Here is a 100019-nt window from a genome sequence, read left to right as displayed (position 1 = left end):
CCGGCGCCGGATCGTCGGCCGGAGCCGGCTGTTCGGAAGGCAAGGGCAGGGAAGGGGCCGCCGTCTGGGCGATCTGGCTGGCCTGCGTATCGGGCTGGGCGGGAAGATCGGCCTGGTTTCCGGCCATCACCGGCGCCGCGCCGCCTTCCGCCGTCGCATTGGNGCCGGCCCCGATCAGCGCGCCGAAGCCCGCCGCCGCCGCGCTGGCGCCGGCCGATCCCCCTTGCGGGCGGGTGGATGCGGCAACGGCCGGGGCAATCATCGATATGGTCATTCGGCCCTTCCTGTCGGTGCGTTTCGCACCTCACATTCCATTATAGGATGGAAAGGCGCGGTCGGGTCGCGCCCTGCGCCAATCCGGCTCATCCGATGGTGCCGATCGCGCGGATCCGGGCGCGGGCGTGGATCTCGTTCTGCGAAAGCACCACGGTCGCCGGGCGCACCCGTTCGATGATCGATCGCACGAAGGGGCGGATCGTCGGGCTGGTCAGCAGGCAGGGTATCTCGCCCTCCGAGGCCAGCCGGTCATAGGTTTCCCGCACGGAGGCGATGAAGCCCTGCAGGCTGGAAGGCGCCATGGCGAGGTGGCGCTCGTCCCCCTGGCCGACGATGCTCTCCGCGAACTCCTGGTCCCAGCGCGGGGCCAGCGTCACGATCGGGATGGTGCCCTCGCGGGTCTGCGCCGCCGATATCTGGCGGGCCAGCCGGCCGCGCGCATGCTCGGTGATCTGGGTGAGGTTCTGGGTGTAGGCGGTGGCTTCGGCGATGCCTTCCAGGATGGTCGGTATGTCACGGATCGAAACGCCTTCGGCCAACAGGTTCTGCAGCACGCGCTGCACGCCGGAGACGGAGATCTTGGCCGGCACGATATCCGAAACCAGCTTCTCCGATTCCTTGTGCACCTCGGTCAGCAGCTTCTGCGCCTCGGTGTAGGAAAGCAGGTCGGCGATGTTGTCCTTGACGATCTCGGTCAGGTGGGTGGTGATGATCGTGCCGCTGGAAACCACGGTCAGCCCGCGGAAGCCGGCCTCGTCGCGCAGCGACCGGTCGATCCACAGGGCCGGCAGGTTGAACACCGGCTCGCGCGTTTCCTCGCCCGGCACGCCCGCCGATCCGCCGGCGGGGTTGATGACGAGCAGCTTGTCCAGCCGCAGCTCGCCGCGCGCCGCCTCCGTTTCCTTGACGTAGACGACATATTCGTTGGGCTGCAGCGCCATATTGTCGAGGATGCGGACGGACGGCAGCACGAAGCCGTAATCGATCGCCATCTGCCGGCGGAGCGCGCGGACCTGATCGTCCAGCCGGGGCTCGGCCTGGCTGTCGTTGATGAGCGGGAGGAGGGCATAGCCCAGCTCGATCCGCACCGCGTCGATCGCCAGCGTGCGGGCGATCGGCTCCTCGGCCTGCGCGCTTTCCTGCTCGCGCGCCATCGCCTCGGCCATTGCGGTGCGGGCGGCCTCCGCCTCGTTCCGCCGCGTCATCTTCCAGGCGAACCAGCCGCACAGGGCGGCAAGGCCGGCAAAGGGGATGAAGGGCATGCCCGGCACCAGCCCCAGCACCGCCATCAGCGCGGCCACCATGCCGAACGCCTTGGGATAGCGGCCGAGCTGGTCGCCCAGCGCCGCGCCCGTCTTGCCGGCGACGCCACCCTTGGAAACGAGCAGGCCGGCGGCGGTGGAGACGATCAGCGCGGGGATCTGGCTCACTAGCCCGTCGCCTACCGTCAGGATCGTATAGGTGCGGAAGGCATCGCCGAACGGCACGCCGTGGATCACCACGCCCACGATCAGGCCGACGACGATGTTGATGCCGGTGATGAGGAGGGCGGCGACCGCATCGCCCTTCACGAATTTGGAGGCGCCGTCCATCGCGCCGTAGAAGCCGCTCTCCGCCTCGATCTCGGCCCGGCGCTCGCGCGCCTGCGCCTCGGTTATCATGCCGGCGGAAAGATCGGCGTCGATCGCCATCTGCTTGCCGGGCATCGCATCCAGGCTGAACCGCGCCGCCACCTCGGCGATGCGGCCCGCGCCCTTGGTGATGACGACGAAGTTGATGACGATCAGGATGATGAAGATGGTGAGGCCGATCACCGTCTCGCCGCCCATCAGGAATTCGCCGAACGCCGCGATCACGCCGCCGGCCGCCTGGTGGCCTTCATGGCCGTGGCCCAGGATCAGGCGGGTGGAGGCCAGGTTCAGGCCCAGCCGCAGCATGGTGACGATCAGCAGGATCGTCGGGAAGCTGGAAAGCTGGAGCGGCTTTTCGATGAACAGCGCCGTCATCATGATGAGGACGGAGGCGGTGATCGAAAGCGCCAGGCCGAAATCGAGCATCCATCCCGGCATCGGCAGGATCAGCATCGCGATGATCGCGATGATGCCGCCGGCAAGCGCGAGGTCGCGGCCGGGGCCGAGCCGGTTCAGGAACTGTTCGAGCTGGATGGGCATGCGGGGCTCCGAGGGCGGGCGGCCGGGATCAGGCCGCCGGCGAGACGGGAATGCCGTCCTCGATGAAGGTTCTCAGCTTGTTGCGCATCGTCCGCACCGAAATGCCGAGGATGGTGGCCGCCGATGTGCGGTTGCCGCGGCAATGGGCCAGGGTGCGCAGGATTAGGGCGCGCTCCACCTCGGCCACGGTGCGGCCGACGAGGGCGTCGATCATCCGCGCGGGCACCGGCGTCGCGGCGCCGGCCTCGCCGCGCAGGCGGGCGACGATGTCGCGCACGTCCACCGGCACGTCGATCATCACCATGTCGCCGCGGGTCCGGCCCAGCCGCTCGATCGCCTCGCCGGTGGCTTCGCACACGGCCAGGGCATCCGGGTTCGCGCGCGCCATCACGGCCGCGATCTCGGATGCGCTGGCCGGATCGCCGACCAGCAGCAGGTGGGCGCCATCGGGTGGCATCAACGATCCTGCCGGATGATTTCGGTAAGCGTCACGCCCAGCGCGCTGTCGATCAGCACCACCTCGCCACGGGCGATCAGGCGGTTGTTGACGAATATGTCCACGGGCTCGCCGACGCGGCGATCCAGCTCCACCACCGCGCCGGGCTTCAGCTTCAGAAGCTCGCCAATGTCCATGCGCGACCGGCCCAGCACCGCCTGCACCTTCACCGGCACGTCGAACACGGCCTGCAGGTCGTCGGCGGAGGGCGGCGCGGCGGATGCGGCCCGGTAATTCCATCCTTCCGCCTGGTCGTCGGCCGCCGTCTCGCCGGTTTCCGGGCCGAAATGGGTCGGCGCCAGCAGACGGGCTTCGGGGTCGTTGGTCATCTCGTCGTCCTTCATGCGTTCATCCATTGGCGGATCACCGAAGCGGATTCGGCCGGATTGGCGGCGATCGCGTCGCCGATGCGCCGCAGCGCGGATAGCTTGATGCGGCCGTCGACCTGGGCGAGCGCGATCTCCTGATCGAGCATCGGCACCTCCTCACCCTGGCGCAGCTCCTCCAGCAGGCGCATCGCCTCCTCGTCGCCGTCGGCGGCGCGGGTGGCGAGGTCCAGCATCTCGGGCTGCTGGCCGGTCAGCAGGACGGGCTCGGCATCGTTGGCGGCCGTGGGCATCAGCCTGGGGCGCAGCATGCGGATGCCGATCAGCACCACGCCCGCCAGCACCAGCACCTTCAGCAGGCTGAACAGATTGTCCGTGGTGATGCCGAAGGGCAGGGCGCCATCGGCCAGGCCGGGCTCCTCGGGCGCCACGAAGGCCATGCTTTCCACGACCACGCTGTCGCCGCGCTCGGCATCGAAGCCCACGGTATTCTCCACGAGGCGCGTCAGCCGCTGGATCTGCTGCTGCGAAAGGCCCTTCGGCCCGCCGTCGACCATCACGGCCACGGTCAGCCGGTTGATCTTGCCGGGACTGCGCACGCTCACCGTCTGGGTGCGGCTGTTCTGGAAGGTGATGTCTTCCGAGGATTCGTTGCGCGCGGACCGGCGGGTATCCTGGCCGTTGCCGTTGATCGGACCTTCATTCTCGGGAAGCTGGGTGGCAACCGTCACGCCTTCGGCGCCGGCCGCGCTCTCGTCATTCTGCTCGCCCGATTCCACCGTCACCTGATGCGCGATCACCTGCTTGTCGGGATCGAACATCTCGGCTTCCTCGCGCATCTGGTCGCGGTCGAGCTGGGCGGAAACCTCGGCGCGCACCTTGCCGGTGCCGACGATCGGCTCGACCATCGCCTCGATCTGCGAACGCAGCCGGGCCTCGACGGCGGCCTGCCGCTCCTCGATCTCGGAAGAACCGGCGCCGCCGCCTTCGCCCGCGCGGGCCAGCAGCGCGCCCGACTGATCGACGATCGAAACGCTTTCGGGGGCAAGTTCCGGAACGGAGGAGGAAACCAGGTAGCGGATCGACTGCACGGCCTCGCCGGTGAGCTTGCCGCTGGTCTTGACGGTGACGGCGGCGGTCGCCTTGCGCGGCTCGGCGGCAAACATCGCGCGCTCGGGCATCACGATATGGACGCGCGCCTTGCTCACCCGCTCCAGGCTCTCGATCGACCGGGCAAGCTCGCCCTCGATCGCGCGGGTCTCGTTCATCTTGGCGCGGGAGGAGGAGACGCCGAACGGTTCCTCGGCGTCAAGCACCTCATAGCCGATCTTGCCGCCCAGCCGCTCGCCGGCCATCGCCATGCGCAGCTCGGCCAGCTTGTCCACCGGCGCCAGGATCGACGTGCCGTCCGGCGAAAGCTGGAAGGTCACGCCCTGGGCCTTCAGCTTCTCGGTGATCGATTGGGCGGCCGAAGGTTCGAGATCGGTGTAGAGATAGCCCATTTCCGAAGAAGAGCCTCTCAGGGCGAGCGCGCCGATGCCCAGCAGCAGCGCCAGGGCAACGCCGCCCATGATGAGCAGGCGGCGGGTGCCCAACTGCGCGATCAAATTCCGCATTCCGTCCAAGGCTGGCCTCGTGTTTCGATCACAAAGGCCGCTGCCCTTGCACCTCCATTATAGGAGGATATCGACTAGGCAACTCTTGCCGGTGCAGATTCTCTTCGCGTCTTTTTCTTCAATTATCCTTGGTTTCGCCCAGCAGCGGGCCAAGCTCCGCCAATATGGCGGCGCGGCGGTGGGCGGCGTCGACGGCCAGGCCGCCTTCCTCCCAGAAAATCAGCGCGTCGCTCTCGGCCATCTCCTCGTCGGCGATCACCGTCAGCGATAGCTTGCGCCGTTCCTTGCTCACCCGCACCGCGATCAGCCGCTCCATATCCTCGGCTATGGCGGGGTGGACGCGGATGCCGATGCGGGTGCCGCGGCTCACTTGCTCCAGCACGCGGCCCAGCGCCTCGTCCGCCGCGCGGGCGGGTGCCTGTTCCACGGCATGGCCCGCCAGCACCTCGGCGGCGGTGAAGGCCAGCTTGGCGGCGTCCTTCATCACCGCCTCGGTCGCCTGGGCGATGCGGGCGTCGATGTCGTCCAGCGTCGCGTGCAGCGCGTCGCACGCCGCCAGCACCGCCGCGTCGCGTTCGGACCGCGCCTGGGCGAGCCCCGCCGCGAAGGCGTCGCTCCGCGCGCGGGCGAGGATCTCGATATGCTCGGCGCGCAACCGGGCGATATCCGCCTCCAGGCTCGCGATCCGCTGCTGGAAGATGGCTTCGTCCACCGATGCCGGCGGCGCCTCTTCCGGGGCGGACGGAAAGCGGAAGACGCGATCGAAGCCGAAGGGCTTTACGTGGATGGCTGCCTCCATCGTCGACCTTTCATCATGTCCTGCCGGCGATGCCGGATCAGTAGATCATCGCATCGTCGCTCTTGGGATCGACGAGCATGATCTCGCCCCGATCGCCGAGCGATTTCGCCAGCCGCACCAGGTTGGCCTGCGCCTCCTCGCATTCGCGGGCGCGCACGGGGCCCATGGCGGCCATGTCGTCGCGCATCAGCTTGGCGGCGCGCTCGGTCATGCCGGCATAGAACATCTGGCGCATCTCCTCCGGCGCGCCCTTGAGGGCCAGCGCCAGCTCGCGCTTGTTGCAGTTGCGCACGATCGTCTGGATCGCGGCGGGCAGCAGGTTGGCGAGGTCCTCGAAGGTGAACATCAGCGCGCGGATGCGCTCGGCCGATTCCGGCGCGCGCTCGTCCAGCGCGGAGAGCATCGCTTCCTCGGTCTGGCGGTCGAGCGCGTTGAACATCTCGGCCATCGTCTCGTGCGGGTCGCGGCGCTGGGCGCGGGAAAGATTGCTCATGAACTCGCTCTTGAGCGTCAGCTCGACCTGCTGGATCACGTCCTTCTGCACGGTATCCATGCGCAGCATCCGCATCACCACGTCGGTCGCCAGCTCCTCGGGCAGTTCCGAAAGCACGCGCGCGGCATGGTCCGATTTCAGCTTGTGCAGGATCACCGCCACCGTCTGCGGATATTCGTTCTTCAGATAGCCGGCGAGCACCGTCTCGCTGACGTTGGAAAGCTTGTCCCACATCGTCCGGCCGGATGGGCCGCGTATGTCCTCCATGATCTCCTTCACGCGCTCGGGCGGAAGAATGCCTTCCAGCAGCCGCTCGGTCGTCTCGAACGATCCGTGGAACGTCGCCATGCTGGAGACTTCGGAGGAGAATTGGACGAGGAGATGTTCGACCACGGCGGAAGGCACGCGGCCGAGCTGGGCGATGCTGGCGGAAAGCTCCTTGATCTCGTCGGTCGAAAGCTGTTCCCAGATCGGCGCGCCATGTTCCTGGCCGAGCGCGAGCATCACCACCGCCGCGCGCTGCGCGCCGGAATATTTCTTCAGCTCCGCCGGCTCGGCGACCGGCACCATAACGCTCATGCCATGCTCCCAAAAATTTGGCGCGTTCGCGGCCGTCCGGGCCTCGATCCCTCTATCTTATAGGAGGAAGCCCGGCACGGGCCCGATCGGCGGAGGAAATTTTGACGATAAATTTGTCCAGCGGGCTGGTCGGTCTCAGCCTCCTTTCGGGCACCAACGGCTTCCAGAGCGGTTCGGGCACGACCTTCGACAGCGCCGCCGTCATCAAGGCCAAGGCCGCCTTCACCACGCCGGTCGTCACCGCGCCGTGGGAGGTGAAGACCGATGCCAAGTCGCCGTCCGAACAGATCGCCGCGATCAAGGCGATGCGCACGATCATCGACAAGGGCGCGGGCACCGACCTGGGCGACCTGCCCGATATCCAGACCTCCTTCACCGCTTATAAGGCGCTGGTGAACCTCAAGGTGCTGGCCGACAGCGCGGCCAAGCTCACCACCTCGTCCAGCGAACGCAAGTCGCTGGAGGCGACGTTCGCCAAGGGGCTGGCCGATCTCAAGGCCTATCTCGGCCAGGCGCCCAGCGATCTCGTCAACCTTTCCTTCAGCCGGCCGACGAGCATGACCGAGAGCGTCGGCGTCAAATCGAGCGCCGACGCCTATCAGGTGATCGCCAAGGGCGTCGGCACCGCGCGCGACGCCGCGGTCCCCGGCCTCACCGGCAACGAGGTGCTGAAGATCGATCTGTCGCGCGGATCGATCCGCGACAGCGTGACGGTCGATCTCTCGCAGACCACGCAGCCGCCGACGCTCGATTCCGTCGCCGCCGCGATCAACGCCGCCATCGCCGCCGTGCCGATGCGCGATACGGCCGGCAACATCGTCCTCGACGAGAATGGCGACCCCAAGGCGCGCTGGCATTCCAGCTTCGCGGTCGAGAAACATGACGGCAAATGGGGCCTCACGCTCAAGGTCAGCGGGTCGGAACGCATCGCGATCGATCAGGTGGGCGGCGACGACCGGCTGATGGTCGTCACCGGCCAGACCGCGCTCGACGCGCCGGCCAGCGTCCAGGTGCTAACCTTCGACGATCCCGCCGGCAATCTCGACCGCTCGATTTCGGGATCGATCGCCGGCATCGATCGCGAAGGCACGGCGCAGGCCGCGCTTTCCGCCAATAATGCGAAGAAGACTGGGACGAGCGGGGCCGACGCGCCCAAGCCCGCGCAGGTGCTGGCCGATACGCGCGCGGGCGCGATCGTCACCGATGCGCAGGGCTACAGCTATGTCGTCGGCACCACCGAAGGCGATCTCGGCGCCAACCTCGCCGATGGCGACAAGGATCTGTTCCTCACCAAGCTCGACAGCGAAGGCAAGGTCGTCTGGCAGCGCACGCTGGGGCTGGCCGGGGAATCGAGCGGCGCCGCGATCAGCATCGCGCCCAATGGCGATCTGGTCGTGGCCGGCACGGTGCAGGGCAGCGACAGCGACATGCTGGTCGCCCGCTTCGGCGCTGACGGGGCGGAGATATTCTCCACCACCGTGGCCAAGGTCGGCAATGAAAGCGCCACCGCCGTCACGGTCGGCCCCGACGGGTCGATCTTCGTGGGCGGCAAGGCCTCCACCGGCGGCGGCGATGCCTATGTCGCGCGGCTGGATGCCAACGGCAAGGTGCAGGAACGGCTGACGATCGACAGCGGCGGCGCCGATACGGTGACGGCGCTGGCCGTCGACGGATCGGGCAAGCTCCTGATCCTGACCAAGGAGGATGGCGGCACCGCGAAGCTCCGCCAGGTCGATCCGCAGGCGCTTTCGACCGAGCTTGGGTCGATCACGCTCGGCACTGCCGATGCGCGCGCGATCGCGGTTTCGGATACGGGCGAGATCGCCGTGGTCGGCGCCACCATCGCGCCGATCGCGGGCGCGCAGGTGAACGGCATGGCGGGCGGCCGCGACGGCTTCGTCACCCGCATCGATGCCGCGCTCGGCAGCGCCAGCACCACCTATATCGCCTCGGCCGGCAGCGACCAGATCGATAGCGTCGCTTACATGAACGGCGCGCTCTATGTCGGCGGCCGTACCACCGGCGATCNCGGCGGCACGCGCACCGGCGCGGTCGACGGTTTCGTCAGCCGCATCGACGCCGCCACCGGCGCGATCGAGACGACCCGCCAGTTCGGCCGCGCCACGCAGCAGACCGAACCGGTGCTGGTCTCCGCCGCCACCGGCGGCGATACGGCGCTGGGCGCGCTCGGCCTCACGCGCGGCACGGTGAACCCCGCCGAAGCGACCACGCTCACTTCGCAGACGACGCTGCGCGCGGGCGACGAATTCAGCGTCAGCGTCGATGGCGGCCGGGTGAAGAAGGTGGTGATCGAGGCCGGCGAGACGATGAAGTCGCTCGCGGCCAAGATATCGAAGATCACCGGCAATGCCGCGAGCGTGATGGCGACGACGATCAACGGCGTCACCAAGCTGCGCGTCACCGCCAAGGCGGGCCGCTCCGTCGAGCTGGTGGCGGGGGCCGAAGGCCGCGACGCGCTCGTCACGCTCGGCATGGAATCGACCCGCCTTGCCGCCAACAAGCCGCCGAGCGACAAGGACCCGAAGGTGAAGCCCGGCGGCACCTTCGGCCTCAATCTCAGCGCGGCGCTCAACCTGCTCAACGCCAAGGACGCGGCCTATGCCGCCAAGCAGCTCGAATCCGCCATCTCGATGACGCAGACGGCCTATCGCTCGCTTTATTGGGATTCCACCAAGGCCGCTCAGGTCGATGGCACGCTCAACGGCCAGGGTTCGGCCTACCAGCAGCGCCAGCTCGCCAATTATCAGGCCGCGCTCACCCGCCTCACCGGCGGCGCCTGATCGCGGGGAACAAGGAAACAGCCATGGCCACCGCGCCCACGCTCCTCACCGGCATCCACCAGTCGATGAAGCATCTGGCCGAACGCCAGCGCGTCATCGCGGAAAATATCGCCAATAACGAAACCCCCCGTTTCAAGGCGCGCGAGGTGGAGGCGCCCGATTTTTCGGAACTGCTGGCGGCGCAGGGCACGCGCGGCGCTCCCCGCGTGGTCCGCCCCCGCATCAGCCTGACCAGCGGCATGGCGGCGCTTGGCGCCCGGCCGCCGCAGGCGGGCAGCAATGTCGTGCTGGATCGCGACACGACCGAGACCAAGCCCGACGGCAATAACGTCACGATCGAGGATCAACTGCTGAAGATGGGGCAGGTGCAGGCCGATTTCACGGCGATGACCAACCTCTACCGCAAGCAGATGTCGCTCCTGAAAAGCGCGATCGGCCGCAACTGAGGGGCGGCGGCGGCCCCACGGCCGGGGGCCGGCCGTTTCCCGCCGCGCATGGAAATCGCCCGCTCGCCGGTCGGCAAGCGGGCGTTCGCGCATGTCGAGGCCCCGGACATGCGCGATATGGCCTTCATGACGCCATTCCCGATCGGCTCATGCTGAAAATGCGTAATATTCGCTGCCGGATCGCCCGCCGCGGCGCGTGCCCTTCATATAATGAACCTAGGGTGCCGATCCTCCGCGATCGCCACCCGCGCCATGCCCGGTCGCCCATGCATTCCCGATGGACCGGCCGACCCAGATAAAGAGGTCACCGCTCGATCGTGGCCCGAACGCAGGTGAACGTTATGCACGCAATGTTCAGCCGGATGGCCATCGCCGGCAAATTGATGACGGTGGCCGGATTATCGATCGGGCTGCTGCTCGTCCTCGGTTTTTCCTTCATCATCTACCAGTCCAATTCGGTGGTCGAAACGCTGTCGCGCGATGCCACCACCGCGCAGGCGGATTCCGAAACCAACGCGCTCGAGGCCGAGCTTGGCCGCGTCGAGGCCACCGCCCGTTCGATGACGGCGACGGTCGCCACGCTCCGCCAGGCCGGCGCCCGCGATCGCGGGCTCGCCATGGCGACGCTCAAGCCCAATATCGATGCGTCGCCGCTGATCCTCGGAAGCTGGGTCGTCGCCGAACCCAATGGCTTCGATGGCCAGGATGCCGCCAATGTCGGCCGCCCCGGCTCGGAAACCGGCGAGTTCATGGCCTATTGGGTCAAGAACAGCGCGGGCAATGTCGTGCTCGAGCCGATGAACGGCCGCAGCGAATATGGCCGCGATTATTACAAGACGCCGCGTGACAGCGGCCTGCCCTCGCTGATCGAACCCTATGTCGAGGAAGTCGACGGCAAGCCCGTGACGATAACGTCGATTTCGATCCCCATAAAGGCGGACGGCCAGGTCGTCGGCGTGGCCGGCGTCGATCTCGCCCTCGATGACATTTCGGCGCGCCTCGGCAAGCTGAAGCCGTTCGGCACCGGCAAGGTCATGCTGCTTTCCAACCAGGCGATGTGGGTCGCGCATCCCGATGCGGCGCTGCGCATGAAGCCCTATGCCGATCCGGGGCTGGACAAGGTGAAGGCCGCGATCGCCAGCGGCGAGACGATCACGCTCGACGACATCGACATCGGCGGCGTCGCGGTGGAACGCACCATCCGGCCCGTCCGGTTCAAGGGCCTCAACACCACCTGGGCGGTCGTGCTCGACGTGCCCGAAGCCACGATCAACGCGCCGGCGAACAGCCTGGCATGGCAGCTCATCGTCGGCGGCATCCTGATCGTCGGCGCCGCGCTCGCCGGGCTCTTTTATGCCGCGCGTTCGATCATCGGTCGGCCGATGGCGGAACTCAGCACCGCGGTCGATCGCCTCGCCAAGGGCGAGAATCTCGCCGTGCCGCAGACGGACCGCCATGACGAGATCGGCACGATGGCCCGCGCGGCGGACGTGTTCCGCCAGGCGGCCGCCGATCGCGCCGCCGCCGATGCCCGCGCCGCCGAGGAGCAGAAGCTCATCACCAGCGCGATCGGGGATGGGCTCGCGGCCCTCACCGACGGCGATCTCACGGCCGAGATCCGGACCGACTTCCCCGGCGCCTATGCCGTGCTGAAGGCCAACTTCAACGAAGCCGTCACGGGTCTCCGCCGGATGATTGGCGCGGTGATGCAGAGCGCCGGCGCCATCCGTACCGGATCGCAGGAAATCGCCCAGGCATCCGAGGATCTCGCCCGCCGCACCGAGGCGAACGCGGCGAGCCTGGAGGAGACCTCTGCCGCGCNCGCCCAGATCGACGATCGCCTGAAGGCGACCGCCAAGGCCGCGACGCGCACCGTGCAGCGGGCCGATCAGGCGATCTCCACCGTCAGCGGCGGCCGCAACGTGGCGGACGAGGCGGTGCAGGCGATGGACCGGGTGCGCGAAAGCGCCAAGGGCATCGACGAGGTGATCGAGGGCGTCGACAAGATCGCCTTCCAGACCCGGGTTCTCGCCATGAACGCGGCGGTGGAAGCCGGCCGCGCCGGCGAGGCGGGCCGCGGCTTCGCGGTGGTCGCGGATCTCGTCAGCGCGCTTGCCATGCGCGCCGAGGAGGAAGCCAAAAAGGCGCGCGATCAGCTCACCCTCACCCAGACGGACATCGGCACCGCCGTCGAGGCCGTCCAGCGCGTGGACAATGCGCTGGCGAGCATCGCCGAGGGCGTGGGCGAGGTGCATGGCCTGCTCGACGGCATGGCCAGCGACAACCAGGCCCAGTCGTCGGCCATCTCGCAGATCAGCGTCGCGGTCTCGACGATGGATCAGTCGACCCAGCAGAATGCCGCGATGGTGGAGGAGACCTCGGCCGCCGCGCGCAACCTGAATTCGGAGGTGAATGCGCTTTCCGAACAGGCATCCCAGTTCAGGATCGGGTCGGAAGATCGCGGCGGCGGCCATGGCGCCGGCCGGCTCGCCGCCTGAAGTGGCTCCGGCCCGTCGTTCGGGCCGATATCCGCCGGCCCCCGATCCCGCGACGGCGGGCAGGGGGCCGGCCTGTCCTACAATAGTTGCGTTGCGTTATGATCCGCCTCGTCCCCGGACGGGGCGGATTCGCCTTGTTCCGGCAAGCCGGATCACCATATCGGGCACGAAGTTGAAGATGCGTTCTATATCCTCAACTTCCTCAACTTCGTTGGAAATGGGCCCCCGCCGGATGCCCGAAAAACGCGAAGGCCGCATCGTCGACCTTCCCTTTTTGGCTGCTTGGCGCTAAGGCGGCGCGATTTTTCTCCACGCGACTCTAACATCAAGGGGCCTGATGGCTAAGGAAGAACTGCTCGAAATGCGCGGGCAAGTAGTGGAACTGCTGCCCAACGCCATGTTCCGCGTCCGGCTTGAGAACGACCATGAGATTCTCGGCCACACCGCCGGCAAGATGCGCAAGAACCGCATCCGCGTGCTGGTGGGCGATGAAGTGCTCGTCGAACTGACGCCTTATGATCTGACCAAGGGCCGGATCACCTATCGCTTCAAGTGATCGGCCGTCTCGGGCGATCGGCCGGGGGCCGCCTATGCCGTCCCTGATCCTCGCCTCGGCCAGCCCCCGCCGGCTGGAACTGCTTGCCCGCCTCGGTATCGTGCCCGCCGCCGTCGATCCGGCGGAGGTGGACGAGACGGCGGGCGCCGGCGAACTGCCCTTGCCCTATGCCCGCCGGCTGGCCGCCGAGAAGGCGACCGCCGTCGCGGCGCGGCATCCGGGCTGCGTGACGCTGGCCGCCGATACGGTGGTCGCGGCCGGGCGACGCATCCTGCCCAAGGCGGAGGACGAGGCCACGGCCCGCCGCTGCCTGGAACTGCTCTCCGGCCGCCGCCACCGCGTCATCACCGCCGTCAGCCTGATCGATGCCGATGGCCGCACCCGCCATCGCGAATCCGTCTCGATCGTCACTTTCAAGCGGCTGACGGAAGCGGAGGTGGATCGCTATCTCCGGTCCGGCGAATGGCACGGCAAGGCCGGCGGCTATGCCATACAGGGCCGCGCCGAAGCCTATGTCCGCTTCCTTTCCGGCAGCCATTCGGGCGTCGTCGGCCTGCCCCTGTTCGAAACCCGCGCGCTGCTGGAAGCCGGCGGCGTGATGCCCGGCGAAGGCGATCTTGGCTGAATGGCTCTATGAGGACGGCATCGGCGAGGCGCGGGCCGCGCTGGTGGATCAGGGCCGCATCCTCGAAGCCGCGATCGAGCCCGACGACGCGGGCCCCCGCGCCGGCGCCGTCATTCCGGCCCGGCTCACCAAGGTCCTCATTCCCGGCCGCCGCGCCGTCGTCACGCTGGAAGGCGAGGGCGGCGAGGCGCTGATCGAGCCGCCGCCGCGCGGCGTCACCGAAGGCGCCCGCCTGCTGGTGGAGATCACTCGCGCCGCCATTCCCGAACCCGGCCGGCCGAAGCGCGCCATCGCCCGCGCCGCGCCGCCGGATGCGCTGCCCACGGACGGCCCCGATCTCCTCCAGCGGATCGCCGCCACCGGCATCCCCGTCGTCCGTCTCGCCAGCCATGGCGAGGATCGCCTGGAGGCGGCCGGCTGGTCCGAGCTTCTCGACGAGGCGCTGACCGGCGAGATCGCCTTTCCCGGCGGTGCGCTCCGCCTCTCCCTCACGCCGGCCATGGCCCTGTTCGACGTCGATGGCCCGCTGCCGCCGGCCGAGCTGGCCGTGGCCGGCGCCCGCGCCGCAGCCCGCGCCATCCGCCGGATGGGCATAAGTGGCTCGATCGGCATCGACCTGCCCACCGTCGGCGCCAAGGTGGATCGCCAGGCCGCCGCCGCCGCCGTCGATGCCGAGCTTCCCCAGCCGTTCGAGCGGACCGCCGTCAACGGCTTCGGCTTCCTCCAGATCGTCCGCCGCCGCAGCCGCGCCTCGCTGCCCGAATTGCTGCGCAGCGAACCGGTCGTTGCTGCGGCCCGCGCCCTCCTGCGCCGGGCGGAGCGCACCGCCGGTGCCGGCACCGTCCAGATCGCCGCCGCGCCCGCCGTGATCGCCGCGATCGCGGCGCGCCCGGATTGGCAGGCGCTGCTGGAGCGCCGCCGCGGCCTTCCGCTCGCCTTGCGAAGCGAGGCTTCGCTCGCCATATCAAGCGGGCATGTCCACATCGGCCCCCTCCCGGCGTAAGCGCGGCGCCTGCCCGCTCTGCGGCGCTCCCGCCACCCCCGCGCACGCCCCCTTCTGCAGCCAGGGCTGCCGCGATCGCGATCTCCTGAACTGGCTCGGCGAGGCCTATCGCACCCCCGGCCCGGCCAGCGATCCGGAGGGGCAAGAAATTGTCGAAGACGGGCTGGACAGGCCCTAGCAGCCTTGTCTATAGGCCGCGCTCCAACGCTTCCTGCCCAGGTAGCTCAGTTGGTAGAGCACGTGACTGAAAATCACGGTGTCGGCGGTTCGATTCCGTCCCTGGGCACCATTACCCCTTCCGGAAGCATCCGCAGGCATCCAGAAATGTCCGTTGGAAAACAGACGGGCTGACGGTCTATCGACGGTATCGGATACCGACGCGGAGCAGATACTGTCATGCTCACCGTTTCCGAACGCTGGCTCGTTATCTCGTTTCCGATCTTGAGCGGGAAGATCATATTGACGTCTGGCGCGTGCTTCGTGTCCGGCGCGATATCCCATCGTGGATGACCGAAACGGACAACTGATCGTCTCTACTCGTCGACTTTCCGGACGTTCGAAGTTCGTTTGGCAGGCGCTTAAAGCCGCCGTTCCGGCCTCTGGTTGCCTCCCGAAACCGGTCATCGTTCTCATTCCGAACCGATGACAGCTATTGTGCAGCCGATTTTGAACTTGAGGTGGCCGCTTTGTCAGCGGCAACTGCCAAATCGCATTGAAAGTTCGCTGGTTTTATAATCTGGCAATGACTTTGTAATGCCTGTTCTCATATTCGATTCCAGGGGGAGGGGAGCGGATGAGGCGCTTGCTAAGAAGAACAATCTTCGCGTCGGGCGTGCTGATCCTTGCGTTCCTGATCCTGTTGGCGAGCTTGCGGCTGCTGGCCTGGTTTCGCGAATCCGACGCCTCGATTCCTCCAAGCACGACGTTGATCGAAACGTCACTTGGTGCCGTTGCCACCACGATCGGCGGCCGGGCCGACGGATCACCTATTCTACTTGTCCATGGCACTGCGGCCTGGAGCGGTTTTTGGCGCGATGTAGCCGCTCATCTTTCAAGGCAAGGCTGGCGCGTCATCGCGGTGGACATTCCACCGTTCGGTTATTCGGCAAGGGATCCGGCAGCTCGATACGACCGCGTGAGCCAAGCGGCTCGCCTCAGCGAAGTGCTCCGGGCATCCACCGATCAGCCCGCTGTCGTCGTGGGCCACAGCTTCGGTGCCGGCGCCGCGACGGAGTTGACCCTAAGGTCGCCAGCGCAAGTGCGCAGCCTGATTCTGGTCGATGCAGCCCTGGGCAAGCTCGATCCAGTTGGCTCGGGGAGCCTTGTCGAACGGACGTTGTCGACCGCCGTTATCGCGCAGCCGCTGACATCTGCCACCCTAACAAACCCATGGGCGATCGGCCCGCTCATGAGAAGCATGGTGGCGCGTAAGGATATGACGGACCGCTGGATCACGACGTTGCGTCAGCCGATGCGGCGACCGGGGACCACGGCCGACTATGCAACGTGGCTGCCGGTGCTGTTCGCCGCGGATGACGGCGGATGGAGCCGTCGCAGCGAGCGGCTGGCCGCGATCGTGCGACCAGTCGCGATCATCTGGGGCGCCGCCGATACAGTGACGCCACCGGCTCAGGGCGAACATATAGCCGCCTTGACCCGCGCAAGATCCTTCACGCGCTTGCCGGGCGTGGGACATATTCCGCATATTGAGGATCCTGCGGCGTTTTTCGGGGCCTTGGACGCAGCGACCGCACCGGACAGGGGGAAATGATGAGGCGACATAAGCTGTTGGTCACCGTGTCCGTGGTTGCGCTCGCGGCCGGGGGTGCCGCCCTTTATGCCTTGCCGTTGGCCGCCGATCCCACGGGGCCGAAGGATTGCGCCGGCATCCTGCCGCCGCTTTCCGCTTTGGCAGGCGTGCCGGCAGCCGTGGCGGAGCCCAATTGGGCGCAGCGGGCGGGCACGATCAATGATGCGAGCTGCCTGAACCGCACGCCGGTTGCCGGTGTGGTGGCAGTCCGCAATGAGGCGGACGTCGCCCGCGCGCTCGCCTATGCGCGGGCGCATAAGCTGACGGTGACCGCCGCCGGCATGAAGCACAGCATGGGCGGGCAGGCATTCCGTGCCGGGGGTGTGATCCTGGACATGCGGGGGCTGAACGCGATCCGGCTCGATGCGAATACGCGCACCGTTTCGGTGGGATCGGGGGCGACCTGGCATGCGATCCAGAACGCGATCCATCCGCAATTCGCGGTGAAGGCGATGCAGTCGACCGACATCTTCACGGTCGGCGGGTCCATCTCCGTCAACGCGCATGGCATGGATCACCAATCGGGTGCCGTAATGGGTTCGATCCGCAGCCTGCGGCTGATGCTGGCCGACGGCCGTATCGTAACCGCTTCGCGGACGGAGAATGCCGATCTTTTTGCGCATGTGGTGGGGGGATACGGGCTGTTCGGGGTGCTGTTGTCCGCCGAGCTGGAAGTCGTTCCCAATGACGTCTACCGATCCGAACGAAGCCTGATCAGCTATCGCGATTTCCCCGAGACCTTCGCCGCGATCGAGGCCGATCCGGCCATTGGCCTCACCTACACGCATCTGTCGACCGCACCCGGCAGCCTGTTGCAGGAGGCGCTCGTTTATGCCTACCGCAAGGTGCCGGCCGATCAATCGCTGCCGCGTGCGCCTCTGGGAGAGGTGTCGTCGACCAAGCTGCGGCGGCTCACCGTCAATCTTTCCAAGCGCAACGACTTCTTCAAGGCGGCGAAGTGGTGGGCGGAAAAGAATGTCGAACATCGCCTGGAAAGCTGCACCATTCCACGCGCGCAGGCGATGGGGGACGGCGAAGCCTGCCTTGTCTCGCGCAACGATCCGATGCACGACAGCGTCGCCTATCTGCGCGACGCGCTGCCGCGCGAGACGGACATCCTGCATGAATATTTCGTACCGCGGGATCGCCTCGTGCCGTTCATCGATGGCATGCGGGCGCTGTTCCGCCAACAGGACGTCAATCTGGTCAATGCCTCGATCCGCGCCGTGGGGGCGGAGGTCAATGCGTTGAGCTATGCGCCCAAGCCGGCATTCTCGGTCGTCCTCTATCTGAACCAGCCGGCCGATGCCGGGGGCACGGCGGCGATGGCCAGGCTCACCAGCGATCTCATCGATCTGTGCGATCGGGAGGGCGGACGCTTTTTCCTGCCCTACCAGCTGCATTATACGACGGCGCAGCTGGTGCGTTCCTATCCCGAGCTGCCGGCCTTCCTGGCCGAGAAGCGCCGCTGGGACCCGGACGGGCTGTTCGGCAACACCTGGTATGCGCGCTATGCGCCGGCCGTCACCGGGTTGCAGACCGGCTGAAGCAGCCCGCCGCGATCCGCCCCTCGATGACGAGCGGCGCTCCGTGGCGATAGAGCGCCAATGCGAATCCGCGGTCATCGGAGCGCGCGAGAGTCGCGCCCCGGCGGCGCTCGACAACGACTCCGCCCGCTGCCGCGATGGCTCTGGCGGCATGCGCGGCATCGCCGACGACGGCGACCTGCCTCCCGGCCGGACCGACAAAAGGCAGGCCCGCCATGATCGCCAGCCAGCCGCCGAGCACCAGCCCGAGCTGCGCGGCCACCCGCATTCCGCGTCTAATAATCGTAGACATGTTCGATCGTGCCACCGGCAGCCTCGATCCGCCGCATGGTCGGCAGAAGCGCGGCCACCTTGGTCGAAACGCCGATGCGCCGCCATCCTGGCCGCTCCCCAAGCGGCATCGACAACAGCAGGCCGGTATTCCCCAGCCCGGACACCCTGGCCCGGGGCAGCGCTGCGGTGAGGAAGATGTCGTCATTGCCAGCGATTTCCACCAGCGTGACCGGCGATGCCGCAAGCTTGGCCAGCAACGCGCTGAACTGGGCGTATCGGGGGGCTTCCACCTCCACCAGTCCGCCGGGCAGCGTGCGCACCGGCTTCAGCCGGGAATCGATCTCCAACAGGGCTTGCGGCGTCGCCCGCGCCACGAAACGGATCGTCAGGGCATCCCGCCCGAGCGCCGCACCGCTCGCCCTGTCGATCAGCGAGGCATAGCCCGCCTTGACGCCATATTCGGCCGTCAGCGCAAAGCGGCGCTCCCAATGTCGGAACAATAGATCGGCTTCTTCCGTCCGCCATTCCTCGGCCAGCGCTTCGCCGAAGGGAAAGCGATACCACGGCGTTTCATGCATGAAGGCGCCATAGGCTTGCTGGGTGCGCGCGGCATGCCGATCGTCCGCGCTGGTCCAGCCGCTGAACCATTCGGCGAAGCGGCCGATCGTCCGCTCATAAGCCGCCTTGATGGCGAGTTCGGCCGTATAGCTGATCCCGATCGTATAGATCATGATCTTGGCGTCGCCGGCGTCGCCTTTCTCCCGGGTCACGCCATTCAGCGCGCAGAAGCTGGACCAGAAGGCGGCGATATCTGTGCCATAGGGATAGCTGCTGGGCGGCCGGCCCGCCGCCAGATGGCGGCCCAGGCTGTCGGCCGAATAGACGATATGCCATTCGGGATAGGTGAGCCATGTCCGGGCCTCGGGACGGCGATCGCTTTCGGAAAGCAGCGATCGATAATCTCCCTGGACGAGGCCGGACATCGGGGATCGGCAGCCGATCTCGATATAGGCCATCGGCGCCGCTATCGCCGCGATGGCGACGGCACCGAGGCCGAGCGTAATCTTCCAGCGGCGTTTCACGCCGGCAGTGCGGAGACGCGCGCGGCCAGCCGATAGCCGATCCATATCGCCACGCCACCGATGATGAGGTGCGGAAGATTGGCGAAGAACCGTGTCGTCAACGGCAGATCGAGCGGCCCATAAAGGAAGATGCCACCGTCCAGATAACCGCTTCCCGTCAACAGGCCGAGAACGCCATCGGCAAAATAGAGGGGACCGAACAGCCGGAAATAAAGGCGGGACGCGCCATAAGAGATCGCCGCCGCCGCGCCCGCCCACAGGCCCGAGGCCAGGTGTAGACTGTCGTCATAAAGGTCGAGCTTGAACAGGCCGAACAGGTTGCCCTGCGCATCGTGAAAGGTCGGCACATAACCGATGGCGACAACCGCGATGAAGCCGACGAAATAAACCCAGCCCAATCTCCTGACTTGATTCATGCCCCTCTCTCCCCCAAACCTTGAAGGTAGCCGATAGCATCATCCAATTAAGAAGCCGATAGGGTTGGGCGGAACCGCATCCGTATCAGGGCATCCTCATCGGATTATGCCGGAAATTGGCAGTTCTTAGGGACTGCAGGTGCCACTGAAGGAATGTCTGCTTTTGGATGGCGGCCAAGCGCTGCACCACGAGCAAAGTCGGCGTTCACTGTCGTGACGTTGCCGACATGTCGCAAGCGCGGCGCCTTCGGCTTGGGCCGACACATGATCGCCGCGTGAAGGCGCTGGCTGCACCGGTTCTGCACATTGCCTCCACCGCATCCGGATAGCGGCCAGATCAGCGCTTCACGCAATCGGGGCAAATACCTATGGTCAGCGTATTGCCCTAGATGGACCCGACAAATTCGTTCGAGTATTTCGGCGATGACCGGCCGGATTATTTTGGCAGATACTTGAAATACCCATGCAGGAATATTTCTGGAAAATTCATCCGTTGGATCAAGTGACCGGGATTGCAATCATTCGGTGACAGGGTCAGCCGTTCGATCGCACCCAGATCTCGACAGGTGCAACGAACTTGCCGGGCGCCGGCTTGCCGACATCGATCCGCTCGGCGGTGACCTTCTCCCCGGATTCGAGCGTGAGGCTCACCCAGGGCTTGGGCATGCGGCCGAAGGTCATTTTCTGGATGGGTTGGCCGGTGGCCGCGTTCATGATGGTGGCGATGATGCTCATGCCGCCGCCTTAGCGAGTGCATGGCGCGCCCGCCAAGCTACAGATTCGAAACGCCCAAATATCCGCCGGATCGAGGAAAGCCCACGGCGGCCGTTCGTGCGAAGGGCCGGAGAGTTTCCTCCCCGGCCCCTGCGTTCAGAACGGGAACAGCGCGTCGTAGATCTGCTGGCCCCAGCGGGCCTGCTGCGCGTCGGTGAGCTGGCCGCGCCCGCCATAGCTGATTCGCGCCTCGGCGATCTTGCTGTGGGCGATGCTGTTGTCGCGGGCGATGTCCTCGGGCCGGACGACGCCGGAGACGATCAGCTCGCGCAGCTCGAAATTGACGCGCATCTCCTGCCGGCCGCGGATCAGCAGGTTGCCGTTGGGCAGCACGCCCGTCACCAGCGCGGCCATCGTCATGTTGATCTGTTCGCTGCGGGTGGTGTTGCCGCTGCCGGTCGATTTGGAAGCCGAATTGGCCCCCACCAGCTCCGGATTGCCGGGTTCCAGGCCGAACAGGCGACCGAGGCTGGCATTTTCCGATCCGTCGCGGGTGCGCGCGGTGGAATTGTCGAAGCTGGCGCGATCCTGGATGTTGATCCGGATCGTCAGGATATCGCCCACGCGCGATGCCCGTTGATCGCGGAAGAAGGCGCCCGCGCCGGTGCGGAACAGCGAGGCGCCCGTCGGCTGGGGTTCGGGCGGCGATGCCTGGCCGGCGCGGTGGGCGGCCGCCTGGTTGCCGAGCGACGGTTCGATGATCGGCGCGGTGGGATCGTCCATCGGCGACATCTTCGGCGCGCGGCCGACATTGGCGAGCCGGTCCGCGACGCTGCAGCCGGAAAGCAGGGTGGCGATCATCAGCGCCGATGCGATGCGTTTCATGTCCCTTGACCCTTTCATTGCCCGGCGATGCGGACGCGGCCCGGCTGGTCGACCACGGCATCCAGCGTGCGGTTGGTGCTGAGGCTGACGACGCGCACGGCGTCGCCCTTGCCGCCGTCGGTCAGCGCGCGGCCGGGGGCGGTGATCGTCAGCCCGCCGGAAACCACCGCGATGGTGACGGCCTCGCCCCGGCGGACGAGGCGCGGCATCACGATATCGGTGCCCTTCACGATCGCGCCCGCCATCAGCCGGCGTGCGGCTTCCTTGCCGGCGGCGGCGGCCGGCGGCAGCGCGCCGCGCGCCGCATTGGGGCCGAGCGGCGCGGTCTCGAAATCGGCGGCGGACATCAGCTCGCCCTTCTCGATCGTGCGCGCCAGCACCGGCGCCTGCACCGTGGCGGGCGGGGGAGCGGGCAGGGCGGCGGCCGGGGCCGGGGCGCCCGCCACGGCCAGCGCGATGGAAAGCAGCAGCGCCATGATCGTCAGCGAAGCTGCGCGCTGGTGGCGAGCATCTCGTCCGAGGTCTTCACCACCCGGCTGTTCATCTCATAGGCGCGCTGCGCGGTGATGAGGGCGGTGATCTCCGACACCGGATTGACGTTCGACGCCTCCAGGAAGCCCTGGTTCAGCACGCCGAAGCCCGGCTCGCCCGGAATGGCGACGTTGGGCTGGCCCGATGCGGCGGTTTCCAGGAACAGGTTGGAACCCATGGCCTCCAGCCCGGCTTCGTTCACGAAGGTCGCAAGCTCAAGCTGGCCGACGGTCTGCAGCTCGGTCTGGTCAGCCATCTTCACCTGGACCTCACCGGTCTTGGAGATCACCACGTCCACCGCGCCCTGCGGAATGGTGATGGCGGGTTCGATGCGATAGCCGTCGGTCGTCACCAGCTCGCCCTGGTCGGAAACCTGGAACGATCCCGCGCGGGTATAGGCGGTCTCGCCCGAAGGCATGGTGATCTGGAAATAGCCTTCGCCGTCGATGGCGAGGTCGTAGGGGTTGCTGGTCTGCGTCATCGCGCCCTGTTCGGAGATCCGATAGACGCCGCCGGTGCGCACGCCGGCGCCGATCTGGATGCCCGAGGGCACGCGCGTGCCGTCCGCGCTGGTGGAGGCGCCGGGCCGCGAGACCTGCTGGTAGAGCAGATCCTGGAATTCGGCGCGCTGCCGCTTGAAGGCGGTCGTGTTCATGTTGGCGATGTTGTTCGAGATCACGTCGACATTGGTCTGCTGCGCGAGCATGCCGGTCGAGGAGATGGAAAGAGAGCGCATGGGTTCAACCTTTCAGGGAAGGAATTGAAGGGGGATCAGTTGACGCGGCCGAGCTTGTCGATCGCCTGCTTGCGCATGTCGTTCAGGCTTTCGGTCATGCGCATGCTGGTCTGGTAGGATCGCAGGATATCGATCATCGTCGTCGTCTCGACGATCGGCTGCACGTTCGATGCCTCGACGCCGCCGATCTTCAGCCTGGCCTCGCGCGCGGTGAGCACGCGGCCGCGCGTGCCTTCCATCAGCCCGTCGCCGCGCGGCGATACGTTGATTTCGTCGAAGGTGGTGATGGCGATGCGGCCGAGCGGCCCGTCGCGGCCCATCACGGTGCCGTCGCCGGCGATCGTGACCATGGTCTTCTGGTCGTCCGGCACGTTGATGGCGCGGCCATTCTCGTCGAGGATGCGCTGCCCGCCGGAGGTGGCGAGATCGCCGGTCTCCAGAATCTTGATGAAGCCCGCGCGCGTATAGGCGACGCCGCCGCCCGGCGCCTCGACATTGATGTAGCCTGGGCCGTCGATCATCACGTCCAGCGGGTTGCCCGTCGCCTGGAAGGCGCCCTGGCTCGCATCGTGGACGGCGCCGTAATCGAGCACGAAGCTCGTCTTCTTCGCGTCCTCGACGGGGGCTTCCTTCGTCTTCTCCACATATTCGTGGAACAACGGCTGTTCCCGCTTGAAGCCCACGGTGGAGGTGTTCGCCATATTGTTCGCGGTCACGTCCAGCCGCCGCCTGAGCGCCTGTTCATGGCTGAGCAGCACAAAGGATGAGACGTCCATCAACCCACCTCGGAAAAATCGAGACCTTTTTGGCGCCAGGCAAAAGTTGCCGCACGCTCATCCTATAATAGGAGGGAAATCCGGTTCCCGGTGCGCCGCCTGCCGATTTAGGCGGGCCGGGACCGGCGGCTCCAAGGGAGTGAATGCGTGCAGAGCAATGCAATCAGTGAAGCGGTGCCGATCGAGGCCAGGCCGGCGGGGCGTTTCGGCAAGCGTGCGAAGATCATCGCCGGCGCCGTCGCCGCGCTGGTGCTGGGCGGCGGGGTCGCGGGCTATGCACTGATCGGCGGCGACAAGGGCGAGGACGTGGCCTCCGCCGCCGGGGATGCGGGCAGCGATGCCTATGTCGAAGTGCCGCCGATGATCGTGAACCTGCGCAGCAGCGACGCGCAGGCCCGCTTCCTCAAGCTGCGCTTCATCATCGTCGCGGCCGATGCCGGCAAGTCGGAGAAGGTGCGGCAGAAGCTGCCGGTGATCCTCGATGCGCTCCAGCCCTTCCTTCGCGAATTGCGGCCGGACGACCTCAACGGATCGGCGGCGGTGTTCCGCGTGAAGGAGGAGATGATGTCGCGCGCGACCAATGTGCTCGGCGTCGGCGTCGTCCGCGACGTGCTGATCCAGGACCTCGTCCAGCAATGAGCGGCGGCGGCGACGATTTCGAGGATTTCGCCCTGCCCGAACCGCCGGTGCTGCCGGTCGGGGCCGAAGTCACGTTCGACCAGGCGGGCATCGACGCGCTGTTCGGCTTCGATGCCGCGCTGGAACCCGCGCAGAAGAGCGGGCTCAAGGCCGTCATCGAATCCAACACGATCAGCCACGAACGGCTGCCGATGCTGGAGGTGGTGTGCGAACGCATGGTGCGCACCTTCGCCACCAGCATGCGCAACCTTACGTCCGACGCGATCGACGTCAGCCTGGAGGAGATCACCTCCGTCCGCTTCGGCGAGTTCATGAAGCGCGTGGCGCTGCCCGCCATGCTCGGCGTGTTCAAGGTGAAGGAATGGGAGAATTACGGTGTCGTCACCGTCGATTCCAGCCTGATCTACGCCGTGGTGGATGCGCTGCTCGGCGGCCGCAAGGGCGGCGGCGCCGTCCGCATCGACGGCCGCGCCTTCACCACCATCGAAACCATGCTGGTGTCGAAGATGGTCCAGCTCGCGCTCGACGAATTCTCGGCCTCGTTCGAGGCGATCGAGCCGGTGACGATGGAACTGGAGCGCGTGGAAAGCAGCCCGCGCTTCGCGGCGATCGCCGGCCCTTCCAACATCGCCGCGGTCGCCACCTTCCGCGTCGACATGGAAGGGCGCGGCGGCAAGTTCAACATCCTGCTGCCTTATGCGACGATCGAGCCGGTCCGCACCAAGCTGCTCCAGCGCTTCATGGGCGAGAAGCTGGGCCGCGACCGGATCTGGGAAGCGCATATGGCGGCCGAACTCTTCAATACCGAGGTCGTCGTCGATGTCGTGCTGGGCGAAAAGCATATGCGCCTGCACGACGTGATGAACATGGCCGTCGGCCAGACGCTCGCGCTCAATCGCGGGCCGGACGATCCGCTGGAGGTGCATTGCGGCGGCGTGCCGCTGGGCCATGCCCATATCGGCCAGCGCTGCAGCAACATCGCCATCCGGCTTGCGACCGACATTTCGAAAGGCTTCCCCAAATGACTTTCGCCGTCTTCACCAATCTTCTTCTGACGCTGCTGTGCGCGGCGGTGCTGGTGCAGTGCACGCGGATGATGCGCAGCTTCCGGGCGATCAAGTCGGGCGATCTCGGCGAGACCGTGGCGCAGCTCGATCGCGCGACCGGCCAGGCCCGCGCGGTGCTGGGCGAACTGAAGACGCTGCTGGCCACCGACGGCGCCGCCAATGCGCGCGTCATCGCTTCGGGCGAGGCGCTGCGCGACGAGCTTTCGGTGATGGTCGGCATCGGCAATGCCGTGGCCGAACGGATCATGGACGCCGCCGCCACCGCGTCCGATCGCAAGGATCAGCCGGCCGACGAAGCGGATGTCGTTGCCGAGGCCATCGCCGAGGCCGCGGCCGAAGCGGCGATCGACCAGCCGGTCGTGCGCGCCGCGCCGCGCAAGCGCTCGCGCTCCAAGCCGAAGCGTCCGCGCCCGGCGGTGGCGGCCGTCGCCGATGACGGCGCGATCCCCGCCGAGACGGTGGCGGAAGCCGCGTGATGGCGCCGCCTCCTTCGCTTTTCTCGCGCATGAGCGGGGTGGCCGGACAGCTTCCCGGCGTGGTCCGCGATCTGGTGCGCAAGCCTTCGCTCCTGTCGCTTACCGCCGGCGTGGCGGGCCTTTCCGTCATCGCCAACGCCGTGGCGGTCGCGGCCCCCACGGCCGAGCAGCCGGCGCCGGCCAGCCGGCTGGGCGCATCGATCCAGCAGAGCGTGCGCGAGCGCGATCAGGCGATCGCCGATCAGAAGCGCGGGCTCGACCTGCGCGAACAGGCGCTGCGCGCCAGCGAGGCGCGGCTGAAGGCCGATCTCGCCCAGCGCCAGGCGGAAGCCGCGCAGCCGGCGTCGTCTTCGGGGCGCGGCGGTGCCCAGGGCGGCGATGGCAATGATTCCTACGACGATCTCGCCCGCATCTACCAGACGATGAAGCCCGCCAAGGCGGCGGTGATCTTCGAGCGGCTGGATCTCGACGTGCAGACCGAGATCGCCCGGCGGATGCGCGAGCGTTCGACCGCGATGATCGTATCGAACATGACGCCCAATGCCGCCGTGCAGCTCAGCATGGCGCTGGCGGGCAAGCGCCAGCTCCAGCCCGTGGTGGTGGAACAGCAGCCGCAGCAGCCTCCGGCGCGGCGCCCGAATGGTGCTGCGCCGCGCGGGCTCGCGGCGCGATAGGCGGCTTCACGCCTGGGCGGCATCGCCGGGCGGCAAGCGGGAATGAAAAAGCCCCGGTTCGGCACGAGGCCGGACCGGGGCTTTTTTCTTATCGGTCGATCGGATCGCCCGGCCGAAGCCGGTCAGGCGACGGGCAGGGCGGCGACCTTCACGATCAGCACGCGGGCGATGCCCGGATTGACGCGCTTGAGCGAGGCGGTGACGTCCGCGCTCAGCCGTTCGGCATCGACGGCGGTAAGCTCGGACGCATAGAGGCGCGCGAATTCCAGCGTGGCGGCAAGCGAGGCGGCGCGCAGGCGCGGCATTTCATCCTGCATCGCGCTGGCGGCCGCGGCATCCTTCGCCTCCAGCACCAGCGAGAGCTGGAAGGAGCCTTCGATCCGGCTGGGGCTGAAGATTGGGGTTTCGATCCGGTCCATCTGCACGAAATGGGATTCGCCGCCCGCCACCGGCGATCCGGCATCGGCGGCGCCGGCGACGCTGCCGCTGGTCATCGCCGAAAGAGCGGTGGCTGCGGTCACGACAGTCTTGCGCATCTAGGTCTCCGCAACAGGCGGTTCGGCCTGCTCAATTGTTGGGCCGCGAATCCGGCGGCGCGCTCTTATCTCCTATAATAGGATGAAAATGTGTGAAGCAGGTGCCTAGATGAGCCGCGATCAGCAGCCCGAGAGAGTCAGGGTCGTATCCTCGGGTCAAACGACCGCGATCCCCCGCCGCCGGCGCGGCGACCGGGAAGCCGATGACGCGGCCGCGGGCGAGATCGTTGCCGCCACCGCCGACGCCGTCGACGCGCTGATCGATCCGCCGGCCGCGACGGGGCTGCCGACCATCGCGCTCGCCCTGCTGTTCATCCTGGGCTGCGGCATCGGCGGCGCGCTGATCGGCGCCTTCGGCCTGTTCGAGGTGCAGCCGTGATGAAGCTGCCCTTGCTGCTCGCCTCCGCCGCGGCGCTCGCGGCGCCTACGGTTCCGCCGCCCCCGGCGCCGATCGCCGCGTCGGCTGCCGAGGACGATGTCGCGATCGCCTCCACCCCGGCGCCGCCGCAGATGGCGCGCCTGCCGGGCTTCGCCGCCGATCTCGCCCAGCAGCCCGACATCTCCATGCCCGCCGCCTGGAAGATCATATCGGAGGACGTGGCCTGGCGGATGCTGGCGCGGGCCTCCGCCTCCGGCCGGCAGCAGGCGCGCTGGGATTATGCGCGCAGCCTGATCGGGCGCGGGCGCGGGTCCGAGGCGATCGGCGTGCTGGACGTGATGCGCCAGGACGATCCCGATCTCGCCATGGTCGATGCCTTCAACCTCGCGCGCGCCGCCGCGCTGACGATGATGGCGCGCCCGGCCGATGCCTTCGCGCTGCTGACGGCGCCGGGCCTCGTCAACAATCCCGAAGCCTGCGCCTGGCGCCTGCGCACGCTGGCGGAAACCGGCTTTGCCGAAGCGGCGATGGGGCAGGTGGCTTGCGCCAAGGCGGCGATCGACGCCCGCAAGGGCGACGCGCGCCAGCCCTTCATCATCGCGGCCGCGCGGGCGGCGGTGGAAAGCAACCGCCCCGATTTCGCGCTGCGCTGGCTGGCGCTGACCCCCGATCGCGATCCCGCCGCCAATCTCTATCGCGGCCGTGCCTATCTGGCGCTCGGCCGGTCGGACGAGGCGCGGCTGCGCTTCGCCCGGGTGGAGAAGAGCGGCACGATGGGCCAGCGGATGGATGCGCGCCTCAGCCTGATCGAGGTGGAAACCGCCAGCCATGCGCTGACGCCGGCGGCCGCGCTGAAGAAGCTGGATGCCCTGCGCTATGTGTGGCGCGGCGATCAGGTCGAGGAACGGGCGCTGCGCCTCAGCTATCGCCTGAACAGCGAGATGGACAATCTGCAGGGCGCGCTCAGCACCGGCGCCACCCTGTTCCGCTTCTTCCAGCCCAGCCGGCAGGGGCCGGATTTCGTTCCGGGCCTGCAGGCGAAGCTCGCCTCCGCGCTCGATCCCGCCAGCAAGCTGCCGCTGGATCAGGCGGCCGGGCTCTATTGGGATTATCGCGATCTGGCGCCCAGCGGCGCCGAAGGCGATTTCCTGGTGACGCGGCTGGCGGACAGGCTGCAGGCCTCCGGCCTCTATGCCCGCGCCGGCGATCTTCTGGAGCACCAGCTTTTCGTGCGCACCCGCGATATCGCGCAGGGGCCGCTTTCGGTGAAGGTGGCGACGCTCCACATCCTCGCGGCGCGCCCCGATCGCGCGCTGGCGGCGCTGCGCAGGACGGCCGCCAACCCCTATACCGACGAGATGATCCACGCCCGTAAGCGGGTGGAGGCGGTGGCGCTCAGCCAGCTCGGCAAGGTGGACGAGGCGTTCGCCGTGCTGCAGGACGTGCCGGGCGCCGGCCCGCTGCGGGTCGAGATATTGTGGAAGAACCGCAACTGGGCGGCGCTGGCCAGCGAGATGGCGCCCACGCTGCCGCGCGCCGGCAGGATCAGCGACGTCGATCAGGCGGTGCTGCTCCGCTATGCCGTATCCCTGGCGATGCTGGGGCAGGAGGATGGGCTGGCGGCGCTCCGGGCGCGCTATGCCGCGTCCTTCCAGGGCCTGCCGACCGCGCCGGTGTTCGAGATGCTGACCGGGACGGTGGGATCGGTCGACCCCGCCGCTATATCGCGCGCGATGGCCGCCATCCCCAGCGTGAGCCCGGCCGGCGAGATCGCCGAGCTGGTCGATGCCGGGCCGATTCCCGCCGGCAAGGCCGCAACGCCCGGCCCCAGGGGGGCGTAAGGCCTATCGGGCACGGCCCGACCCGCTATTTGGCGGCGAGGGCGAACTGGAAGTTGAGGCCGACGAAGATCTGCCATTGCGGCGTGCCGGCGCCGTTGGTCCAGACCGAATATTGCGGTTCGACGAAGCCGTTGATGGTGGTCTTGCCCACCTGCCATACCTTGCCCACGCCCAGGCCCAGCGGAATATAGTCGCCGGCCTTTTCCAGATCGAAGGTCCAGGTGCCGGTGGAGCGCATGTAGAAGCCCTTGGGCAGGTTGTAGATCAGCAGCGGCTGGAAGGTCATCAGCGAGGTTTCGGGCCGGTCGTCGTCACCCGCGAAGGAATGCTGGTAGGTGAGGAGCGAGCCGATAAGCCCCCATTTTTGTGGCGCGATCAGCAGGCCGACGGCGCCGGCCTGCCACTTGCCGCTGCCGGTGACGTGCTTGCCGGCAATGGGGGCGACGAGCAGGGGCCCCACACCCAGCTCCATCTTCCCGGACTTGAAGGGGATGATGTCCATCAGCGTGAGATCGCCGAAGGCGGTGGCGTGGCCGGATGCTGTGGGCGTGGTGACGAGCGGCAGGGTGAAGCGCAGAAGCTGTCCGCGGCCGAAGGTCTTGTGCGGGATCAGCCCGCGAAACAGAAGCTGGTTGGCATCCTCGTCCGGCACGTCGGTCAGCTTGGGCACGTAATAATCGTGTATGTTGAAGGTGATCTTCGGCGTCAGCGGATTGTTGGCGTCGTTCTGGCCGCTTTCGCTCTGGGCCAAGGCCGCTCGCCCCCAGGATGCTGCGAGCAGGAGGGCGGCGAGGGTGAAACCGGCACGCTTCATGGCGAACTCCCCGGATCCTGTGGAGCCGTTGGCGTGAGTCTCGCAAAAGCGCCCCGGAGGGCCAATCGGTAGAACTACCCGGTTTGGAGGGGGATTTGCGGGGCCACCCTTATGGGGCACGGGGAATGGAGGAGGCGGAGCGCTGCCTAAGGGTGATCTGTCCCACCCGGCAGCCCATCCACGGATGAGGCAAATTCAGCCCTGATTTCCGAGCATCTGCCCAGCCGGCTCCTGAAGCCGCTTGCGCAGGAAAAACCGGCGCTGGCCCACCGGATGGTCCTCCAACTCGCCGAACAGCTCGAATCCCAGCTTCTCGTAGAAGCCGCGGGCCTGGAATTCGAAGGTGTCCAGCCACACCCCCACGCAGCCATGGGCGCGGGCGATGCTTTCGGCTTCCTGCATCAGCGCCTTGCCGTAATTGCCGCCGCGCCACTCCTCCGGCACGGCGAGCAGTTCAACGAACAGCCAGTCATAGGCGATCTTGCCCCACAGGCCGCCGACATCCCGGCCGGCCTGGTCCGTCAGCAGGATCGCCACCGGGCGCAGGCCGGGGTCGCCCGCGCGGCTGGCATTGAAGGCGCGCAAGGGAGCGAGAATGGCCTCGCGATCGGCGTCGGACGGCGTTTCGGGTATCGTGATGCTGAGCGTCATCGGCCGGCGGTAGCAGAAGCGCCGGGGACGAAACAGGCGGGCGCGTCATCCCATGCCCCCAAAGGAAAAGGGCGCCCCGTCCGTGACGAGGCGCCCTTGCTGCCGACGGTTGCGACCCGCGGTAAGCAAACAGGCGGGGGAGGGGGGCGGCCCCGCAAGGGCCGGCCCGTCCGTCAGCGCAGATAATTGACCAGCGAAAGCCCGTTGAGCTGGGCGAACACCGAATAGGATGCCTCGAGGGTGAGCTGATATTGCGCCATGTCGACGGCGACCTGGCCGAGATCGGCATTCTCGGTCTCGCCGATCACCTCGGTCATCAGCATCGAGCGATCTTCCGCCCTTTTGCCGATCTGCTCGACATAGGCCATCTTGCGGCCATTTTCGCCATTGACGGTGCGCACGTCCGTCAGCCCCGCGTCGAGGGTATCGACGGCGGCGAACAGCGCGGTGCGCTCCGCATCGGTGAGTGGGCTGGAAAGCTCGCCCAGGTCGGCGAGCGCGCCGAACGCATCGATGAACTTGCCGGCGAAATCGCTGGCGACGATGCCATATTCGACATCGAGATCGTCACCCACCCGGGCCGATCCGCGCACCTGATCGTTGGCGAAGGCATCGGCCGGATCGAGGCCGATCGTGTCGGACAGCGTTTCCGGCTTGAGCGGCTTGGTATCGGTCTGCGAGCCGCCGAACAGCGAGCGGCCGTTCACCTTCGTGTTCATGATGGTCTTGAAGTCGTCGAACGCGGCCTCGATGTTGGCGGCCAGATCGCGGCCATCGGAAATACCGAGCGAATCCATCACCTTCTGGCGCAGGTTCGTCATCGACTTTTCGAGGTCGCTGAGGTTCGCGTCGTAGAATTTCAGCGTCGTCGTGGTGTTGCCGGCGGACGCCTTGTAGCCTTCCTGCCGTTCCAGCAGGGCGTTGGCCGAAAGGGCGCGGATGGCATCCCCGCCGAGCTGCGAATAATTCTGCGCCTTCTTGCCGGTGGCGAGCTGGGCCTGGCCGGCGGCGAGCAGCGACTGGGTGCGCTGCAGGCTGCCCATCATCACGCTGTTGAGCTGGGTAGTGGCTACGCGGTTCATGGCTGTCTCCCTGGAGGACGGTGGCGGCTGGCGCGGATCAGCCCACCATCTCCAGCAGCGTGTCATACATGCTGCTGGCGGTGGTCATGACCCGGGCGGCGGCGGAATAGCTGTTCTGGAGCACCACCATCTGGGCCAGCTCCTCGTCGATGTTCACGCCCGCGAAATTGTCGCGCCGGCCGACGGCGTCGCTCAGCCGCGCGCTCGCCGCATCGAGGTTGGTCTGCGACTGGGCGGATTTGGTGGCGATGCCGGCAATGAACTGGCTGGTGATCGCGTCCACCGATGCCTTGCCCTTGTTGCCGAGGTCGATCGCCTTGGTCAGGCTGTCGACGAAGCCGCCGGCGCCCCGGAAATCGCCCGGCCCGATCGCTTTCTCGCCGATGGCGGCACCCAGGTTCAGCCGGGCGAGGGGAAGGTTGGCGGTGTTGTCGAGGATGTCGGGCCGGATGAAGGCGCCGTCCACCGCGCTCTTGCCGGCAAGGTCGGAGAAGGACAGGCCCGATCCGTTGCGGCTGGTGGAATCGGCCGGGATCGTGATGCTCGCCCCCGCGCTCGAGGGATTGGGGGTGAACTGGATGCGGCCGCGATCGTCGAGCGCGAAGCTGCCATAGCCGGAAAGCGGGCTGGCGTTGAGCTGGGCGATGACATCGCCGAACGTCTCGCCACCGGTGGCGGTGTAGGTATAGCTCGCCATCGGCCGGCCGGCGGCGTCGCGCAGCACGACCTCGGCGGTCTCGCCGGCGCCGAACCCGGCCGGGTCGGCGGCGGTGAAGCCCGATGGGGTGATCGCGCCGCTATCGCTGCGGATCACGTCGTTCAGGCCGAAATAATGCGAGAAGCCGACACCAGCGCGGTTGGCGGGGTTGGCTTCGGCCTGCGCCACGGCGACGCCGTTGGGCGCGGCATCGGCGGCGATGCTGAGGCGGCCGTCGACGAAGGAGGCGGTGGCGAAGCCGGCGAGCCCGGCATTGATCGCGGCGACCGCGTCGTCCACCGTGGCCGTCGGCCCCAGCGCATCGAAATCGACATCGACCTTGGCGAGCAATGTGCCGTCCGCGCCCATGACAGCGAAGCTGGCGGCGCCGGTGAAGCCCAGCCGGTCGGTGCCGGCGAGCCCGGTCTGCCGTCCCTGCAGGCTGGCGGGGGCGGGAACGGTGGTGCCGGCGTTGGCGGCCGCGTTCAGCCCCTCGGCCAGCGCGGAGAACAGGTCGCCCACCTGACCCGAATAGGCCGGCAGCACATTGTCGCGCAGGTCGATCAGCGAACCGAGCGTGCCGCCGATCGCGGAGGAATCGATCTTCTGCCCGGTGGAGGCGCCGAGCGTGCCGTCATTATTGGCGAAGCGGATGTCGATCGCCGAATAAAGCGGCTGCGCGGCGCCCGGCCCGCTATTGTAGCTGAGCTGGCGCAGCCGGCGGTCGAGCAGCACCTGGCCGCTGTCGGCCTCGATCATCATGCGGCCGTCCGGCTGTTCGCGCACCGTGACCTTCATCAGGCCGCTCAGTTCCTCGATCGCGGCGGCGCGTTCATTCTCGATGCCCGACGTGCTCTGCCCCAGCGCCCTGCGCTGCGCGACGGAATCGTTGAGCGTGTGGATCTGCTTCAGCAGCGTGTTGGTGCGATCGACGGTATAATTGACCTCGGACTCGACATTGGCCTGCAGGCCGTTGGTGTCGCCGCGAAGCTGCTTCAGCAGGTCCAGCATGTCATCGACATTGCCGGTGAAGGTGGCGATCGACTGGGGTGTCGCCTCCAGGCTCGACATCTGCGTGGCGGACGAGGAGACGGCGGCGAGGCGGGCGGCGAGGCCCGTCGTCGATCCCACGCCGCCCAGCAGGGATTCGAGCTGGTCGAAATAGGAAGAGGCGGTCTTCGCCCAGCCGGCGCCGGCCGACCGGTTGTAGACCGTGCTCTCCAGGAACTTGTCCGCGACGCGCGAAGGCTCGCTGACATAGACGCCGCTGGTCCGCCCGCCGCTGACCGTGCTGGACGCCGCCACCTTCTCGCGCGCGTAGCCCGGCGTGTTGACGTTCGCGATATTGTTGGAAACCGTCCGCATCGCCGCCTGTGACGCGGACAGGCCGGACACGGCGGTGTTCAGGATGTCGTTCAGTGACACGGGCGGTTTCCTCTGGCGTTCATGGTCTTCAGGCGGGCGGGATCAGGCGGATCAGCGCTTCATGTTGCCCAGTTCCTGCAGCATCTCGTCCACCGTGGTGATGATCTTGGAGGACGCGCTGTAGGCGCGCTGGAAGCGGATCATGTTGGTGAATTCGCCGGCGAGATCGACGGTGGAGGCTTCCAGCTTGCCGGCCGCGATCTTGCCCGAGCCGAGCGAGCCGGCCGGATTGACCGAAGGCGTGCCCGAATCCAGCGAGGTGATGTAGGCGTTGCCCGAAACCGCCGTCAGCCCGTTCGGGTTCTGGAAGGTGGCGAGCGGGAGCTGGTAGATCGGGCGGGTCGATCCATCCTCGAACACGGCGCTGACGACGCCGCTGTCGGAGATGTTCACCGAGGCGACGGCGCCGAGGATGCCGCCGTTCACGCTGGACGAGAGCAGCGAGGAATCGCTGCTGAACTGGGTGATGCCGTCGAGCCCGCCCTGCGAGCCCAGCGAGAGCGAGATCGGCGAGGCATCGGCCCCGTTGCCCCAGTTGACGGCGAGATCGTCGAACAGGCCGGCGGTCGATCCCGCGACGTCGAGGCTGCCGTCGCCGTTGAAGGCGAGCGATCCGCTGCGCAGTAGATTGCCTTCCGAATGGATTTCCACTGCCCATTCGTTCGTCGCGGTCTTCACGAAGGCGAAGGAGACGGTGTGGGCATTGCCCTGCGCGTCATAGACGTCGACCGAGCGTTCGAACTGCGGCTCCACCGTGCCGTTCATCATGTCGCCGGCCGCGGCGTAAGGCGGCGTCGTCGGCGGCGTGGCGGTGGATTGCAGGTTGGCGCGCAGCGCGATCTTGGTGGTGGCCTGCGCCGCGCCGCTCAGCTCGTTGATGTCGACCGGGCGCAGCGCGTTCATGTTGCCGTTGTTGACGAAGTTGCCATTCTCGTCGAGCGGCCAGCCCTGCAGATAATAGCCGGCGGTATTGTAGAGCTGCCCGTTCTTGTCCGGCACGAAGGAGCCGGCACGGGTGAAGGCGATCGGCGCGTTCGGATCGGCGCTGGAGCGCACGACGAAGAAGCCCGCGCCGTCGATGCCGAGATCGGTGAGGCTGCCCGAAGACTGGAGCAGGCCCTGGGCGGAGATCATCGCCTGCGGGGCCGCGGAGACGCCGCCGGCGGAATAGCTGTTCTTGGTGCCGCTGTTCGTGACCAGCGTGCTGAACTGGGCGGTGGTGCCCTTGTAGCCCACGGTGTTCACGTTGGTGATGTTGTCGGCGACGGTCGCCATCGCGGTGGACTGTGCCCCGAGGCCCGAGACGCCGGCATAAAGAGCGGAATAGAGGCTCACATGATTCTCCTATGCGTGGTGACGGGCGCGGCCGTGGGGGCACATGCCTGTTCCATCGATCATTGTAGGAGGGAGAAGAAGCCGACCAAATATAGGCAAAATTTTCCGGGTGCGGGGGCCGCATCCGCCATCGCCATCCTATAATACGGGAAACGGCATTTGAGGCAGGACATGGCGCTCCGCATTTCCCTTCGCGACGGCGAGAAGATCATCGTCAACGGCGCGGTGCTGCGCGCCGCCGGCCGCACGGACCTGTGCATCGAAAACAACGTCACGCTGCTGCGCGGCCGCGACGTGATGAGCCCGGAAGAGGCGAACACGCCGGCCCGCCGGCTCTATTTCGCCTGCATGATGGCCTATATCGACAGCGCCGATCAGCAGCGCCACCAGAATGCGATCGTCACGCTGGTGCAGGCGCTGATGGAGGCGCTGGAATCGCCGGAAGCCAAGGCGGTGTGCATCAGCTTCGCCCAGAAGGTGGCGACATCCGATTTCTATCGCGCGCTGGCCGATTGCCGCTGGCTGATCGATTATGAAGCCGAGGCGATGGCCCGGCCGGTGGCCACGGCCGCCTGAGGCCCAGCCCGTGCTGACACTCGCGTCCGCCGAGGCGGGGCTGCGCGCGCTTTCGCCCGATCGCCGTTATGGCCGGGTGGTGGCGGTGCGCGGCGCGCTGATCGAGGTGGAGGGACTGGCCGGCGCCGCCCAGATCGGATCGCGCATCCGCGTCGCTTCCCCAGGCGGCACCGTGGAGGCCGAAGTCACCGGCCTCGATCGCGGCATCGCCCACTGCCTGCCGTTCAGCGATCCGCAGGGCATCGCATCGGGCGCGCGGGCGGATATCGCCGCCGGCCAGTTCGCGCTGCGCCCTTCCACCGCCTGGCTCGGCCGGATGATCGACGGCCTCGGCCGCCCGGTCGACGGCAAGGGCGTGCTGCTGGCGGGCGCCGTGCCGCGCCCGATCAAGGCGATGCCGCCGCTCGCTTCCGCCCGCGCCCGCGTGGGCGCCAAGATCGAGACCGGCGTGCGCGCGCTCGATATCTTCGCGCCGCTGTGCCTCGGCCAGCGGCTGGGCCTGTTCGCGGGTTCGGGCGTCGGCAAGTCGACCCTGCTGTCGATGCTGGCGCGCTGGACGCAATGCGACGTCGCCGTGATCGGGCTGATCGGCGAGCGCGGCCGCGAAGTGCAGGAATTCGTGGAGGACGATCTCGGCCCCGATGGCCTTGCCCGCAGCGTGGTGGTGGTCGCCACCTCCGACGAACCGGCGCTGATGCGGCGGCAGGCGGCGTGGACCACGCTGGCGGTGGCGGAATATTTCCGCGACCAGGGCCTGAACGTGCTGTGCCTGATGGATTCGGTCACGCGCTTCGCCATGGCCCAGCGCGAGATCGGCCTGGCCAGCGGCGAGCCGCCGGCCACCAAGGGCTATACCCCCACCGTGTTCGCGGAGCTGCCGCGCCTGCTGGAGCGCGCCGGGCCGGGGCTGGCCGGGCAGGGATCGATCACCGGCCTGTTCACCGTGCTGGTGGACGGCGACGATCATAACGAGCCGGTGGCGGACGCCGTGCGCGGCATCCTGGACGGCCACGTCGTCATCACCCGCCGGATCGCCGAACGCGGTCGTTATCCGGCGATCGACGTGCTGAAATCGGTGTCGCGGACCTTGCCCCACGCGCACAGCGAGGAAGAAAATCTGGTGCGTCTCGCCGCGCGCCGCACGCTTTCCACCTATGGAGACATGGAGGAGATGGTGCGGCTGGGCGCCTATCGCACCGGCGCCAGCGCCGAGGTGGATCAGGCGGTGCTGCTGGCGCCGAGGATCGAGGCGCTGCTGAACCAGTCGAAGAACGAACGCGGCCATGCGGGCGAGGCCTTCGCCGCATTGGCCGCCATCATGGAGGGACCGGAGCCCGATGAAGACGCCCTATGACGGCGCGATGCGCGTGCAGCAGCGCGAGATCGACGACGTGCGCGTCGCGATCAGCGTGCAGGTGAGCCAACTCGTCCAGATCGAGAATAACCGCGCCGAGGTGGAGGCGGCGATGGAGCGCGAGGCGCGGATCGCGGCCGGCGACATCCTGTTTTCCTCCCATGCTTATGTCGAACGCATGTGCGCGCAACGGGCGCGCCTGCGCGAGGACCAGGCCGTGGTGGACGCCCAGCTCGGCCGGCTGCGCAACAAGGCGATGGCGGCCTACAGCTCGTTCAAGGCGATCGAATCCGCGGCCGACAGCTTCCGCACCGAGGCCGAGCGAGCCAGGGAGAATGCGGAGCAGGCCCAGCTCGACGATCGATCCGCCACCGCTTTCGCGCTCGGCCGCGGGCCCGTGCGGCGGCGCTCGCCATGATCGGGCGGCTGGACGGCCCGCACGGCGACATCCAGCAGGTGGATGCCCGCCAGCGGGCCGATCTGATCCTGGCCGAGGCGCGGGCGCAGCTTTCCAGCCGCCTGTGGCAGGCGGCGCTGGGCACCGGGGACGACGGCGCGGCCGTGGCCGGCACTGGCGGCGCGGGCAGCGAGTTCAGCCTGGATTCGCTGATCGCGATGTTCAGTGGCGGGCTGGACGCGCGGGGCGCCGCGCCGGCAATGGCGTCGCCGCAACCCTCCCAGCCCCCGATCGCTTATGGGGATGGCGGGCGCGACATGGCGTCCGCGCGGCGCCGCGATGGTGATGGCGATGGCCGTCGGGACGACGGGGACGCTGGCGAGGTGGGCGGCCTGGGCCCTAATGCGCGTTATCGTGCCACGCTGCAGTCGGCGGCCGCGCGCACCGGCATTCCCGCCGCCGCGCTGGCGGCGATCGTCAATGCCGAATCCGCGCGGGACAATGACGGGCGCTGGCTGGAATATTCGCGCAACCCGCGATCCAGCGCCGCCGGCCTTGGCCAGTTCCTCGCCGGCACCTGGCAGGGGGAGACCGAACGGCCGGGCACCTGGCTGAACACGGTGGCGCGCGCCAACGGCTGGCTGGACGCCGCTGGCAAGGTGCGTGACGACGCCCGCTCCGCCTTGCTGGCGCTGCGTTACGATGGCGACGCCTCGATCAACGCGATCGCCGATTATGCCCGGTCCAACATCGACCAGCTCGAAAAACGCGGGCTGCGCGTGGGCGAGGGGGCGGAGGCGATCGCGGAGATCGCCTATCTCGGCCATCATCTCGGGCTGGGCGACGCCGCGCGATTCCTCAGGAATGGCGGCCTCGATCCCGATCGCGCCCGCCTGCTGCTGAATGCCCAGGTCGGCACCGCCCGCGCGAGCGAACGAATCGCCGCCGCCGGCGATGCCAGCAGCGCGCACCGCGCCTGGCTGCTCGACTATGTCGGCCGCAATCTGCGCCCCGATCGCTTCCAGGTCCTTGAATCCAAAAGCTGACATCCCGCGATTGCCGGATTTCTCTCTCCTGCAAAAAATATGGGAGAAATGGCCGCAATCCATATGGGATAAGAACCTTTGTTAACCTTTGTCGGCGACATAGGCCCCCGGTGAGGGACAGCATGCGGATGCGCAGGCGGCCCCTTGAACAGGGAGGCACAACATGTCGAAGACCACTGTCGCGCTGGAGGCCGCCGTCGCGGTCGTCATCGCGAACACCCCGGAAGGCGATGCGCGGCCCACCGCCCGCCAGCGCGCCGAGGTGGACAAGGCGTTTGCCCGCATTCTCAAGCTGATCGCGCCGCGCATCCGCCACTTCATCCGCCAATATGGCCTGGGCGGCCATTGGGATGATGCCGAACAGGTCTGCGCCATCGCGGTGCACCGCGCCATCCAGGCCTATGAGCCAGAGAAGGCCCAGTTCACGACCTTCGTGAACTGGCAGATCCGGGGGGAACTGCAGAGCCTTCGCTTCCGTCTGATGACCGATCAGCGCCCGTCGGCGAAGAAGGTCGATGCGACCACCATCTCGCTCAACGCGATGGTCCAGGGCAATGACGGCGAGGAAGCCTCGCTGGAAGCGGTGATCGAGGACGAGGACGCGCTCGCCCACACCGAAGCCGGCGCTTCCGACTATCTCGCCCGCCGCGCCACGGAATCGCTGGTCGACAGCTATGTCGAGCATCTCCGCACCACCGCGATCAACCAGCTCCGCCGCCGTCCGCGCCCCAAGAAGCGCGCGCCCCAGCCGCAGCCGTCCGATATCGCCGCGCACCTGCCGGTCCGCTTCCGTTCCAAGGTCCACGGCATCGAGCCGGAGGAACTGGAGAAGCTGGAGCAGCGGCTCGTCCGCAACCGCGAGATCGTCGAGGCGCGCCTGTTTGACATCGCGACGCCCAGCTTCGTCGAGGAGGAGGCCGGTGTCACCAAGGAGCGCGTCCGCCAGATCACCAAGCGCGCCGCCAAGACCATTGCGGAGTTGGCCGGCAGCGAGCCCAAGTTCGCGATGATGGCCGAATATCGCCGGCCCGGCGTGCTCCGTGCGAAGCCGCGCAAGGCGGCTGTCGAGGCATCGGTCGAAGCTTCGCCGAACGCCTGATATATTACAGGATATTTATGGGATGATCGCGGCTGCCCCGCCATCCTTCCATAAGAAAAGCCCCGCCGGTGCCCGTCGGCGGGGCTTTCCCGTTTGGCGGATCAGGCGTCGCGGGCGACCTGGAAGCCGGCGAAGGACTGGGTGACGGGCATCAGTTCGATGCTGTTGAAGTTGAGATGCTTCGGCTGGGTCGCGACCCAGAACAGGGTTTCGGCGATATCCTCGCCGGTCATCGGATGCGCGCCCTTGTAGAAGGCGTCCGAGGCCGCCTGGTTGCCGCCGGTGCGCACGGTGGTGAATTCGGTTTCCACCATGCCCGGCTCGATCGAGGTGACGCGCACGCCGGTGCCATGCAGGTCCGAACGCAGGCCCAGCGAGAATTGCCGGACGAAGGCCTTGGTGCCGCCATAGACGTTGCCGCCGCCATAGGGATAGGTCGCGGCGACCGAGCTCAGGTTCAGGATCGCGCCCCTGCGTTCGATCAGCAGCGGCAGCAGCCGGTGGGTGATGGTGACGAGGCCGGTGACGTTGGTGTCGATCATCTGCCGCCACTGGCCGAGGTCGGAAACCTGCGCCGGGGCGGTGCCGAGCGCGAGGCCGGCATTGTTGATGAGCACGTCCACGTCGCGGAAGCCGGCGGGGAGGGCGGCGATGGCCCGGTCGATCGCGGCTTCGTCGCGCATGTCGAAGAGGGCGGGGTGGACCGTGTCGGCGCCCAGCTCGGCGACCAGCGCCTCCAGCCGGGCGGCGCGGCGGCCGGTGGCGATCACCTTCCAGCCCGCGCCCGCGAAGCGCCGCGCGGCCGCCGCGCCGATGCCCGCCGTAGCGCCTGTGATGAACACCGTTCCCGTCATGTCGCGTCCTTCCTTCGCCGGGCCGCCGCGCAGGGGGCGGCCGTTCCGAGGCCCCTCTACGCCTTCCGGCGGGGAGGACGGAAGGGGCGTTCAGCCGGTGGCGAGGGAAAGCACCGCGCCCGTCGCGGCGGCCGCCATCAGCGAGGCCAGCACCATGTGGAGGCGGAAGGGGGCCGATCCCAGCACCGCCGCGTAGACCGCCTTCGCCGCGACGTTGGAAAAGAGCGCGACCGCGATCGCCTGGGCGGCGACCTGGGGGGCCAGCCGGTCCATCATGCCCGTTACCGTCACCGTCGCGGCGTCGACGTCCGCCAGGCCCGAAAGTGCGGATATGGCGAGCAGGCCGGCATCGCCAAAGAACTGGCTGGCCGCCTGGGCGAGGAAGGCGACGCCCACCAGCAGCAGCGCCATGCGGACCACGGAATCGAGCTCGAACGGATTCTTGTGCCGCTGCTCGGGGTGGCTGGCGGCGCCGCGCCGCGCGAGGAAGGCCGCATAGCCGATCATCACGGCGGCGCCCGCCAGTAGCGGCGCCACCAGCAGCGGCACCAGCGAGGATGCCAGCGTGCCGACGAGGAGCGCGGTGCGGAGGAAGGATATCGCGCCCGCGCTGACGGCGCCCGCCGCCAATGCCTCGCCGCTGGCCTTGTCCGGCGCTTCGGTCGCCGATCGGCGGGCGTTGGTGATGGTGACGGCGGTGGAGGACACGATGCCGCCGACCGCGCCGGCGACAAGCTCGCCCCGCGCCGATCCCAGCAGCCGGACGGCGATGTAGCCGCCATAGGATATGCTGGCGAGGACGATCACCAGGGTCAGCGTCCGCGCCGGCGATATGCCGCCGAACGGGCCGATCGGATCGGCCGGCACCACCGGCAGGACGATGAAGGTGAGGGCGAGCAGGATCACCGCCGACCGCAGCTCCGCCCAGCGCAGCCGCCGCATCGCGCGGTGGAGGAATTCGCGGCTGGACAGGATCGTCAGCAGCGCGACGCCCCCGGCCGAGGCCACCGCCATGCTGCCCAGCATGGCGAGCGCGCCCAGCGCGAAGGTGAGCATCGCCGCCACGACGGTGGTGACGCTGTGCGACTGTTCGTCCTGCGTTTCGCGATATTGATAGAGGGTGACGGCGCCGGCCAGCACCAGGAAGAAGGTGGCGAGCACCAGGCCGGTGGGCGCCGCCTGCCCGGCAAGGTCGCGCTCGATCAGGCCGGCGGCGCCGCCCAGCATGCCGATGAGGGTGAAGGTGCGCAGCCCCGCCGTGCGCTGGCCGCGCGCCTCGTCGCGCTCGCGCCAATGCCGTTCGATGCCGATCGCGGCGCCGATCGCAATCGCCAGCGCCATCCGCCGGAACAGCTCGATATCGTCCATCGGCCGATATCGTCACGGCCCCGTGCCGAGGTCAATCCTCGGAAAGAAGGGAGGCGGCGCCGGTGCCTCGACAGGAAGCCCGGCGCCGCCGGTCGATCAGCGCGCGCCTTCGGCGTAGAAGCGCTCGAGATCCACGCGCATGGTGTGCAGCGCATCCGGGTTCAGATAGACCATGTGGCCCGCCGGATAATAACGGAACTGCAGGTTCTGGCGCAGGTTGGGCGCGAGCATCATGTGCTTCAGGTCGCGCTCGGTGGAGAAGAAGGGCGTCGCCATGTCGTAATAGCCGTTCAGCGACAGCACGCGCAGATGCGGGTTGATCCGCATCGCCGCCGAGAGATCGGCCGTCACGTCCGCGACATTCTGGGTGCGGCCGTCGGGCGCGCGGTGCGACCAGTCCCACTTGAAGTCGCCGCCGTCGCGGGCGCTGCCGCGATAGGTCAGCTCCGTCTCATAGCCCAGCTCGCGGGTCAGATAATCCTGGAAGCTGCTGACATAGAGGCCGGTGATGCCGGTGCTCGACGCATCATATTCCGGCTCCTCGCCGGCGGCGTCGTCATCGATGCCCATGTAGCGGGAATCGAAGCGGCCGACGGTGGCGCGCTGGTCGCGCAGCAATTCCTTGCGGAAGCGGCCGAGATCGACGCGCAGGTTGGCGCGCTTCAGATAATCGACCGACAGGCCGGTGAAGCGGCTGAGCTGCCGGGCGATCGAATCCTCTTCCTCAGGCGTGATGTCCTGCCCCTTGAGGAGGGCGGCCGCATAGGGGCCGTTGGCGAAGGCGCGGGCTTCCTCGACAAAGCTGGCGAGATCGGCGGGCTTGTCGGCCACGCGGTTATGATACCAGGCGGTCGCCGCATAGCTCGGCAGGTAGCCGATGTGGATGGTATCGAAGCCGGACTGGCGGATGCCGTAGTTCATGATCGAGGACAGCAGGATCACGCCGTTGAGGGCGACGCCCTCATCCTCCAGCTTGTAGGCGAGCGCGCCCGAGCGGGTGGTGCCGTAGCTTTCGCCGAAGATATATTTCGGATCGCCCCAGCGCTTGTTCTTGGCGATGTAGCGGGTGATCGCCTTGGCGAAGGCGTCCACATCCTGATCGACGCCGTAGAAGGTCGAAGGCTTGGTATCGCCCAGCGGGCGCGAATAGCCGGCGCCCGGCGCGTCGATGAACACCATGTCGGTGCTGCCGATCAGCGTATCGGCATTGGGGCCGACATCGAAGGGCGCGGGCGCCACCGAGGTGGGATCGGTGGTGCGGACGTGGATCGGCGCGAAGGAGCCCATGCGCAGCCACAGGCTCGCCGAGCCGGGACCGCCATTATAGAGGAAGGTCACCGGGCGCCGCTTCCCGTTCGACGACGGTGCCGTGTAGGCGGTGTAGAAGATGCTGGCGGTGGGCTTGCCGTTCGCGTCGCGGATGGTGAGCGTGCCGGCGGTGGCAGTGTAGCCGATGCTCCGCCCGCCGACCGAAACCTTCATGTTCTTGGACTTGGCGACTTCCTCGACAGGCGCGGTCGCCCAGTTGGCGGCGATTTCGGTCGCGACCTTCTTCTCGATGCTGTCAGGCGCGTTCTTGGCGGGCTCTTCGGGTTTCTGGGCGGCGGCGGGGAGGGCCGCCAGCAGGCAGGCGGCAAGGGTAACGGTGGTGGAAAGGCGCATGGATCGACCCGATTATGGTGTGGGGAGCCGCACCATGGAGGCCGATCGCCATCCGGCAAGCGCCTTTCGACAAACGGCATTCATCGAAAAGCCATGCCTTTCCAGCGTCGTGCTTCAACCCACGGTGCGCCAGACGCCCTTGGCGTCCTGCTGATACTGGAAAATGATGCTGTCTGTCGTCTGATCCGCGCGGACCAGCGTGATCCGCACCGTGCCCCGGTTCGATCCCGCCTTTGCGCCGCCATCCAGCAGGCGGACATAGCCTTCCTTGCCGCTGGTGGATTTCCACGGCCGGGTGGCGCCGATCGCGTCTTCGGACAGGCTATCGCGGATTACCGGCTGGAGCGCGGCGATGTCGCTCTTCTCCAGCCCGCGGAACATGAAGCGGTTGAGGAGCTGGGCGTCCGCCGGCGCGACGATGGCGACGGGCGCCGCGACGGCGGCGAGAAGGAGGAGGAAGCTCGACGCATTTTTCCGCATGGTGATGATCCTATCCTGCAGGTCCCGGAACTTGGACCGATCGGCCGGCCTGAAATCCTTGAGCTAGTTGCTGGAGAAGATGTTGCGCCGATTTGGGCCGAGGTCGAGCATCTTCATGCTTGCCCGCCTGAAATTTTGCCCGGATGCGCGGGCGTCGCTTCCCGCGGGTGCGGGGCAGCGGCCGATATCGTCGATCGGGGCATCGCGATCCTTCATCACCGGTTCTTCCATCTCAACCCCGTAACGATCGATTCGATCCGGCCTTCCGCGCAAGCCGGAACAAGGATGCGAAAACGCCCGGCAGCCTTTCGGCCACCGGGCGCCTTCTTCGTGGGGACCGTCCCACAGGGTCGATCAGAAGTCCGACCAGTCCTCGTTATTGGTGCCGTTCAGGCGGGCGGCTGCGTTCGCCATGGCAGGCACCGGCAGCGCCTTCACGGGCGAGACATAGGCCTGATTGCGCTTGGGCGCGGCCTTCGGCTTGGCGGGGGCGGCCTTCGCCACCGGCGCGGATGCAGGTGCGGTCGCGGCCCTGCGGGCCTGCGGGCGGCCGTTATCGACCCGGAACAGCGCGGCCTGCTCGGCCAGCGAGGTCACCTCGGTCGTCAGGTTGCGCGCGGCGGCGGAGGTCTGCTCCACCATCGCGGCATTCTGCTGGGTCGACTGGTCCATGGTGCTGATCGCCACGCTGATCTGGCTGATCGCGGAGGACTGGGCCTGATTGTCCTCGGCCATCTGGCCCAGCAGCCCGTGCACCTCGCCGACGCCGCCGGAGATATTCTCCAGCGCATTGTCCACGCGCTGCACCGCGTCCACGGCGGAAACGATGTCGGTCTGCGTGACGGTCAACTGATCGCGGGCGCGCTTGGCTTCCTCCTCGGCGCGCATCGCGAGCGCGCTGACGAGATCGGCGACGACCGCGAAGCCCCGGCCGGCATCGCCGGCGCGGCCGGCTTCCACCGCCGCGTTCATGGCGAGAACCCGGGTCTGGAAGGCGATCTTGTCGACGCCCTCGATCACCTGGTCGATGCCCTTGGCGCTGTGGCTCACCCGCTCCATCGCCTGCACCGCTTCCTCGGCGACGGCGCGGCCGCCGGCCACGGTTGCCAGCGCTTCATCGGCGCGGGCCACCGTCTGCGCCGATGCGCTGGCGCTGGTCTTGAGGCGATCGTCGATCTGGGCGAGCGCGGCGGAGGTCTCCTCCAGGCTCGCGGCATTGCCCTCGGTGCGGCGGGCGAGATCCTCGGACGCCTGGGCGATTTCCTGCGATCCGGTGCGGATGCCGGCGGCGCTCACCGAAACCGCGCCGATCATCTCGCGCAGGCGGGCGATGGCGTCGTTGAAGTTGGTCTTGAGCGAGGCGACCGGAGCCGGGAACTCGGCCGTCACCTCGGCGGTCAGATCGCCCTCGGCCAGCGCGGCGAGCCCCTCGCCCAGCGTGGCGGTGACGAGCTTCTGCTCCTCGGCCAGCTTGCGATCCGCCTCGGCACGCGCGACGGCGGCCAGGCGGAACAGCTCGACCGCCTTGGCGATCTCGCCCAGCTCGTCGCTGCGATCGCGGTGCGGCACGTTGGCCTGGCGGCCTTCGGCCAGCGCGGTGGTGACGGAGGTAAGCTCCGCCATCGGGCGCGACACGGTCTTGTTGAGCAGGTTCCAGATGATGGCGAGCGCGCCGAGCGAGAAGAAGACCATCACGCTCATGAAGATCAGCGCGTTGTCGGAGAATTTGTTGCCATCCTCGCCGCGGGCGTTGGCGAGCGCGACGGTCTTGTCCATCACCGCCCTCGTGGCGTCGATGGCCGCGTGCGAGGCCTCCTTGCCATCGGCCTTGAGCAGGGCCAGCGCCTCGGCATCCTTATCCTGGCGGCTGAAGGCGACGACGCGGGCATTCACCTGCTCCAGCCGGGTCAGCACCGCGCGGATGTTGGCGACATCGGCGGTGAATTCCTCACCGGCGGCGGCCGCGAACTTGCCGAGGGCCGCGTCGATTTTCTCCTTGTTCTTGGCGATGCGATCGTCGAGGCTCGCCATTTCTGCAGCGCTCACCGAAGTGACATGCGAATACATCAGGATGCGATATTCGCGCACATAGCCGCGCACGTCGGAGAGCGCATCCACGCTGGCGATGCCACTGGTCACATGTTCGTCGGCGATCTTGCTCAGATGCCGGTTGGCGATGAGGCCGGCGGCCCCGAGCGCGACGACGAACACCGCGATCAATGCGAAGGCGACCAGCATCTTGCGCGGCAATCGCCAGTTGTTGAGAGCGTCCTGCATCCCTGATCCTTAAGCTTACAAGTCGATGGGGGCGGAGTGGCGTCGCTTCGCCATCCGGCATCTTTCCCATTATAGGATGGCAGGCGGCGGGGCGGGCGGCCGCCTTGCGCAAAGCATGTCCGCTTCATGACAAAAGATTGTCGGCCGATCCGGCGCCGGCCTGTTCCGGTCCTATAAGATGGGCGATAGAAACCGGAGACCGAGATCGATGCGTATCTTCCGCCCCGCGCCTTGTCTGGCGCCCGTGGGGCCTGTGCGTTCCCGCATTTTCCCCCGTATCGCCGCCGTCCGCAGCCTGATGATGGCGGCCGGCGCCTGCCTGGCCGGGGCCGGCGGATCGGCCGCCCACGCGGAAGCCAACCCGCTGTTGCAGGCTGTCGGCGCGCCCGAGGGATTGACCCTCAAGGCTGGCATCCGATCCCGGATCGAGGCGATCGACGGCCAGTTCCGGCCGGATGCCGCGGAGAGCGATTTCATGTGGTCGCTCAAGACCACCCTCTTCGCCGAATATGATACCGGCCCGGTCCGCTTCGGTGCGGAGCTGTGGGATGCGCGCGCTTATGGCCAGAAGCGCAACTCCTCCGCCGGGACGGGCGAGGTCAACGCCATGGAGCTGATCCAGGCCTATGTCGGGCTCGACGTGAAGGGGCTGGGCGAGGGATCGAAGGCGGCGCTCAATGTCGGGCGCTTCGCCCTCGATATCGGATCGCGGCGGCTGGTGGCGCGGCAGAATTTCCGCAACACCACCAACGCCTATACCGGCGCCTATTTCGACTGGCAGGGCCGCGCCGGCGACCGGCTGATACTGCTCTGGTCGATGCCGCAGATCCGCCTGCCGGAAGATGCCGACGGCATCCGCGACAACGAGGTCGAATGGGACCAGGAAACCACCGACCTCCAATTCTTCGGCGGCACCTTCACCAAGGCAAACGTGCTGGGCGGCACCTTCGAAATCTATGCCTACGGCCTCAACGAACGGGATTCGGCGACGCGGCTGACACGCAACCGCCATCTCTATACGCCCGGCTTCCGCGCTTTCCGCAAGCCGGCCAAGGCCGTGCTCGATTACGATATCGAGGCCGCCTACCAGTTCGGCGAGGCGCGGGGCAGCACCTCGCCCAGCGACGTCACCGATCTCGATGTCTCGGCCTATCTGATCCATGCCGAAGTCGGCCGCACCTGGCCCCAGGGCTGGCAGCCGCGCCTCTCCCTCCACTTCGATCTCGCCAGCGGCGACGGGCCGGGGGGAAAGAGCTACAACCGCTTCGACACGCTCTATGGCGCGCGGCGCTGGGAATATGGCCCCACCGGCCTCTACGGCCCGGTCGGCCGCGCGAACCTGCTGTCGGGCGGCGCGCGCATCGAGGTGAAGCCGGGCAAGCGCGTCGACGGCGCGCTGATGTATCGCGCGCTGTGGCTGGCCGACAGGACGGACAGCTTCGCCTCCACGAGCGTGCGCGATCGCACCGGCCATTCCGGCCGCTTCGCCGGCCATCAGCTGGAAGGGCGGGTGCGTTACTGGCTGGTGCCGGACCTGCTGCGCATGGATGCCGGCGCCGCCTGGCTGGCCAAGGGCCGCTTCCTCAAGGATGCGCCCAGCGCCCCGGCCGCGGGCGACACCCATTATGGCTATCTCGATCTGGCGCTGGAATTCTAGGGGCGCCTGGACAAGGCGGTCCGCTGATTGACTGCCGAATATACGATTTGTATATGAATCGTATATTCGGCAGCTTTGAGGACATCCATGGGCATCGTGAAGATCGACGGCGACCTGCATGAGGAAGCCCGCCGGGCCAGCACGGTCATGTGCCGGTCGATCAATGCGCAGGCCGAATTCTGGATGAAGATCGGCATGCTGGCCGAAGCCAATCCCACCCTGTCCTTCAACGACATCGTGAAGATGCAGTTTGCGGCGGCGCATGTGGGCATCGCGGAGGCAGCGGCCGCCTGACATGGTGAAGACCCCGGACGAACTGGCGCTGATGCGCATATCGGGCAGGTTGCTGGCGTCGGTCTTCGAGATGCTGGACGGGCAGGAGCTCGCCGGCATGTCGACGATGCAGGTCAACGATCTGGTCGACCGCTTCATCACCGGCGATCTTGCCGCCCGTCCGGCGAGCAAGGGACAATATGGCTTCGAATATGTCCTGAACTGCTCGATCAATCACGTCGTCTGCCACGGGGTGCCCGATCCCGGCGAGATCATCCGCGACGGTGACATCATCAACCTTGACATCACGCTGGAGAAGAACGGCTTCATCGCGGATTCGAGCAAGACCTACCTCGTCGGCAACGCGCCGGCCGCCGCGAGGCGGCTGGTGCGGGTCGCGCAGGAGGCGATGTGGAAGGGCATCGGACAGGTGCGGCCCGGAGCCCATCTGGGCGACATCGGCTTCGCGATCGAGCGGCATGCCAAGAAAAACGGCTATTCGGTCGTGCGCGAATATTGCGGGCACGGCATCGGGCGCGAGATGCACGAGGACCCGCAGATCCTCAATTTCGGGCGGCCGGGAACGGGCCTGAAGCTGCGCGAGGGGATGGTCTTCACCATCGAGCCGATGGTCAACCAGGGCACCCGCAAGGTTTCGACCGAGAGCGACGGATGGACGGTCGTGACCAACGACCGCAAGCTCTCCGCCCAGTTCGAGCATACGGTGGCGGTCACGGGCGATGGCGTCGAAGTCCTGACCCTGCGGCGCGATGAGGTGCCGATGCTGGAGCGCAGGGCCTGATTGCCGGTTCGCGCCTGCCCCGAGCGGCGCGCCCGGACCGTCAATGCCTAGGGAACATGCCGGCGGCGAACGCGATGCCCAGCGCTTCGGAAAGGCTGCGCACCTCCAATTTCTCCATCAGCTTGGCGCGATAGATCTCCACCGTGCGCGGGCTGATTTCGAGCTGGTAGGCGATCACCTTGTTGGAAAGCCCCTCGATCAGGCCCTTCAGCACGTCCCGCTCGCGGGCCGACAGCAAGGCGAGCTTGGCGGTGGCGGCGGCGACGCGATCGGCTTCCAGGCTCGACCGCTCGAGCCGGGCGATGGCGGTGTCGATCGCCTGGATGAGCGCTCGGTGCGCGCAGGGCTTTTCCAGGAAATCCACCGCGCCCGCCTTCATCGCCTGCACCGCCAGCGAGACATCGCCCTTGCCGGTCAGCACGATCGCCACGAACTTGCCGGCATGGTCCCCGATCGCCTTCAGCACGTCGATGCCGGAAAGGCCGGGCATGTGCAGGTCGAGCAGCAGGCAGCCGCTCTCCAGCCCGTCCGCGCCGGCAAGGAAGGCGTCGCCCGAGCCAAAGCTGCGCACGCTGGTATCCGGCCGAAGCGCGAGCAGGCTTTCGAGCGAGCCGCGCACGACATCGTCGTCGTCGACGATATAGACATTGTGGCCCGCGATCATGCCGCCAGCTCCGCATTGCCGATCGCCGGCACGGTGAAACGGATGCGCGCACCGCCTTCGGGCCTGTTTTCGGCGTGCATCGTCCCTCCATGGAATTCCACGATCCGCCGGCAAATGGACAGGCCGATGCCCATGCCGTTCGGCTTGGTGGAGTTGAACGGCTTGTAGGGGCTGCCCAGTATCTCCTCCGGTATGCCCGGCCCGTTGTCGCTGACGGCGATCTCCACCATGCCGTCGCCCACGCCGCGCGAGGTGAGCAGGATCTCGGGCCGCGCGTCCGGCCGGTCGCGCTGCGCGTCCACCGCGTTGCGGATCAGGTTCACCAGCACCTGCTGGATCTGCACCCTGTCCGCCAGGATGGTGCGGTGCATGGCATCGGGTTCGTAGCGTATGCCGATCTTCTGCTGCTCGACGCTGGTGAGCGAGAGGCTGACCGCGCCGGCGATGACGTCGACGATCGGCTCGGCATGCACTTCCACATCGCCCTTGGAGACGAAGGTGCGCAGCCGCTGGATGATCTCGCCCGCGCGCAGCGTCTGCGCGCTTGCCATCCGCACCAGATCGGCGGCCTTGCCCGAATCCGGCGCGTCGGCGGCGAGCAGCATCTCCGCCGCGCCCAGGAAGTTGGTGGCGGCGGCGAGCGGCTGGTTCAGCTCGTGCGCCAGGCCGGCGGCCATTTCGCCCATGGCGCTCAGCCGCGATACGTGGAGCAGCTCGTCGCGCAACTCGGCATGCCTTTCCTGGGCGGCCAGCTTGTCGGTCACGTCGCGGATGAAGGCGGTGAAGATGCGCTCCTCGCCCACCTCCGCCGCGCCCAGCGCCAGTTCGATCGGAAATTCCGTGCCGTCGCTGCGCAGGCCCACCAGCGAGCGCAGCCGGCTGCGCTCGCCGCCGGCATCGGCGTCGCCCGCCAGGCCGGCATCGAACTGGCCCCTAAACCGCTCCGGCATCAGCGCCCGGAAATCCTGGCCCACCATTTCGCCCGCCGGGCGGCCGAACATGTGTTCCGCCGTCGCGTTGAACGATCGGATGACGTTGCGATCGTCGATCGCGATCATCGCGTCGGGCGCGGTTTCCAGGATCGATCCCAGCTCGGACTCGCGCGCGGCGAGCACGGCGGCGCGGCGCTCGCGCTCGGTGATGTCGGTCATCGACAGCACGACGAGCGGCGCGTCCTGCGCGCGCACCGGCAGCAGCTGGGCCTTCTCCAATATGTGGAGGCGCGTGCCGTCGCGCCGCTGCTCCACCATCTCGCGCTCGCAGGCGCCGGTGCGGGTGATCTCGGCCATCATCGCCGGCCAGTCCTGATCGATCGTGGTGGCCAGCAGGTCGTGCTTCAGCCGGCCCACCGCCTCGCCCGCGTCCCAGAGGTAGAGATTCTCGCAGCCCTTGGACCAGTGGAGGATGCGGCCTTCGGCATCGGTGAGGACGATCGGCGCGGAATCGAGCGCGCGCGTCACCGCCCAGCGGGCATTGTTCTCGCGCGAGATGCGCGACCATGCCCAGAACAGCACCGCCGCGCTCACCAGCACATGCGCGCCGGCCTCCACCATCTCCACAAGCTCCGGCGCGATGCCCGGCAGGCTCGCCGCCCACAGGCCGCCCAGGCCGAGGACGGCGGGCGCGACCAGCACGAGCACGAAGATCGTCCGCAGCGTCCGCCCTTCCACCCCCTGTGCGGAAAGCAGGCCCGGCCAGCCATTATGGTGGCGCCAGCCGATCAGGGCCAGGGCCAGCGACGCGGTGGTGATGGCCAGCGGTAGCGACAGGGTGACGTGCTGGCCGGGGCCGGAGATCGCGACGATGCCGAGCGGCACCGCCAGCCCCGCGATGATGGTGACGCCGAGCACGAGGCTGGCGATCATCACCACGATCTTGCTGCGCCGGCTCACCNCGCGCAGCGCCAGCAGCGTGGCGACGGCGAGCAGGATCATCATCGCGATCGGCATCGGCCCCGGCAGCGTGCCATGGGGATGGCCCTGCCGCGCGGCGCGGCCGATGGACAGCAGCAGCCTATCCGCGATGGTCGGCGCGTTGCCGGCATAATCGAGCGCCACGCCGGCGGCGATCAGCACGACCGGCAGCATCAGCACCAGAGTGAGCGCGCGCTGCCGCCATATCGCGGCGATCAGCGCCAGCGCCACCAGGGCGAAGCCCGCCGCCGTCAGCGGGCGCATGGGATAGGATGGGTTGCCGAAGCCGGCGATGCCCGGCTGGCCGGTGGCCCAGCCCGCGAGCGCGATCAGGCAGCAGGCAAGCGCGGTCAGCGCGCAGACATGGGGAACCCAGCCGGCGTTCAGGCCGTTCCTGGAATCCACATTCCGCTGCGATGGATCCGATCCAAACATCCGGTCGCGCCGCCCGCCACAGTGCTCCCCCCTCGGGAAGCGCTAGCGCAACATGATGCGTTGTCAAACCGAAGAATAGATGCGTCCGCGCCCAATACGACGAGGCGAAGCGAAAGGCTTGGCCAGCGGCTATTCGGATGATTGTTTAAACATATGAAAATAAACGGTGAATATTGTTCGTTCCTGATCGCGTCATGATGACGCTTCAGGCCGCGGCGCTCGCCACCTGGTTATTTTCGCCGGAAAGCCCTTCGATGATCGCGCGGTTCACCGTGATGAGATCCTCGATCGAATCCCGGCCGGCGGCGACGTCGCTCGTATAGCGATCGACCCACAATCCGATCGAGATGATCGAGGCGCGCAGTGTGTCCGGCAGCTGGTTGCCGGGCAGGCCGCAGATCGTGGCGAGGTGGGTCCACACCTCGCGGTTGCGGTGGAGCGTCGGCATCAGTGCCGCGCCGCTCAGGCCCGCGTCGCGCGCTTCGATGAGGGCGCCGGTGATCTGGCTCATCAGGCGATGCTCGGTGGCGCGCGGGGTCGCGACGATCGATTGCGCGCGATGATAGGCGTTCAGCGACATGGTGACTCCTTGAACTCTCCCCAGTCATTTTAGGATGAAGCGCGCGGCATCGGCCGCATGCGAGGGGATTTTTCCTGCACGCACCGGGCGGGGCGGCGGGGCCGGGGGCCGGCAAAGCGTCCCGACTTGGGAAAAAGCCGTCCGCTCGCGCCACCAGCCGATGACTTCATCCTATAATCAGGGAACCGGCTCCGGCCACCCAGTTCTCGGATTTCCTTATGCTCAACGGTATCGGACTTGTCGTCATCCTGGTGTGCGTCTTCGGCAGCTTCCTGATGTCGGGCGGCAACCTGATGGTCATCCTTCATGCGCTGCCGCACGAGATGCTGGCCATCGCGGGGGCGGCGATCGGCGCCTTCATCCTCGGCAATTCGCTGGGGACGGTGAAGAAGGCGTGGAACGGCGTGCTGCGCGTGTTCCGCGGCGCCCGCTGGACAGAAGGCGATTATCGCGACCTCCTGGCGCTGATGTTCACGCTGCTCGCCACCTTCCGCAAGGGCGGCGCGACCGCGATCGAAAGCCATCTGGACGCGCCGGAGAAGAGCGCCATCTTCGGCCGCTATCCTCGCCTGCTCGCCGATGCCGGGCTGGTCGAGTTCATCTGCGATTATCTGCGGATGATGACGGTGAACTTCGAGGATCCCCACCAGATCGCCGAAGCCATGGAAAACGATATCGAGCGGCACCATGCCGAGGAGCTTCTGCCCCAGCATTCGCTGCAGATGATGGCGGATGGCCTGCCCGCGCTCGGCATCGTCGCCGCCGTGCTCGGCGTCATCAAGACGATGAGCTCGATCGACCAGCCCACCGAGATATTGGGCGCGATGATCGGCGGCGCGCTGGTCGGCACCTTCCTGGGCGTGCTTCTGGCCTACTGCCTGGTCGGGCCGATCGCCTCCAAGCTGCACCAGATCGTCGATGCCGATTTCAAGCCCTATTCGATCGTGAAGACCGCGATCATCGCCCATGCCCAGGGCCTGCCGACCCAGGTGGCGGTGGAGCTCGCCCGCCGGATGACGCCATCCAGCTATGCGCCCTCCTTCGCCCAGCTCGAGGTCGCGCTCGATCAAGCCAAGGACGAACTGCATGCCACACCCGTCTGACCTGCCCGGCGAGGATCGCTCGCTCCGGCTGCCCGCCCACGGTTCCACCGTCACCGCCGAAGACCTCCGCGTCCGCCTCGTCCTCGCCGCCGATTTCGACGGCGAGATGGTGATCGACGCCGGCGAGGTGGAAAGCGTCGGCCAGGCGGTGCTCCAGCTGCTCGTCGCCGCGAAGGCGGAGGCCGATCAGACCGGCCAGCCGTTCGCCATCATCAATCCAAGCCCGGCCTTCATCGAGCGCGTCGTCGCCTGCCGGCTGGCCGAAGCCATCGGCCTCACTGCGGAAGGGGAAACAGTCCAGTGAGCAAGCTTATCCTCACCGTCGACGATTCCGCCAGCATGCGCATGCTGCTCAAGACGTCGCTGACCGCGCAGGGGTTCCGCATCGAAGGCGCCAATGACGGCGTGCACGGGCTGGAGCGCATGCACGAGGTGAAGCCCGACCTGCTCATCACCGACATCAACATGCCGAAGATGGACGGGTTCGAGCTGATCGAGGCGGTGCGCGGCGTTCCCGAATTCCGGGGCACGCCGATCCTGGTGCTGTCCACCGAATTTTCGGACGAGAAGAAGGCCCGCGCGCGCGAAGCCGGCGCCACCGGCTGGATCACCAAGCCGTTCGACGCCACCAAGCTGGGGGCGGCGATCCGCCGCGTGTGCCCGTGAGCGCGGGGGACGACGGCCTGGACGAGATCCAGGCGATCTTCTTCGAGGAATGCGCCGAAGGGCTCGCCATCGCCGAGGAAGGCCTGTCGGCCATGGCGAACGGCGATGTCTCCGCCGACGTGATCGCCGGCGTGTTCCGTGCGGTCCATTCGATCAAGGGCGGATCGGGCGCGTTCGGCCATGCCGCGCTGCTCGCTTTCTCGCACCGCTTCGAAAATGTGCTGGACGAGGTGCGCGCCGGCCGGATCGCGCCGACGCCGGCCGTCACCAAGGTGATGCTGGGCGCGTTCGACATCCTGTCCGATCACGTCGCCGCCGCGCAGGGCAATAGCGATGCGCCCGCCGACGAGGCGATGCTGGAGGCGCTGGACGCGATCCTGAAGGGCGAGGGGGCGGCCGCCGAAGGCGGTACCGCCGATCCCGCGCCCGCGCCGGCCGTGGAAGATAGCGCGCCGGTGGCGGAAGCGGACGAGTTCGGCTTCGTCCCCGTCGCGGCGGGCGTCGAGGATTTCGATCCCTTCGGCTTCGAGCCGGTGGCGATCGACCTCGAGGATCTCTCCCCCGCCGAGCCGCAGCCCTGGACGGTGCGCTTCGGCCCGTCGCGCGCGGCGCTGGCCAATGGCAGCGAGCCGCTGTTCATCGTCCGCGAGCTGGAGACGATGGGCGGCCGGATCGTCGCCGTCGATAGCTCGGCGCTGCCGGGCCTGCGCGATCTCGATCCCGAGGACAGCTATCTCGTCTGGACGATCGAGCTGCCGGGCACGGTGGACGAGCAGGACATCCGTGAATGCTTCGATTTCGTATCGCCGGATTCGGTGATCGATATCGCGCGCGCGGCGGCCGAGGCCGCGCCGGTCGCGGAGGTGGCGGTGGAAGCCGCGGTCGCCGACGCGCCGCCGTCCCCGGCCGCGCCGATCGCCCCGGCCGCAGTCGCGGCAGCGCCCGCAGCCACGCCCGCGCCCCGGCCCGCCGCCACCGGCGAGGCCCGCGCGGCGGCGGAGCCGGCATCCCAGACGATCCGCGTCGACCTTTCGAAGCTCGATCAGCTGCTCAACCTGGTGGGCGAGCTCGTCATCCACGGTTCGATCCTGTCCGATCGGCTGTCGCCGGCGGATCAGGAGCGGGTGGAGCTGCCCGAGCTGTCGCGGCTCACCCGCCAGATCCAGGACAATGTGATGTCGCTGCGCGCGCAGCCCATCCGCCAGGCCTTCTCCCGCGTGCCGCGCATGCTGCGCGACCTGATGGCGGAGACCGGCAAGAAGGTGGTGCTGGAAACCAGCGGCGAGACCACCGAGGTCGACAAGGGCGTGCTGGAGAAGATCGGCGATCCGCTGACCCACATGATCCGCAACGCCGTCGATCACGGCATCGAAAGCCCCGAGGAGCGGATCGCCGCCGGCAAGCCCGCCGAAGGCACCATCCACCTTTCGGCCGAGCAGAAGGGCGCCCGCATCATCGTGCGCGTCGCCGACGACGGGCGCGGCATCAATCGCGAGCGGGTGCGTGCCAAGGCGGTTGAGAAGGGCATCATCAGCGCCGACGCGCAATTGTCCGACGAGGAGATCGACAGCCTGATCTGCGCGCCGGGCTTCTCGACGGCGGAAACCATCTCCAACATCTCCGGCCGCGGCGTCGGCATGGATGTGGTGCGCAGCAATGTCGAGGCGCTGGGCGGCCGGGTGGAGATCCACTCCACGCCGGGCGAAGGCACCACCTTCATCATGGCGCTGCCGCTGACGCTCGCCATCCTCGATGGCATGATCGTCCGCCTCGGCCAGCAGCGCTTCGTGCTGCCGCTGACCAACGTGATCGAGACGGTGCAGCCCGAGCCGGGCCAGGTGAAGCCCACCTCGCCCAATTCGGAGGTGATCGAGCTGCGCGGCTCCTACCTGCCGGTCAAGCGCGTCGGCCAGATCTTCGGCATCGGCGCCAACGATCGCCGCAGCCCGGAGGAATCGCTGGTCATCATCGTCGAGAGCGAGGCCGCCGGCCATGTCGGCCTGATGGTCGACACGATCGAGAACCGCCGCGAGGTCGTCATCAAGAGCCTGGAGGACAATCTCCATCCGATCCGCGGCCTCGGCGGCGCGACGATCCTGGGCGACGGCACGATCGGCCTGATTCTCGATATCGATGCGCTGGTCGCGTCGACCAACCACCAGAGCAAATATGCGATGAAAGGAATGGCGGCATGAGCGCCACTGACAATTCGGACGAACGCAAGATCGTCACCTTCACGCTCGGCGAGCAGATGTTCGGCATCGACATGCGCGCCCTGATCGAAATCCGCGAATGGGAAGAGCCCACGCCGCTGCCCAGCGTCGCCTCCTACATCAAGGGCGTCACCAACCTGCGCGGCTCGGTCGTCCCCGTGGTGGGGCTTGCCGAACGGCTCGGCTGGGAACCCAGCAGGATCCATTCGCGCTCGTGCATCCTCGTCGTCAGCATCGGCGGCCGCCAGGCGGGCTTCCTGGTGGATGAGGTGGCCGACATCGTCGCCATCAACGGCGGCGATATCCAGCCGGCGCCCGAGGTCGAGATGGTCGAGGCCAGCATGATCGCCGGCCTCGTCAAGATCGAACGCCGCGCGGCCGAGGCGGAAGATGCCGAGACCATGGTGCTGCTGCTCGATCTCGATGCGCTGGGCCTCACCCGCGTGGGGCTGGATATCGCCGCGTGAAGCCAGCCTCCGCCTCTCTTCCCCGCGAGGGCGCGGATGCCGCCGCGCTCGCCGCCGGCGCGGAACTCGGCCTGCCCGAATTCCGCGCCATCGCGGCGATCATGCAGGAGGACGCGCGCATCCATCTTGTCGAAAGCAAGATCGTGCTCGTCCACTCGCGGCTCAGCCGGCGCCTGCGCGAACATGGCCTGACCCGCTTCGCCGATTATGTCGCGCTGGTGCGCGAGGACCCGGCGGAGCGCCATGCCATGGTCGTGGCGCTCACGACGAACCACACCCATTTCTTCCGCGAGGATCATCATTTCGATCATCTCCGCCAGACGGTGCTGCCGCAGCTGCAGGCGCGCGCGCGGGCGGGGATGCCGGTGCGCATCTGGTCGGCCGGCTGCTCCAGCGGGGAGGAAGTCTATTCGGTCGCGATGACCCTGGCGGGCGACGGCCCGTCCAGCGCCGCCTGGCTGCGCCAGGGCGACGTGAAGCTGCTCGCCACCGATATCGCCCCGCATGTGGTGGAGTCGGTGGCGCGCGGCGTCTATTCCGCATCCACGGTGCAGCCGATCCCGGCCATGTATCGCGATCGCTGGATGAAGCCCCATGGCGGCGATTTCGTGGTCGCGGACGAGCTGCGCGCGCTGGTGACGGCACGGGTGCTCAACCTGTTCGATCGCTGGCCGATGCGCCAGAAATATGACGTGATCTTCTGCCGCAACGTGATGATCTATTTCGACGATCGCGCGAAGGCGGAGCTGGAGGCGCGCTTCGTCGACATGCTGGCACCGGGCGGCCACCTCTATATCGGCCATTCCGAACGGCTGGTGGGGGCGGCGGCGCAGGCGATGGAGCCGGTGGGCCAGACCATCTACCTGAAGCCGGGAGGACGGGCATGACCGGGCCGACCCGCGTCCTGATCGTGGACGACAGCGCGTCGATGCGCGCCGTGCTGGCCCGCGCGCTTTCGGCCGATCCCGATATCGAGGTGATCGGCATGGCGCCGGAGCCGCACACCGCGCGCGCGATGATCAAGGAACTCAACCCCGATGTCGTGACGCTGGACGTCGAGATGCCGGGGATGGACGGCCTGTCCTTCCTCGAAAAGATCATGCGGCTGCGGCCCATGCCCGTCATCATGTGCTCCACGCTCACCGCGCGCGGCGCGGAGGTGACGATCGAGGCGCTGCGGCTGGGGGCGGTGGACTGCATCGCCAAGCCCGCCGGCAACCCGCTGGAGATCGCCCGCGACGCGGCCTTGCTGCGCAAGATGGTGAAGGCGGCGGCGCGATCGTCGGTGCGGCAGGGGCCTTCGCGCCTTGCGCCCGTCGCCTCGCAGCCGGGCCTGCAGCGCGACGTGGTGATCGCGGTCGGCGCGTCGACCGGCGGCGTCGAGGCGCTGTTCTCCGTGATCGGCGCGCTGCCGCCCGATTGCCCGCCGGTGCTGGTCGTCCAGCACATGCCGGCGGCGTTCACCAACGGCTTCGCCGCGCGCCTGGACAGGGAATCGCGGGTTTCCGTCGTCGAAGCCGTTACGGGGACGCCGATCCAGCGCGGGACCGTCTATATTGCTCCTGGGGGAAGCAACCATATGGAGCTGGTGGGGGGCACCAACGGCCATATCCGGTTGCGTCCGGGCGAGCCTGTCGGCGGCCATCGCCCGTCTGTGGATGTGCTGTTCCATTCGGTCGCGCCGCTGGGCGCGGCGGCGGTGGGCGTGATCCTGACGGGGATGGGCAATGACGGCGCGGCCGGGATGCAGGCCATGCGCCTCGCCGGTGCCAGAACGCTGGGGCAGAACCAGGCGAGTTGCGTCGTCTACGGAATGCCGCGCGCTGCCTTCGAACTGGGCGCGGTCGAACGGGAAGTGAGTTTGTCGGCAATGCCCGAGGCGATCCTCGCGGCTTGCAGGAAGTAAGGTTGGGAGCGGTTCATGCCGGCAGCGTCTGCAATTAAGGTTATGGTGGTCGACGATCAGACGAGCATGCGCGCTATGATCCGGCGCGCGCTCCAGGATCTCGGCTTCAAGGATATCCGGGACAAGCCGGGCGCGGTCGAAGCGCTGCCCGCGGTCAAGACGGATCGCGTCCACCTCATCATCTCGGACTATAACATGCCCGACATGGACGGGCTCCAGTTCCTGGAGGCGGTGCGCGCCGATCCGGTGATCGGCAAGACGGTGTTCATCATGCTGACGGGCTCCGCCGACCGCGAGGTCGTGCAGAAGGCGGCCGCGCTCGGCGTCAACAATTATGTCGTGAAGCCGTTCGCGCCCGCCGCGCTCAAGGAGAAGATCGAGCGCGTCTTCGGCGAGCTGACCTGATCCCATGATGCGGCGCATCCCGATCGTCCAGGGCGAGCATGCGGTGGTGGCCGAACCCGGCGTCATCATCTCCACGCTGCTCGGCTCCTGCGTGGCGGTATGCCTGCAGGATCCGGTGGCGCGCGTGGGCGGCATGAACCATTTCCTGCTCGGCGAACCGACCGAGGGCCTGGGCGACCGGGTCGGCCAGGAACGCTATGGCGTGCATGCGATGGAACTGCTCATCAACCGGATGATGCAGCAGGGCGCCGCGCGCAACCGGCTGCGCGCGCACCTTTACGGCGGTGCGAACATCATCGCCGGCCTGGGTGCGATCGGCAGCAGCAACGCCGCCTTCGCCCGCCGCTTCATGGAGACGGAGGGGATCGCCGTCGGCCGGTGCGAGCTGGGCGGCACCAAGGCCCGCAAGGTCGAATTCATGCCCTATGAAGGGCGGGTGCGTTCCAGCGTCGTCGCCGATGCGCCGCCGCCCGTCCTGAACATCAAGCCGCTCACTCCGCCGGACGATGGCGATGTCGAGCTTTTCTGAAAGATCGGTCGAAAAGATGATGGTGACGCAGATTGGCCCGGAAGCAACCTCGCTCTGCGCGGCCGTCGCGATGGAGATCCGCGGCGTGCGCACGCTGATCGAGCAGCTCGCCGAAACGCTCGTCGCCGACGAGCGGTTCGCCATGGATTATATGGACCAGCTCCAGGTCTTCGATCTCGTCATCCAGTGCGCCGACGAAAGCGCCGACCTGCTCGATCGCGTCGCGCAGGGCGAGGGCGTGCGCCCGGCGATCGAGCGGGTGCGGCTGACGGCGGTGCAGGAGCGGCTGCGCGCCGCGATCGGATAAGGGCAGATCATGGCTCGGGGACAGAATGAGGAAGTCGCGCCGATCATCGTGCGCAAGGTGCGCCGCAAGAAGCACGCCGCCCATCATGGCGGCGCCTGGAAGGTCGCCTATGCCGATTTCGTGACGGCGATGATGGCCTTCTTCATGCTGCTCTGGCTCCTCGCCAATCCGAACAAGGCGCAGCTCAAAGGGCTGGCCGAATATTTCTCGCCCAGCCCTGCCAAGGATTCGCCGGCCGCCACCATGACCGCCAAGCCCGGCAGCCAGCCCGGCGAAGGCGGCCACGGCCGCCGCGCGCAGGGCGACAATGACAAGGCGGTGGGCCAGCCATCGGCGGAAGCGGGCGTGAAGGGGGCTGCGCGGGGCGGCACGGCCGAGGTGCCGGAAGCGGCGCTGCGCGTGCTGGCGGACGAGATGATGATCGCGCTGGACAAGCCGCCGGAGAGCCCCAACCAGACCCGCAACGTCAGCGTCGAAAGCTCGCGCGAGGGGCTGCGCGTCCACCTGCTGGACAGCGCCAACCGATCGATGTTCAAGGGGCCGACGGCTGAGCTCAACGATTATGCCCGGCAGATGCTGACGCGCATCGCGCAGCGGCTGGTGAAGGCCGGCGCGCAGGTGGCGATCGAGGGGCATACCGATTCCACCGGCGGCCAGAGCGACGCCAACTGGCGCCTGTCCAGCGATCGCGCGCTCGCTGCGCGCAGCGCGATGGTGGCCGCCGGCCTTTCGCCCGATCGCTTTTCCGAAGTGGTGGCCAAGGCGGGGACGGAGCCGATCTATCCCGATCGGCCCGACCGGCCGGAGAACCGCCGCATCACCATCGTCATCCTCGCCGAACCCTCCGCGCTGCCGCGCGATGCGAGCTTCAGGTTCTGACGGGCCGGCGGAAAGGGGGGATATAGGATGAAGAAGATGCTCGTCTCGATCCTGGCGCTGGTCGCCGGCGTGGGCGTGGGCGGCGGGGCCGCCTACGGCACCGGCAGGCTGCTGGCCGCGCCGATGCCCACGGTCGAGAAGCTGGAATTCGTGCCCACCGGCCCCATCCTGGCGCCGCTCGTATTTTCCGACGGCAGGCTCGCTTCCTACGTCTCCTTCGAGGTGCAGCTGGAGGTGCCGGCCGACCGGCGCGACGATATCGCGGCGAAGATGCCGGTGCTGCTGAACGCGGTCAACATGCGCACCTATCGCACGCCGATGGCGAGCGGGCGGGACGGGACGATCCCGAGCCTCGCCGCCTTTCGCAGGGTCGTGTTCGATGCCGCGCAGGAAACCTATGGAAAGAATGTGGTCCGCCGCGCTATCGTGACGCAGGCGGCCCCGATCTGAACCGGAGAAACCGATGAACCTTTCGTCCTCCGCGGCAGGCGGCGATCACAACGGGGACTGGCTGCCGTCGCGCGCCGCGCCGCTGATGACGCCGCGTTCGCCGCGGACGATCGCGCTGCTGCTGATCGCGCGCATCACCAGCGACCGCTACGACGCGCTCTGCTGCGTCCGCAACCTTTCCTCGGGCGGGCTCAAGGCCGACGTCCGCGCCCGCTTCGTCGTGGGCGAGCGCATCCGCATCGAATTCCGCAACGGCGACGTGATCGCCGGCGAGGTGCGCTGGACCGACCGGCGATCGATCGGCGTGCAGTTCGATGCCGCGATCGATGTCGAGCGGCTGCTCTCCCAATCCTCGACGAGCTGGCGCCGGCCGGGCGGGCAGGTGCCCCGCGCGCCGCGCCTGCCGACGAGCTGCCCTGCCGAGCTCAAGACCAACGGCCGCATCCACCGCGTGTCGGTGGTGGATCTTTCGCAGGGCGGCGCCAAGCTCGCCGTCACCGCGCCGGTGGAGAAGGACGAGCTTGTCACCCTCGTCGTCCCCGGCCTGCCGCCGCAGAAGGGCGTGGTGCGCTGGGTGCAGGACGGCAAGGTGGGCGTCGCCTTCCTGGAATCGATCGCCTTCGCCACGCTGGCCGAATGGCTGGTCGATCCCGCCACCCGCTATTCCGCCGCGGATAGCTGAAGCCGGACATATGCTGACGAAAAGGGGCGCGGAACCGGATCGGTCCCGCGCCCCTTTTTCGTTGTCGAAAACAGCGCCCCGCCGCGTCAGCCGGGGCCGCCGAAGCTCTTGACCAGCGATCCCGCGATCAGCGCCCAGCCATCGACCAGCACGAAGAAGATGATCTTCATCGGCAATGATATCGTCGCAGGCGGCAGCATCATCATGCCCATCGCCATCAGCACCGCCGCCACGGCGAGGTCGATCACCAGGAAGGGCAGCAGCAAGAGGAAGCCGATCTCGAACGCGCGCCGGAGCTCGGAGATCATGAAGGCGGGCATCAGCGTCGTCATCGGCAGCTCGGCGCGCGGCGTCGGCTTCTTGCCGGAAAGGTCGACGAACAGCTTCACGTCCTCGTCGCGGACATGCTTCAGCATGAAGGTGTGGAACGGCTTGGATGTGCGTTCGAACGCCTGCGCCTCGGTGATGCGGCCCTCATTATAGGGGGTCACGCCCTGCTTCCATGCGGCGTCGAAGGTCGGCCCCATGACGAAGAAGGAGAGGAACAAGGCCAGGCTGATGATGATCGGGTTGGGCGGCACGCCCTGCGCGCCCAGCCCGTTCCGGAGCAGCGAGAGCGCGACGATGATCCGCGTGAAGCTCGTCACCGTCATCAGGATGCCGGGCGCGAGGCTCAGCACCGTCAGCATCAGCACGAGCTGGATGGCGCGGCCGGAGATCGATCCCTCGCCCAGATTGGCGGTCACGCTCTGCGCCATCGCCGCCTGCGGCAGCATCAGGAGCGCGGCGATCGCCGCGATGCGGATGGCCTTACGCATCGGCGGCGGCCTTCCGCGCGGCGGCATCGATGCCGCCTTCGATCAGCAGCGGCCCCTGGGGCGCCAGCATCACCAGATGTTCCCTGTCGTCGCGGCGGATGAGGGCGACGCTGTGGCGAGCGTCGATCGCCAGCCGTTCGATGATCTGCACGCGCCGCACGTCCCCCTTCGGCCCCAGGCCGCCCGCGAAGGCGCCCGGCAGCTTCAGGTCGTAACGGCGGACGGCCCACAGGGCGCCGGCCAGCAGGCCCAGCACGACGCCCAGCGCGCCCAGGGTGCGCAGCAGCGCGAGAAAATCCATGTCAGCGCACCCGCTGGACGACTTCGGTGATCTCCAGCGACATATGCTCGCCTTCGACGAGCACCTTGCCCTTGGCCACCAGCTGGTTGTTCACATAGACGAGCGTCGGATCATTATGCCCGCAATCGAGCGGGATCATCGCGCCGCGCCCCATCTTGAGCACCTGGCGGATCGGCAGATTGGTCGATCCGAGAACGATCGACAGGTCGATGGGTATTCCCTCGAGGACGGACATAGAGGTCTCCTTCTGGGATTTTTATAGGATTAATTTTCGCCGAACCGCCGGAGCTAGGCAAAAAATGCCTATAAGGGAAAAGCCAGCGATCAAGCGGGCGGGAGGAACCATGGATCTGAAGTCTTCGATCGGTGTGTCGGCATCAGGCCTGCGTGCGCAATCGCTGCGCATGCGCATCATCGCCGAAAACCTCGCCAACTCGGATTCCGTGGCCCGCACGGCGGGCGGCGATCCCTATCGCCGCCGCGTCGCGACCTTCAAGGCGGAGGTGGACCGGGCGACCGGCGCCACCAACGTCAAGGTCCGTTCGATCGAAGGCGACAAGACCGATTTCCAGCGCATCTACCAGCCGGGCAATCCGGCGGCCGACGCGCAGGGCTATGTGCTGCGCCCCAACGTGAACGGGCTGGTCGAGGCCGCCGACATGAAGGCCGCGCAGCGATCCTATGAAGCCAATCTCAACGCCATCGAATCCGCGCGCAACCTGACGATGCGGACGATCGACCTTCTCAAATAAGGAAGCCATCCATGTCCATCGGAGTCCTTGACGCCGCGGCCGCTTATGGCCGCGCGGTGAACAGCATCGCGCCCGCCGCCGCCGGTGGCGCATCCGGCGGCGCCGCCGATGTGGCGGGTGCCGCNGCCGGCGCGCCGGGCGGCGGGTTCGGCGGGNTGATCGAGAATCTCGTCACCGAAGCCGCCACGTCGCTGCGCACCGCCGAGGCGGCGAGCGCGCAGCAGGTGGCCGGCAAGGGCGACCTGATCGACGTCGTCACCGCGATCGGCGCGGCCGAGACCGCGCTCGACACCGTGGTCGCGGTGCGCGATCGCGTGGTGAACGCCTATTCCGAAATCATGCGCATGCAGATCTGATCCGGGGCCGGCGCGATGGATGCCTTCCAGGCGATGGAGCTGGCCAAGGCCGGCCTGCTGCTGATGCTGACGATCGCGGGGCCGATGCTGATCGGTTCGCTGATCGTCGGCGTCGCCGTCGGCCTGTTCCAGGCGCTCACCCAGATCCAGGAAATGACGCTTACCTTCGTGCCCAAGATCCTGGTGCTGGGCATCGTCCTCCTTCTTTCCCTGCCGATGATCGGCCGGGCGCTGGCGGGCTTCATGGCCCGCATCGCGGACATCATCGTCGCGGGGTGACGGGCGATGGCGGGGCTCCCCTTCGATGCGGCCGCCTTCCTGATCCTGTTCGCACGGATCGGGGCGGTGCTGATGCTGCTCCCCGCTTTCTCGGAGGATGCGATCCCCGGCCGCGTGCGCCTGCTCTTCGGCCTGGGCTTTACCGCCGGCCTGTTCGGGCTGCTGGGCGGGCAGGTCGCGCCCGCGCTCCGTTCCGACACCGCCTTGCCCGGCATCGTCCTGTCGGAATTGCTGGTCGGCATCGCGATGGGGATGATCGTCCGCATCCTGTTCAACGCCGCATCGATGGCGGGCGCGATCATCAGCCTCCAGGTCGGCCTGTCCTCCGCGCTGGTGATGGACCCGGCGCTCGGCGGGCAGGCGTCCGTGCTTGCCCGCTTCATCGGTATCGCCGCGGCGGTCGTCTGCCTCACCACCGGCGTCCATCACCTGTGGATCGCCGCCATGGTCCAGTCCTACGCGCTGTTCCCGGTCGGCGGCCTGCCGCCGGCGGCCGATTTCGCCCGGCTGGCGGTGGAAACCACGGGCCACGCGATGGGCCTTGCCGTCAGCATGGCGGCGCCGCTGATCGTCTACGGCATATTGTTCAACGTCGCCCTTGGCCTAGCGGTGCGCATGGCGCCGCAGATCCAGGCCTTCTTCATCATGCAGCCGCTCAACATCCTGCTCGGCATGTCGCTGTTCGCGGTGCTGATCGGCGGCATCCTGACGGCGTTCGCCAACGCCATGGCCAATTTCATGCAGAATGGCTGGAGCCTCTGACATGGCGGAGACCGATCAGGACCAGAAGACCGAGGAACCGACCCAGAAGCGGCTGGAGGATGCCCGCAAGAAGGGCGAGGTCGCCAATGCGCCGGAGATGCGGCACGCCACCATGTTCGTGGGCGCGCTCGTCGTCGCCGGCGGGCTGGGCGCCTGGTGCTTCGCGCGGCTGAGCACGATGATGGTGCGGCTGTGGGGCAGCGCCGAGGATTTCCGGATGGAGCCGCGCGGCGCGCAAAATCTGGTCGGCGGAGTGATGGCGGAAACCGCCCTGTCGCTGGCGCCGATCGCCGCCGTGCTGTTCGGCTGCGCGATCCTCACCCTCTTCCTCCAGGGCCGGCCGACGATAAGCTGGTCGCGGGTCCGCCTCAAATGGTCGAAGCTTTCGCCGATGACCGGGCTCAAGCGCATGTTCGGCACGCGCGCGCTGGTGGAATTCGGCAAGACGCTCGCCAAGTTCACCGTCATCGTCCTCGTCGCCGTGCTGGTCGCCTGGCCGCGCGCGGTGGCCTTCGACCAGTTGATCGGCCAGTCGCCCTATGACGTGGGCAAGACGCTGGCGGAGATGATCTACCGCGTGCTCAAGGTCGTCGCGATGATGGTCGTCGGCCTCGCCCTGTTCGATTTCGTCTATCAACGCCGCGCCTATCTGAAGCGGATGCGGATGAGCCTTCAGGAGATCAAGGACGAGATCAAGCAGAGCGACGGCGATCCCAAGATCAAGGCGCGCATCCGCCAGATCCAGATGCAGCGCGCGCGGCGGCGGATGATGCAGGCGGTGCCCACCGCCAGCGTGATCGTCACCAACCCCACCCATTATGCGGTGGCGCTGAAATATGAACATGGCGAGATGGCGGCCCCGATCGTCGTCGCCAAGGGCGTCGATGCGGTGGCGCTGAAGATCCGCGAGATCGCGACCGGCGCCAAGGTGCCGATCGTCGAAAGCCCGCCGCTCGCCCGCGCGCTCTATGCCGCGGTCGAGATCGACCACCCCATTCCCGTGGAACATTATGCCGCCGTGGCGGAGATCATCGGCTACGTGATGCGCCTGGCGAGGCGGGTGGCATGATCCGTCGCAAAATCCCGGCCCGGCCGCCGGTTCGGCCGCCGCTTCATCCTATAAGGATTATGATGCGAAGCTTTACCAGATTTCGGGCCCGTGCCCTGTCGCTGGTCTCGGCCGCCGTGCTGGGCTGCGGCCTCGCTGTCGCGCCGGCTGACGCGGCGACCAGGATCAAGGATATCGTGGACGTCGAGAATGTCCGCTCCAACCAGCTCGTCGGCTACGGCCTCGTCGTCGGCCTGGCCGGCACGGGCGATCGCATCCGCAACGTCCCCTTCACCGAGGAGACGATCCAGGCGATGCTGGAACGGATGGGCGTCAACATCCGTGGCACGACGATGCGCACGGAAAATGTCGCCGCCGTTTCGGTGACGGCGACGATGCCGCCCTTCGCGCGCGCCGGATCGAAGATCGACGTGCAGGTTTCCGCCATGGGCGATGCGACCAGCCTGCAGGGCGGCACGTTGCTCGTATCCTCACTGCGCGCGCTGGATGGGGAAATCTATGCCGTGGCCCAGGGGCCGGTGGCGGTATCCGGCTTCAAGGCGCAAGGGGCCGCCGCGCGTATCACCCGCGGCGTCGCCACCTCCGCGCGGATCGCCGGCGGCGCGATCATCGAGCGGGAGGTGCCCTATGCCCTCAAGTCGGCGACCAGCCTGAAGCTGGCGCTGAAGAACCCCGATTTCACCACCGCGCACCGCATTGCCGACGTCATCAACATGCAGGCGCCCGGCGCGGCCGAGGTGCTCGATCCCGCCACGGTCGAGCTGCGCCAGGGTGCCGGCTATGGCGGCCCGCTGGTCGAACTGATGGCCCGGATCGAAAACCTGCCCGTCGATGTCGACCAGCCCGCGCGCGTCGTCATCAACGAGGCCGCCGGCACGGTGGTGATGGGGGCGGACGTGCGCGTCAGCCCGGTCGCGATCGCCCAGGGCGGGCTGACCATCGCCGTCACCGAAACCCCGATCGCCTCGCAGCCGGAGCCTTTCTCCGGCGGACAGACCACGGTGCTGCCGCGCACCAGCATCGACGTGGACGACGGCGGCGGCCGATCGCTGGCGGTGCTGAACGGCGGCACATCGCTCCATACCCTGGTTTCCGGGCTCAACGCGCTCGGCGTCAGCCCGCGCGACCTCATCACCATCCTCCAGGCGCTGAAGGGGGCGGGTGCCCTCCAGGCCGAAATCGAGGTGCAGTAAGATGGCCGATATCGCCTCCGCCATGCTGCCGCCGGCAGCGACCGCGCAGATGCCGCGCCCCACGCCCGATCCCGCCTCCACGGCGCGCGAGTTCGAGGCCGTGTTCGTCGGCCAGATGACCAAGCTGATGATGGAGATGGTGGACACCGGCGATTTTTCCGGCGGCGCGGGCGAGGAGATGTTCCGCGGCGTGCTTGCCGAGCAAATGGGTAACGAGATCGCGAAGCGCGGCGGCATCGGCCTCGCGCCCGCCGTGCTCGATCAGATCATCCGTATGCAGGGAGGTTCCGGCCATGGCCAATGAAGCGATCGACGTCATGGCGTCGCTCACGCTCATCATGAACGAGGAAACCGATCGGCTCCGCTCGCGCGAGGGCGGCCGCGACCTGGCCGAGCTCGCATCCGCCAAGATCCGCCTCGTCGGCGTGCTGGAAAGCGAGCTTGCCCGCCTCGATCGCGAAAAGCCCGGCTGGGCGCGGGCGCTGGATCAGGACGGGCGCGACCAGCTTGCCGCCGCGCTGATCGCGCTGGGCGAGGCTTCGACCGCGAACGCCGCCATCCTCGAACGCCAGATCGATCTTTCGATCGAGATGATGGGCGCCGTCACCGCCGAGGCCAAGCGCCTCGCCGGCCGCCGCGCCTCCACCTATGGCGCGGCCGGCAACCTCGCCCCGGATTTCACGGCCCCGATCTCGGTCAATTCGGAATTCTGATCGCCCGTCCGCCCCGCGCTGGACGATCGCCGCCCGCGCCCTCTATCAAGCCCGCCTGAGACAGCGGCTGGGGAGGGGACGGTGCACAGGGGATCATGTCTTTGCGGGGCGGTCACCTTCGAGGTCGCGGGCGAGCTGCGCGGCCCGGACGCCTGCCATTGCAGCATGTGCCGCAAGGTTTCCGGCCATTATTGGGCGTCCACCGACATGGCGCTGGCCGATCTGCGGCTGAACGGCGCCGACAAGCTGAGCTGGTATCGATCGTCGGAGAAGGTGGAGCGGGGCTTCTGCTCGGTCTGCGGCTCCGCCCTGTTCTGGAAGCCCGTGTTCAAGGACAGCATCGCGGTGGCGATGGGCGCCTTCGATGCGCCCACGGGCACGCATCTGGAAAAGCACATCTTCGTCGCCGACAAGGGCGATTATTACGAGATAGCGGACGGCCTTCCGCAGCGGCCGCGATAAGCCGGGGAGCCCCCGCTCAGCCCGTGGCGCGGCGGGGATCGATCATCGGATGGCGGGTATCGACCGCCGCCAGCGCCTCGGCCGCCGGGAGCGGGCGGCCGAACAGGAAGCCCTGGCCATAGGCGCAGCCCAGCAGCGAAAGCGTGTCGGCCTGCTCGATCGTCTCCACCCCCTCCGCCGTCACCGGCATGCCGAGGCCGTGGCCGAGATCGACGATAGCGCGCACGATCTTGCCGCCGGCAAAGCTGTCCAGCGTGGCGATGAAGGAGCGGTCGATCTTGATCCGGTCGAACTGCAGCTCGCGCAGATGGTGCAGGCTGGAATAGCCGGTGCCGAAATCGTCCAGCGCCACCTTCACCCCGGCATTGCGCAGCGAAAGGATCGTCGCGCGGGCGGCGGCGATATCCTCCACCAGCGCGCTTTCCGTGATCTCCAGGATCAGCCGCCCCGGCGCGAGGCCGCCGGCGTAGAGCGTCTGCAGCAGGCGGATGGCGAGATCGGGCCGGCGGATCTGCAGGGGGGATATGTTGATCGAAAGCGTCAGGTGCCCCGGCCAGTCGCGCGCGTCGCGGCACGCCTGGCGCAGCAGCGCGAAGCTCAGATCGTTGATGAGGTCGACATCCTCGGCGATCGGGATGAACACGGCGGGATCGATGATCCCCCGGATCGGGTGGCACCAGCGCGCCAGGCTTTCGAAGCCGACGAGATGGCCCGACTGGAGCGAGAGGATCGGCTGGTAGAAGGGCACGACCTCGCCGCGCGCGATGCCGGCGCGCAGATCGCTTTCCAGCCGCACCCGATCGCGCAGGTCGAAATCCATCGCCGGTTCGAAGGTGCGGAAGGTGGCGCCGCCGTCATTCTTGGCGCGGGACAGGGCGACGCCGGCCACGCGCAGCAGATCGTCGGCGCGGCCGTCGATCGCGGCGCTGTCGGCGATACCGATCGATGCGCCCACCTCCACCACGCCGCCCGCCACCGCGATCGGCTCGGCCACCTGGTCCACCATCCGCCGCGCGATCTCGGCGGCGCTGGCGGCATCGCCGGGCATGAGGCAGGCATATTCGTCCCCGCCCAGATGGGCCAGCGCCGCGCCAGATGCCCTGGCCAGCCGTCGCAGCCGTTCCGCCGTCACCCGCAGCACGAGGTCGCCGGCTTCATGGCCGCACACGTCGTTCACCATGCTGAAGCGGTCGAGGTTGACGATCAGCATCGCCACCGGCCCGCCTTCGAGGCGCGCGCGCAGATCATCGAACAGGCGGGCGATGGTGCGGCGGTCGGGAAGGGTGGTGACGGGATCGATCCAGCCGCCGGGGCCGTCGCCATGGGCGGCCGAGCCTGTATCGCGTGGAATGCCTGTGCCGGAAGCCGTGCCGAGGAAGCCGGTGATCCTGTGCAGGGCGCTGCCCAATATATCCTTTGCCCCGCGGCGTGCGCGCATAACAGCGTCCTGAACTCGGCTACTCAGGATCATTATAGGAATGGTTTCGGCCGATCATCGATCGGATGGCCGGATTTCAGGCGTTCGGATTCGGAATTTATCGACCAGGCCGTTGGAATCACGCGTATTTGGCGGCGAGGCGCCGCTTCCGCCTTCGGAATCCCCTTAGCCGGAGATCTCAGTCGAAGATGGCGCCGATCACCGTGGCGACGTCGATCGGATCGAGCGCGTCGATCGCGATCTCGCGATCGGGATGCGCGCTATAGCCGGTCATCCGGCCGTCGCGATCGACGCCCACCGTCAGCAGGCGCAGCCCCTCCGTCTCGCGCACCACGGCGATGCCGCCGGGGGTGGGGAAGCGATCGGGATCGACGATCACCGTCGCCCGTGCCGGCAGGGCCGGCCCCAGCGTGGGCCGGCAGACGCGCAGGCCATAGGCATTGGGTCCGGCCCCGCGCGGCGCCTCCACCATGGTGCCCATGGGGGTGCGCTGGATCAGCCCCTCGCCGATCGGCGCGCCGAAAACCGGCACCAGCCGCACCAGGGCGGTTTCCCCTTCGGCCATGGCCGGCCCCTCGAACGGTGCGCGCTCCTCCGCCAGCATGGCGAAGGCGGGCTGCGTTCCGGCCGGATCGGCGCGGAGCGGCGGCGGCGCCTTGGGCGGGCGCGGGTGCAGCCGGCCGGCGGCGGGATCGAAGGCGGCGCGCAGCTCGGCGACGCGGGCCCGCGTCTTGGCCTTGCGATCCTCGGGATTGGCCACGGCGCGGAGATGCGCGTCCAGCGCGCCGGCCGCATACAGCCCGGTTACCCGCTCGCGTAGCGCGGCCACGTCCGCCACGTCCATCAGGTGGCAGATGCCCGCTACCGTGCCGTCATTCCACCGTCCGATCGGCTTGAAGGCGTTTTCCAGCCGCGAAAGCATCACCGGGGCGATGCCATAATCCTTTTCCAAGGCCGCGATGGTCAGCCCCGCATCCGCCTCGCGCCGATGGCGGATCGCGGCGGCCAGCAGCACGGCGAAATGGTCCTCGGCGGGATCGAAGCTCGCCGGGTCCTGCACGTCCGCCGCCCATTCGGCCATGTCGAAGGCGTCGTCGTCGATGTTGATCAGCAGATCGGCGGGCAGCAGCTTCAGCGCGCCCGCGATGGCGGCAAGCTCGGCCGGCTTGGCGAACACCTCGCCACGCTCGATCTTGGAAAGGCGGATATAGGGAATGTCGGGAAGGCGCTGGGACAGCGCCAGCAGCTTGGCGAGGCCGCGCTTGCGGCGGCAGAGGCGGATATTATTGGGAAACACGATCGACCGATATCGATCGATCTCGATCCCCTCGGCCGGCGCATCCACGGCGGACAATTTCTTCCCCCCCCGAAGCGCGTCGTCCTGTTGCAGGGAAAGGCTCCGTTTCAGATGGAAAGCCATTTTCCGTTCATTTCACGCGAAAGCTCAGTTTTTGTCGCGGCAACGCATGCCCCGGAATCCGCGCGTCGTCAATATTATGGGAAACGAGTCATTAACATAGGAATGCGGCCGCTTTGTCCGGCATTCGGGCCAAATCGCATGGGGGGACGATTCCAACATCCGGTGGTCGGCATGAAAAACCGCCGCCGAATAAGCAGATAAGTCCATTCTGGTCTGATCTACATCTTGAAGATGTTCGATTTTTCCATCAGCATGGGCAGCCCCGACATGGGCCGACATGCGCAGAACATGGCCGGCCGCGCTTTCCGGCGGCCGATCGGACAGTTCAATATAGGATGGATGCGGGCCGCGGCGTGCGTGCGGGGGCCCGTTTCGTCGCGGTCCCGGAAGGGGGCCCGCCGGAACCGGAACCGCGCGGCCTCGCCGTCCGCGCGGTTCCCCGTTCGATCAGGCTTCCGGCGCGGCCTCGCCGCCGGCCTCGGCCCCGGCGTCGGCATCACCGGCGCCGTCCTCGGCCTCAGCCTCGTCCTCTTCGCTTTCCTCGATCTTCGCGGCGGAGACGACATGCTCGTCGTCAGCCACGTTGAACAGGCGCACGCCCGCGCTGCCGCGCCCGATCACGCGCAGCGTATCGAGGCCGAGGCGGATCATCTTCGCCTGATCGGTCACGAGCATCAGCTGCTCGCTGGTCAGCGCCGGGAAGCTCGCCACCACCGGCCCGTTGCGGGCGATATTGTCGATATTGGTGATGCCCTGGCCGCCGCGCCCGGTGCGGCGATATTCATAGGCCGAGCTGAGCTTGCCGTAGCCGTTGGCGCAGACGGTGAGGATGAACTGCTCACGCGCCTGCAACTCGGCGAAGCGCTCGGCCGGCATCTGCGGCGCGCCTTCCTTCTCCGCCTTCCACGGGGCGAAGCGCAGATAATCCTCGCGTTCCTCCTGGCTGGCGCCGGCGCGGTGCAGGATGGAGAGCGAGATCACCTCGTCGCCTTCCTTCAGCGTCATGCCGCGCACGCCGGTGGAGGTGCGGCTCTGGAACTCGCGCACGGCCGTCGCCTCGAAGCGGATGGCCTTGCCCTGGCGGGTCGCCAGCAGCACGTCGTCCTCCTCGGTCAGCAGCGCGACGCCGATCAGGCGATCGTCGCTGCCCTCGTCGAAGCGCATGGCGATCTTGCCGTTCGAGGGCACGTTGGTGAACGCATCCATCGAATTGCGGCGCACCGTGCCCTTGGCGGTGGCGAACATGACGTGCAGGTCCTTCCACACCGCCTCGTCCTCGGGCAGCGGCAGCACGGTGGAGATGGTCTCGCCCGCCGCCAGCGGCAGCAGGTTAACCATCGGCCGGCCGCGCGCCTGGGGGGCGCCCTCGGGCAGCTTCCACACCTTCAGGCGATAGACCTTGCCGTGGTTGGAGAAGAACAGCACCGGCGTGTGGGTGGAGGTGACGAACAGCGCGATAACGGCGTCCTCATCCTTCGTCCCCATGCCGGAACGGCCCTTGCCGCCGCGCTTCTGGGCGCGGAAGGCTTCCAGCGGGGTGCGCTTGATATAGCCGCCCATGGTGACGGTGACGACCATCTCCTCGCGCTCGATCAGGTCCTCGTCGTCGATATCGTCGCCGGCCGGCGCGATCGTCGTCTTGCGCGGGGTGGCGAATTCGGCGGCGATGAGGTCGAGCTCCTCCTCCATCACCTCGTAAAGGCGGGCGCGGTCGCCCAATATGTGCAGCAGCTCGCCGATCGAGGTGGCGAGCTTGGCCAGCTCGTCGCCGATCTCGTCGCGGCCCAGCGCCGTCAGGCGGTGCAGGCGCAGGTCGAGGATGGCGCGCACCTGCGCGTCGGACAGGCGGTAGGTGTCGCCGTCCACCTCATGCTCCACCGCCTCGACCAGCTTGATATAGGCGGCGATCTCCGCCACCGGCCATTCGCGGGCGAGCAGGGCGGCGCGCGCCTCGGCCGGGCTGGAGGAGCCGCGGATGATCCGCACCACCTCGTCCAGGTTGGTGACGGCGATGACGAGGCCGAGCAGGATGTGGGCGCGCTCGCGGGCCTTCAGCAGCTCGAACTTCGAACGCCGCGTGATCACTTCCTCGCGGAACTTGACGAAGGCCTCGATGATGTCGCGCAGGTTCAGCACTTCCGGGCGGCCGCCGCGGATGGCGAGCATGTTGGCCGGGAAGCTGGTCTGCGCCGAGGTGTGCCGCCAGAGCTGGTTCAGCACCACTTCCGGGGTGGCATCGCGCTTCAGCTCGATGACGATGCGCACGCCGAAGCGGTTGGATTCGTCGCGGATGTCCGAAACGCCCTCGATCCGCTTTTCCTTGGCGGCCTCGGCAATGCCTTCCACCAGGGCGCTCTTGCCGGTCTGGTAGGGGATCTCGGTCAGCACGATCGACCGCCGGTCGCCGCGCCCTTCCTCGATCACATGCCGGGATCGCATGATGATCGATCCCTTGCCGTTCAGATAGGCGTTGCGCGCGCCGCCCTTGCCCAGGATCAGGCCGCCGGTCGGGAAGTCCGGGCCCGGGATGATCTCGTGCAGCTCTTCCGAGCTGATCCCGCCATTGTGGATGAACGCCTTGCAGGCCGCGATCACCTCGCCAAGATTGTGGGGCGGGATGTTGGTGGCCATGCCGACGGCGATGCCGCCCGATCCGTTGACCAGCAGGTTGGGGAAGCGCGCCGGCAGGACCTGCGGCTCCTGCAGCGATCCGTCATAATTGGGCTGGAAATCGACGGTGTCCTTGTCGATGTCAGCCAGCAGCGCCATGGCCGGCTTGGCGAGCCGCGCCTCGGTGTAGCGCATGGAAGCCGGCATGTCCGGGTCCATCGACCCGAAATTGCCCTGGCCGTCGACCAGCGGCACCCGCATCGACCAGTCCTGCGCCAGACGGGCGAGCGCCATGTAGATCGCGGCGTCGCCATGCGGGTGATAATTGCCCATCACGTCGCCGACGATCTTGGCCGACTTGCGATAGGGGCGGCCGGGGACGAAACCGCCTTCCTGGCTGGCGAAAAGGATGCGCCGGTGCACCGGCTTCAGGCCGTCGCGCACATCGGGCAGCGCGCGGCTGACGATCACCGACATGGCATAGTCGAGATAGCTCGACTTCATCTCGTCGACGATCGAGACGGGGGAGATGTCGCTGTTTTCGCTGGGCGGCGGGACGCTGGCCAAGATGGTTTCCGTATGTCGTGACAGGGCATTTTCGCGCGCGCAGGCGCGACCTCATGCCCCTAGCCCAACTGGTCGCCGTATGCCAGCCCGGCGCTGTCGAATTCCATGGGAGGCGGGGGCCGGACGACCCCGCCGGATCGCCTTCGTCAGACGGCGGAGATGTAGCGCAGCCGGCCGTCGCGGCGGGGCCGGCGGAAGGCCACCAGCATCAGCGCACCGACCAGAGGCAGCCAGCCCGCGCTGCCGAGGCTGCTCGTGGTGCCCGCCGCCACGATCCGTCCATCCTCGTCGGGTGCCGCCGCCATCGCCGCCAGCCAGCGCTGCCGCGCGGCAGCGGGCGTCAGGGCCGGGTCCCTGCCGTTCGCGCCCGTGGCGGCATCGGGCGCGGGGAGGGGGGCGGGAATGTGCATCGGCGCGGGATCGGCGGCCGATCGGTGCGCCATCGGGCCTTCCATCAGGAGAAGCGCGGCCTGGGCCGAAGGGGCGCCGGCGACGAAGGCGCCCAGCACGATCAGGGCGTCAGCGGGCCGGTATCTGGTCGGGACACAACGCAACATGACGATACTCCGTTGCCTGGCGAGTCCTTGACGCTGCAATGCACCATTTTCGAAGGCGATGGCAATTGCGAAGATGCTAACCGTGGCTCTTACGCGATGATTATTTCACTTTCCCGAAAGGCGTGGCTGATGCTGCGCCGCAGGCGAAGGCGGCGGGCCGGGGCTTCACGCCTCCGCCGCCGTTCCCCGCACGAACAGCCAGCGGTCCGGGGCGGACGCGGCGGCATCGAAGGCATAGCCGTCGCTGTCGAACGCCTTCATCTCCTCCGGCCGGGCCACGCGATGCTCGCACAGCCAGCGCGCCATCATCCCGCGCGCCCGCTTGGCGGCGAAGCTGCTGAAGCGCAGGCCCTTGGGGCCATATTCCTTGAAATCGACCGTGATGATGCGGGCCTTGGGCGGGGCCTGCGATACCACGCCCCAATATTCCTGGCTGGCGAGGTTCAGGATCACTCCGTCGCCCTGCTCGGCCAGGTCCTCGGCGATCGCCTCGCTCACCCGGCTTCCCCAGTGGAGATAGAGGTTGCGCGCCTCGGGCGCCCAGCGCGTTCCCATCTCCAGCCGATAGGGGCGGATCGCGTCCAGCGGGCGGAGCAGTCCGTAAAGGCCGGACAGGATGCGCACATGGTCCTGGGCGAAGGCGATCGCGGCATCGTCCAGGCTCCGCGCCTCGAAGCCCACATAGACGTCGCCGTTGAAGGCGTGGAGCGCCGCGCGCTCCTCGGCCTCGGCGAAGCCGGCGAAGCGGGCGGCGTTCAATTCCGCCAGCTTGTCCGAAATATGCATCAGTTCGCCGAGTCTGGCCGCGCCCAGCCGTGCGGCGGCGGCGGCGAGCGCCCCGGCTTCCTCGGCGAAGCGGGGGCGGGTGGTGGCGTGCGGGGGAAGGGGGCGCCGATAATCGAGCGACTTGGCGGGGGACAGCAGGGCAAGCATCGGCCGCGCCTATCCCAGCAGCGGCGCCGGCAAAAGGGAAAAAGCATTGTGGTGCCGGCCGCTTGCCGCGTCATTAAAGGCGGGTTCAGCGCCGTTCCGGCATGGCCGGGCTTGTGTGGCGAAATCTTGTGCGGCGTGCGGTGGCAGAGTAGGCAGGCCGGCGCACGGGAATCCCCGCTCCCTGAGGAGGCTTGAGAAGATGAGAATGGTTTCGACGATCACGCTGGGCCTCGCGCTCGCGCTGTCCGGCGTGGCGGTTGTGGGCGTCCAGCCCGCGCTGGCGGCGAAGAAGGAAAAGGAACAGGCCGGCAAGCCCCAGCTCACGCCGGCGGTGCGCGAGGCAGTGGCCGCCACCCAGGCCGCGATCGGCCCGGATCGCAACGCGCCCAAGGATATCGCCACCGCCGTCGCCAAGGCGGGCGAGGCCCGTTCCGCCGCGCAGACGCCCGACGACAAATTCTATGCCGGTTCGGTCTCCTACGATGTCGGCCTTGCCCAGAAGGACAAGACGCTCCAGGCCCAGGCGCTCGATCTGATGCTGGAAAGCGGCAAGGTGCCGGCCGCCTCGCTCGGCAATTTCTGGGTTGTCCGCGGCCGCCTCGCCTATGAATCGAAGGACTATGCCCGCGCCGAGCAGGCGTTCGACCAGGCGACCAAGGCGGGCGACAGCTCGACCGAATCCTACGCCCTTCTCGTCGAATCGAAGGACAAGCTGGGCAAGCCGGCCGAGGCGCTGGCCGTGCTGCAGGAAGCGATCAACAAGGCGCAGGCCGCCGGCCAGCCCTTGCCGGAAGCCTATTATCAGCGCGGCGTGGCGATCGGCTACAAGGCGAAGCTCGGCCCGCAGGTGGCGGATATCACCCAGGCGTGGCTGAAGGCCTATCCGAGCCAGGACAATTGGCGTGATTCGCTCATCACCTATCGCGATCTCAACAAGATCGACGCCGATCAGGAGCTTGATCTGATGCGCCTGATGCGCACCGCCAAGGCGCTGAAGGGCGAGAGCGATTATTATACCTATGCCGAGGCGGTCTATCTGAAGTTTCCTGGCGAAGGTAAGGCGGTGATCGACGAAGGCGTCGCCGCCGGCATGCTGAAGCTCACCCCCAACAGCAACATCAAGCTGTTCAGCGACACCGCCAATTCGCGCGTCGCGGCCGACAAGGCCGATCTCGCCGGCGCTGCCGCCTCGGCCGCGAAGGCCGCGAACGGCGTCGCCGCCCGCGCCACCGCCGATTCCTACCTCGGCTATGGCGAATATGCGAAGGCGGCGGAGCTCTACAAGGTCGCCCTTCAGAAGGGCGGCGTGGACGCCAATGTCGTCAACACCCGCCTCGGCATGGCGCTCGCCCGCGCCGGCCAGAAGGAAGAAGCCAAGCAGGTCTTCTCCCAGATCACGGGCCCGCGCCAGGGTCTCGCCAAATATTGGCTGATCTGGATCGACCAGCAGGCCTGATCTGCCGTCGCCCTTGGGCAACGGATAGAAAGGGGGCGGCCGGATCATCCGGTCGCCCCTTTTTCGTGGGCTGGAGGTCGGCGTGGAGCGGAGACGGAACCGGGGCAGCGTGGAGTCCACGGGCGGCAGCGGTCGGTTTCAAGCACTGCGCCGGGCGATCGGCGCGGTCGATTTGTCGGGGTGAGAGGACAATAACCCCATCGTCACCCCGGACCTGTTCCGGGGTCCACCGTCAAGCAGGTGGTGGCGCCTGATCATGCCAAGACTGATTGTCTCGTTCGTTTCCGGTCCCTTTGCCAGCGCCTGCCCTGCTTTTCGCGCGATTGCGGGATACGGGTCGATGCGGCGCAGAAGACAGGGCGCTAGGCCGACATACAGTGCCGTCGAAGCCGCTGGCGAGGATGGAGACGCAATGCTGGCGCTCGATCATCAACGTCGATGTCTGCGGCACGGTGGACCCCGGAACAGGTCCGGCGTGACGATGGAATTTCCGTGCAAGGCTATGCCCGCTTTGCCAGCGTATCCGGGCCGGCAGGAATTCAGTGAGAAGCGCGGAAAAAACGATTGTCAGAAATCCGGGCGCGGCGCTGTCAGGGAAATCGTCATTTCGTTGCCCTCACCCAACCCTCTCCCGCGAAGGCGGGAGAGGGCTCAAGGCCGATGTCCGCAAGGGCCGGGTTTCCCGAGAGAGCTTCCGGCCATAGCCCGCGTCAACGATCATTCGGCGGTTTACCCAACGGCGATCGATGCCGGTCGCCCGGAAATCGCGCCAGCCGTCGTCACTCGGGGTCGACAGGCACCCCCGGCGCGTCCTTGGATGTGCGGATCGTCAGCGACGTCTTAACGCTCGCCACGTTGGGGGCGGGGGTCAGTTGCGATGTCAGGAAGGATTGGAAGGCCTGCAGGTCGTGCGCGACGATCTTCAGGATGAAGTCGATCTCGCCATTCAGCATGTGGCATTCGCGCACCTCGGGCAGCTTGGCCATATGCTCCTCGAAGGCACGCAGATCGTCCTCGGCCTGGCTCTTCAGGCTCACCAGCGCGAACACCATGATGCCATAGCCCAGCGCCGGGGCGTTCAGCCGGGCATGATAGCTTTCGATCACGCCGGCCTGTTCCAGCGCGCGCACGCGGCGCAGGCAGGGCGGGGCGGTCAGCCCGGCCTGGCGGGCAAGGTCGACATTGGTGATACGGCCCTCTTCCTGCAGCGCCGACAGGATGGTGCGGTCGATGGAATCGAGCGGAAACCGCGCAGTCACAGCATATCCTTCCAGATGATGTGTCGCGAACATAAGAATATTTCGCGGCCGTGCAATTGTCCCACTATGCGACGACGCATAAAATCGTCTTTCCCGGATGCGCGCGGGGCGGTAACGGGGGAGATCGCAACAAGGGGCCAGCCCGGCCTGTTCAGGGAAGGCGATCAGGGGTGCGCTTCGACGACAAGCTCGCGACGGTATTGGCGNGGCCGGTGGCCGATGCCGGCGCGCGCACGGCCGCGTGGCGACAGATCGTCGATATCCTCGCGCAGGATCGCGACGCCACGATCGATCCCGATCTCCGCCGCGCCGCCATCGCCTTGCTCCGCCGCATCCGCGCCGATGTGCCGCAGGCGGTGCGGGCCGAAAGCGTGGCCGCCATCGCCAGCCGCCGGGTCAGCCCCGTCCTGCTCGCCTTCATCGCGGAGGAGCCGGCGGCCGTATGCGCGGGGCTGCTTTCCACGGCGGAGCTTGGCGAGGAGGAATGGCTGGGCCTGCTTCCCGCCCTTTCGCCACTGGCGCGCGGCCTGCTCCGCCATCGCCGCGATCTCACCCATGGCGTCCGCATCGCGCTCGACAGCTTCGGCCCCGCCGATTTCGCGCTGGGCGCGGATCGGGCGGCCCAGCCGGCGCCCGCATCGCCCGCGATGGAGGTGATGCTGGCCGAGGATGCCGCGCTGGCCGGCCCGGCGCCGTTCGCGCAAATCCCCGCCGCCACCATCGCCCCGCTGCCCGCCGACGCCCCGGATGGCGATACCCAGATCCGCGACCTCCTTGATCGCATCGCCGCCTATCGCGACCGGGCCGAGATAACGCCGCCCGCCACGCCTGCCGCCGGCGAACGGATCGAGGATTTCCGCTTCGAAACCGGCCCCGACGGCATGATCCGCTGGGTGGAGGGGGCCGATCGCGGCCCGCTGGTCGGCATCGTCATCGCGGTCGCCGCCGAACAATATGGCCATGGCGTCGATGGCCATGCCGCGGGCGCTTTCCGCCGCCGCGCCTCGTTCCGCGACGCGCGGCTCAGCGTGCCGGGCGAGGGGCCGGTATCGGGCGAATGGCGGATTTCGGCCGTGCCCTTCTTCGATCATCATGACGGCCGCTTCACCGGCTATCGCGGCACCGCGCGCCGCCCCCGCGCGGACGAGATCGCGGCCCAGCCCGCCTTCGCCGCCGGCCTCTACGGCTCCGGCCTGGCGCCCGATGCGCTGCGCCAGCTCGTCCACGAACTGCGCACGCCGCTCAACGCCATCGTCGGCTTCGCCGAGATGATCGAGCGGCAGATGCTCGGCCCGGCGGGCACGGATTACCGCGATCGCGCCGGCGACATCCTCGATCAGGGGCGCCGCCTGCTGGCGGCCGTGGACGATCTCGACATGGCCGCCCGGCTGGAATCGCGCCGCGTGCAGAATGCCGCCAGCGCGGTGGATGCCGCGATGCTGATCGAACGGCTGCACGACGATTATGAGGCGGTGGCCCGTCCGCGCGGCGTGACGCTCGCCTTCCGCATCGCCCAGTCGCTGCCGGCGGTGGATGCCGATCCGGTCACGGTGGAACGCATGTTTGCGCGGCTGCTCGCGGCCACGATCGGCCTGGCCGAACGCGGCGAGACGATCTTCGCCACCTTGCGTTGCGAAGGCGGCCAGCTTCGCCTCTCGGTCTCCCGCCCGTGCCTGCTGGACGGGCGGGACGAACATGCCCTGCTCGATCCCGGCTACAGCCCCGACGGCGACTGGCCGGATGCGCCGGTGCTGGGCCTCGGCTTCGCGCTCCGCCTGATCCGCAACCTCGCCGTCTCGGCGCGCGGCGGCCTCGATATCCGCGCCGACAGCTTCGACCTGCGCCTGCCGGTGCGGGAAGGCGAGCGCCGCTCGGGCCAGGGGCAGGGCTGAACGAGAGGCCGGCGGCACGGCGCCGAACGCGCTTGCCAGCCGCTATCCGCCTCCGCTATCCGGGCATCGTTGGTCGGGGCCTGTAGCTCAATGGTTAGAGCTGGCCGCTCATAACGGCTAGGTTGCGGGTTCGAGTCCTGCCGGGCCCACCAACGCCCAGATATTTCATTTATTATCAATATGTTATCGGTCGGCGACGCGATCGGTGCGACGAGGATGACGCTGGGCTTCCAAGGGTGGAGACGCCGGGGCGCCGAGATCGGGAAAGGGCGACCGCTTCGAACCGGGCGCGGTTCGAGGCGGTCGCCCGAGGGATCAGGACGGGCGCGCGCGTTCAGGCGCGCTGGGAATCGAGCGTTTCATGCTCGGTCGCGACCTGCTGCGCCTTGGCGTAGCTTTCGATGAGCAACTGATAGGGCGGGAATATCTTCGTATAGACCTCGGCCCATTTCCGGGCATCATCGCGGTGCCATGTCTTCTGGATTTCCGACGCGACGGCGGCGGTGTCCATCGGCACGACGCCGGCCTGGACGACGCGGGCGAGCGTGATTTCCTGCGCCATCTTCGAATAGGTGCCGGATGCATCGACCACCGCGAACACCTTGTAGCCGTCCTGCACCGCGCTGATCGAGGGAAAGGCCATGCACACGCTGGTGATCGTGCCCGCGATGATCAGCGTCCCCGGCCGGTCGCCTTCACCGCCGCGACGAAATCGGGATTGTCCCAGGCGTTGATCTCGCCCTTGCGCGGGACATATTGGGCGTGCGGGGCGTTGGCGTGGATTTCCGGAATCAGCGGGCCGTTCGGACCCTGCGGCACCGAGGCGGTGGTGATCACGGGCATGTTGGCGAGCGTCGCGATCGAGGCGAGCGCCCCTGCGCGCGAGCGCAGCTCGGGCATGGGCATGTCGCCGACCGTCTGGAACAGGCCGCTTTGGTGGTCGATCAGCAGCATCACCGCATCGTCGGGGTCGATCACGGGGCGCTGGCCGTTGAAGTTGGCGGGGGTCGTCATGGTCATTCTCCGTAAGGGGACCGGCGGGGCGGCGGCCGCCGCGCCGGCGGAACGGCGGGATCAATCGGCCTTGTCGTATGAGAACTGGATTCCGGCGGTGCCGCCGGTCTCGATGAACAGGTTCATGAAGGCGGGAACCGTCTCGCTGCGGTTCCAGTCGCGCTGCAGCTCGCAGAAGAGCTGGGGCACGGAGATCATCTTGCCGCCCGCCTGCTCGATCCGTCGCAATGCAGCGTCATGGGCGGCCGGCGAGGTTCCGCCCACCGCATCGACCGGGACATAGACCTCATAGCCTTCCCTGAGCGCATCCAGCGCGGGAAAGGTCAGGCATGCCTCGGTCCACAGCGCGGTCATTATCAGCTTCTTGCGGCCGGTCGCTTCCACGGCCCTGCGGAATTCGACATCTTCCCAGCTGTTGATGCTGGTGCGGTCGTAAGTGGGATAATCGCCCAATATCTTGCGAATCTGCGGAACCGGCGGCTGGTTGAGGCCGGTTGCGACGTTTACCGTCGAATGGACCACCGGCAGGCCATAGGCGACCGCCGCCCTGGCACAGCCGGCGATATTGTTGAGCAGCAGTTGCCGGTCCATCGAGGCGATCGAGTTCACCTGCACCGGTTGATAGTCGATGATGATGAAGGCGGAATTCTGCGGGGTGAGCAGATGATCGGCCTGCGGGTCACGGATGGCTTCGCTTGTCACGGCTTTCTCCTGTTTCAGGGGCGCGCCGGGTTCGGCGGTTTGGGTTGCCGTCGCGGCGGGGCGCACCGGTCCGCCGTCGATTGGGGAAGGGGGAGACCCGGCTCCCCGGGGGGTGGGGAAGGGAGCCGGGTCGGCGTCAGGCCGCGACGGCCGCGAACCTGCCGCTGTTGAAATCCTCGATGGCCTGGCGGATCTCCGCCTCGCTGTTCATCACGAAGGGGCCGTAGCCGACGATGGGTTCGTCGATCGGCTCGCCGGTCAGGACGAGGATCGTCGCGTCGCCGTCGGCGTGGATCCCGATCGATCCGCCCTCGCGGCTCAGCAGGACCATCTCGGCCTCCCGCGCGCCCTCGCTGCCGCCCACGGTTACATGGCCGGCGAGCACCACGAGCATCGCGGTATGACCTTCGGGCAGGTCGAGCGTCAGATCGGCATCGCGATTCAGCCGCACGTCCCAGACGTTGATCGGGGTGAAGGTGCGCGCGGGCCCTTTCGCGCCGAGCATCTCGCCCGCGATCACCCGGGCGATGCCGGCGCCATCGGGCAGTTCGACGGCCGGGATGTCCGCCGCGGTGATGCCCTGATATCCGCCGGGCGCCATCTTGTCCTTCGCGGGCAGGTTGACCCAGAGCTGGACCATGCGGAACGGGCCGCCCGTCTTGCCGAAGGCCGGGGAATGATATTCCTCGTGCAATATGCCGCCCGCCGCGGTCATCCACTGGACGTCACCGGGGCCGATGATGCCGCCGTTGCCGGCCGAATCCCTGTGCTCGACCTCGCCGTCATAGACGATCGTCACCGTTTCGAACCCGCGATGCGGATGCTGGCCGACGCCGCGCCGATCGGTCGTCGGCGCGAAATTATGCGGCCCGGCATAATCGAGCAGCAGGAAGGGGCTCACCCGGCCGCCGAGGCTGTTGTAGGAAAAGGGCGAGCGGACCGGAAAGCCATCGCCGACCCAATGCTGGTTGGGATTGCTGTAGGTGCCGAGGATCTTCTTCATCACGCATCTCCCGCGCCTTCCGACAAGGAAGGCGGCTGTTGGAATGCACAATAATGATGCACCAATATGGCCGGAAGATTGCCATAATGGACTCAACGTCCTAAAAATAGGACAATGCAGGACCTCAACGACCTTTATCTGTTTGTCCAGGCAGTCGATCATGGCGGCTTCGCATCGGCGGCGCGCGCGCTGGGCCTGCAGAAATCCAAGATCAGCCGCCGCATCGGCCTGCTGGAGGAGCGGCTTGGCGTCCGGCTGATCCAGCGCTCGACCCGGCGTTTCTCCGTGACCGAAATCGGCCAGGAATATTACCGTCACTGCGTCGCCATGCTCGTGGAGGCGGAAGCGGCGCAGACCGTTGTCGACCAGTCGCGCGCCGCGCCGCGCGGGGTGATCCGCCTGAGCTGCCCCTCCGGCCTCATCGCCTTCCAGTTCGGTGCGCTGTTCGGCCGCTTCATGGCGCTCTACCCCGATGTCGAGCTTCACGTCGAAAGCACCAACCGGCGGGTCGACGTGATCGGCGAGGGCTTCGATCTGGCGATCCGCGTCCGTCCGCCGCCATTGGCCAGGAGCGATCTGGTCATGCGCCGGTTCGACGAGCGCACGATCCGCATCGTCGCCAGCCCCGGCCTGCTGAAAGGCCGCGCCATCACCGTTCCCGCCGACCTGTCCGAATTGCCGAGCCTCGATTTCGGCCCGGCAGCCCGCGACCATCGCTGGCGGCTGACCCATGCCGACGGCAGCGTCGCTGACGTGCGCCATGCGCCACGGCTGGTCACGGACGATATGGCGGCGCTGCGCGATGCCGCGCTGGCCGGGGCCGGGGCGGTGCGCCTGCCGACGCTTGTTGTGTGGGACGATCTGCAAAGCGGACGGCTGGTGACGGTGCTGCCCGAATGGCGGCCCGCCAACGAGATCGTCCACGCGGTATTCCCGTCGCGGCGCGGCCTGCTGCCCTCGGTGCGTGCCCTGCTCGACTTCCTTGCCGCCGAATGCGCCGTCCAGCGCCAGCGCGTTCCGGAATCCGGCTATGAATGATCGGCTATCGGGGCCTGCCCGGATCGGCGCTGGATCGCGGCGGTCGTCGTCGATTCAGCCGGGGAAGATGCCGGTGGGCAGGCCGCGTGTGCCGCAGTCGATCTCGTAGAGCGCGCCGTCATGCTCGGTCGGGGCGAGGCCGGTCGCGGCTGTCGTCACGAACATGCGGTCGAGGCCGGCGCCGGCGAAGGTGATGTTGGTGACCTGGCGTGCCGGCAGCGTCACCGTGCGCACCTGTTCGCCATCGGGCGAGAAGCGGCTGATCCGTCCGCCGCCCCAGTGGGCGACCCAGATATGCCCGTCCGCATCGACGGTCATGCCGTCCGGATAGCCGTCCGCCTCGGTGAAATGGACGAAGGGCCGGCGATCGGCGATCGCGCCGTCCGCATCCAGGGCGAAGCGGTAGATGACGCGCCGCGCCGTATCCGAATGATAGAGCCAGCGGCCGCAATGCGAGAAAGCGGGGCCGTTGGGCACGCGATAGCCTTCGTCCATCCGTGTCCAGCGGCGATCGGGATCGAGGCGGTAGAGCGATCCCATATCCTGCGCCTCGGCCATGTCCATCGTGCCGCACCAGATGCGGCCCTGGGCATCGGCCTTGCCGTCGTTCATCCGGTTGCCGGGCAGATGCGGCTCCGGATCGGCGATCGGGCGGATCGCGACGGGATCGAGGTCGATCTCGGCGAAGCCGCTCCGGAAACCGCCGATGAAGCCGCCGCCGGCGCGCTCCACCACCCAGCCCAGCGGCTCGGGCATCGGCCAGCGGCGGATCTCGCTTGTATCCAGCGCCAGCCGGTTGAGCGTAGGCGCGAGGATATCCACCCAATAGACGGCATTGTCCCGCGCCGACCACAAGGTGCCTTCGCCCAGTTCGTCGCGCACGTCGCGCCCGATGATCGTCCATTCCGCCATGGCGGCTCCGCCCCTTGCGCGTCGGCTCAGTGATTGTCGCGCGGCAGGCCCTGGGTCTGGGCGATGCGCTGATATTTCTCCGCCCCTTCCAGGATCGCGCCGGTATCCATCTGGCCGACGATCTTGCGCTGTATCTCCTGCCACGGCGTCTGCGAGGCGGGATAGGCATAGCCGCCCGCCGCTTCCAGCGCCTTGCGGCGATCGGCCAGCTCCGCGTCGGATATCAGCACGTCCACCCGGCCCCTGCGCAGGTCGAGGCGCACCCTGTCCCCCGTCCTGAGCAGGGCCAGGCCGCCATTGGCCGCGGCCTCCGGGCTGGCGTTGAGGATGGAGGGGCTGCCGCTGGTGCCGGATTGCCGGCCGTCGCCGATGCACGGCAGCGCGCTGACGCCTTCGGTGATGAGGTAGGCGGGCGGGCGCATGTTCACCACCTCCGCCGCGCCCGGATAGCCGATCGGCCCCGCGCCGCGCATGAACAGCAGCGTCTGCGGCGTGATGCCGAGCGACGGATCGTCGATGCGGTGGTGATAATCCTCCGGCCCGTCGAACACGACCGCCGGCCCTTCGAACGCATCGGGATCGTCCGGGTTGGAGAGGTAGCGGTCGCGGAATTCGGGGCTGATCACGCTCGTCTTCATGATCGCGGCGTCGAACAGGTTGCCGGTAAGCACGAGGAAGCCGGCTTCCTCCTTCAGCGGCTGATGGAAGGGGCGGATGACGCGTTCGTCCTCGATCGTCGCGTCGCGGCAATTATCGCCAATCGTCCGGCCGTTCACCGTCATCGCGGCTTCGCGGATCAGCCCCTGGCCCATCAGCTGGGCGACCACCGCCGGCACGCCGCCCGCGCGATAATAATCCTCGCCCAGATATTCGCCGGCGGGCTGGAGGTTGACGAGCAGCGGCACCTTATGCCCTTCCGTCTCCCAATCCTTCAGCGGCAGGTCCACGCCGATATGGCGGGCGATCGCGGCGAGGTGGATCGGCGCGTTGGTTGATCCGCCGATCGCGGAATTGACGACGATGGCGTTGTGGAAGGCGTCCAGGGTCAGGATGTCGGAGGGCTTCAGGTCCTCGGCCACCATCTCGACGATGCGCTTGCCGGTCAGATACGCCACTTCCTGCCGGTCGCGATAGGGCGCCGGGATGGCCGCCGATCCGGGCAGCATCATGCCCAGCGCCTCGGCCAGGCTGTTCATCGTCGTCGCGGTGCCCATGGTGTTGCAATAGCCGGTCGATGGCGCGGACGAGGCGACGAGCTTGATGAAGCCGGCATTGTCGATTTGGCCGGCGGCCAGCATCTGCCGCGCCTTCCACACGATCGTGCCCGAACCCGTCCGTTCGCCCTTGTGCCAGCCGTTCAGCATCGGGCCGACCGAAAGCGCGATGGCGGGGATGTTCACCGTCGCTGCCGCCATCAGGCAGGCGGGCGTCGTCTTGTCGCAACCGGTGGTCAGCACCACGCCATCGATCGGATATCCGTAGATCGCCTCGACCAGGCCCAGATAGGCGAGGTTGCGATCGAGCCCCGCCGTCGGCCGCTTGCCGGTTTCCTGGATCGGGTGGACCGGGAATTCCAGGGCGATGCCGCCAGCTTCGCGAATGCCCTCGCGGATGCGTTCGGCCAGCACCAGATGATGGCGGTTGCAGGGGGAAAGATCGCTGCCCGTCTGGGCGATGCCGATGATCGGCTTGCCCGAGCGCAATTCCTCCAGGCTGAGGCCGAAGTTCAGATACCGCTCCAGATAGAGGGCGGTCATGTCGATATTGTCGGGGTTGTCGAACCAGGCGCGCGAACGGAGCTTGGGCGGTGCGGTGTCGGTCATCGTTTATCCGTTCAACGGGTCGTGGACAGGCGGTAGATCATCACGTGCCGGTAAGGCTTGCCGGGATCGACGCGCGCGGAGATGAAGCCCGGCTGGTTCGGGGCATCGGGGAATTTCTGCGGCTCGAGCGCGATGCCGTCGCCCATGCGGTAGAGATGCCCCTGCTTGCCGACGAACGTGCCGTCGAGGAAATTGCCGGTGTAGAACTGCACGCCCGGCTCGGTGCTGAGCACTTCGAGCACGCGGCCCGAGGATGGGTCCTCCAGCCTGGCGACCAGCTCCGGCGATCGGGTGAGGCCCTTGTCGAGCGCGAAATTATGGTCGTAGCCCTGGCCGAAGCGGATCTGTTCCTCGCGCCCGTCGCGAATGCCGTCCGCGATGCGGCGGGGCGCGCGGAAATCGAACACGGTGCCTTCCACCGGCCGCAGCTCGCCCGTGGGGATGAGGCTGGCGTTGACCGGGGTATAGGCCTTCGCCGGGATGGTCAGCAGATGGCCGGTGGCGCCTTCGGGCGATCCCTCGCCCGCGAGGTTGAAGATCGCGTGGTTCGTCATGTTGACGATGGTGGGCTTGTCCGTCTTCGCCTCGAACGCGATGGTGAGCGCGCCGGTCTCGTCGAGCGAATAGGTGACGGTGGCGTCGAGCTTGCCGGGATAGCCGGCGTCGCCGTCCGGGCTGGTATGCGCGAGCACCAGTGTGGCGACCGGCCCGCTCTTGGCCGAGACGACCTTCCATGCGACCTTGTCGAAGCCCTTGCCGCCGCCGTGCAGCGAATTGGTCTTGTCGTTGAGGGGCAATTGGTAGGACTTGCCGTCGAGCGCGAAGCGGCCGCCGGCGATGCGGTTGGCATAGCGGCCCACCGTCACGCCGAAATAATTGGGATGGTCCACATAGGAGGCGAGATCGTCATAGCCGAGCACCACGTCCGCCGGCTTGCCGGCGCGATCGGGGCCCACCAGCGATTGCAGGGTGGCGCCGTAGGTGAGGACGGTGGCGGCGACGCCGTGGCCGTTCTTCAGCGTGATCGCCTCGATCGCGGTGCCGTCGCCGAGCGTGCCAGCCGGCGCGCGGCTGATTTCGGCCGCCGCCGCCGCCGCCGTGCCCGTCGCCAGCATCGCCGCCAGGCAACCCAACGCCGTCCCCGCCTTGCCCCGCCTTTGCATTCTCGTCCTCCCGGATTATGCGCGCCCATTGACGCATGCTTGCGGCACATATAGTCCGACAAAATAAACAAGCGCAACCCGTGACGGCAATGAACGCAGGCGGGGATCAACTTTGGAGAAGGGTGGCATGGCCGCACCGATAATCACCACCGCAACACCGGCCGGAGAGCCGGGACAGGAGGGCGCAAGCTACGGCCCGGCGCTCACCTTGCTGGCCAGCCTCTTCTTCATGTGGGGCTTCATCACGGTCATCAACAATACGCTGCTGCCGCATCTGCGCAGCGTGTTCGACCTCAGCTATACCCAGACAACAATCATCGAATCCGTCTGGTTCATCGCCTATTTCGTCGCCTCGATCCCGGCGGCGAAGCTGATCGAGCGGATCGGCTACAAGAAGTCGCTGGTCGTCGGCCTCTGCATCATGGCGGCCGGCGCGCTCGGCATGATCCCGGCGGCGCGCATCCCCTCCTACGGCGTCACGCTCGTCGCGCTTTTCGTGATCGCGTGCGGCATCACGCTGCTGCAGGTCGCGGCCAACCCCTATGTCGCCGTGGTCGGCAAGCCGGAAACCGCGTCATCGCGCCTCAACCTGGTGCAGGCGTTCAATTCCTTCGGCACCACGCTGGCGCCGCTGTTCGGCGGCTATCTGATCCTGGGCCGTTCGGCATCGGGCACGGCGGAGGGCGGGGCATCGGTGCTCACCCAGGCGGAACGGCTGGCGGATGCCCAGTCGGTCCAGCTTCCCTATCTGATCGTGGCGGTCGTGCTCGTCATCCTCGCCATCGTCATCGCCCGTTTCCCGCTGCCCGCCATGGGCAGCGCCACCCGGCGCGCGGCCAAGGAGGAGCGCCGGCAGCATTCGTTGTGGCGGCATCGCAACCTCGTGCTCGGCGTGCCGGCGATCTTCATCTATCTGATTGCCGAAATTGGCGTTTCCAACCTGTTCATCAATTTCGTGTCGCAGCCGCAGATCGGCAATCTCACCCATGAGCAGGCGTCGCATTACCTGTTCCTGCTGTGGGGCGGGATGATGGTCGGCCGCTTCATCGGCAGCTTCGCGATGCGCAACGTCGCGCCGGAACGCGCACTGGCCGTCGCCAGCATCGGCGCCTTCGTCGTGATCCTGACGGCGGCGTCCACCACCGGCCATGTCGCGATGTGGGCGCTGATCTCGGTGGGGCTGTTCCATTCGATCATGTTCCCGACCATCTTCACGCTGGGCATTCGCGGCCTCGGCCCGCTGACCGAGGAGGGGTCGGGCCTGCTGGTGATGGCGATCGCCGGCGGCGCGCTGGTGGTCGTGCAGGGCTGGCTGGCGGACAATTACGGCCTGCAGACCTCGTTCCTGCTGACCGCCGCCTGCGAGCTTTACGTCCTCTTCTACGCGCTGTGGGGTTCGCGCCCCACCCACGCGCTGCCCGATCAGCAGATCGGCTGAATTCCCGCCGCCGGCCCGCCAGCCGGCCAAGGGAAAAGGCCCCGCTTCCCTGGTGGAGGCGGGGCCTTCTTGATTCCGGGGCGGGCGGGGAAGATCAATCCTGCATGGAGCTGCGCGTATCCTCCAGCGCCAGATCGACCAGCGCGCGCATCGCATCGCTGGCCGCATCGGCATCGCCGGCGGCGATCGCGTCATAAACGCGGACGTGATCGGGGATCGGGTTGCGGGGGAGGGCGCGGGCGCGCTGCTTGAACTGGGTGGTCCAGTTCACCGCCGCGCCGATGCTGGCGGCGAGCGCCATCAGCGCGTCATTATGCGTGGCGCGCAGGATGGCGTTGTGGAAATCGCGGTCGGCGGCGCGCCCGGCCTCGGTGGCGACGGTGTGCCGCCGCATGGCCGCAAGCGCCTCCTTCATCACCTTGATGTCGGATTTGTCGCGCCGTTCGGCCGCCAGCCGCGCCGCCGCGGGCTCGACGATCGAACGCAGCTCGAACAGGTTGCGGATGAACTCGACGTCCGGCTCCCCGGCGAAGGCCCAGGCCAGCACGTCCGGGTCGAGGAGGTTCCAGCGGTTGCGGGGCAGCACGCGCGTGCCCGCCTTGGGGCGGCTTTCGACCAGGCCCTTGGCGGTCAGCACCTGCACCGCCTCGCGATAGGCGCTGCGGGAGATTTCCAGCTCCTCGGCAAAGGCCACCTCACCCGACAGCGTATCGCCGGGCGCATATTTGCCGGACAGGATCGCCGTGCCCAGCTTGTGCGCCACGGCGCCATGCAGCCGCCGGCCGGGGCCGCGCGTGCTGGCCGCCGGTTTCGCCTCGTCCGCGCCCTTGTCATTCCCCACTTTGGCGTTCCCCATGAATTGCCCCTCCGGCCCGACAATTAACAGCGGCATGCCGATGACGAAACGGCAAACATTGCCATCGCCGTTTCGCTGTAATATGTCGGAGTAATAAGGAGACGCAAATGACCGGTGCAGCCATCTCGTCCGACCGCGCGGAAAGCGGCGGATTCCGTTCCGTTGCCGCTGAGACGGGGCAACCCGAAGGGGAGGCTTTTCCGGTCCATGGCCCCGCCGACGTGGCGGCCGCCTGCGCCGCCGCCGAAGCCGCCTTCGATATCTATCGCGCGACGGGCCGGGAAGAGCGCGCCGCCTTCCTCGAACGAATCGCCGACGAGATCATGGGCATCGGCGACGGCCTGATCGTCGCCGCGATGCGCGAAAGCGGCCTGCCGCGCGCCCGGCTGGAGGGCGAGCGCGGCCGCACCACCGGCCAGCTCCGCCTGTTCGCCAATGTCGTGCGCGCGGGCGCGTGGCTCGGCCTGCGCATCGATCCGGCCCTGCCCGATCGCCAGCCGCTGCCGCGCCCGGATATCCGCCTGCGCATGATCCCGCTGGGGCCGGTGGCCGTGTTCGGCGCGTCCAACTTCCCGCTCGCTTTCTCCACGGCGGGCGGCGATACCGCCTCGGCGCTGGCCGCCGGCTGCCCGGTGGTGGTGAAGGGGCATCCCGCCCATCCCGAGACCGGCGCGCTCGTCGCTGCCGCCATCGCCCGCGCCGTCGCGGCCTCCGGCTTGCCGGAAGGCGTGTTCTCGCACCTCGTCGGCCCCGGCAATGATCTGGGCGCGGCGCTGGTGCAGGACCCGCGCATCGCCGCCGTGGGCTTCACCGGATCGCGCGGCGGCGGCCTGGCGCTGATGAAGCTGGCGCAGGCGCGGCCCGTGCCGATCCCGGTCTATGCGGAAATGTCCAGCATCAACCCCGTCCTGCTGCTGCCCGAGGCGCTGAAGGCGCGCGGGCAGGCGCTGGGCCAGGCCTTTGTCGGCTCGCTGACCATGGGCGCGGGGCAATTCTGCACCAATCCCGGCCTGATTCTGGCGATCGAGGGCGAGGGGCTGGATGCCTTCGTCGCCGCCGCCACGGAAGGGGTGGGCGGCGCGGATGCGCAGGTGATGCTGACGACCGGCATCCACGACGCCTTCGAAAAGGGCACGGCGGCACTTGCCAGCAACGGCAGCGTGGAGACGCTGGCGCGGGGCAGGGAAGGCAATGGCTGCACGCGCGGCCAGGCCGCCTTGTTCCAGACGACGGCATCCGCCTTCCTGGCGGACAAGGCGCTGGGCCACGAGGTGTTCGGCGCGTCCTCGATCATCGTCCGCTGCCGTGACGAGGCGGAGCTTCGCACGGTGCTCGCGGGCCTGGAAGGGCAGCTTACCGCCACGCTCCACATGGATGCGGCGGACGAGGCGATCGCGTCCCGCCTGCTGCCGCTGCTGGAACGCAAGGTCGGCCGCATCCTCGCCAACGGCTGGCCCACGGGCGTCGAGGTCTGCCATGCGATGGTCCATGGCGGGCCGTTCCCGGCAACGTCGGATGCGCGCACCACCTCGGTCGGCAGCCTGGCGATCGATCGCTTCCTGCGGCCGGTGTCCTACCAGAATCTGGCGCAGGCGCTGCTGCCGGCCGAGCTTGGCGACGCGGCGGCGGGCGATGGCGTGCCGCGCCTCGTCGATGGCGTGCTCACCACCGGCTGACCGGATCGGCGGGCGGGCGCCTTCCGCGCGCCTGCCCGCATCGCAGATGTGACGGCGTCCGCAACGGCGGCGCCCTGAAGGGAGAGTTTTTCATGGCATTTCGTCTGCTGCAGCATTGCAGCGCTGAAGGCGTGCGTTCGGTGATCGCCGCGCGCGGCGATGCCGCCGCCTTCGTTCCCGGCGCCACCAGCATCCACGCGCTGGCGCTGCGCGCGATCGGGGAGGGCAGGAGCCTTGCCGATATCGTCGCCGCGCTCGGCACCGGCGACGCGGTGGACATCGCGGCGGAGCTGGCGGCCGGCCGCCTGCTTTCGCCGATCGACCATGAAGATCCCGCTCACCTGATCCTGAGCGGCACGGGCCTCACCCATCTCGGTTCGGCCGAGGGGCGGGACAAGATGCACCGCGAGGCCGCCGCCGCCGCCGCCAAGACCGATTCCATGCGGATGTTCCTGGAAGGGCTGGAAGGCGGCAAGCCCGCGCCCGGCGAGACCGGCCAGCAGCCCGAATGGTTCTACAAGGGCGACGGCTCCCAGCTCGTCGGCCCCGGAGACGCGCTGACCATGCCGGCCTTCGCGCAGGATGGCGGCGAGGAGCCGGAACTGGCCGGCATCTACATCATCGGCCCGGATGGCACGCCCTTCCGCCTCGGCCTCTGCCTCGCCAACGAATTCAGCGATCATGTGACCGAACGGCACAATTATCTGTGGCTGGCCCATTCCAAGCTGCGGCAGGCGGCCCTGGGGCCGGAGCTGCTGGTGGGCGAACTGCCCGATAATGTGGCCGGCGCCAGCCGCATCCTGCGCGATGGCGAGACGCTGTGGGAAAAGCCCTTCCTGTCGGGCGAGGCGAACATGTCGCACAGCTTCGCCAATCTGGAGGCGCATCACTTCAAATATGATCTGTTCCGCCGCCCCGGCGACATTCACGTCCATTTCTACGGCACGGCCACCCTTTCGTTCACCGATGGCGTGCGCACCCGGGAAGGCGACGTGTTCGAGATCGCGGCCGCGCCCTTCACCCTGCCGCTGCGCAACCCGCTGGCGCGCGCCGGCGAGGCGACCGTCATGGTGAAGGCGCTTTGAACATGGACCCCATTCGCATCGCCGTCGTCGGCATGGGCAAGATCGCGCGCGACCAGCATCTGCCCGCGATCGCCGGCAACGGCGCCTTCAGCCTGGCCGCCACCGTCAGCCCGCACGATCCCGGCATGGCCGGCATCCCGCACCATCGCGGGCTGGAGGCGCTGCTGGAGGAAGGGCCGGCGGTGGACGCGGTCGCGCTCTGCACGCCGCCGCAGGTCCGCTACGATCTCGCCGCCATGGCGCTGAAGCGCGGCATCCACGTATTCCTGGAAAAGCCGCCGGGCGCGACGCTGGCCGAGGTGGCGGCGCTCAGCGCGCGGGCCGACAAGGTGGGCGCCACCCTGTTCGCCGGCTGGCATTCGCGCTTCGCCGCCGGCGTCGCCCCGGCGCGCGCATGGCTTGCCGAACGCACGGTGGAGCGGGTTTCGGTCGTCTGGCGGGAGGATGTCCGCGTGTGGCATCCCGGCCAGGCCTGGATCTGGGAACCGGGCGGCCTGGGGGTGTTCGATCCCGGCATCAATGCGCTGTCGATCATCACCCACATCCTGCCGCGCCCCTTCTTCCTGAAATCGGCCACGCTGGTGCTGCCCGAAAACCGGGCGGCGCCGATCGCGGCGGACCTCGAATTCCGCGACACCGCCGGCGCGCCGATCAGCATGGACCTCGACTGGCGCCAGACCGGCCCGCAGAGCTGGGACATCATCGTCGAAACTGATGCCGGCACGCTGAAGCTTTCCAACGGCGGCGCGGTGCTATCGATCCCGAGCGGCACCGAACATAGCGAGGATCACGAATATCCCGGCCTCTATGGCCGCTTCGCCACGCTGATCCGCGGCGGCCGCAGCGATGTCGATACCGATCCGCTGCGCCTGGTGGCCGATGCCTTCCTGCGCGGCCGGCGCGAGATCACCGAACCGTTCCACGATTGAGAATAGAAGGGGGAGAGGAAATGATAGGAACCCTGCGCCGCGCCGCCACCGCGCTGCTGCTGTCCGCCACCGCCATCGCCGCCGCCACGGCCGGCCATGCCGAAGCGGTGAAGCCCGTGACCGTCACGGTCGAGGCGGACAAGCCCGGCCCGGTCTATGACCGCCGCATCTTCACCCAGTTCGCCGAGCATCTCGGCAACGGCATCTATGGCGGCCTGTGGGTGGGCAACGACAAGTCGATCCCCAACACCAACGGCTTCCGCAACGATGTGGTCGCCGCGCTCCGCAACCTCAGCGTGCCCGTGATCCGCTGGCCGGGCGGCTGCTTCGCCGATGAATATCACTGGCGTGAGGGCATCGGCCCGAAGGCCAAGCGGCCGGTGAAGGTGAATACCCATTGGGGCGGGGTGACGGAGCCCAACAGCGTCGGCACGCATGAATTTTTCGAGCTGCTCCGCCAGGTCGGCGCCGAGGCCTATATCGCCGGCAATGTCGGCAACGGCACGCCGCAGGAAATGGCCGAGTGGGTGGAATATATGACCGCGCCGGCCGGCAGCCTTGCGGACGAGCGCGCCAGGAACGGCCATAAGGAGCCGTGGAAGGTCCCCTATTTCGGGGTGGGCAACGAATTGTGGGGCTGCGGCGGCAATATGCGGCCCGAATATGCGGCGGATGTCACCCGCCGCTACGCCACCTTCATCAAGGCGCCCGCCGGCACGCGGATCATGAAGATCGCCGCGGGCGCCAATGTCGACGACTATAATTGGACGGAGACGATGATGCGCGTCGCCGGCAGCCAGCTCGACGCGCTTTCGCTCCATTATTACGTCCACCCCGCCGGTGGCTGGCCGCCGCGCGCGCCGGCCGTCGACTTCGACGAATCCGGCTGGGCCGATGCGCTGGCCGGCGCGCTGCACATGGAGGATCTGATCGCCAGGCACACCGCGATTATGGACAAATATGATCCGCAGAAGCGCGTGTGGCTGGCCGTCGATGAATGGGGCGCCTGGTATGCCCAGGATCCAGGCACGCATCCCGGCTTCCTGCGCCAGCAGAACACGCTGCGCGATGCGCTGATCGCGTCGATCCACCTGGATATCTTCGCCAGGCATGCCGATCGCGTGAAGATGACCGCCATCGCCCAGATGGTGAACGTGCTGCAGGCGATGATCCTGACCGAAGGCAACAAGATGGTGCTGACCCCCACCTATCATGTCTTCGAGATGTACAAGCCCTATCAGGACGCCACCGTGCTGCCGGTCAGCATCGATGCGCCCTGGTATGCCAAGGACAAGTGGACGATGCCGGCCGTCAGCGGATCGGCGGTGCGCGCCAGGGACGGCAAGGTCCATGTCGGCCTGTCCAACCTCGATCCCAACCAGCCCCACACGGTGACGGTGAAGTTCGACGGCCTGGCCGCGCAGGGCGTTTCCGGCCGCATCCTCACCGCGCCGGCGATCAATTCGCACAACAGCTTCGACGCGCCCGATGTGGTGCGTCCGGCCGCCTTCACCGGCGCCCGGATCGAAGGCGGCGTGCTGACCGTCGATCTGCCGGCCAAGTCGGTGGTGATGCTCGACCTGCAATGAACGGCCGCCGGCCGGGCGCACCGGCCGGCAAGCCCCATCGCCTATCGGGGAGGAGAGGATGAGGAAGTTCGCGACAGCGGCGCTGGCGGCGGCGGGCATCGCCGCGCTGGCGCTAAGCGGGGCCGCCCCGGCGCAGCAGGCCGAGGGCGGGGAGGCGACGCTCAACAGCCGGCTGACCGGCGATCTGGTGCCGACGCATGATCCGGTGATCATCCGCGAAGGCGATACCTATCATGTCTTCGGCACCGGCAATGGCGGCCGCTACATCGAAACCCGCACCTCGCGGGATCTGGTCCACTGGACGGCGGGCGCCCCGCTGTTCGATACCATCCCGGCCTGGGCGAAGGCGGCGGTGCCGGGCACCGACGGCATGTGGGCGCCGGACATCAGCCATGTGAACGGCCGCTACCGGCTTTATTATTCGGTCTCCACCTTCGGATCGAACCGCTCGGCCATCGGCCTGTTCACCAGCCCGACGCTCGATCCCAAGGCGCCCGGCTATGGCTGGCGGGACGAGGGGCTGGTGGTGATGTCCACGCCGGCCGACGACTTCAACGCCATCGATCCCAATTTCATCATCGATCGGGAGGGGCGGCACTGGCTGTCCTTCGGCAGCTTCTGGAGCGGGATCAAGCTGGTCGAGCTCGATCCGAAGACGGGCAAGCCGCTGAAGCCGGATGCGAAGCCTCTGTCGATCGCCCGCCGCCCGGCGCCGGCCGGCGGCCCGGCCCCGGTGGAGGCGCCCTTCATCGTCGATCATGGCGGCTATTACTGGCTGATCCTGTCCTACGATTATTGCTGCAAGGGCGTGAACAGCACCTATTACACGGTGATCGGCCGATCGAAGGCGATCACCGGCCCCTATCTGGGCAAGGACGGCAGCGCGCTGATGGAGGGCGGGGGAACGATCTTCCTGCGCGCCGACCTGCGGGAGCAGCAGCGCTTCCGCGGCCCCGGCCATGCCGGCTGGCTGCATGACGCGGACGGCAGGGACTATGTCGTCTACCACGCTTATGATCGCCAGAATAAGGGCGCGCCCACGCTCAGGATCGCGCCGGTCCGCTGGGGCGCGGATGGCTGGCCGGTCGCCGAATATTGATGCGCCGGGCGGCCCGCCGCCGCCCGATGCTTTCTGATAAGCGCCGCCTTTTTCCGGGGCGGCATCGGGAGGAATGTCCATGAACCTGATCTTGTCCCGCCGTGGCTTCATCGCCGGCACGGCCGCGCTTTCCGCGGTGCCGGCGATCGCGCGCGCCGCTTCTTCGGAGGCGCCGGCCGCCGTGCCCGTGAACCCGCTGGTCCGCCAGCGCGCCGATGCGCAGGTCTTCCGCCACGAGGATGGCTGGTATTACCTGACCGGGTCGGTGCCGGAATATGACCGGCTGGTGCTGCGGCGGTCCCGCACCTTGGCGGGGCTGGCGACGGCGGAGGAGCGGGTGCTGTGGCGCCATCTTCCCAGCGGGCCGCTGTCCGGCTTCATCTGGGCGCCGGAACTGCACCTGATCGACGGGCGCTGGATCATGTATTTCGCCGCCGGCCCCAGCGGCGGCGGCGAGGATGTGTTCCGCATCCGCACCTATGCGATCGTCTGCGACGGGCCGGACCCGATGACGGGCGGCTGGTCGGTGCTCGGCCAGTTCCAGGCGCCGTGGGACAGCTTCAACCTCGATTCCACCGTGTTCGAGCATCGCGGCACCCGCTATTTCGTATGGGCGCAGCGCGAGCCGGGGATCGAGACCAATTCCAACCTCTATATCGCGCCGCTGGCGACTCCGCTGACCCTGGCGGCGAAGCCCACGCGCCTCACCGTGCCGACGCTCGACTGGGAGGTGCGGGGCTTCAAGGTGGCCGAGGCGCCGGCCATCCTCGCCCGCAACGGGCGGCTGTTCATGACCTATTCGGCGAGCGCGACCGACGCGCGCTATTGCCTGGGCCTGCTCACCGCCGATGCCGATGCGGATATCATGGATGCCCGCGCCTGGGCGAAATCGCCCGAGCCGGTGTTCGTCACTTCGGAAGCGACCGGGGTCTATGGTCCCGGCCACAACAGCTTCACCGTCGACGAGGAAGGGCGCGACATCCTCGTCTATCACGGGCGCGATTATGAGGCGATCAGCGGCGATCCGCTGTTCGATCCCAACCGCCACACCCGTATCCAGCGGCTCTATTACCGGGCGGACGGCACGCCCGATTTCGGCATACCCGTCGGCAACGGCCCCTTGCCCGATCGGCTGTCGCCCGCCGATCGCCGGGAATCGCACCTGGTGCACGATGGCGCCCGCCTGTTCGTTGGCGAAGGGGCATTGCCCGCGACCCAGTTCCGCCAGTCGCCCGCGCGGGTCGCCGGCAGCGTCACGCTGAGCCCGATCGATATGCCGGACTATTGCATCGCCATAGGGCCGGACGGCGCGGCTCGCCTCGAAAAAGCGGGGGCGGATGCCGCTTTCCTGCGCAGGAGCAGCTTCGTCCGTCGCCCGGTTCCGGGTGGCGCGGTGCGCTTTACTCCCGTGGGCGGCGCCGATAAGGCGCTCGCCCATCGCGACGGCGCGCTCGTGCTGGCGTCCGCCGGCGACGCCGCTTCCGCCTGGGTGCTGGGATAAGCGACGCACACGACTCGATAAGTCGGACTTGTGCGGTCATCCGGGCCGCATTCGGAGACTGGATCAAGCGATGATGGAGGCGCGGTCAATCCCTGCGGATCGGCGCGTCTCCCGCCCTCGCCTGTCCGCCGGACGGGCGGCGTATCCGAAAAATAATGAATAATAACAGCATATTGAGCGAAGTGTGTCGCGCTTGCCACGCTGGCTTGCCGGGTGACATCCATTCGCAACTTTGCCCTTGCGCTGCCCCGGTGTCGGAAATAAGTAGTCGGAGTTAATAAGCGGCGCGGCAAGTCGCCGGCCGAGGGGAGGGGTGAGATGGCTTTCAAGCCGATTGTCATGTGTTCCGTGTCCATTTTCTCGCTGATGGCGGGCACTGCGGCCTATGCCCAGGTCGATGCCGCGCCGGCCGCCCAGCAGGGTGATGCCGCGAGCAATGAGGACATCGTCGTCACCGGCGTCCGCGCCTCCATCGTCGGCGCGCTCAACGTCCGCAAGGAATCGATCCAGATCGTCGACTCGATCGTCGCGGAGGACGTCGGCAAGCTGCCCGACAATAATGTCGTTGAGGCGCTCCAGCGCGTCACCGGCGTCCAGGTCACCGATCGCGGCGGCGGCGAGGCCGCGACCGTCACGATCCGCGGCCTCGCCGATCCGCTGACCACGCTCAACGGCCGCAACGTCTTCACCGCGGCCGGCCAGTCCTTCGCGCTGCAGGATGTCTCGGCCAACCTCGTCAGGCAGGTCGACGTCTACAAGACCCGGTCGGCCGACCAGATCGAGACCGGCCTTGCCGGCCAGATCGACGTCAAGACCCGCCGTCCGTTCGATTTCGACGGCTTCGCCATCTCGGGCCTCGCGCGCGGCATCTATAACGAGCAGGCCGATACCTATAATCCCAACGTCGCGCTGCTCGTCAGCGATCGCTGGGAAACCGGCATCGGCGATATCGGCGTGCTGGTGAACGGTTCGTGGAGCCGCACCAAATATCGCAACATGTCGACCACGGCCGGCGCCATGGTGCCGTTCCTGACCGACGGCAACCTGCCGGGCGTGACGACCAGCAATATGCCCGGCGCCTGCCCGCAGGGCGCGCCCTGGGTGCCCTATGAGCGCCTGCAGCCCACCGATTGCCGCGTGGTTTCGCCCACCAACCCGAACGGCAATATCTGGACGCCCGGCACCAATTCCGGCCTTCCCACGGGGGCGGGGTCCACGCTGGACATCAACGGGCAGGAA

General features: G+C 67.7%; 101 protein-coding genes and 2 tRNA genes (1 of these 103 cut by a window edge). 57 read left to right on the top strand and 46 right to left on the bottom strand.

Annotated features, from left to right (window positions below):
• Nucleotides 1–362: 362 nt before the first annotated feature.
• The 6 genes from flhA to fliG form a co-directional block, all read right to left on the bottom strand.
• Nucleotides 363–2447, bottom strand: a complete 2085-nt coding sequence (gene flhA / locus BHE75_RS17390; protein WP_015458118.1) for a flagellar biosynthesis protein FlhA — start codon at nucleotides 2445–2447, stop codon at nucleotides 363–365.
• 28 nt (nucleotides 2448–2475) lie between these two features.
• Nucleotides 2476–2904 carry a helix-turn-helix domain-containing protein gene (locus BHE75_RS25245; RefSeq protein ID WP_015458117.1) on the bottom strand — a complete coding sequence of 143 codons (429 nt, stop codon included), beginning with the start codon at nucleotides 2902–2904 and terminating at the stop codon, nucleotides 2476–2478.
• Complete coding sequence (fliN, locus tag BHE75_RS17380) at nucleotides 2904–3287, bottom strand: flagellar motor switch protein FliN (RefSeq protein WP_015458116.1); 384 nt, start codon at nucleotides 3285–3287, stop codon at nucleotides 2904–2906. Before fliN ends, BHE75_RS25245 begins: the two co-directional genes overlap by 1 nt.
• Nucleotides 3284–4885 carry a flagellar basal-body MS-ring/collar protein FliF gene (fliF, locus tag BHE75_RS17375; RefSeq protein WP_187294038.1) on the bottom strand — a complete coding sequence of 534 codons (1602 nt, stop codon included), beginning with the start codon at nucleotides 4883–4885 and terminating at the stop codon, nucleotides 3284–3286. Before fliF ends, fliN begins: the two co-directional genes overlap by 4 nt.
• Nucleotides 4886–5003: 118 nt before the next feature.
• Nucleotides 5004–5684, bottom strand: a complete 681-nt coding sequence (locus BHE75_RS17370; RefSeq protein ID WP_015458114.1) for a FliH/SctL family protein — start codon at nucleotides 5682–5684, stop codon at nucleotides 5004–5006.
• Between the two features lie 37 nt (nucleotides 5685–5721).
• On the bottom strand, nucleotides 5722–6756 hold the full coding sequence (gene fliG / locus BHE75_RS17365) for a flagellar motor switch protein FliG (RefSeq protein ID WP_015458113.1): 1035 nt from the start codon (nucleotides 6754–6756) through the stop codon (nucleotides 5722–5724).
• 2824 nt (nucleotides 6757–9580) lie between these two features.
• Here fliG and BHE75_RS17355 point away from each other — a divergent pair.
• The 9 genes from BHE75_RS17355 (at nucleotide 9581) to BHE75_RS17320 (ending at nucleotide 18042) form a co-directional block, all read left to right on the top strand.
• A complete protein-coding gene (locus BHE75_RS17355; RefSeq protein WP_015458111.1) occupies nucleotides 9581–10003 on the top strand; it encodes a flagellar biosynthesis protein FlgB in 423 nt (140 codons plus the stop codon).
• Between the two features lie 341 nt (nucleotides 10004–10344).
• Nucleotides 10345–12501: a methyl-accepting chemotaxis protein gene (locus BHE75_RS17350; protein WP_070934597.1), complete on the top strand. Its 2157-nt coding sequence runs from the start codon at nucleotides 10345–10347 to the stop codon at nucleotides 12499–12501.
• Nucleotides 12502–12838: 337 nt separating this feature from the next.
• The gene (gene infA, locus BHE75_RS17345) at nucleotides 12839–13057 is read left to right on the top strand and encodes a translation initiation factor IF-1 (RefSeq protein ID WP_003049127.1); all 219 of its coding nucleotides are present in this window, start codon (nucleotides 12839–12841) and stop codon (nucleotides 13055–13057) included.
• 34 nt (nucleotides 13058–13091) lie between these two features.
• Nucleotides 13092–13682, top strand: a complete 591-nt coding sequence (locus BHE75_RS17340) for a Maf family protein (protein WP_070934596.1) — start codon at nucleotides 13092–13094, stop codon at nucleotides 13680–13682.
• Nucleotides 13675–14685 carry a ribonuclease gene (locus tag BHE75_RS17335; protein ID WP_070934595.1) on the top strand — a complete coding sequence of 337 codons (1011 nt, stop codon included), beginning with the start codon at nucleotides 13675–13677 and terminating at the stop codon, nucleotides 14683–14685. Before BHE75_RS17340 ends, BHE75_RS17335 begins: the two co-directional genes overlap by 8 nt.
• Entirely contained in the window at nucleotides 14657–14863 is a 207-nt protein-coding gene (locus BHE75_RS23470) for a DNA gyrase inhibitor YacG (RefSeq protein WP_015458107.1), read from the top strand. The genes BHE75_RS17335 and BHE75_RS23470 overlap by 29 nt, the downstream gene beginning before the upstream one ends.
• 35 nt (nucleotides 14864–14898) lie before the next feature.
• Nucleotides 14899–14974, top strand: a tRNA-Phe gene (locus BHE75_RS17330).
• Between the two features lie 504 nt (nucleotides 14975–15478).
• A complete protein-coding gene (locus BHE75_RS17325) occupies nucleotides 15479–16456 on the top strand; it encodes an alpha/beta fold hydrolase (protein WP_084653279.1) in 978 nt (325 codons plus the stop codon).
• On the top strand, nucleotides 16453–18042 hold the full coding sequence (locus tag BHE75_RS17320; RefSeq protein WP_368073067.1) for an FAD-binding oxidoreductase: 1590 nt from the start codon (nucleotides 16453–16455) through the stop codon (nucleotides 18040–18042). Before BHE75_RS17325 ends, BHE75_RS17320 begins: the two co-directional genes overlap by 4 nt.
• Here BHE75_RS17320 and BHE75_RS25065 read toward each other — a convergent pair.
• The 8 genes from BHE75_RS25065 to BHE75_RS17285 all read right to left on the bottom strand — a co-directional run bounded on the left by BHE75_RS25065 (nucleotide 18020) and on the right by BHE75_RS17285 (nucleotide 23455).
• Complete coding sequence (locus BHE75_RS25065; RefSeq protein ID WP_245896924.1) at nucleotides 18020–18304, bottom strand: hypothetical protein; 285 nt, start codon at nucleotides 18302–18304, stop codon at nucleotides 18020–18022. The genes BHE75_RS17320 and BHE75_RS25065 overlap by 23 nt on opposite strands.
• Nucleotides 18305–18317: 13 nt before the next feature.
• Nucleotides 18318–19442: a hypothetical protein gene (locus BHE75_RS17315; protein ID WP_254684483.1), complete on the bottom strand. Its 1125-nt coding sequence runs from the start codon at nucleotides 19440–19442 to the stop codon at nucleotides 18318–18320.
• On the bottom strand, nucleotides 19394–19813 hold the full coding sequence (locus BHE75_RS17310) for a DUF4383 domain-containing protein (RefSeq protein WP_070934594.1): 420 nt from the start codon (nucleotides 19811–19813) through the stop codon (nucleotides 19394–19396). Before BHE75_RS17310 ends, BHE75_RS17315 begins: the two co-directional genes overlap by 49 nt.
• A gap of 534 nt (nucleotides 19814–20347) precedes the next feature.
• Entirely contained in the window at nucleotides 20348–20548 is a 201-nt protein-coding gene (locus tag BHE75_RS17305) for a hypothetical protein (RefSeq protein ID WP_084653277.1), read from the bottom strand.
• A 135-nt stretch (nucleotides 20549–20683) separates the two neighbouring features.
• The gene (gene flgH / locus BHE75_RS17300) at nucleotides 20684–21412 is read right to left on the bottom strand and encodes a flagellar basal body L-ring protein FlgH (protein ID WP_015458106.1); all 729 of its coding nucleotides are present in this window, start codon (nucleotides 21410–21412) and stop codon (nucleotides 20684–20686) included.
• Nucleotides 21413–21426: 14 nt separating this feature from the next.
• Nucleotides 21427–21888, bottom strand: a complete 462-nt coding sequence (gene flgA / locus BHE75_RS17295) for a flagellar basal body P-ring formation chaperone FlgA (RefSeq protein ID WP_070934593.1) — start codon at nucleotides 21886–21888, stop codon at nucleotides 21427–21429.
• Between the two features lie 5 nt (nucleotides 21889–21893).
• Nucleotides 21894–22679, bottom strand: a complete 786-nt coding sequence (flgG, locus tag BHE75_RS17290; protein WP_015458104.1) for a flagellar basal-body rod protein FlgG — start codon at nucleotides 22677–22679, stop codon at nucleotides 21894–21896.
• A gap of 35 nt (nucleotides 22680–22714) precedes the next feature.
• Nucleotides 22715–23455, bottom strand: coding sequence for a flagellar hook-basal body complex protein (locus BHE75_RS17285; RefSeq protein WP_015458103.1), 741 nt, complete (start codon nucleotides 23453–23455; stop codon nucleotides 22715–22717).
• A 147-nt stretch (nucleotides 23456–23602) separates the two neighbouring features.
• Between BHE75_RS17285 and BHE75_RS17280 the strand changes: the two genes are divergently transcribed.
• From BHE75_RS17280 to BHE75_RS17265, 4 genes are read left to right on the top strand one after another with little or no spacing between them, the layout of a single operon-like run.
• A complete protein-coding gene (locus tag BHE75_RS17280) occupies nucleotides 23603–24094 on the top strand; it encodes a flagellar basal body-associated FliL family protein (RefSeq protein ID WP_070934592.1) in 492 nt (163 codons plus the stop codon).
• Complete coding sequence (gene fliM, locus BHE75_RS17275) at nucleotides 24091–25119, top strand: flagellar motor switch protein FliM (protein ID WP_015458101.1); 1029 nt, start codon at nucleotides 24091–24093, stop codon at nucleotides 25117–25119. Before BHE75_RS17280 ends, fliM begins: the two co-directional genes overlap by 4 nt.
• The gene (locus BHE75_RS17270; RefSeq protein ID WP_070934591.1) at nucleotides 25116–25637 is read left to right on the top strand and encodes a DUF6468 domain-containing protein; all 522 of its coding nucleotides are present in this window, start codon (nucleotides 25116–25118) and stop codon (nucleotides 25635–25637) included. The genes fliM and BHE75_RS17270 overlap by 4 nt, the downstream gene beginning before the upstream one ends.
• A complete protein-coding gene (locus tag BHE75_RS17265; RefSeq protein WP_070934590.1) occupies nucleotides 25637–26311 on the top strand; it encodes a MotE family protein in 675 nt (224 codons plus the stop codon). The genes BHE75_RS17270 and BHE75_RS17265 overlap by 1 nt, the downstream gene beginning before the upstream one ends.
• A gap of 122 nt (nucleotides 26312–26433) precedes the next feature.
• Here BHE75_RS17265 and BHE75_RS17260 read toward each other — a convergent pair whose 3' ends face one another.
• A complete protein-coding gene (locus BHE75_RS17260; RefSeq protein ID WP_015458098.1) occupies nucleotides 26434–26847 on the bottom strand; it encodes a hypothetical protein in 414 nt (137 codons plus the stop codon).
• Nucleotides 26848–26956: 109 nt separating this feature from the next.
• Here BHE75_RS17260 and BHE75_RS17255 point away from each other — a divergent pair, with 109 nt between their 5' ends.
• Together BHE75_RS17255 and BHE75_RS17250 are read left to right on the top strand one after the other, a co-directional pair.
• Nucleotides 26957–27226, top strand: coding sequence for a hypothetical protein (locus BHE75_RS17255; RefSeq protein ID WP_015458097.1), 270 nt, complete (start codon nucleotides 26957–26959; stop codon nucleotides 27224–27226).
• On the top strand, nucleotides 27226–29067 hold the full coding sequence (locus BHE75_RS17250) for a hypothetical protein (protein WP_070934589.1): 1842 nt from the start codon (nucleotides 27226–27228) through the stop codon (nucleotides 29065–29067). Before BHE75_RS17255 ends, BHE75_RS17250 begins: the two co-directional genes overlap by 1 nt.
• 25 nt (nucleotides 29068–29092) lie before the next feature.
• On the opposite strand, the gene BHE75_RS17245 is transcribed toward BHE75_RS17250, so the two are convergent.
• From BHE75_RS17245 to flgE, 5 genes are all read right to left on the bottom strand, one after another.
• A complete protein-coding gene (locus BHE75_RS17245) occupies nucleotides 29093–29881 on the bottom strand; it encodes a hypothetical protein (protein ID WP_015458095.1) in 789 nt (262 codons plus the stop codon).
• Between the two features lie 195 nt (nucleotides 29882–30076).
• Entirely contained in the window at nucleotides 30077–30532 is a 456-nt protein-coding gene (locus tag BHE75_RS17240) for a GNAT family N-acetyltransferase (protein WP_070934588.1), read from the bottom strand.
• A 173-nt stretch (nucleotides 30533–30705) separates the two neighbouring features.
• Nucleotides 30706–31614 carry a flagellin gene (locus tag BHE75_RS17235; RefSeq protein ID WP_015458093.1) on the bottom strand — a complete coding sequence of 303 codons (909 nt, stop codon included), beginning with the start codon at nucleotides 31612–31614 and terminating at the stop codon, nucleotides 30706–30708.
• A 37-nt stretch (nucleotides 31615–31651) separates the two neighbouring features.
• Complete coding sequence (gene flgK, locus BHE75_RS17230; RefSeq protein ID WP_070934587.1) at nucleotides 31652–33736, bottom strand: flagellar hook-associated protein FlgK; 2085 nt, start codon at nucleotides 33734–33736, stop codon at nucleotides 31652–31654.
• A 51-nt stretch (nucleotides 33737–33787) separates the two neighbouring features.
• Nucleotides 33788–35071, bottom strand: a complete 1284-nt coding sequence (flgE, locus tag BHE75_RS17225; RefSeq protein ID WP_015458091.1) for a flagellar hook protein FlgE — start codon at nucleotides 35069–35071, stop codon at nucleotides 33788–33790.
• A 171-nt stretch (nucleotides 35072–35242) separates the two neighbouring features.
• Between flgE and BHE75_RS17220 the strand changes: the two genes are divergently transcribed.
• From BHE75_RS17220 to BHE75_RS17200, 5 genes are all read left to right on the top strand, one after another.
• A complete protein-coding gene (locus BHE75_RS17220) occupies nucleotides 35243–35647 on the top strand; it encodes a flagellar biosynthesis repressor FlbT (protein WP_070934586.1) in 405 nt (134 codons plus the stop codon).
• Nucleotides 35648–35657: 10 nt separating this feature from the next.
• A complete protein-coding gene (gene fliI, locus BHE75_RS17215; protein ID WP_015458089.1) occupies nucleotides 35658–37001 on the top strand; it encodes a flagellar protein export ATPase FliI in 1344 nt (447 codons plus the stop codon).
• Complete coding sequence (locus BHE75_RS17210; protein ID WP_015458088.1) at nucleotides 36985–37419, top strand: hypothetical protein; 435 nt, start codon at nucleotides 36985–36987, stop codon at nucleotides 37417–37419. Before fliI ends, BHE75_RS17210 begins: the two co-directional genes overlap by 17 nt.
• The gene (locus BHE75_RS17205) at nucleotides 37416–38444 is read left to right on the top strand and encodes a hypothetical protein (RefSeq protein ID WP_015458087.1); all 1029 of its coding nucleotides are present in this window, start codon (nucleotides 37416–37418) and stop codon (nucleotides 38442–38444) included. The genes BHE75_RS17210 and BHE75_RS17205 overlap by 4 nt, the downstream gene beginning before the upstream one ends.
• A gap of 163 nt (nucleotides 38445–38607) precedes the next feature.
• Nucleotides 38608–39543 (top strand): RNA polymerase subunit sigma-70, encoded by a 936-nt coding sequence (locus BHE75_RS17200; protein WP_070934585.1) that lies wholly within the window; start codon nucleotides 38608–38610, stop codon nucleotides 39541–39543.
• Between the two features lie 101 nt (nucleotides 39544–39644).
• Here the strand turns inward: BHE75_RS17200 and BHE75_RS17195 are convergent, their stop codons facing one another.
• From BHE75_RS17195 to BHE75_RS17175, 6 genes are all read right to left on the bottom strand, one after another.
• Nucleotides 39645–40397 carry an SDR family NAD(P)-dependent oxidoreductase gene (locus BHE75_RS17195; protein ID WP_070934584.1) on the bottom strand — a complete coding sequence of 251 codons (753 nt, stop codon included), beginning with the start codon at nucleotides 40395–40397 and terminating at the stop codon, nucleotides 39645–39647.
• A 90-nt stretch (nucleotides 40398–40487) separates the two neighbouring features.
• A complete protein-coding gene (locus tag BHE75_RS17190) occupies nucleotides 40488–41765 on the bottom strand; it encodes an MgtC/SapB family protein (protein ID WP_070934583.1) in 1278 nt (425 codons plus the stop codon).
• A 96-nt stretch (nucleotides 41766–41861) separates the two neighbouring features.
• The gene (locus BHE75_RS17185) at nucleotides 41862–43427 is read right to left on the bottom strand and encodes a S10 family peptidase (protein WP_015458083.1); all 1566 of its coding nucleotides are present in this window, start codon (nucleotides 43425–43427) and stop codon (nucleotides 41862–41864) included.
• A gap of 114 nt (nucleotides 43428–43541) precedes the next feature.
• Nucleotides 43542–43907 (bottom strand): hypothetical protein, encoded by a 366-nt coding sequence (locus tag BHE75_RS17180; protein WP_070934582.1) that lies wholly within the window; start codon nucleotides 43905–43907, stop codon nucleotides 43542–43544.
• A gap of 63 nt (nucleotides 43908–43970) precedes the next feature.
• Nucleotides 43971–44123, bottom strand: a complete 153-nt coding sequence (locus BHE75_RS24575) for a hypothetical protein (protein ID WP_191225216.1) — start codon at nucleotides 44121–44123, stop codon at nucleotides 43971–43973.
• A 138-nt stretch (nucleotides 44124–44261) separates the two neighbouring features.
• Nucleotides 44262–46184, bottom strand: a complete 1923-nt coding sequence (locus tag BHE75_RS17175) for a HAMP domain-containing methyl-accepting chemotaxis protein (protein WP_084653275.1) — start codon at nucleotides 46182–46184, stop codon at nucleotides 44262–44264.
• Between the two features lie 253 nt (nucleotides 46185–46437).
• Between BHE75_RS17175 and BHE75_RS17170 the strand changes: the two genes are divergently transcribed.
• The 3 genes from BHE75_RS17170 (at nucleotide 46438) to map (ending at nucleotide 48916) form a co-directional block, all read left to right on the top strand.
• Nucleotides 46438–47841: an alginate export family protein gene (locus BHE75_RS17170; protein ID WP_254684482.1), complete on the top strand. Its 1404-nt coding sequence runs from the start codon at nucleotides 46438–46440 to the stop codon at nucleotides 47839–47841.
• Nucleotides 47842–47928: 87 nt separating this feature from the next.
• Nucleotides 47929–48135 (top strand): ParD-like family protein, encoded by a 207-nt coding sequence (locus tag BHE75_RS17165; RefSeq protein WP_070934580.1) that lies wholly within the window; start codon nucleotides 47929–47931, stop codon nucleotides 48133–48135.
• 1 nt (nucleotide 48136) lies between these two features.
• A complete protein-coding gene (gene map, locus BHE75_RS17160; protein ID WP_070934579.1) occupies nucleotides 48137–48916 on the top strand; it encodes a type I methionyl aminopeptidase in 780 nt (259 codons plus the stop codon).
• A 40-nt stretch (nucleotides 48917–48956) separates the two neighbouring features.
• Here map and BHE75_RS17155 read toward each other — a convergent pair whose 3' ends face one another.
• The 3 genes from BHE75_RS17155 to BHE75_RS17145 form a co-directional block, all read right to left on the bottom strand.
• A complete protein-coding gene (locus tag BHE75_RS17155) occupies nucleotides 48957–49580 on the bottom strand; it encodes a response regulator transcription factor (RefSeq protein WP_015458077.1) in 624 nt (207 codons plus the stop codon).
• Nucleotides 49577–51133: a PAS domain S-box protein gene (locus tag BHE75_RS17150; protein WP_438830631.1), complete on the bottom strand. Its 1557-nt coding sequence runs from the start codon at nucleotides 51131–51133 to the stop codon at nucleotides 49577–49579. Before BHE75_RS17150 ends, BHE75_RS17155 begins: the two co-directional genes overlap by 4 nt.
• Nucleotides 51134–52133: 1000 nt before the next feature.
• Nucleotides 52134–52508 (bottom strand): flagellar biosynthesis regulator FlaF, encoded by a 375-nt coding sequence (locus tag BHE75_RS17145; protein WP_070934577.1) that lies wholly within the window; start codon nucleotides 52506–52508, stop codon nucleotides 52134–52136.
• 218 nt (nucleotides 52509–52726) lie between these two features.
• Here BHE75_RS17145 and motA point away from each other — a divergent pair, with 218 nt between their 5' ends.
• Genes motA through BHE75_RS17080 form a run of 13 tightly spaced genes read left to right on the top strand, consistent with a single transcriptional unit; the run spans nucleotide 52727 to nucleotide 62115 of the window.
• On the top strand, nucleotides 52727–53611 hold the full coding sequence (gene motA, locus BHE75_RS17140; RefSeq protein WP_015458074.1) for a flagellar motor stator protein MotA: 885 nt from the start codon (nucleotides 52727–52729) through the stop codon (nucleotides 53609–53611).
• A complete protein-coding gene (locus BHE75_RS17135) occupies nucleotides 53595–53915 on the top strand; it encodes an STAS domain-containing protein (protein WP_015458073.1) in 321 nt (106 codons plus the stop codon). Before motA ends, BHE75_RS17135 begins: the two co-directional genes overlap by 17 nt.
• Complete coding sequence (locus BHE75_RS17130; RefSeq protein WP_015458072.1) at nucleotides 53912–54277, top strand: response regulator; 366 nt, start codon at nucleotides 53912–53914, stop codon at nucleotides 54275–54277. The genes BHE75_RS17135 and BHE75_RS17130 overlap by 4 nt, the downstream gene beginning before the upstream one ends.
• Nucleotides 54268–56472: a chemotaxis protein CheA gene (locus BHE75_RS17125; RefSeq protein ID WP_015458071.1), complete on the top strand. Its 2205-nt coding sequence runs from the start codon at nucleotides 54268–54270 to the stop codon at nucleotides 56470–56472. Before BHE75_RS17130 ends, BHE75_RS17125 begins: the two co-directional genes overlap by 10 nt.
• A complete protein-coding gene (locus BHE75_RS17120) occupies nucleotides 56469–56957 on the top strand; it encodes a chemotaxis protein CheW (protein ID WP_015458070.1) in 489 nt (162 codons plus the stop codon). Before BHE75_RS17125 ends, BHE75_RS17120 begins: the two co-directional genes overlap by 4 nt.
• Complete coding sequence (locus BHE75_RS17115; RefSeq protein WP_070934576.1) at nucleotides 56954–57844, top strand: CheR family methyltransferase; 891 nt, start codon at nucleotides 56954–56956, stop codon at nucleotides 57842–57844. Before BHE75_RS17120 ends, BHE75_RS17115 begins: the two co-directional genes overlap by 4 nt.
• A complete protein-coding gene (locus BHE75_RS17110; protein WP_070934575.1) occupies nucleotides 57841–58863 on the top strand; it encodes a protein-glutamate methylesterase/protein-glutamine glutaminase in 1023 nt (340 codons plus the stop codon). Before BHE75_RS17115 ends, BHE75_RS17110 begins: the two co-directional genes overlap by 4 nt.
• Nucleotides 58864–58878: 15 nt before the next feature.
• A complete protein-coding gene (locus BHE75_RS17105) occupies nucleotides 58879–59268 on the top strand; it encodes a response regulator (RefSeq protein ID WP_015458067.1) in 390 nt (129 codons plus the stop codon).
• Between the two features lie 7 nt (nucleotides 59269–59275).
• Nucleotides 59276–59797: a chemotaxis protein CheD gene (locus tag BHE75_RS17100; protein WP_070936028.1), complete on the top strand. Its 522-nt coding sequence runs from the start codon at nucleotides 59276–59278 to the stop codon at nucleotides 59795–59797.
• Nucleotides 59798–59816: 19 nt separating this feature from the next.
• Nucleotides 59817–60104, top strand: coding sequence for a hypothetical protein (locus BHE75_RS17095; protein ID WP_254684480.1), 288 nt, complete (start codon nucleotides 59817–59819; stop codon nucleotides 60102–60104).
• A 9-nt stretch (nucleotides 60105–60113) separates the two neighbouring features.
• The gene (locus tag BHE75_RS17090; protein WP_015458064.1) at nucleotides 60114–60983 is read left to right on the top strand and encodes a flagellar motor protein MotB; all 870 of its coding nucleotides are present in this window, start codon (nucleotides 60114–60116) and stop codon (nucleotides 60981–60983) included.
• Between the two features lie 27 nt (nucleotides 60984–61010).
• Entirely contained in the window at nucleotides 61011–61433 is a 423-nt protein-coding gene (locus BHE75_RS17085) for a hypothetical protein (RefSeq protein WP_015458063.1), read from the top strand.
• A gap of 13 nt (nucleotides 61434–61446) precedes the next feature.
• Nucleotides 61447–62115: a PilZ domain-containing protein gene (locus BHE75_RS17080; protein WP_015458062.1), complete on the top strand. Its 669-nt coding sequence runs from the start codon at nucleotides 61447–61449 to the stop codon at nucleotides 62113–62115.
• Between the two features lie 86 nt (nucleotides 62116–62201).
• Here the strand turns inward: BHE75_RS17080 and fliP are convergent, their stop codons facing one another.
• Genes fliP through BHE75_RS17065 form a run of 3 tightly spaced genes read right to left on the bottom strand, consistent with a single transcriptional unit; the run spans nucleotide 62202 to nucleotide 63469 of the window.
• The gene (gene fliP / locus BHE75_RS17075; RefSeq protein WP_070936026.1) at nucleotides 62202–62933 is read right to left on the bottom strand and encodes a flagellar type III secretion system pore protein FliP; all 732 of its coding nucleotides are present in this window, start codon (nucleotides 62931–62933) and stop codon (nucleotides 62202–62204) included.
• Nucleotides 62926–63234: a flagellar biosynthetic protein FliO gene (locus tag BHE75_RS17070; protein ID WP_070934574.1), complete on the bottom strand. Its 309-nt coding sequence runs from the start codon at nucleotides 63232–63234 to the stop codon at nucleotides 62926–62928. Before BHE75_RS17070 ends, fliP begins: the two co-directional genes overlap by 8 nt.
• 1 nt (nucleotide 63235) lies before the next feature.
• Nucleotides 63236–63469, bottom strand: coding sequence for a FliM/FliN family flagellar motor switch protein (locus BHE75_RS17065; RefSeq protein ID WP_015458059.1), 234 nt, complete (start codon nucleotides 63467–63469; stop codon nucleotides 63236–63238).
• 109 nt (nucleotides 63470–63578) lie between these two features.
• Between BHE75_RS17065 and flgC the strand changes: the two genes are divergently transcribed.
• From flgC to BHE75_RS17020, 9 genes are all read left to right on the top strand, one after another.
• On the top strand, nucleotides 63579–63986 hold the full coding sequence (gene flgC, locus BHE75_RS17060; RefSeq protein WP_070934573.1) for a flagellar basal body rod protein FlgC: 408 nt from the start codon (nucleotides 63579–63581) through the stop codon (nucleotides 63984–63986).
• A gap of 11 nt (nucleotides 63987–63997) precedes the next feature.
• Nucleotides 63998–64342, top strand: coding sequence for a flagellar hook-basal body complex protein FliE (locus BHE75_RS17055; protein ID WP_070934572.1), 345 nt, complete (start codon nucleotides 63998–64000; stop codon nucleotides 64340–64342).
• Nucleotides 64343–64357: 15 nt separating this feature from the next.
• Entirely contained in the window at nucleotides 64358–64621 is a 264-nt protein-coding gene (locus tag BHE75_RS17050; protein ID WP_015458056.1) for a flagellar biosynthetic protein FliQ, read from the top strand.
• Between the two features lie 6 nt (nucleotides 64622–64627).
• On the top strand, nucleotides 64628–65383 hold the full coding sequence (gene fliR, locus BHE75_RS17045) for a flagellar biosynthetic protein FliR (RefSeq protein WP_015458055.1): 756 nt from the start codon (nucleotides 64628–64630) through the stop codon (nucleotides 65381–65383).
• Between the two features lies 1 nt (nucleotide 65384).
• A complete protein-coding gene (gene flhB / locus BHE75_RS17040; RefSeq protein ID WP_015458054.1) occupies nucleotides 65385–66452 on the top strand; it encodes a flagellar biosynthesis protein FlhB in 1068 nt (355 codons plus the stop codon).
• 62 nt (nucleotides 66453–66514) lie between these two features.
• Nucleotides 66515–67645: a flagellar basal body P-ring protein FlgI gene (locus BHE75_RS17035; RefSeq protein WP_015458053.1), complete on the top strand. Its 1131-nt coding sequence runs from the start codon at nucleotides 66515–66517 to the stop codon at nucleotides 67643–67645.
• Nucleotide 67646: 1 nt separating this feature from the next.
• The gene (locus BHE75_RS17030; RefSeq protein ID WP_015458052.1) at nucleotides 67647–67949 is read left to right on the top strand and encodes a rod-binding protein; all 303 of its coding nucleotides are present in this window, start codon (nucleotides 67647–67649) and stop codon (nucleotides 67947–67949) included.
• The gene (locus tag BHE75_RS17025) at nucleotides 67939–68358 is read left to right on the top strand and encodes a hypothetical protein (protein WP_015458051.1); all 420 of its coding nucleotides are present in this window, start codon (nucleotides 67939–67941) and stop codon (nucleotides 68356–68358) included. The genes BHE75_RS17030 and BHE75_RS17025 overlap by 11 nt, the downstream gene beginning before the upstream one ends.
• An 81-nt stretch (nucleotides 68359–68439) precedes the next feature.
• Nucleotides 68440–68820 carry a GFA family protein gene (locus BHE75_RS17020; protein WP_070934571.1) on the top strand — a complete coding sequence of 127 codons (381 nt, stop codon included), beginning with the start codon at nucleotides 68440–68442 and terminating at the stop codon, nucleotides 68818–68820.
• A gap of 16 nt (nucleotides 68821–68836) precedes the next feature.
• Here the strand turns inward: BHE75_RS17020 and BHE75_RS17015 are convergent, their stop codons facing one another.
• From BHE75_RS17015 to yaaA, 5 genes are all read right to left on the bottom strand, one after another.
• Nucleotides 68837–70258 carry a putative bifunctional diguanylate cyclase/phosphodiesterase gene (locus BHE75_RS17015; protein ID WP_084653271.1) on the bottom strand — a complete coding sequence of 474 codons (1422 nt, stop codon included), beginning with the start codon at nucleotides 70256–70258 and terminating at the stop codon, nucleotides 68837–68839.
• A gap of 178 nt (nucleotides 70259–70436) precedes the next feature.
• The gene (locus tag BHE75_RS17010) at nucleotides 70437–71678 is read right to left on the bottom strand and encodes a helix-turn-helix domain-containing protein (RefSeq protein ID WP_070934570.1); all 1242 of its coding nucleotides are present in this window, start codon (nucleotides 71676–71678) and stop codon (nucleotides 70437–70439) included.
• Nucleotides 71679–72125: 447 nt separating this feature from the next.
• Nucleotides 72126–74855: a DNA gyrase subunit A gene (gene gyrA / locus BHE75_RS17000; protein ID WP_070934568.1), complete on the bottom strand. Its 2730-nt coding sequence runs from the start codon at nucleotides 74853–74855 to the stop codon at nucleotides 72126–72128.
• 146 nt (nucleotides 74856–75001) lie between these two features.
• Nucleotides 75002–75412, bottom strand: coding sequence for a hypothetical protein (locus BHE75_RS16995; protein ID WP_139181753.1), 411 nt, complete (start codon nucleotides 75410–75412; stop codon nucleotides 75002–75004).
• Between the two features lie 165 nt (nucleotides 75413–75577).
• The gene (yaaA, locus tag BHE75_RS16990; protein ID WP_015458043.1) at nucleotides 75578–76345 is read right to left on the bottom strand and encodes a peroxide stress protein YaaA; all 768 of its coding nucleotides are present in this window, start codon (nucleotides 76343–76345) and stop codon (nucleotides 75578–75580) included.
• 199 nt (nucleotides 76346–76544) lie between these two features.
• Here yaaA and BHE75_RS16985 point away from each other — a divergent pair, with 199 nt between their 5' ends.
• Nucleotides 76545–77801: a hypothetical protein gene (locus tag BHE75_RS16985; RefSeq protein WP_041864830.1), complete on the top strand. Its 1257-nt coding sequence runs from the start codon at nucleotides 76545–76547 to the stop codon at nucleotides 77799–77801.
• Between the two features lie 779 nt (nucleotides 77802–78580).
• Here the strand turns inward: BHE75_RS16985 and BHE75_RS16980 are convergent.
• Nucleotides 78581–79093: an Lrp/AsnC family transcriptional regulator gene (locus tag BHE75_RS16980; RefSeq protein ID WP_015458041.1), complete on the bottom strand. Its 513-nt coding sequence runs from the start codon at nucleotides 79091–79093 to the stop codon at nucleotides 78581–78583.
• Between the two features lie 614 nt (nucleotides 79094–79707).
• Between BHE75_RS16980 and BHE75_RS16975 the strand changes: the two genes are divergently transcribed.
• Both BHE75_RS16975 and BHE75_RS16970 read left to right on the top strand, forming a co-directional pair.
• Nucleotides 79708–80952 (top strand): sensor histidine kinase, encoded by a 1245-nt coding sequence (locus BHE75_RS16975; protein WP_438830630.1) that lies wholly within the window; start codon nucleotides 79708–79710, stop codon nucleotides 80950–80952.
• Nucleotides 80953–81028: 76 nt separating this feature from the next.
• A tRNA-Ile gene (locus BHE75_RS16970) sits at nucleotides 81029–81104 on the top strand.
• A gap of 182 nt (nucleotides 81105–81286) precedes the next feature.
• Here BHE75_RS16970 and BHE75_RS25060 read toward each other — a convergent pair.
• The 4 genes from BHE75_RS25060 to BHE75_RS16955 all read right to left on the bottom strand — a co-directional run bounded on the left by BHE75_RS25060 (nucleotide 81287) and on the right by BHE75_RS16955 (nucleotide 83671).
• Entirely contained in the window at nucleotides 81287–81595 is a 309-nt protein-coding gene (locus tag BHE75_RS25060) for a hypothetical protein (RefSeq protein WP_254684479.1), read from the bottom strand.
• A 29-nt stretch (nucleotides 81596–81624) separates the two neighbouring features.
• Nucleotides 81625–81966, bottom strand: a complete 342-nt coding sequence (locus BHE75_RS25055) for a hypothetical protein (protein WP_254684478.1) — start codon at nucleotides 81964–81966, stop codon at nucleotides 81625–81627.
• Between the two features lie 60 nt (nucleotides 81967–82026).
• On the bottom strand, nucleotides 82027–82668 hold the full coding sequence (locus BHE75_RS16960) for a hydrolase (RefSeq protein ID WP_070936023.1): 642 nt from the start codon (nucleotides 82666–82668) through the stop codon (nucleotides 82027–82029).
• 136 nt (nucleotides 82669–82804) lie between these two features.
• A complete protein-coding gene (locus BHE75_RS16955; RefSeq protein ID WP_191225215.1) occupies nucleotides 82805–83671 on the bottom strand; it encodes a pirin family protein in 867 nt (288 codons plus the stop codon).
• 114 nt (nucleotides 83672–83785) lie between these two features.
• Between BHE75_RS16955 and BHE75_RS16950 the strand changes: the two genes are divergently transcribed.
• Nucleotides 83786–84709, top strand: coding sequence for a LysR substrate-binding domain-containing protein (locus BHE75_RS16950; RefSeq protein ID WP_070934564.1), 924 nt, complete (start codon nucleotides 83786–83788; stop codon nucleotides 84707–84709).
• 54 nt (nucleotides 84710–84763) lie between these two features.
• Here the strand turns inward: BHE75_RS16950 and BHE75_RS16945 are convergent, their stop codons facing one another.
• Genes BHE75_RS16945 through BHE75_RS16935 form a run of 3 tightly spaced genes read right to left on the bottom strand, consistent with a single transcriptional unit; the run spans nucleotide 84764 to nucleotide 88559 of the window.
• A complete protein-coding gene (locus BHE75_RS16945) occupies nucleotides 84764–85621 on the bottom strand; it encodes an SMP-30/gluconolactonase/LRE family protein (protein ID WP_070934563.1) in 858 nt (285 codons plus the stop codon).
• A 26-nt stretch (nucleotides 85622–85647) separates the two neighbouring features.
• Nucleotides 85648–87444 carry an IlvD/Edd family dehydratase gene (locus tag BHE75_RS16940; protein WP_070934562.1) on the bottom strand — a complete coding sequence of 599 codons (1797 nt, stop codon included), beginning with the start codon at nucleotides 87442–87444 and terminating at the stop codon, nucleotides 85648–85650.
• An 11-nt stretch (nucleotides 87445–87455) separates the two neighbouring features.
• Entirely contained in the window at nucleotides 87456–88559 is a 1104-nt protein-coding gene (locus BHE75_RS16935) for an aldose epimerase family protein (protein WP_438830629.1), read from the bottom strand.
• Nucleotides 88560–88734: 175 nt separating this feature from the next.
• On the opposite strand from BHE75_RS16935, the gene BHE75_RS16930 reads away from it, so the two are divergent.
• Nucleotides 88735–90045 carry a sugar MFS transporter gene (locus BHE75_RS16930; RefSeq protein ID WP_015458034.1) on the top strand — a complete coding sequence of 437 codons (1311 nt, stop codon included), beginning with the start codon at nucleotides 88735–88737 and terminating at the stop codon, nucleotides 90043–90045.
• 94 nt (nucleotides 90046–90139) lie between these two features.
• Here the strand turns inward: BHE75_RS16930 and BHE75_RS16925 are convergent, their stop codons facing one another.
• Nucleotides 90140–90901, bottom strand: coding sequence for a FadR/GntR family transcriptional regulator (locus tag BHE75_RS16925; RefSeq protein ID WP_015458033.1), 762 nt, complete (start codon nucleotides 90899–90901; stop codon nucleotides 90140–90142).
• 107 nt (nucleotides 90902–91008) lie between these two features.
• Here BHE75_RS16925 and BHE75_RS16920 point away from each other — a divergent pair, with 107 nt between their 5' ends.
• The 7 genes from BHE75_RS16920 to BHE75_RS16890 form a co-directional block, all read left to right on the top strand.
• Nucleotides 91009–92577, top strand: coding sequence for an aldehyde dehydrogenase (NADP(+)) (locus BHE75_RS16920; RefSeq protein ID WP_070934560.1), 1569 nt, complete (start codon nucleotides 91009–91011; stop codon nucleotides 92575–92577).
• 92 nt (nucleotides 92578–92669) lie between these two features.
• Entirely contained in the window at nucleotides 92670–93662 is a 993-nt protein-coding gene (gene araD1, locus BHE75_RS16915; RefSeq protein ID WP_070934559.1) for an AraD1 family protein, read from the top strand.
• Nucleotides 93663–93664: 2 nt separating this feature from the next.
• Nucleotides 93665–94591, top strand: coding sequence for a Gfo/Idh/MocA family protein (locus BHE75_RS16910; RefSeq protein WP_070934558.1), 927 nt, complete (start codon nucleotides 93665–93667; stop codon nucleotides 94589–94591).
• Between the two features lie 20 nt (nucleotides 94592–94611).
• Entirely contained in the window at nucleotides 94612–96180 is a 1569-nt protein-coding gene (locus BHE75_RS16905) for an alpha-N-arabinofuranosidase (RefSeq protein WP_070934557.1), read from the top strand.
• 58 nt (nucleotides 96181–96238) lie between these two features.
• The gene (locus BHE75_RS16900; RefSeq protein WP_070934556.1) at nucleotides 96239–97279 is read left to right on the top strand and encodes an arabinan endo-1,5-alpha-L-arabinosidase; all 1041 of its coding nucleotides are present in this window, start codon (nucleotides 96239–96241) and stop codon (nucleotides 97277–97279) included.
• Between the two features lie 79 nt (nucleotides 97280–97358).
• Nucleotides 97359–98780, top strand: a complete 1422-nt coding sequence (locus BHE75_RS16895; RefSeq protein WP_070934555.1) for a family 43 glycosylhydrolase — start codon at nucleotides 97359–97361, stop codon at nucleotides 98778–98780.
• Nucleotides 98781–99098: 318 nt separating this feature from the next.
• A protein-coding gene (locus BHE75_RS16890; RefSeq protein ID WP_070934554.1) for a TonB-dependent receptor crosses the window boundary here: on the top strand, nucleotides 99099–100019 show its 5' portion. It continues 1941 nt past the right edge of the window; only the first 921 of its 2862 coding nucleotides appear in the window; its start codon is at nucleotides 99099–99101; the stop codon falls past the right edge of the window.

The organism is Edaphosphingomonas haloaromaticamans, from assembly GCF_001853345.1.
GTDB classification, from domain to species: Bacteria; Pseudomonadota; Alphaproteobacteria; order Sphingomonadales; family Sphingomonadaceae; genus Sphingomonas_E; species Sphingomonas_E fennica.
The sequence above is the reverse complement of the archived record's forward strand: the minus strand, read 5'-3'. Positions and strand labels throughout refer to the sequence as shown.

Bases quoted from the DNA above. Each gene is read 5' to 3' on its own strand.
- flhA (WP_015458118.1), bottom strand. From the start codon at position 2,447: ATGCCCATCCAGCTCGAACAGTTCCTGAACCGGCTCGGCCCCGGCCGC.
- BHE75_RS25245 (WP_015458117.1), bottom strand. From the start codon at position 2,904: ATGCCACCCGATGGCGCCCACCTGCTGCTGGTCGGCGATCCGGCCAGC.
- fliN (WP_015458116.1), bottom strand. From the start codon at position 3,287: ATGAAGGACGACGAGATGACCAACGACCCCGAAGCCCGTCTGCTGGCG.
- fliF (WP_187294038.1), bottom strand. From the start codon at position 4,885: ATGCGGAATTTGATCGCGCAGTTGGGCACCCGCCGCCTGCTCATCATG.
- BHE75_RS17370 (WP_015458114.1), bottom strand. From the start codon at position 5,684: ATGGAGGCAGCCATCCACGTAAAGCCCTTCGGCTTCGATCGCGTCTTC.
- fliG (WP_015458113.1), bottom strand. From the start codon at position 6,756: ATGAGCGTTATGGTGCCGGTCGCCGAGCCGGCGGAGCTGAAGAAATAT.
- BHE75_RS17355 (WP_015458111.1), top strand. From the start codon at position 9,581: ATGGCCACCGCGCCCACGCTCCTCACCGGCATCCACCAGTCGATGAAG.
- infA (WP_003049127.1), top strand. From the start codon at position 12,839: ATGGCTAAGGAAGAACTGCTCGAAATGCGCGGGCAAGTAGTGGAACTG.
- BHE75_RS17340 (WP_070934596.1), top strand. From the start codon at position 13,092: ATGCCGTCCCTGATCCTCGCCTCGGCCAGCCCCCGCCGGCTGGAACTG.
- BHE75_RS23470 (WP_015458107.1), top strand. From the start codon at position 14,657: ATGTCCACATCGGCCCCCTCCCGGCGTAAGCGCGGCGCCTGCCCGCTC.
- BHE75_RS17325 (WP_084653279.1), top strand. From the start codon at position 15,479: ATGAGGCGCTTGCTAAGAAGAACAATCTTCGCGTCGGGCGTGCTGATC.
- BHE75_RS17320 (WP_368073067.1), top strand. From the start codon at position 16,453: ATGATGAGGCGACATAAGCTGTTGGTCACCGTGTCCGTGGTTGCGCTC.
- BHE75_RS17315 (WP_254684483.1), bottom strand. From the start codon at position 19,442: ATGGATCGGCTATCGGCTGGCCGCGCGCGTCTCCGCACTGCCGGCGTG.
- BHE75_RS17310 (WP_070934594.1), bottom strand. From the start codon at position 19,813: ATGAATCAAGTCAGGAGATTGGGCTGGGTTTATTTCGTCGGCTTCATC.
- BHE75_RS17305 (WP_084653277.1), bottom strand. From the start codon at position 20,548: ATGAGCATCATCGCCACCATCATGAACGCGGCCACCGGCCAACCCATC.
- flgH (WP_015458106.1), bottom strand. From the start codon at position 21,412: ATGAAACGCATCGCATCGGCGCTGATGATCGCCACCCTGCTTTCCGGC.
- flgA (WP_070934593.1), bottom strand. From the start codon at position 21,888: ATGGCGCTGCTGCTTTCCATCGCGCTGGCCGTGGCGGGCGCCCCGGCC.
- flgG (WP_015458104.1), bottom strand. From the start codon at position 22,679: ATGCGCTCTCTTTCCATCTCCTCGACCGGCATGCTCGCGCAGCAGACC.
- BHE75_RS17285 (WP_015458103.1), bottom strand. From the start codon at position 23,455: ATGGACGTCTCATCCTTTGTGCTGCTCAGCCATGAACAGGCGCTCAGG.
- fliM (WP_015458101.1), top strand. From the start codon at position 24,091: ATGAGCGGCGGCGGCGACGATTTCGAGGATTTCGCCCTGCCCGAACCG.
- BHE75_RS17270 (WP_070934591.1), top strand. From the start codon at position 25,116: ATGACTTTCGCCGTCTTCACCAATCTTCTTCTGACGCTGCTGTGCGCG.
- BHE75_RS17265 (WP_070934590.1), top strand. From the start codon at position 25,637: ATGGCGCCGCCTCCTTCGCTTTTCTCGCGCATGAGCGGGGTGGCCGGA.
- BHE75_RS17260 (WP_015458098.1), bottom strand. From the start codon at position 26,847: ATGCGCAAGACTGTCGTGACCGCAGCCACCGCTCTTTCGGCGATGACC.
- BHE75_RS17255 (WP_015458097.1), top strand. From the start codon at position 26,957: ATGAGCCGCGATCAGCAGCCCGAGAGAGTCAGGGTCGTATCCTCGGGT.
- BHE75_RS17250 (WP_070934589.1), top strand. From the start codon at position 27,226: ATGAAGCTGCCCTTGCTGCTCGCCTCCGCCGCGGCGCTCGCGGCGCCT.
- BHE75_RS17245 (WP_015458095.1), bottom strand. From the start codon at position 29,881: ATGAAGCGTGCCGGTTTCACCCTCGCCGCCCTCCTGCTCGCAGCATCC.
- BHE75_RS17240 (WP_070934588.1), bottom strand. From the start codon at position 30,532: ATGACGCTCAGCATCACGATACCCGAAACGCCGTCCGACGCCGATCGC.
- BHE75_RS17235 (WP_015458093.1), bottom strand. From the start codon at position 31,614: ATGAACCGCGTAGCCACTACCCAGCTCAACAGCGTGATGATGGGCAGC.
- BHE75_RS17220 (WP_070934586.1), top strand. From the start codon at position 35,243: ATGGCGCTCCGCATTTCCCTTCGCGACGGCGAGAAGATCATCGTCAAC.
- BHE75_RS17210 (WP_015458088.1), top strand. From the start codon at position 36,985: ATGAAGACGCCCTATGACGGCGCGATGCGCGTGCAGCAGCGCGAGATC.
- BHE75_RS17205 (WP_015458087.1), top strand. From the start codon at position 37,416: ATGATCGGGCGGCTGGACGGCCCGCACGGCGACATCCAGCAGGTGGAT.
- BHE75_RS17200 (WP_070934585.1), top strand. From the start codon at position 38,608: ATGTCGAAGACCACTGTCGCGCTGGAGGCCGCCGTCGCGGTCGTCATC.
- BHE75_RS17195 (WP_070934584.1), bottom strand. From the start codon at position 40,397: ATGACGGGAACGGTGTTCATCACAGGCGCTACGGCGGGCATCGGCGCG.
- BHE75_RS17190 (WP_070934583.1), bottom strand. From the start codon at position 41,765: ATGGACGATATCGAGCTGTTCCGGCGGATGGCGCTGGCGATTGCGATC.
- BHE75_RS17185 (WP_015458083.1), bottom strand. From the start codon at position 43,427: ATGCGCCTTTCCACCACCGTTACCCTTGCCGCCTGCCTGCTGGCGGCC.
- BHE75_RS17180 (WP_070934582.1), bottom strand. From the start codon at position 43,907: ATGCGGAAAAATGCGTCGAGCTTCCTCCTCCTTCTCGCCGCCGTCGCG.
- BHE75_RS24575 (WP_191225216.1), bottom strand. From the start codon at position 44,123: ATGAAGGATCGCGATGCCCCGATCGACGATATCGGCCGCTGCCCCGCA.
- BHE75_RS17175 (WP_084653275.1), bottom strand. From the start codon at position 46,184: ATGCAGGACGCTCTCAACAACTGGCGATTGCCGCGCAAGATGCTGGTC.
- BHE75_RS17165 (WP_070934580.1), top strand. From the start codon at position 47,929: ATGGGCATCGTGAAGATCGACGGCGACCTGCATGAGGAAGCCCGCCGG.
- map (WP_070934579.1), top strand. From the start codon at position 48,137: ATGGTGAAGACCCCGGACGAACTGGCGCTGATGCGCATATCGGGCAGG.
- BHE75_RS17155 (WP_015458077.1), bottom strand. From the start codon at position 49,580: ATGATCGCGGGCCACAATGTCTATATCGTCGACGACGACGATGTCGTG.
- BHE75_RS17150 (WP_438830631.1), bottom strand. From the start codon at position 51,133: ATGGTGGAGGCCGGCGCGCATGTGCTGGTGAGCGCGGCGGTGCTGTTC.
- BHE75_RS17145 (WP_070934577.1), bottom strand. From the start codon at position 52,508: ATGTCGCTGAACGCCTATCATCGCGCGCAATCGATCGTCGCGACCCCG.
- motA (WP_015458074.1), top strand. From the start codon at position 52,727: ATGCTCAACGGTATCGGACTTGTCGTCATCCTGGTGTGCGTCTTCGGC.
- BHE75_RS17135 (WP_015458073.1), top strand. From the start codon at position 53,595: ATGCCACACCCGTCTGACCTGCCCGGCGAGGATCGCTCGCTCCGGCTG.
- BHE75_RS17120 (WP_015458070.1), top strand. From the start codon at position 56,469: ATGAGCGCCACTGACAATTCGGACGAACGCAAGATCGTCACCTTCACG.
- BHE75_RS17110 (WP_070934575.1), top strand. From the start codon at position 57,841: ATGACCGGGCCGACCCGCGTCCTGATCGTGGACGACAGCGCGTCGATG.
- BHE75_RS17105 (WP_015458067.1), top strand. From the start codon at position 58,879: ATGCCGGCAGCGTCTGCAATTAAGGTTATGGTGGTCGACGATCAGACG.
- BHE75_RS17100 (WP_070936028.1), top strand. From the start codon at position 59,276: ATGCGGCGCATCCCGATCGTCCAGGGCGAGCATGCGGTGGTGGCCGAA.
- BHE75_RS17095 (WP_254684480.1), top strand. From the start codon at position 59,817: ATGGTGACGCAGATTGGCCCGGAAGCAACCTCGCTCTGCGCGGCCGTC.
- BHE75_RS17090 (WP_015458064.1), top strand. From the start codon at position 60,114: ATGGCTCGGGGACAGAATGAGGAAGTCGCGCCGATCATCGTGCGCAAG.
- BHE75_RS17085 (WP_015458063.1), top strand. From the start codon at position 61,011: ATGAAGAAGATGCTCGTCTCGATCCTGGCGCTGGTCGCCGGCGTGGGC.
- BHE75_RS17080 (WP_015458062.1), top strand. From the start codon at position 61,447: ATGAACCTTTCGTCCTCCGCGGCAGGCGGCGATCACAACGGGGACTGG.
- fliP (WP_070936026.1), bottom strand. From the start codon at position 62,933: ATGCGTAAGGCCATCCGCATCGCGGCGATCGCCGCGCTCCTGATGCTG.
- BHE75_RS17070 (WP_070934574.1), bottom strand. From the start codon at position 63,234: ATGGATTTTCTCGCGCTGCTGCGCACCCTGGGCGCGCTGGGCGTCGTG.
- BHE75_RS17065 (WP_015458059.1), bottom strand. From the start codon at position 63,469: ATGTCCGTCCTCGAGGGAATACCCATCGACCTGTCGATCGTTCTCGGA.
- flgC (WP_070934573.1), top strand. From the start codon at position 63,579: ATGGATCTGAAGTCTTCGATCGGTGTGTCGGCATCAGGCCTGCGTGCG.
- BHE75_RS17050 (WP_015458056.1), top strand. From the start codon at position 64,358: ATGGATGCCTTCCAGGCGATGGAGCTGGCCAAGGCCGGCCTGCTGCTG.
- fliR (WP_015458055.1), top strand. From the start codon at position 64,628: ATGGCGGGGCTCCCCTTCGATGCGGCCGCCTTCCTGATCCTGTTCGCA.
- flhB (WP_015458054.1), top strand. From the start codon at position 65,385: ATGGCGGAGACCGATCAGGACCAGAAGACCGAGGAACCGACCCAGAAG.
- BHE75_RS17035 (WP_015458053.1), top strand. From the start codon at position 66,515: ATGCGAAGCTTTACCAGATTTCGGGCCCGTGCCCTGTCGCTGGTCTCG.
- BHE75_RS17030 (WP_015458052.1), top strand. From the start codon at position 67,647: ATGGCCGATATCGCCTCCGCCATGCTGCCGCCGGCAGCGACCGCGCAG.
- BHE75_RS17025 (WP_015458051.1), top strand. From the start codon at position 67,939: ATGGCCAATGAAGCGATCGACGTCATGGCGTCGCTCACGCTCATCATG.
- BHE75_RS17015 (WP_084653271.1), bottom strand. From the start codon at position 70,258: ATGCGCGCACGCCGCGGGGCAAAGGATATATTGGGCAGCGCCCTGCAC.
- BHE75_RS17010 (WP_070934570.1), bottom strand. From the start codon at position 71,678: ATGGCTTTCCATCTGAAACGGAGCCTTTCCCTGCAACAGGACGACGCG.
- BHE75_RS16995 (WP_139181753.1), bottom strand. From the start codon at position 75,412: ATGTTGCGTTGTGTCCCGACCAGATACCGGCCCGCTGACGCCCTGATC.
- yaaA (WP_015458043.1), bottom strand. From the start codon at position 76,345: ATGCTTGCCCTGCTGTCCCCCGCCAAGTCGCTCGATTATCGGCGCCCC.
- BHE75_RS16985 (WP_041864830.1), top strand. From the start codon at position 76,545: ATGAGAATGGTTTCGACGATCACGCTGGGCCTCGCGCTCGCGCTGTCC.
- BHE75_RS16980 (WP_015458041.1), bottom strand. From the start codon at position 79,093: ATGTTCGCGACACATCATCTGGAAGGATATGCTGTGACTGCGCGGTTT.
- BHE75_RS16975 (WP_438830630.1), top strand. From the start codon at position 79,708: ATGGAGGTGATGCTGGCCGAGGATGCCGCGCTGGCCGGCCCGGCGCCG.
- BHE75_RS25060 (WP_254684479.1), bottom strand. From the start codon at position 81,595: ATGGCCTTTCCCTCGATCAGCGCGGTGCAGGACGGCTACAAGGTGTTC.
- BHE75_RS25055 (WP_254684478.1), bottom strand. From the start codon at position 81,966: ATGACGACCCCCGCCAACTTCAACGGCCAGCGCCCCGTGATCGACCCC.
- BHE75_RS16955 (WP_191225215.1), bottom strand. From the start codon at position 83,671: ATGAAGAAGATCCTCGGCACCTACAGCAATCCCAACCAGCATTGGGTC.
- BHE75_RS16950 (WP_070934564.1), top strand. From the start codon at position 83,786: ATGCAGGACCTCAACGACCTTTATCTGTTTGTCCAGGCAGTCGATCAT.
- BHE75_RS16945 (WP_070934563.1), bottom strand. From the start codon at position 85,621: ATGGCGGAATGGACGATCATCGGGCGCGACGTGCGCGACGAACTGGGC.
- BHE75_RS16940 (WP_070934562.1), bottom strand. From the start codon at position 87,444: ATGACCGACACCGCACCGCCCAAGCTCCGTTCGCGCGCCTGGTTCGAC.
- BHE75_RS16935 (WP_438830629.1), bottom strand. From the start codon at position 88,559: ATGCTGGCGACGGGCACGGCGGCGGCGGCGGCGGCCGAAATCAGCCGC.
- BHE75_RS16930 (WP_015458034.1), top strand. From the start codon at position 88,735: ATGGCCGCACCGATAATCACCACCGCAACACCGGCCGGAGAGCCGGGA.
- BHE75_RS16925 (WP_015458033.1), bottom strand. From the start codon at position 90,901: ATGGGGAACGCCAAAGTGGGGAATGACAAGGGCGCGGACGAGGCGAAA.
- BHE75_RS16920 (WP_070934560.1), top strand. From the start codon at position 91,009: ATGACCGGTGCAGCCATCTCGTCCGACCGCGCGGAAAGCGGCGGATTC.
- araD1 (WP_070934559.1), top strand. From the start codon at position 92,670: ATGGCATTTCGTCTGCTGCAGCATTGCAGCGCTGAAGGCGTGCGTTCG.
- BHE75_RS16910 (WP_070934558.1), top strand. From the start codon at position 93,665: ATGGACCCCATTCGCATCGCCGTCGTCGGCATGGGCAAGATCGCGCGC.
- BHE75_RS16905 (WP_070934557.1), top strand. From the start codon at position 94,612: ATGATAGGAACCCTGCGCCGCGCCGCCACCGCGCTGCTGCTGTCCGCC.
- BHE75_RS16900 (WP_070934556.1), top strand. From the start codon at position 96,239: ATGAGGAAGTTCGCGACAGCGGCGCTGGCGGCGGCGGGCATCGCCGCG.
- BHE75_RS16895 (WP_070934555.1), top strand. From the start codon at position 97,359: ATGAACCTGATCTTGTCCCGCCGTGGCTTCATCGCCGGCACGGCCGCG.